Source organism: Streptomyces sp. ISL-10, assembly GCF_018614575.1.
GTDB lineage: Bacteria > Actinomycetota > Actinomycetes > Streptomycetales > Streptomycetaceae > Streptomyces.
Genome location: NZ_JAGGOJ010000003.1, coordinates 287309 through 402651, shown reverse-complemented (window position 1 = coordinate 402651; position 115343 = coordinate 287309). Strand labels below are relative to the sequence as shown.

General features: G+C 71.3%; 94 protein-coding genes and 2 pseudogenes (2 of these 96 running past the window's edge). 44 read left to right on the top strand and 52 right to left on the bottom strand.

The features are described from left to right. Positions 1-1660, top strand: the 3' portion of a protein-coding gene (locus J7E88_RS02690; RefSeq protein ID WP_215176774.1) for a hypothetical protein. 392 nt of this gene lie to the left of the window's left edge; 1660 of the gene's 2052 nt are visible here — the last part of the coding sequence; the start codon falls outside the window, past its left edge; the stop codon is at positions 1658-1660. Between the two features lie 67 nt (positions 1661-1727). Beyond that, on the top strand, positions 1728-3401 hold the full coding sequence (locus J7E88_RS02685; RefSeq protein ID WP_215176772.1) for an Hsp70 family protein: 1674 nt from the start codon (positions 1728-1730) through the stop codon (positions 3399-3401). A gap of 55 nt (positions 3402-3456) precedes the next feature. On the opposite strand, the gene J7E88_RS02680 is transcribed toward J7E88_RS02685, so the two are convergent. Together J7E88_RS02680 and J7E88_RS02675 are read right to left on the bottom strand one after the other, a co-directional pair. Next, entirely contained in the window at positions 3457-6975 is a 3519-nt protein-coding gene (locus J7E88_RS02680; protein WP_215176771.1) for a helicase-related protein, read from the bottom strand. A gap of 239 nt (positions 6976-7214) precedes the next feature. Continuing rightward, on the bottom strand, positions 7215-8891 hold the full coding sequence (locus J7E88_RS02675; RefSeq protein WP_215176770.1) for a DUF262 domain-containing protein: 1677 nt from the start codon (positions 8889-8891) through the stop codon (positions 7215-7217). Positions 8892-9218: 327 nt separating this feature from the next. Between J7E88_RS02675 and J7E88_RS02670 the strand changes: the two genes are divergently transcribed. Then, complete coding sequence (locus tag J7E88_RS02670; protein ID WP_251022012.1) at positions 9219-9674, top strand: ATP-binding protein; 456 nt, start codon at positions 9219-9221, stop codon at positions 9672-9674. A 12-nt stretch (positions 9675-9686) separates the two neighbouring features. Here J7E88_RS02670 and J7E88_RS02665 read toward each other — a convergent pair whose 3' ends face one another. Next, positions 9687-10790, bottom strand: a complete 1104-nt coding sequence (locus J7E88_RS02665; protein ID WP_215176768.1) for a beta family protein — start codon at positions 10788-10790, stop codon at positions 9687-9689. Positions 10791-10980: 190 nt separating this feature from the next. On the opposite strand from J7E88_RS02665, the gene J7E88_RS02660 reads away from it, so the two are divergent. Beyond that, on the top strand, positions 10981-17892 hold the full coding sequence (locus J7E88_RS02660) for a DEAD/DEAH box helicase (RefSeq protein WP_215176765.1): 6912 nt from the start codon (positions 10981-10983) through the stop codon (positions 17890-17892). Further along, positions 17892-20174: a UvrD-helicase domain-containing protein gene (locus J7E88_RS02655; protein WP_215176758.1), complete on the top strand. Its 2283-nt coding sequence runs from the start codon at positions 17892-17894 to the stop codon at positions 20172-20174. Before J7E88_RS02660 ends, J7E88_RS02655 begins: the two co-directional genes overlap by 1 nt. Positions 20175-20286: 112 nt before the next feature. Here the strand turns inward: J7E88_RS02655 and J7E88_RS02650 are convergent, their stop codons facing one another. Continuing rightward, positions 20287-21153: a PhzF family phenazine biosynthesis protein gene (locus tag J7E88_RS02650; RefSeq protein ID WP_215176756.1), complete on the bottom strand. Its 867-nt coding sequence runs from the start codon at positions 21151-21153 to the stop codon at positions 20287-20289. A 151-nt stretch (positions 21154-21304) separates the two neighbouring features. Further along, positions 21305-22258 (bottom strand): fibronectin type III domain-containing protein, encoded by a 954-nt coding sequence (locus J7E88_RS02645; protein WP_215176754.1) that lies wholly within the window; start codon positions 22256-22258, stop codon positions 21305-21307. Between the two features lie 267 nt (positions 22259-22525). Here J7E88_RS02645 and J7E88_RS02640 point away from each other — a divergent pair, with 267 nt between their 5' ends. After that, on the top strand, positions 22526-23374 hold the full coding sequence (locus J7E88_RS02640; RefSeq protein ID WP_215176752.1) for a CAP domain-containing protein: 849 nt from the start codon (positions 22526-22528) through the stop codon (positions 23372-23374). A 9-nt stretch (positions 23375-23383) separates the two neighbouring features. Here J7E88_RS02640 and J7E88_RS02635 read toward each other — a convergent pair whose 3' ends face one another. From J7E88_RS02635 to J7E88_RS02625, 3 genes are read right to left on the bottom strand one after another with little or no spacing between them, the layout of a single operon-like run. Then, positions 23384-24682: a HAMP domain-containing sensor histidine kinase gene (locus J7E88_RS02635; protein WP_215176750.1), complete on the bottom strand. Its 1299-nt coding sequence runs from the start codon at positions 24680-24682 to the stop codon at positions 23384-23386. Next, the gene (locus J7E88_RS02630; protein ID WP_215176742.1) at positions 24679-25368 is read right to left on the bottom strand and encodes a response regulator transcription factor; all 690 of its coding nucleotides are present in this window, start codon (positions 25366-25368) and stop codon (positions 24679-24681) included. The genes J7E88_RS02635 and J7E88_RS02630 overlap by 4 nt, the downstream gene beginning before the upstream one ends. A 53-nt stretch (positions 25369-25421) precedes the next feature. Then, positions 25422-25775, bottom strand: coding sequence for a hypothetical protein (locus J7E88_RS02625; RefSeq protein ID WP_215176739.1), 354 nt, complete (start codon positions 25773-25775; stop codon positions 25422-25424). Here J7E88_RS02625 and J7E88_RS02620 point away from each other — a divergent pair. Then, positions 25768-25989 (top strand): hypothetical protein, encoded by a 222-nt coding sequence (locus tag J7E88_RS02620; RefSeq protein WP_215176737.1) that lies wholly within the window; start codon positions 25768-25770, stop codon positions 25987-25989. The genes J7E88_RS02625 and J7E88_RS02620 overlap by 8 nt on opposite strands. A 174-nt stretch (positions 25990-26163) precedes the next feature. On the opposite strand, the gene J7E88_RS02615 is transcribed toward J7E88_RS02620, so the two are convergent. After that, positions 26164-28323, bottom strand: a complete 2160-nt coding sequence (locus J7E88_RS02615) for a hypothetical protein (protein ID WP_215176735.1) — start codon at positions 28321-28323, stop codon at positions 26164-26166. A 140-nt stretch (positions 28324-28463) separates the two neighbouring features. Between J7E88_RS02615 and J7E88_RS02610 the strand changes: the two genes are divergently transcribed. Beyond that, complete coding sequence (locus J7E88_RS02610; protein ID WP_215176733.1) at positions 28464-29093, top strand: TIGR03086 family metal-binding protein; 630 nt, start codon at positions 28464-28466, stop codon at positions 29091-29093. A gap of 357 nt (positions 29094-29450) precedes the next feature. Here the strand turns inward: J7E88_RS02610 and J7E88_RS02605 are convergent, their stop codons facing one another. The 4 genes from J7E88_RS02605 to J7E88_RS02590 form a co-directional block, all read right to left on the bottom strand. Then, a complete protein-coding gene (locus tag J7E88_RS02605) occupies positions 29451-30254 on the bottom strand; it encodes an SDR family oxidoreductase (protein ID WP_215176725.1) in 804 nt (267 codons plus the stop codon). 120 nt (positions 30255-30374) lie between these two features. Beyond that, the gene (locus J7E88_RS02600) at positions 30375-31274 is read right to left on the bottom strand and encodes an RNA polymerase sigma-70 factor (RefSeq protein ID WP_215176723.1); all 900 of its coding nucleotides are present in this window, start codon (positions 31272-31274) and stop codon (positions 30375-30377) included. A 198-nt stretch (positions 31275-31472) separates the two neighbouring features. Then, positions 31473-31871 (bottom strand): ACT domain-containing protein, encoded by a 399-nt coding sequence (locus tag J7E88_RS02595; RefSeq protein ID WP_215176721.1) that lies wholly within the window; start codon positions 31869-31871, stop codon positions 31473-31475. 2 nt (positions 31872-31873) lie between these two features. Next, positions 31874-32158: a DUF6879 family protein gene (locus tag J7E88_RS02590; RefSeq protein WP_215177528.1), complete on the bottom strand. Its 285-nt coding sequence runs from the start codon at positions 32156-32158 to the stop codon at positions 31874-31876. 145 nt (positions 32159-32303) lie between these two features. Between J7E88_RS02590 and J7E88_RS02585 the strand changes: the two genes are divergently transcribed. Continuing rightward, positions 32304-33167, top strand: coding sequence for a chitosanase (locus J7E88_RS02585; protein ID WP_308307243.1), 864 nt, complete (start codon positions 32304-32306; stop codon positions 33165-33167). A gap of 70 nt (positions 33168-33237) precedes the next feature. Here J7E88_RS02585 and J7E88_RS02580 read toward each other — a convergent pair whose 3' ends face one another. The 8 genes and pseudogenes from J7E88_RS02580 to J7E88_RS02545 all read right to left on the bottom strand — a co-directional run bounded on the left by J7E88_RS02580 (position 33238) and on the right by J7E88_RS02545 (position 39607). Next, a complete protein-coding gene (locus J7E88_RS02580) occupies positions 33238-34677 on the bottom strand; it encodes a nucleobase:cation symporter-2 family protein (RefSeq protein WP_215176719.1) in 1440 nt (479 codons plus the stop codon). Between the two features lie 248 nt (positions 34678-34925). Then, positions 34926-36341 (bottom strand): 8-oxoguanine deaminase, encoded by a 1416-nt coding sequence (locus tag J7E88_RS02575; protein ID WP_215176717.1) that lies wholly within the window; start codon positions 36339-36341, stop codon positions 34926-34928. Positions 36342-36392: 51 nt separating this feature from the next. Then, positions 36393-36931, bottom strand: a pseudogene (locus J7E88_RS02570) (solute carrier family 23 protein); the annotation flags it as partial. Between the two features lie 50 nt (positions 36932-36981). Then, complete coding sequence (pucL, locus tag J7E88_RS02565) at positions 36982-37905, bottom strand: factor-independent urate hydroxylase (RefSeq protein WP_215176715.1); 924 nt, start codon at positions 37903-37905, stop codon at positions 36982-36984. A 5-nt stretch (positions 37906-37910) separates the two neighbouring features. Then, positions 37911-38315 carry a hydroxyisourate hydrolase gene (gene uraH, locus J7E88_RS02560; protein WP_215176713.1) on the bottom strand — a complete coding sequence of 135 codons (405 nt, stop codon included), beginning with the start codon at positions 38313-38315 and terminating at the stop codon, positions 37911-37913. Then, positions 38312-38833 carry a 2-oxo-4-hydroxy-4-carboxy-5-ureidoimidazoline decarboxylase gene (gene uraD, locus J7E88_RS02555; protein WP_215176711.1) on the bottom strand — a complete coding sequence of 174 codons (522 nt, stop codon included), beginning with the start codon at positions 38831-38833 and terminating at the stop codon, positions 38312-38314. The genes uraH and uraD overlap by 4 nt, the downstream gene beginning before the upstream one ends. A gap of 151 nt (positions 38834-38984) precedes the next feature. Beyond that, on the bottom strand, positions 38985-39362 hold the full coding sequence (locus tag J7E88_RS02550) for a helix-turn-helix domain-containing protein (RefSeq protein WP_215176704.1): 378 nt from the start codon (positions 39360-39362) through the stop codon (positions 38985-38987). Next, a complete protein-coding gene (locus J7E88_RS02545; protein WP_215177421.1) occupies positions 39359-39607 on the bottom strand; it encodes a hypothetical protein in 249 nt (82 codons plus the stop codon). The genes J7E88_RS02550 and J7E88_RS02545 overlap by 4 nt, the downstream gene beginning before the upstream one ends. A gap of 788 nt (positions 39608-40395) precedes the next feature. On the opposite strand from J7E88_RS02545, the gene J7E88_RS02540 reads away from it, so the two are divergent. The 16 genes from J7E88_RS02540 (at position 40396) to J7E88_RS02465 (ending at position 58698) form a co-directional block, all read left to right on the top strand. Then, the gene (locus J7E88_RS02540; RefSeq protein WP_251022010.1) at positions 40396-41433 is read left to right on the top strand and encodes a lytic transglycosylase domain-containing protein; all 1038 of its coding nucleotides are present in this window, start codon (positions 40396-40398) and stop codon (positions 41431-41433) included. 129 nt (positions 41434-41562) lie between these two features. Beyond that, complete coding sequence (locus J7E88_RS02535; RefSeq protein ID WP_215176702.1) at positions 41563-42600, top strand: RNA polymerase sigma factor; 1038 nt, start codon at positions 41563-41565, stop codon at positions 42598-42600. 1004 nt (positions 42601-43604) lie between these two features. After that, entirely contained in the window at positions 43605-44561 is a 957-nt protein-coding gene (locus tag J7E88_RS02530) for an ABC transporter ATP-binding protein (protein WP_215176701.1), read from the top strand. Then, entirely contained in the window at positions 44558-45328 is a 771-nt protein-coding gene (locus tag J7E88_RS02525; protein WP_177149057.1) for an ABC transporter permease, read from the top strand. Before J7E88_RS02530 ends, J7E88_RS02525 begins: the two co-directional genes overlap by 4 nt. A 3-nt stretch (positions 45329-45331) precedes the next feature. After that, the gene (locus J7E88_RS02520) at positions 45332-46150 is read left to right on the top strand and encodes an ABC transporter permease (RefSeq protein ID WP_215176700.1); all 819 of its coding nucleotides are present in this window, start codon (positions 45332-45334) and stop codon (positions 46148-46150) included. 6 nt (positions 46151-46156) lie between these two features. Continuing rightward, positions 46157-47425 carry an MCE family protein gene (locus tag J7E88_RS02515; protein WP_215176699.1) on the top strand — a complete coding sequence of 423 codons (1269 nt, stop codon included), beginning with the start codon at positions 46157-46159 and terminating at the stop codon, positions 47423-47425. Further along, the gene (locus tag J7E88_RS02510; protein ID WP_215176697.1) at positions 47422-48459 is read left to right on the top strand and encodes an MCE family protein; all 1038 of its coding nucleotides are present in this window, start codon (positions 47422-47424) and stop codon (positions 48457-48459) included. The genes J7E88_RS02515 and J7E88_RS02510 overlap by 4 nt, the downstream gene beginning before the upstream one ends. Continuing rightward, on the top strand, positions 48456-49460 hold the full coding sequence (locus J7E88_RS02505; protein ID WP_215176695.1) for an MCE family protein: 1005 nt from the start codon (positions 48456-48458) through the stop codon (positions 49458-49460). The genes J7E88_RS02510 and J7E88_RS02505 overlap by 4 nt, the downstream gene beginning before the upstream one ends. Beyond that, the gene (locus J7E88_RS02500; RefSeq protein ID WP_215176693.1) at positions 49457-50614 is read left to right on the top strand and encodes an MCE family protein; all 1158 of its coding nucleotides are present in this window, start codon (positions 49457-49459) and stop codon (positions 50612-50614) included. Before J7E88_RS02505 ends, J7E88_RS02500 begins: the two co-directional genes overlap by 4 nt. Further along, positions 50611-51903, top strand: coding sequence for an MCE family protein (locus J7E88_RS02495; protein WP_215176691.1), 1293 nt, complete (start codon positions 50611-50613; stop codon positions 51901-51903). Before J7E88_RS02500 ends, J7E88_RS02495 begins: the two co-directional genes overlap by 4 nt. After that, complete coding sequence (locus J7E88_RS02490) at positions 51900-53174, top strand: MCE family protein (protein ID WP_215176689.1); 1275 nt, start codon at positions 51900-51902, stop codon at positions 53172-53174. Before J7E88_RS02495 ends, J7E88_RS02490 begins: the two co-directional genes overlap by 4 nt. After that, positions 53171-53947: a hypothetical protein gene (locus J7E88_RS36935; RefSeq protein ID WP_308307242.1), complete on the top strand. Its 777-nt coding sequence runs from the start codon at positions 53171-53173 to the stop codon at positions 53945-53947. Before J7E88_RS02490 ends, J7E88_RS36935 begins: the two co-directional genes overlap by 4 nt. Before the next feature lie 47 nt (positions 53948-53994). After that, positions 53995-54777: a hypothetical protein gene (locus J7E88_RS02480; RefSeq protein WP_215176688.1), complete on the top strand. Its 783-nt coding sequence runs from the start codon at positions 53995-53997 to the stop codon at positions 54775-54777. Between the two features lie 302 nt (positions 54778-55079). Continuing rightward, a complete protein-coding gene (locus tag J7E88_RS02475) occupies positions 55080-55919 on the top strand; it encodes a TIM barrel protein (protein ID WP_215176687.1) in 840 nt (279 codons plus the stop codon). 33 nt (positions 55920-55952) lie between these two features. Beyond that, entirely contained in the window at positions 55953-56867 is a 915-nt protein-coding gene (locus J7E88_RS02470; RefSeq protein WP_215176686.1) for a 2-hydroxy-3-oxopropionate reductase, read from the top strand. Positions 56868-57240: 373 nt separating this feature from the next. Beyond that, the gene (locus tag J7E88_RS02465) at positions 57241-58698 is read left to right on the top strand and encodes a catalase (RefSeq protein WP_215176681.1); all 1458 of its coding nucleotides are present in this window, start codon (positions 57241-57243) and stop codon (positions 58696-58698) included. 531 nt (positions 58699-59229) lie between these two features. Here J7E88_RS02465 and J7E88_RS02460 read toward each other — a convergent pair. Together J7E88_RS02460 and gcl are read right to left on the bottom strand one after the other, a co-directional pair. Further along, on the bottom strand, positions 59230-59808 hold the full coding sequence (locus J7E88_RS02460) for a YdeI family protein (RefSeq protein ID WP_215176679.1): 579 nt from the start codon (positions 59806-59808) through the stop codon (positions 59230-59232). A gap of 82 nt (positions 59809-59890) precedes the next feature. Then, the gene (gcl, locus tag J7E88_RS02455; RefSeq protein WP_215177417.1) at positions 59891-61669 is read right to left on the bottom strand and encodes a glyoxylate carboligase; all 1779 of its coding nucleotides are present in this window, start codon (positions 61667-61669) and stop codon (positions 59891-59893) included. 314 nt (positions 61670-61983) lie between these two features. On the opposite strand from gcl, the gene J7E88_RS02450 reads away from it, so the two are divergent. Beyond that, a complete protein-coding gene (locus tag J7E88_RS02450) occupies positions 61984-62724 on the top strand; it encodes a hypothetical protein (RefSeq protein ID WP_215177415.1) in 741 nt (246 codons plus the stop codon). A 113-nt stretch (positions 62725-62837) separates the two neighbouring features. Then, complete coding sequence (locus J7E88_RS02445; RefSeq protein WP_215176678.1) at positions 62838-63620, top strand: TIGR04222 domain-containing membrane protein; 783 nt, start codon at positions 62838-62840, stop codon at positions 63618-63620. Positions 63621-63868: 248 nt separating this feature from the next. On the opposite strand, the gene J7E88_RS02440 is transcribed toward J7E88_RS02445, so the two are convergent. Both J7E88_RS02440 and J7E88_RS02435 read right to left on the bottom strand, forming a co-directional pair. Further along, positions 63869-65497 (bottom strand): AMP-binding protein, encoded by a 1629-nt coding sequence (locus J7E88_RS02440; RefSeq protein ID WP_215176677.1) that lies wholly within the window; start codon positions 65495-65497, stop codon positions 63869-63871. Then, on the bottom strand, positions 65494-67170 hold the full coding sequence (locus J7E88_RS02435) for an AMP-binding protein (protein ID WP_215176676.1): 1677 nt from the start codon (positions 67168-67170) through the stop codon (positions 65494-65496). Before J7E88_RS02435 ends, J7E88_RS02440 begins: the two co-directional genes overlap by 4 nt. A 133-nt stretch (positions 67171-67303) precedes the next feature. Between J7E88_RS02435 and J7E88_RS02430 the strand changes: the two genes are divergently transcribed. Further along, the gene (locus tag J7E88_RS02430) at positions 67304-68140 is read left to right on the top strand and encodes a response regulator transcription factor (RefSeq protein ID WP_215176675.1); all 837 of its coding nucleotides are present in this window, start codon (positions 67304-67306) and stop codon (positions 68138-68140) included. Positions 68141-68315: 175 nt separating this feature from the next. Here the strand turns inward: J7E88_RS02430 and J7E88_RS02425 are convergent, their stop codons facing one another. After that, positions 68316-69446 carry a winged helix DNA-binding domain-containing protein gene (locus tag J7E88_RS02425; RefSeq protein WP_215176674.1) on the bottom strand — a complete coding sequence of 377 codons (1131 nt, stop codon included), beginning with the start codon at positions 69444-69446 and terminating at the stop codon, positions 68316-68318. Between the two features lie 152 nt (positions 69447-69598). Here J7E88_RS02425 and J7E88_RS02420 point away from each other — a divergent pair, with 152 nt between their 5' ends. Then, positions 69599-70741 (top strand): magnesium and cobalt transport protein CorA, encoded by a 1143-nt coding sequence (locus J7E88_RS02420; RefSeq protein ID WP_215176673.1) that lies wholly within the window; start codon positions 69599-69601, stop codon positions 70739-70741. A gap of 325 nt (positions 70742-71066) precedes the next feature. Here J7E88_RS02420 and J7E88_RS02415 read toward each other — a convergent pair whose 3' ends face one another. The 4 genes from J7E88_RS02415 to J7E88_RS02405 form a co-directional block, all read right to left on the bottom strand. After that, positions 71067-72167, bottom strand: a complete 1101-nt coding sequence (locus tag J7E88_RS02415; RefSeq protein WP_251022077.1) for a pyridoxal-phosphate dependent enzyme — start codon at positions 72165-72167, stop codon at positions 71067-71069. Beyond that, on the bottom strand, positions 72080-72577 hold the full coding sequence (locus tag J7E88_RS35455) for a pyridoxal-phosphate dependent enzyme (protein ID WP_251022008.1): 498 nt from the start codon (positions 72575-72577) through the stop codon (positions 72080-72082). The genes J7E88_RS02415 and J7E88_RS35455 overlap by 88 nt, the downstream gene beginning before the upstream one ends. 17 nt (positions 72578-72594) lie before the next feature. Then, the gene (locus J7E88_RS02410; RefSeq protein WP_215176670.1) at positions 72595-72930 is read right to left on the bottom strand and encodes a YnfA family protein; all 336 of its coding nucleotides are present in this window, start codon (positions 72928-72930) and stop codon (positions 72595-72597) included. A 197-nt stretch (positions 72931-73127) separates the two neighbouring features. Next, the gene (locus J7E88_RS02405) at positions 73128-73790 is read right to left on the bottom strand and encodes a TetR/AcrR family transcriptional regulator (RefSeq protein ID WP_215176668.1); all 663 of its coding nucleotides are present in this window, start codon (positions 73788-73790) and stop codon (positions 73128-73130) included. A 110-nt stretch (positions 73791-73900) separates the two neighbouring features. Between J7E88_RS02405 and J7E88_RS02400 the strand changes: the two genes are divergently transcribed. The 6 genes and pseudogenes from J7E88_RS02400 to J7E88_RS02375 all read left to right on the top strand — a co-directional run bounded on the left by J7E88_RS02400 (position 73901) and on the right by J7E88_RS02375 (position 79901). Continuing rightward, positions 73901-74461, top strand: a complete 561-nt coding sequence (locus tag J7E88_RS02400) for an NAD(P)H-dependent oxidoreductase (protein ID WP_215176667.1) — start codon at positions 73901-73903, stop codon at positions 74459-74461. Between the two features lie 305 nt (positions 74462-74766). Then, a pseudogene (locus J7E88_RS02395) lies at positions 74767-75476 on the top strand (hypothetical protein); the annotation flags it as partial. Between the two features lie 64 nt (positions 75477-75540). Further along, positions 75541-76077 carry a YbaK/EbsC family protein gene (locus J7E88_RS02390; protein ID WP_215176666.1) on the top strand — a complete coding sequence of 179 codons (537 nt, stop codon included), beginning with the start codon at positions 75541-75543 and terminating at the stop codon, positions 76075-76077. Between the two features lie 35 nt (positions 76078-76112). Further along, complete coding sequence (locus J7E88_RS02385; protein ID WP_215176665.1) at positions 76113-77186, top strand: amino acid--tRNA ligase-related protein; 1074 nt, start codon at positions 76113-76115, stop codon at positions 77184-77186. Between the two features lie 85 nt (positions 77187-77271). Further along, positions 77272-78615, top strand: coding sequence for an MFS transporter (locus J7E88_RS02380; protein ID WP_215176664.1), 1344 nt, complete (start codon positions 77272-77274; stop codon positions 78613-78615). After that, on the top strand, positions 78612-79901 hold the full coding sequence (locus tag J7E88_RS02375; protein ID WP_215176663.1) for an acetyl-CoA carboxylase biotin carboxylase subunit family protein: 1290 nt from the start codon (positions 78612-78614) through the stop codon (positions 79899-79901). Before J7E88_RS02380 ends, J7E88_RS02375 begins: the two co-directional genes overlap by 4 nt. A gap of 44 nt (positions 79902-79945) precedes the next feature. Here J7E88_RS02375 and J7E88_RS02370 read toward each other — a convergent pair whose 3' ends face one another. The 9 genes from J7E88_RS02370 to J7E88_RS02330 all read right to left on the bottom strand — a co-directional run bounded on the left by J7E88_RS02370 (position 79946) and on the right by J7E88_RS02330 (position 90471). Then, a complete protein-coding gene (locus J7E88_RS02370; RefSeq protein WP_251022007.1) occupies positions 79946-81277 on the bottom strand; it encodes a histidinol-phosphate transaminase in 1332 nt (443 codons plus the stop codon). Between the two features lie 119 nt (positions 81278-81396). Then, positions 81397-81882 (bottom strand): hypothetical protein, encoded by a 486-nt coding sequence (locus tag J7E88_RS02365; RefSeq protein ID WP_251022006.1) that lies wholly within the window; start codon positions 81880-81882, stop codon positions 81397-81399. A gap of 179 nt (positions 81883-82061) precedes the next feature. Continuing rightward, entirely contained in the window at positions 82062-82787 is a 726-nt protein-coding gene (locus J7E88_RS02360; protein ID WP_215176662.1) for a hypothetical protein, read from the bottom strand. Next, complete coding sequence (locus J7E88_RS02355; RefSeq protein WP_215176660.1) at positions 82784-83413, bottom strand: RNA polymerase sigma factor; 630 nt, start codon at positions 83411-83413, stop codon at positions 82784-82786. Before J7E88_RS02355 ends, J7E88_RS02360 begins: the two co-directional genes overlap by 4 nt. Before the next feature lie 140 nt (positions 83414-83553). Next, positions 83554-84705: an XdhC/CoxI family protein gene (locus J7E88_RS02350; protein ID WP_215176658.1), complete on the bottom strand. Its 1152-nt coding sequence runs from the start codon at positions 84703-84705 to the stop codon at positions 83554-83556. 44 nt (positions 84706-84749) lie between these two features. Further along, entirely contained in the window at positions 84750-86270 is a 1521-nt protein-coding gene (locus tag J7E88_RS02345; RefSeq protein ID WP_215176656.1) for an NCS2 family permease, read from the bottom strand. 297 nt (positions 86271-86567) lie between these two features. Beyond that, complete coding sequence (gene pucD / locus J7E88_RS02340) at positions 86568-88973, bottom strand: xanthine dehydrogenase subunit D (RefSeq protein ID WP_215176654.1); 2406 nt, start codon at positions 88971-88973, stop codon at positions 86568-86570. 2 nt (positions 88974-88975) lie between these two features. Beyond that, positions 88976-89578, bottom strand: a complete 603-nt coding sequence (locus J7E88_RS02335; protein WP_215177412.1) for a (2Fe-2S)-binding protein — start codon at positions 89576-89578, stop codon at positions 88976-88978. A gap of 2 nt (positions 89579-89580) precedes the next feature. After that, positions 89581-90471, bottom strand: a complete 891-nt coding sequence (locus J7E88_RS02330; RefSeq protein ID WP_215176652.1) for a xanthine dehydrogenase family protein subunit M — start codon at positions 90469-90471, stop codon at positions 89581-89583. Positions 90472-90754: 283 nt separating this feature from the next. Here J7E88_RS02330 and J7E88_RS02325 point away from each other — a divergent pair, with 283 nt between their 5' ends. From J7E88_RS02325 to J7E88_RS02310, 4 genes are all read left to right on the top strand, one after another. Continuing rightward, a complete protein-coding gene (locus tag J7E88_RS02325) occupies positions 90755-92449 on the top strand; it encodes a PucR family transcriptional regulator ligand-binding domain-containing protein (RefSeq protein ID WP_215177410.1) in 1695 nt (564 codons plus the stop codon). Positions 92450-93026: 577 nt separating this feature from the next. After that, positions 93027-93482, top strand: a complete 456-nt coding sequence (locus J7E88_RS02320) for a hypothetical protein (RefSeq protein WP_215176650.1) — start codon at positions 93027-93029, stop codon at positions 93480-93482. 115 nt (positions 93483-93597) lie between these two features. Continuing rightward, positions 93598-94395 carry a hypothetical protein gene (locus J7E88_RS02315; protein WP_215176648.1) on the top strand — a complete coding sequence of 266 codons (798 nt, stop codon included), beginning with the start codon at positions 93598-93600 and terminating at the stop codon, positions 94393-94395. Next, a complete protein-coding gene (locus J7E88_RS02310; RefSeq protein WP_215176646.1) occupies positions 94392-94904 on the top strand; it encodes a dual specificity protein phosphatase family protein in 513 nt (170 codons plus the stop codon). Before J7E88_RS02315 ends, J7E88_RS02310 begins: the two co-directional genes overlap by 4 nt. Positions 94905-94964: 60 nt before the next feature. Here the strand turns inward: J7E88_RS02310 and J7E88_RS02305 are convergent, their stop codons facing one another. From J7E88_RS02305 to J7E88_RS02295, 3 genes are read right to left on the bottom strand one after another with little or no spacing between them, the layout of a single operon-like run. Beyond that, on the bottom strand, positions 94965-95357 hold the full coding sequence (locus tag J7E88_RS02305; protein ID WP_308307239.1) for a hypothetical protein: 393 nt from the start codon (positions 95355-95357) through the stop codon (positions 94965-94967). A gap of 36 nt (positions 95358-95393) precedes the next feature. Beyond that, a complete protein-coding gene (locus J7E88_RS02300; RefSeq protein WP_215176641.1) occupies positions 95394-96587 on the bottom strand; it encodes a hypothetical protein in 1194 nt (397 codons plus the stop codon). 12 nt (positions 96588-96599) lie between these two features. After that, positions 96600-97361, bottom strand: a complete 762-nt coding sequence (locus tag J7E88_RS02295) for a GntR family transcriptional regulator (RefSeq protein ID WP_215176640.1) — start codon at positions 97359-97361, stop codon at positions 96600-96602. A 151-nt stretch (positions 97362-97512) separates the two neighbouring features. On the opposite strand from J7E88_RS02295, the gene J7E88_RS02290 reads away from it, so the two are divergent. Then, the gene (locus tag J7E88_RS02290) at positions 97513-98358 is read left to right on the top strand and encodes a (2Fe-2S)-binding protein (RefSeq protein WP_215176639.1); all 846 of its coding nucleotides are present in this window, start codon (positions 97513-97515) and stop codon (positions 98356-98358) included. A 246-nt stretch (positions 98359-98604) separates the two neighbouring features. After that, entirely contained in the window at positions 98605-99702 is a 1098-nt protein-coding gene (locus tag J7E88_RS02285) for a DUF2637 domain-containing protein (protein ID WP_215176637.1), read from the top strand. Between the two features lie 35 nt (positions 99703-99737). Here the strand turns inward: J7E88_RS02285 and J7E88_RS02280 are convergent, their stop codons facing one another. From J7E88_RS02280 to J7E88_RS02265, 4 genes are all read right to left on the bottom strand, one after another. Continuing rightward, entirely contained in the window at positions 99738-100217 is a 480-nt protein-coding gene (locus J7E88_RS02280) for an ATP-binding protein (RefSeq protein ID WP_215176635.1), read from the bottom strand. 113 nt (positions 100218-100330) lie between these two features. After that, positions 100331-102073, bottom strand: a complete 1743-nt coding sequence (locus J7E88_RS02275) for a pyruvate dehydrogenase (RefSeq protein ID WP_215176633.1) — start codon at positions 102071-102073, stop codon at positions 100331-100333. 70 nt (positions 102074-102143) lie between these two features. Further along, positions 102144-103133: a protein phosphatase 2C domain-containing protein gene (locus J7E88_RS37275; RefSeq protein ID WP_374196210.1), complete on the bottom strand. Its 990-nt coding sequence runs from the start codon at positions 103131-103133 to the stop codon at positions 102144-102146. 1080 nt (positions 103134-104213) lie between these two features. Continuing rightward, positions 104214-104372, bottom strand: a complete 159-nt coding sequence (locus J7E88_RS02265) for a hypothetical protein (protein ID WP_215176628.1) — start codon at positions 104370-104372, stop codon at positions 104214-104216. A gap of 465 nt (positions 104373-104837) precedes the next feature. Between J7E88_RS02265 and J7E88_RS02260 the strand changes: the two genes are divergently transcribed. Beyond that, positions 104838-105839, top strand: coding sequence for a helix-turn-helix domain-containing protein (locus J7E88_RS02260; protein ID WP_215176626.1), 1002 nt, complete (start codon positions 104838-104840; stop codon positions 105837-105839). Between the two features lie 18 nt (positions 105840-105857). Then, entirely contained in the window at positions 105858-106340 is a 483-nt protein-coding gene (locus J7E88_RS02255) for a DUF456 domain-containing protein (RefSeq protein ID WP_215176624.1), read from the top strand. Between the two features lie 55 nt (positions 106341-106395). On the opposite strand, the gene rsgA is transcribed toward J7E88_RS02255, so the two are convergent. After that, positions 106396-107499 (bottom strand): ribosome small subunit-dependent GTPase A, encoded by a 1104-nt coding sequence (gene rsgA / locus J7E88_RS02250; RefSeq protein WP_215176622.1) that lies wholly within the window; start codon positions 107497-107499, stop codon positions 106396-106398. A 324-nt stretch (positions 107500-107823) separates the two neighbouring features. After that, on the bottom strand, positions 107824-108858 hold the full coding sequence (locus J7E88_RS02245; RefSeq protein WP_215176618.1) for a PHP domain-containing protein: 1035 nt from the start codon (positions 108856-108858) through the stop codon (positions 107824-107826). Between the two features lie 344 nt (positions 108859-109202). On the opposite strand from J7E88_RS02245, the gene J7E88_RS02240 reads away from it, so the two are divergent. After that, positions 109203-109637 (top strand): subtilase-type protease inhibitor, encoded by a 435-nt coding sequence (locus J7E88_RS02240; protein WP_215176616.1) that lies wholly within the window; start codon positions 109203-109205, stop codon positions 109635-109637. 700 nt (positions 109638-110337) lie between these two features. On the opposite strand, the gene J7E88_RS02235 is transcribed toward J7E88_RS02240, so the two are convergent. The 4 genes from J7E88_RS02235 to J7E88_RS02220 all read right to left on the bottom strand — a co-directional run. After that, the gene (locus tag J7E88_RS02235; RefSeq protein ID WP_215176614.1) at positions 110338-111150 is read right to left on the bottom strand and encodes a hypothetical protein; all 813 of its coding nucleotides are present in this window, start codon (positions 111148-111150) and stop codon (positions 110338-110340) included. Beyond that, a complete protein-coding gene (locus tag J7E88_RS02230) occupies positions 111150-112424 on the bottom strand; it encodes a VWA domain-containing protein (protein ID WP_215176611.1) in 1275 nt (424 codons plus the stop codon). Before J7E88_RS02230 ends, J7E88_RS02235 begins: the two co-directional genes overlap by 1 nt. Positions 112425-112538: 114 nt before the next feature. Then, positions 112539-114455 (bottom strand): NAD(P)-binding protein, encoded by a 1917-nt coding sequence (locus J7E88_RS02225; RefSeq protein ID WP_215177406.1) that lies wholly within the window; start codon positions 114453-114455, stop codon positions 112539-112541. 351 nt (positions 114456-114806) lie between these two features. Continuing rightward, on the bottom strand, positions 114807-115343 hold the 3' portion of the coding sequence (locus J7E88_RS02220; protein ID WP_215176609.1) for a sensor histidine kinase KdpD. 576 nt of this gene lie beyond the right edge of the window; the window shows 537 of its 1113 coding nt (coding positions 577-1113); its start codon lies beyond the right edge, outside the window — the gene reads right to left on this strand; its stop codon occupies positions 114807-114809.

The window sequence follows — 115343 nt, the reverse complement described above, 5'->3', positions numbered from 1 at the left end:
CCGAGGCCCTTTGCGGTGGGTTTCACAAAAGAAGGAGAGACGACGCACAACTGCTCGCCGGATGCCTGCGTCCGAAGCGCTTCGGCAGCTGGCAGGCCCACCCCGGACCGTCACAGCCACGACGAGAAGAGCCTTGCGCACCATCGTGTCCGCCGGGCTGAACGAGCTGTCGCCGTACGAGCAGCTGGCGGCTCACGCACTCGACGTACCCATTGCCGAGTGGCCCCACCAGTGGACGGACCCCAACCCCGAGGGCGTTCCCGAAGAGGTCCGCGTCATTGCGGTCAAGTACATCACGGAAGTGTCACGGGCGCGCCGCCGCATCGTTCTCCCAGGAACGCAGCCCAACGGTCCCGCGAACATGGACGCCGGCCCGCCTTCGGCCCTCCCCTTGGCGCCCCTGCTGGTCCCCCTCGTCGCCATACCCGCCCCAAGTCTCGCCGCGGACAGGGCTGCTAAGGCCGTCAAGGGAAAGGACGCATGGGCTTGCGGACGTTTGCTCATGGACTGCTTCGAGCAGGCAACTTTGAAATCCGGCCCTGGGGATGACGCCCCGACCTCAGTCGAGCACTTGCGTCCTCTCCTGGAGAGGGCCCCGCATGTTCTGCGCAGCGCGCTGGTCCAGCGCCCCAGCGAAGATGATGGTCCATGGCTGGAGTTCGCCGAGGAAATGGCCGTACGGGCATGTGCGCTGCTGGCGCGCCCGAGGCTGAGCGAGCTGCCGCACGGACCAGTCCATGAATGGTGCAAGCTCGTCGCTGAGTATCCCGCCATTCCGAAGGAACTTCGATCCGAAGCCGCCGCAAGGCAGCGGGCAAGCCAGTCCCACGAGACTGCGGCCACACTTCAGGAGTCCTCGGAGGCTTTCGGGGAGGCCGCCCCTGCGGGGGACGAGGCGCAGGCCGGCGACGGTCATGCCTCACCCGTCGCATCGATCACGACCGAACCGGCTGCGGAGCACGTACCGGGCCACCCCTCGCAGGCGGAGCCGCGAGATTCGCGAGCCGAGATTTCATCCCTGACCCACCTGCTCGAAGCAGAGCGCAGCAACGCCGAGGCCGCGCGGGCACAGCATGAGCGGGACCGGCGTTCCCTGTCGGCCGCCCTCGCCGAAGCTGAAGCGGAGATACACCGGTTGCGGCTCAACGTGGCCGACCGTGAGCAGCAACTGGCTGCATCCGAGGAACGCATCCAAGTCGCAGAAGCCAAGTGGGAGTCGAGCCGACGAGAACTCACTGAGGCGAAGCAGCGCGTCGAAGGGCTGACCCTCGCGGGCCGGCGACGGGACGACGAGCTTCGCCAGGCCCGGCAGACTGTGCGCGGAGCATCACAGGCACAGTTGCGGCAAGCCAAGATCGACACGTTGCGGGTTCTTGCCGAGGTACTCGGAGAAGTGGCCGATCAGGCAGTGCACGAGGCTGACGACTCGGGGGCAACAAGCGTTCTGTACCGCAGGGTGCTGGCCCGCGCGGCAGCAGCCGGTGTGCTGGACATCGGGACTCCCGGGGAAGAGGCGGCTTACGACCCGCTGAAGCACCGGGCTCCGGGCGGGCCGAGCGCACGGGTCGTGGTGGAGCGCCCCGGCTTCGTGTGGCAGGGGCCCCACGAGTCCGATCAGGTGGTACTCGAACCAATCATCGTCCGTCAGGCCGAGCAGTGAACGAGGCCGTCCCTCAGCCGTGCGAGCTCTCCCACCTCTTGGCAGCTCGTGTCCTTGGAGGACATAGGTGCAGAACGAAAGACCGCTGATCGGCATCGACTTCGGTACCGCCACCACATTGGTGAGCCAACGGCTCCCCGGCAGCCCGCCGGAGAACGTACCCATCGGTCGGGGTACGGCCTGGATGCCGAGCGTCGTAGCAGTGTCGACAGATGGCGACCTGCTGTTCGGTGAGGGAGCAGAGGCAGTCGCGGGAGCGTCGGCGCTGCGATCGGTGAAGCAGTGCATCACGTTCGACACCTCACCCGATGCGCTGCACGTCGCGGGCACGGGCCGCAGCATGCGGTTCACTGCGGACTTCCTTATCGGGCAGATGCTGAAGCACGTGGCACTGCGCGCGAAGGCCAGCGGCGCCGAAATGGATGGCGCAGTTTTTCGCCTCGCCTGCCCAGCGATTTGGGACGGACCACGGCGCAGACGGCTCGCCGGCCTGGCCAGGGCTGCCGGCATTCCGGTATCTGTCGCCGACATCGTCGATGAGCCGATAGCCGCCGGCCTCGCCTGGTCCGAGGGACTCTTCTGGGACCTCGGTGAAGACCGACCCGACGGAACCACACTGGTCTTCGACTTCGGCGGCGGCACGCTTGACATCGCGGTGGTCGAGGTGACCGAATCGCTCCAGGACGGCGCCCCAGAACTCACCGTATTGTCGGCGCGCGGTGTCGCCAAGGCCGGTGACACCCTGGACCTGCGGATCGCCAAGGACCTGGAACAGGACCTGGGAACCGTTGGCGTCGATGTCGACCGGATGCCCGATCCGTCCACCGTCAGAGCGCTGCTTGTCGCGGCCGCCCGACGGCTCAAGGTCCTGCTTTCCGACACACGCTACGGCGAGCAGGCTGTTCCGCTCGGCGGCGGCTTCACAGATCTACCACTGCTCACCTACAGCCGTCATCGGCTGGAAAAGGCATTCCGGCCGCAGTTGGATGAAGCGCTGGAACACGTCAGAGCCGCGCTGTGCGAGGCACGGCTGCGGAGGCGCAAGACGCCCGACATCGAGAGCCTGGCCCGCATGGGACTGCGCGACCTGGCGCCGGACGTGCGGCATGTGCTGCTCGCCGGTGGCATGTCCCAGGTTCCACTGGTACGGCAGGCGTTCGAAGACGCTTTCCCTCATGCTGAGGTCGGCTTCGACAGAGCGCTCGCAACACCCGAGCAGTCAGTTGTGACAGGGCTGGTGGTACGCAACTACCACCGGCTCAACCTTCCACGGCCCGGTTTCGACCTGCTGCTTCAGTGGGAGGACCCGGACGGGAGCCGTCATGGCGAACTGCTCTATCCAGCTTTCGAGCCGCTCTATTCCTGGGATCAGGTGATGCGTCGAGAGCGGCATCTGGCCCATCGCTGGAACGGGATACCGGGCGTCAAACGGGTCACGAAAGCGCGGCTGAGGGCAGAGTCGGTGGACGGGGAACCCATGGACTTCTCCGTGGACGGCAATGTCCTGCCATATCTGCCCATCGAGCTGTACCCACGCACCTCCTTCTCTTTCGAGCTGCGCATCTCGGGGGAGATGGTCGTCAGAGACGCAACCCCAAGGCCCTTGACATTCAGGGTGGAACGATGGCCAGTGCTGCGGGCCGGAGAACAGGGTGCGATCAGCCTGACCCAGCTGCGGACCGGTGGCAACGTGCCTCAACCGAGATCCTTCACCGACGTCCACTCCCACCCCTGGGAGTGAAACATCGGTCCGGTGGCTGAGGACACCGCGCCTCGGCCACTGGTCCGGTGTACGGTCAGTCGCCCTCGACCAGGACCAGCGCGACCGTTTCCGTGGAGAGACTGAAGCGGGAGTCACGATCCATCTGAGCGAGGCGGGCGTCTCGCCGGGTCTCCAGGTGCTGGACCCGGCTCGCATGAAGTCGGCTGATCGACGTGTGATCCACCGCGAGCGCGAGACGGCGCGCCTGCTCGATCTTCAATCGGAACGTATCGCGCACCGTGGCACGCCGTCCCTCGGCAAGCCGGACATTCTCTGCCTCGTAGGACCGCTTGGTCGTGCGCTCCTGCACCGCCGCCAGGTCCTGCACCTCGTCCAACGCCTCGACGAGCAAAGAGGTGATATCAGCGGGCAGCGGTCTCGGCGCGTCGGTGAGGTCACCCTTGGCGAGGGAAGTGAGCAGAGCGGCCCCGATCTCTGGCACCTCCCGCAGTGTCTCGATGTCGACGGCCGTGGTCCACAGTTCTCGGCGTGAGCGAGTGCCGTCTGCGCGGGCGAGGCGGACTTCCACCAAACAGCGGGAGTTCGGCGGCAGACCGGGCAGCCGTACGCGCCCGTAGCGGCGGAGAAGTTCGCCGTGCTGCTCGAACCACCACTGGGCGGCGCGTACCAGCGGATGGCGGACGCTGAGCAGCGGAACCGCTGATTCGGAGGAGGTGCTCGCCGTGAAGCAGAAACGCATCGGTGTGCCGCTCTTGAGCCTGGCCAGCAGGTCGTCGCGGGGTTGGACGAAGGCACCGGCGTCCATCGCCCCGTACATCACTTGGAGCAGTTCTTTGCTGCCGGTGATGTCCACCAGGTCGTCGCTGCCGGAAACCTGTCGCAGGGTGCCGTTACGGCTGTCTTCGAGGAAGCGCTCGACGAGCCCGCGGATCTCCTTCGGGCCCAGGTAACGGCCTCGGCCCGGACTGGTCTCGTCGAAACCCTCGATGAGCAGGCCGTCGAGACCGGTGAGAAGCTCCTGAGCCGCGTTCAGGGTTTGCAGGTCCTTGTCGCGGTCCGCTCGGGCGACCGCGATGCGATCGACCTGGCGCCGCCGTTCATCCGGAGTGAGACGAGGGTCAAGAACAATGCGGTGGAGTTCCTTGAGATGCCCCCGCAGGATCGGCTCGAGTTCGCCGATGGAGTCTTGGAAGACCCCGATACGGGTGTAGAGACGCTGGAAGATTTCGGTCTCGATGGTGCCACGCACCTGCATGTTGAAGATGAATATCTTCTCGTGCTGTTGGCCGAACCGATCGAGACGTCCGATACGTTGTTCGACCCGCATGGGATTCCACGGCAGGTCGTAGTTGACCAGGACGTTACAGAACTCGAAGTCCAGGCCCTCGCTGCCCACTTCGCTCACCAGCAGCAAGTCGAAGGCGCCTGCGCGAAAGTCCTGCATGATGCGCGTGCGCTCCAGCGGCGGCACTTTGCCGTGCATGACTCGGACCTTGAACTCCGGTGTCAGCCGGTCCTCCAAGTACTCGAGGGTCCGGGTGAAGAAGGAGAAGATCATCGCTTGGCGCAGACCCTTGGCACGGGCGTCGCGCAGCATGGCGGCGAAGCGTTCGAACTTGGTGTCCGTGGAAAGTGGTCGGAGCAGCGAGGGCAGTGCTGACAAGTCGTCGGCCTGGTCCGCCAGCTCGCGAGCGAGTCTGGACTGCGACGCGCCGAGGCCGGACGAGCCATCGGTGGGCAGGTCCTCCTCTGCGTTGTCGTCGACGACTTCTGCTTCGTAGAGCAACTCTGCTTCGGCGATGCCGTCGGGCGGCGGTGCCGAGAAGCGCTCTCGCAAGCGCTGTTGCATTGCGGGAATACAACTGGCTGCCTGCCGCAACCACATCTGCGCGGCGAACCCGGCGGCGGTTCCGCTGCGTGCCGCGCGCCTGAGGCACCAGTCGTGAAGATCGTCGTAGAAGGCACGTTCCGCGGGCGTCCAATGGACGGCGACGTCCTCAGCCTGGCGCACAGCCTTACGGTCCGGTGTATCGGCCTTGCGGGTTCGGTTGACGATGCCGGCAAGTGCGTTGAGCCCGGCGATACACCTCCGCGCCTCAGCCAAGTCTTGAGGAGACAGTGGCGCGTGCGTGTCCAGGATCTCCATGAGGCGGCCGTATTCCGGCCGAGCGGCGGTGAGCCTGCCGAATGCGGAACCTCGGACCCGTTCCAGGGTCGCACGCAGGGAACGAGGGCCGCCAGGGACGTCCTCCGCTAGGCGTACGGCCACCGCGTTGAGGTGACGGTTGGGTTCAAGCTGGCCTTCGAAGACTTTGGGGTCAGGGAAGGAAGTCTCGTCGAGGAGGTGAACGAGGTTGTAGAGATCCTGGTTACCGAGGTTGAGCGGGGTCGCAGAAAGGAAGATCAGAGCGTCGGCCCAGTCAGCCAGCAGGGTCGCTGCGGCGTGGCTACGGCTGCTCGCGTTCCGCAGGTAGTGCGCCTCGTCCACGATCACGAGATCAAATCGCGGCTGAAGCTCGGCCAGGTCGGCAAGCTGCCCCGCGCGGCGGAGTCGCTCCAGGGACACCACGCCTGCAAATGGCTCGTCGCTGTTCCCGCTGCGGAAGAGATCCACCAGCTCGGCCATGCCCTCGGCGTCAAGCACGCGCAGACGCCGGTCGAACCGTTCCCGCATCTCGTCCTGCCACTTGGTGACGAGAGCGGCGGGGCAGACGACCAGGCCCCGGAAGTGGGTGCCGCCGCCGCGCCGTTCAGATGTGCGCCGCAGATGAGTACGCTGCTCCAGCTCGTTCCAGATCAAGCCGGCTTCGATGGTTTTGCCCAGACCGACTTCGTCCGCGATCAGCAGTCGCTGGCGGTCCGAACTCATCAGTTTGAGCACAGGGCGGAACTGGTACGGCCGGAACACAGTCCGGCTCGACTGGTAGGAGTACACGATATCGGTGAGCGGCGTGCTCAGTTTGGCAAGCGTGAGCGCGAGCGCCGTCCGATTGGCAGAGGCAGGTGCGCGTAGGATCCAGTCCTCGGGGTCCTCGGCACTGGGCGGGAGGGCCTCCAGGTCCTCTTCGAAGGCCCTGATGCGGTTCCCGGCAGCGTCCTGAAGCATGTACTGGACTCCGCCGTCCCGCATCAGCCTCGTCTTCATTACCGTGTGAGTGCCACCACGGCCCGTGAAGCGGACGAGGTCGCCGGGGACGAAGGCGGGCGTCGTGGTCTCGTCCTGCACTGCTGCGGCGCAGCACTGTTGATAGAGCAGGAAAGCTCGATGCAGTTGGTGACCGTCGTCGATGTCGCGAAGCCGCTTGAGCTGGGGAGCGGAGGAAGCCGCACCACCGCTCAGCGCAAGGCCGGCGGACACTGGTCCGTTTGCCCGGGACTCAAAAATGTACAGACCGTCGGGAAGGTCTTGCCAGGCCGCACTCATGACAGCCTGCGGCGTCGGACGCTTCAGCGTGGCCGGCACCGGGATCCGGTCCGCGGTTTCCGGCAGGTCGTAGAAGACCTGCTGCACCGCATCAAGCGATTGCGGTGCTGTGGTCAGTCCCTCCCAGGGGATGTACTGCAAGCGAAGCCTGTCGTCGTCGAACGGCACACCGGCCGATGTCCGACCGCCCCGCCCCTTCGGTGCTGCCGTCCCGCTCATTTCCGCCCCCCACTTCGACGCCGACCTCGTCCATGTGTTCGTCGGACCGACGCGCCAGTAGCCGTAGCCCCCGGGTCGTCAACCGATCAGTACAATCTCCCAGCCGCTTTGCCGCGGCAGCAGGTTCAGTGTGTCTGTATGCAGAGCTTCGCCGACCAGGTTGATATCGGCTTCAGCCGTCGGGCGTCTCATAGACGCCATTCGTTGGTGAGCAGCTCTATAAGCTGCTTCTGCCTCGTGCGGAGCAGGTCAGGTGTCCACTGGACGTGCTGGAGTACCTGGGAGGTCAGGGCGAAGGGCACCACGCCACTGCGGCCGGTGAAGTACTTGGCCTTCTTCACGGTGAAGTCGTAGTTCTGTGCCACGGAATTCTTTGACCGATTGAGAAGGACCAGGTTGCCCAGCCTGTGCGTCCACTCGACGCGTTCCTCCTCGTCGAAGAGGGCGACCCACTCGGAATCGGGCTTCGGGTTCTGCGGGAGGACATGCTCGACGGTGATGACGGGGTAATCGTATGTGACGCCCTGCCCCTGGGCCAGCAGCTCGTCGAGCCGGAGCAGTACGTACTTCCGGATCTTTCCCACAAGGTACAGATCGCCGTTCAGCCTGGCGCGGGTCTCTGCCTGCTCTGTTTCCGTCAACTCAAGGGCGCCTGCGTCGAGTCCATGTCCCAGATCGAGCTGACGCAGCAGCTCGGCATAGCGAGTGACGCGCGGTGTGGTGTAGACCCGCCGGATGAACATGCTGGAGGACAGCCGTTCCAGGGCACCGAGAAACCGATCGAGCCACAGGGGATCGTTCGCGTGGTTGCGCAGCGCCCATAGGCCGGCAGGCCTCCAGTCGTTGTTGTCGACCTGCTGGAGCCGCCTGAACCAGGCATTGACCTTCTCGGCGCCCTGTGCGGCCTCATAGGTGGCATCGCGCACCTGGACATAGGCATCGGCGTACGGACGGACGACATCGTTGACGAACGTCTCAGCCCTGCCCGGCAGATAGTGGCTGAGCACCTGCTCGGGGAATTCCTTGAGCAGCTCCTGCTCGGCCCGCTTCTTGGCGAAGATCATGCGCAGGTGGAGGAAGAGGTCAGCGAAATCGTCCCTGCCCAGAGCCTCTTCCGCATCCTCCCATTTGGTGGCGCACTCGTCGGACGCCTCCGGCCCGAGATCACCGATGATCTTCGACTTGAAAATGTCCGTGGGCGACAGGTCCAGCCCTCGGGAGTTCATGACGCTGAAGATGCGATGGGCGCTGTCGAGGTCGGGGGTGCTGACGACGACCAGATAGGTACGCTCCCCGAGCATCTGCACCAGCCCGAGCCGACGTTCCTCCGACCAGTCGGCGAGCCTACTGTGCAGAGCGGCGACGTTTCGGAGGATGGCCTTCTGCGCGTCCGTGCTCAGCGTCTCCGCGTTGAGCGCCAGCAGTGTCTTGACGGCCCCCCTCGTCTGCACATGCTGCTTGAAGAACCCGGCATCGCGCGGGCGCAGGGTGAGGCGCGGCCTCCTGGCCAAGCCAAGGATCTTGTTGCCTTGCTCGCTGACCAACTTGTCAAGGTCCAGGCTCAGCTGAGGGTCCTGGGTCAGGTCGCGCAGCACTGACAGCAGGATGGTCAGCGTGGTGAGCCGCTGCTGTCCGTCGATGACGTCGACTCTCGCTTCCGTCAGGCTCTCCTTGACGAGGACAACCGATCCGAGAAAGTACGGCTCGTCCGTCCCACGGTCGAGTGCCTCGACGAGGTCCGTCAGTAGTTGGACCGCCTGCTCCTCTTCCCAGGCGTAGGGGCGCTGGTAGTCGGGGATGTGGAAGTCATAGTCGCTGCTGAAGACCTTGTGCAGGGGCATCTCGTGCGCCTCGAGTTTCCGCATGTCCCAATGATGGCGAGGCGAGTGCCAGGCGGGGCGAAAACGAGGATCACTGCCCCGTGGTCGTTCTCCGATGCTGCGACGGCGCCGGTCCTTCTCCAGCTCAAGGCAACCCAAGTCAGCACGTCTGAAAGAAGACTCGCAATCTTGAAGGGACACAGATCAGTACCGGGCAGGTCGGCTACAGGGAGGGGCGCGACATGAGCGAACTGATCAGACACGCTCGGCGCAGCCGGTCAGGTACACGGCGTGCTGCCTTGCGTACACCGCATGGGCGTCCGCGCGTCAGGCCTGGTCAACCGAGCTCTCACGACAGCAGGGTTGATCGGCATGAGACCAATGGCCCTGCCGCCCACGGCGCTTGTCCACGACCCAGGCACCACCCACGAGTTCACGATGCAGTTCACCTCGACTCCTCGCGGGGCGCGACTCGCGCGGCGGCTCGTGTCGCACCGGCTGCACGAGTGGGGGCATCCGTACGACTCGGCCGCGAACGAGACCGTCACGCTGATCGCGGCCGAGCTCGTCGCCAACGCCGTGCGTCACGGTCACGTGCCTGGGCGGGACTTCCATCTGCGGCTCGCCGCCTCGCCGGCGCGGCTGCGGATCGACGTCACCGACACGCGCACGGAGAAGCGCCCCGCCACAGGGATGCGGCCGGGTTCGGGGTGCGAGGAGTCAGGGCGCGGACTCCTGCTCGTCGAGGCGCTTGCCGCCGACTGGGGTGTTTCGCCGCGCAGCGCCGCTCCCGGCAAGACGGTGTGGGCCGTCGTCGCCCTGCCGTGAGGCACAGGCCGCTCAGGCGCTGTCACCGTCCGTCAGACGCCTGGTGACGTATGTGAGGTGCTGGGCGTGGCCGATCCGCGCCCAGGTCTCGGGAGTGCCCGTTCCGGCCGGCCCGGCGCCGTACGCGCAGGACTCGAGCCAGTCCTCTGCGGCGCCGCGGTGGGACGAGGGCTCGCGGCGGTACGACTCGTGCTCGACGATGCGGCGGGCCGTCGAGCGGACCTGGTCGGCGCGTTCGGGGCCGCGGGTGGATGCCCGGGCGACGAGGAAGCGGTCGGGGAAGGTGTAGCGCAGCAGGCTCCACGGGGGTCCGTACCGGCCGGAGTCGGCGGGTCGGTTCGCACTGCGGACGTGCTCGACCGAATAGTCGCCGTAGTGCAGTCGCTGCCGGGGCCGTGCGGCGCGGACCTGCGCGTGGAGGGCCTGGTCGAGCCGGGGTGGTGTGAAGAGCGCCGGTTCGCGGGCTGGTTCGTGCTCGGGCCACGCGCCCGCGAGCAGCGTCACGCTGCGCCAGGGCATCAGGGCGGCGAGCAGGTCCAGCGCCATGAGAGACCGCTTGCCGGCCTCGGCGAGGTCGTTCACCGCTCCGACGTCCAGGAGCAGGTCGAGGTGTGCCGGCGGCGCGCACAGCCGGGAGACGAGGTCCAGCATCTGCGAGGTGCACGGCTCGTCGGGCGGTTCGTCGACGAGAACCCGTATGCCGAGGCCCCGGCCGCCGGCGAAGGCCAGGTCCGCCGTGTAGCGCTGGAGCGTCGGGTGCCGTTCCGGTCCCGTGACAAGGGTGAGACGGCTGCGGGTGGCGAGGTGCCACAGCGCGACCGCCGCGCCGTGGACCTCGCCTTCTACGTGGGCGGCGTCCACCCAGCCCGGCAGCCCGTCGGTCGCCTCGATGAGGTGGTCGGCCCGGGGCGTGAGCCATCGGTGCAGTTCTCGCCCGGTGTCGTCGGGGTCCGGGTGCAGGGCTGCCGGAGTGCCGCGGGTGCGCTCGGGACCGGAGTGCGGCGGGACGGTCCACAGGGGTGCGATGTGCCGGCGCAGCCGCGGGTGCAGTTGCCCGTAGGCGGTTACGGCGGAGCGCCGCATCGGCAGGACGGGTACGTACAGCGGCTCGACCATCGCGGCTCCCCCACGGCCATGGCTCGGTATCGACCCTGCTGGCAGAGTGAAGGCAGACAGTTCGGGGCGAAAGGGCGCCTTTCAGGCCAGTGGCGATATCCCGTCATCGGGGATACGGGTCACGATGTCCGGGGTCGCGTATACGGTTGATCCAGTTCACCCGCATGCCGCAGGACCGAGGGGGCACCACGTGAGGCCGACGCTGGCCGCCGCGCAGCTGCGGGGCAGTCTCACCCAGTACCTCACGACGACGTACGCCCTCGCCGAGGAGGACACCCGACTGGCGCTGGAGCGGTTCCTGGGCGACCCGGAGGGCGGGATCTTCCGGGGGCCGTATCTGCGGATCCGGACACCGTTCCACGCGGCCGCCGACGGGTGGCAGCGGCATCTGGACTGGGTGCCGGGCTTCGCCCCGTACCGCCACCAGGCGAAGGCGTGGGAGCGGCTGAGCACCCTGCACGGGCCTGCCCAACCCACGTTGATCACGACGGGGACGGGGTCGGGCAAGACCGAGTCGTTCCTGGTGCCGGTCCTGGACCACTGCCGCCGGCAGAAGGCGCTCGGGCGGCGCGGCGTGAAGGCCGTGCTGCTGTACCCGATGAACGCGCTGGCCACCGACCAGGCGGGGCGGATCGGGGACTACCTGACGCAGCCGGAGCTGGCGCAGGTGACGGCCGGGCTCTACATCGGGGACCGGCCGGACACCGACTTCCGGCGGGTGATGACGCGGCGCGAGGAGATGCGGGTCAACCCGCCCGACGTGCTGATCACCAACTACAAGATGCTCGACCTGCTGCTGCAGCGCGGCGAGGACCTGCCGCTGTGGCAGGACGCCGCGATCGCGTATGTGGTGCTGGACGAGTTCCACACCTATGACGGCGCGCAGGGCACCGATGTGGCGATGCTGCTGCGCAGGCTCGCGGCGGCGACCGGGCAGGGCGGCGCCAAGGGGCGTCCGCTGGGCGGTATCTGTCCGGTAGCGACCTCCGCGACACTCGGGGAAGGCAGGCCGGGCGGGACGAACGGCCGGGCACAGGGCGGCATCCTCGACGTCGCGGCGCAGGTGTTCGGGGTGGAGTTCACTCCGGACGCGGTGGTCGGCGAGGAGCGGATGACCGCCGAGCAGTTCGCCGGTGAGGTGGACTACGAACTGCCGGAGCCGCCCGACCCCAAGGAAGTCATCGAAGCGTCCGGCGGTCCCGGCGTGGAGGCGCATCCGGATCTGCTGGACCTGGACGGGCTGGCGGAGCGGCTGCTGGAGCGGCGCGGGCTGAGCGCGTTCCAGATCGGCAGGATGCTCAAGCGGCACGACTTCACGCACAAGGTGCTCCAGCTGCTGGGCGGCGACCCGCTCGGTGAGTGGGAGCTGCGCGAGCGGCTGGGCGGCTTCGGGTACGCCTGGGGGCGCACCGCCAGGGAGAACCCACGGCTGGCGTTGCAGGCCCTGTCGCGGTTCGTGGCCCTGCTGTCGGCGGCCCGGGATCCCGAGTCGGACGAGCAGCGGCCGAGACCGCTGCTGCACATCGAGGCGCATCTGTGGGTGCGTCCGGTGAGCCGGGTGCTGCGCGGTGTGGGGCCGACACCGGAGTTCCGGTGGTACGAGGACGACCGGACCGCCGCGCGGCGTGCGGCGCTGGCGGCCGGGCCCGCGGCGGGGGCCGACGGCGAGGACTCGGGCAGCCTTGCCTCGGACGCGCGCCGCCCACAGCCGATGCCGGGCACGGACACGGCGCTGCGTCCGGCCGTGGCCTCGCTGCCCGCGGTGTACTGCCGCAACTGCGGGCGCTCGGGCTGGGCGGCGCTGTCGCCGGAGGCCGATCCGCAGCAGCTCGTGATGACGCAGGACAAGGTGTGGCGGGCCGGACTCGGCCGTGACAAGCGGCGTATCCGCTATTTCATCGCAGCCACCCGGGCGGAGGCGGAGGAAGCGCTCAACGCGCTGACCGGCGCGAAGCCGAGGTCCGGCGCCGCCGACCCGCTGTCCGTGGTGGTGCTGGACGGCGCGCAGGGCACCTACCGGCTGCCCATGGTGCAGGATGCACAAGAGCTTCAGGACGCCTGGTTCGCGCTGGCGATCACGGACAAGAAGTCGGCGGACAAGGCGGCGCTCGACGACCGCTGCCCGGCCTGCAACACGGACAACGGCATCCGCTTCCTCGGCACCGCGCTCGCCGCTCTCGCCTCCGCTACGGTCACGCAGTTGTTCACCGGCGGCGACATCGCGCTCGTGCCGGAGGAGCGCAAGACCCTGCTGTTCAACGACTCGACGCAGGACGCGGCACACCGGGCCGGGTATGTGGCGAACGCGTCGTACAAGTTCTCACTGCGCTCGCTCCTGGCGCACAACCTGGACGAGTCGGGTGCGCCGACCGCGCTCAACGACCTGATCGGCAACGTCCTCGACTCCGTGGACGATCCGCAGGCGCTCGCCGCCGTGGTACCGCCTGACCTGCACGACGAGCCGGGCGTGGACCGGCTGTTGTCCGGGCGGGGCACGGGTGACGCCCGGACCTGGAAGCTGATCGGGGAGCGGCTGGCGTTCGCCACGGTGATGGAGTTCGGCCTGCGTTCGCGCCAGGGCCGCACGCTGGAACTGACGCGTACGGCGGCCGCCGAGGTCGTGATCGACGAGCCGGAGCGGATCACGGCACTCGCCCGCGATCTGCACCTGTCACTGCCCGGGCAACTGCTGGTGGGCAGCGGGATACCGACGTCGGAGCGGTATCTGGCCTATGTGCGCGGCCTGTTGGAGCGCGTCCGGCTCCGCGGTGGGCTGCGGCACCGGTGGCTGGAGCCGTGGATCAAGGACGCGGGTGTGGCCCGGTTCAAGATCTGGGGCGGCCGGCCGGACGGGATGCCGGCGTTCCCCGAGGGGATGGCCGCGCCGCGGTTCCTGCTCGACGGGCAGAAGGACCGGTCGGCGTTCGACTCGGTGACCGGCCGGCTGGGCTGGTACCAGGACTGGACGCGGCGCTGCCTCGGGCTGGACGCGGCGGGTGCGACGGAATACCTGCGCAGGCTGCTGCCCGTGCTGGTGGACGAGCGGGCACTGTCGGTGCGTACGGCGGCCGACCGTACGACCCGGGTGTACGGGCTGCAGCCGGGGCACATCGAGGTGCGGCTGCTCGACGACGAGGCAGCCAACAAGGCGTTCGTCAGCTGCATGGACTGCGGCTGGCAGCAGGTGGTGCCGCCCGAGCGGCGTACCCGCTGGTACGGGCACCCCTGTGCGCGGTACCGGTGCCAGGGCATGCTGCGTGCTCCGCTGAGCGACCCGTCCTCGGCCGGTGTCGACATGCGCAGCAGCCTCGGCTCGAGCGGTTTCGGTTCTTCGCGCGCCCGCGACTACAAGGACGACTACTACCGGCGGCTGTATCTGACCGGCGGCACCTTCCGCGTCGTCACCGCCGAGCACACCGGCATGCTGACCCGGCCCGAACGGGAGCGTGTCGAGCGCACGTTTCGCGCGGGCACCCACTACACCGACCCGAACGTGCTGTCCTGCACGCCCACACTGGAGCTCGGCATCGACATCGGCGACCTGTCGGCGGTGCTGCTCGGCTCGCTGCCGAAGGGCCCGGCCAACTACGTGCAGCGCGCGGGCCGCGCCGGACGCCGCACGGGCAACGCGCTGATCGTCGCGTTCGGCGGGCGCAGGGCCCGCGACCTGTACTACCTCGAGGATCCGCGCGAGATGATCGCGGGCGACATCGTGCCGCCCGGCTGCTACCTCTCCGCGGTGGAGATCCTGCGCCGCCAGTACACCGCGCATCTGCTGGACCTCGCCGCCCGCGGCGGGCTCACCACCGCCGACGGGGAGCGGCTGATGCCGGTGCCACGGCTGGTGTCCGCCCTGTTCGGCACCACCGGCTGGTGCCAGGACCTGGCGGACGCGGCGGTCACGCACGGCGGTCGCCTGGTGGAGGAGTTCCTTGAGCTGTTCCAGGCCGACAGGGAGAAGGGGGGCGACGGAGGCGTCACGGCCCACGCCGCCGACGAGCTGCGGGCGTACGCGACCGGCGGCATCGTGCGTACCCTGCAGGAGGCCGAGGAGGACTGGACGGGCCGGCGCGAGGAGCTGCGGCGCCGTATCGCAGCCATCGACACGGCGATGGAGCGTCTGATCCGCAGCGATCCCGAACAGGACCGCGAGCACCGTGAGTTGCTGGCCGAGCGGCGCACGACCGGTGACCTGCTGCGTGAGCTGAGCCGTTCGAGCGCGCACGGCGCCCTGGTGGAGCTCGGCCTGCTGCCCAACTACAGCCTCACCGACACCACCACGCAGTTGGAGGCCACCCTCTACTGGACGGAGGAGGAGCAGGGACAGGCGGAGGAAGGCGGCGGGCAGGGTGAGGTCCGGCGCAAGCCGTACCGCAGCGAGGTCCGCGACTACGAGCGCTCCCGCCGCCTCGCCCTCGCCGAACTCGCCCCCGGCAGCAGCTTCTACGTCAACGGCTACCGCCACCAGGTGCGTGCCCTGGACATCGGCAGCCCCGAGCGTCGCGCCTGGCAGGTGTGGCGGCTGTGTCCGGCCTGCGGCTACGCCCGTACCGAGAACGCCCAGGCCGACGCCTCGCCGTGCCCTCGCTGCGGCGGCCGCGAGATCGCCGACGCGGGCTGTGTGCAGTACGTGCTGGAACCGAGGCGCGTCATCGCCCGCGACAAGCGCGACGACGCCCGCGTGCGGGACGACAGGGACGAACGCGACCGCCGCCGCTACGCCATGCTCACCACCGTCGACATCGATCCGGACCGTCTGGCGCCGGGCTCGTGGCGGCATGAGACGGCCACGTTCGGCGTCGACTTCACGCGGCGGGCGGTGATCCGCACCCTGAATCTGGGCCTCGACCGCCAGGACGGCTCCAGCACGGTCCCGCTCGCGGGTGACGACGTGCGCATCAATCCGTTCTACGTGTGCGCCAGTTGCGGCGGGGCGACCGCCGACGGGCGGCCGGTCGCGGACCGGCCGCAGGAGGCGCTGACCGACTCGCTCGCCGCGAGCACCCGGGCCAGCGCCCACCATCTGCTGTGGTGCCCGCGCCGCCGGACCAAGGGCTCGGGCGGGGAGGAGCAGGGCAAGGGACGGGACGTACCACTGCTGCTGGCGCACGAGCTGACCACGGAAGCGGTGCGCATCCTGCTGCCGGCGTCAGTCGCCCGCGCCCACGAACGGCTCGCCTCGTTCACGGCAGCACTGTTCGCGGGCATAGCCGCCCGGTACGGCGGCGACCCGGACCACATCGACATCGCGGCCGCATCGATGCCGGACGGCGGCGACTCGGACTGGACCCGGCGCTTCCTCGTCGTCTACGACCGGCTGCCCGGCGGCACCGGCTACCTGCACCGGCTCGCCTCGGCCGACGGCTTCCGCGAGGTGCTGCTGAAGGCCCGCGAGGTCATCGACGGCTGCCCCTGCCAGGAGAAGGGGCAGGACGGCTGCCACCGCTGCCTGCTGCGCCGGGTGCCGGCCGGCGACTACGACAAGGTCAGCCGCAACGAGGTCCGTCAGATGCTCGACGAGCTGCTGGGCAAGGAAGGCGAGGCCTGGCGGACCACCCGCGTGCCCACGACCCAGCAGATCCCGCTGGAGCGGCAGGCCGAGTCCGACCTAGAGGTCATGTTCGTCGAGACGCTGAAGGAGTGGGCCGGACAGCCGGAGGCGAAGGCCGCCGCCGACGCCTACACCACGGCCGCCGGGACGTACTCCCTCGACCTGCGGCTCACCGGCTCCGACGGCGCTACCCGGCGGTGGCGGGTGTCCCAGCAGCGGGTCCTCGACGGCACCCGCCCGGACGTGCTGTTCGAGCGGCTCGACGCACCCGGCCCGCGACTCGCCCTGTATCTCGACGGCTTCGAGTTCCACGCGAGCGCCAAGCACAACCGGCTGGCCGACGACGCGGCCAAGCGGGCGCGGCTGCGGGCGGACGGCGTGAGGGTCTTCCAGCTGACGTACTACGACGTGAAGGAGTGGCGCACCCGCCTCCGGAACAAGGGCTACTCCCCCGCCGGGCCGTCCGACCCGGTGTGGCGGCCGTACGGCGAGGAGGCGCTCGGGCAGGCCCGTGCGTACTACGACAAGGTGCGCAGCGGCCTGCCCGGCGAGCTGGCCGAGACGGTGTGGGTCAATCCGGCGGAGCAGCTGATCGCCTATCTGCGTTCGCCGGACGCCGACGGCTGGACGGCGCGCGCCGAGGCCGCCGTGGCGGGTCTGATGGGCACGCGGCCGCAGGCCGCGGTCGTTGCCGCCGAGTCGGTCGGTGAGCAGATCGAGGCGGCGCTGCGCGGCCGGGCACCCAAGGCCCAGCCCGGCAAGGTGCGGCTGCTCGCCGCGACGGACGCCTCGGGCTGCCGTGTGGTGGCCGTCGCGGACGCCAGGTCGACGCCGCCCGTGTGGTCGGCGATCACGGTTCTCGACGACAGCGAGACGGCCGTGGCCGACGAGGAGCGGCACAAGCGGCGCTGGAGGGCCTGGCTGTACTGGAGCAATCTGCTGCAGTTCCTCGAGCACGGCGGCGGCGACAGCGCCCAGTTGACGACCGGTCTGCTGGAGGGCTTTTCCGCACAGGAGTTCTCGGTCGCGGGCGGCGTGGGCTGGCTCGAGTCGACGCGGGTGACGGTCCTCGACGAGCCCGCGGACGGGACGACAACCGAAACCGGTAGCGGCAGGCCGCCGCTGGTCGCGGCGCCGGTGGAGCCGGTCCTCGCACCGGTGAAGAGGTCGGATACCGAGGGCGCGCAGGGCGCCGCCCGGGACGGCGGCTGGGACGCGGTGCTGGAGCTGCTGGACCCGGACGAGCCGGGGCTGGAGCTCCTGGCGGTCGCTCTCGCCTCCCTCGGCGTCCCTGCCCCGCACGACGGCTACGAGCTCGACGACCGCGGGTGGATGGCCGAACTGGCCTGGCCCGACGCGAAAATCGGTGTCGTGCTCGCGCACCGGCCGATCGACGGCGAACCGGACGCGGAGGCCGAAGACCGGGACCGTGCCTTCGCCGAGGCGGGCTGGGAGGTCCGGCCGGCCGAGGCGTGGACGGCGAAGGAGCTGGCCGACCGGCTCGCAGCACAGGAACAGCACGACGAGACGATGCGGGGGGACACCCACTGATGAGCGCGGCGAACGTGACTCTGCGCCTGCTGGACAAGGCCGACAAGGAGATCCTGAAGCTCCCGCGCACCGTCAAGGGGGCGATCTACGACTTCCAGCACAAGTTCAAGGCGAGCCCCGGCTCTTCAGGGCTGCGGCTCAAGCAGTTGTCCGGCCACACCCGTCTGTGGTCGGCGCGGATCAGCGACGACTACCGGGCGCTGCTGCTGCGGCTCGCCGACGACGACTGGCTGATCGTCTCCGTCAAGCACCGCAAAGACGTGTACGCGAACCTCGACCGGCTCGCGTACGGGGTCAACCCGGTCACCGGTGGGCTGGAGTACGTCGACCTCCAGGTCGTCGAAGAGAGCGTCGTCAGGCGGCTCCTGCCGCCCGAGGCTCCTCAGGCTCCCGAGGTGCAGGCCCCCGCTCCCGCCCCTGCGCCGGCGCCGGTGGAGCAGCCACCGGTGTCCGCGCCGCTGTTCGCCCACTTCACCGACGAGCAACTGACCGACCTCGGTGTGGCGCAGCCACTGCTGCCGGTGGTGCGGACACTCACCACCGAGGAGCAGCTGCTCGGCCTGATCGAGTACGCCCCTCAGCTCACAGGCGAGGTACTGCTCTCCCTCTTCGACGGCAAGTCCTACGACGATGTCCTCGACCAGATCACGGCCCCGGTCGCCGCCCCCGAGCCGGTCGACACCGAGGATTTCCAGGCCGCCGCCGAGCGCCCGGCGACCATGGTCACGACCACGGACGAGGCGCTGCGCGAGGCACTGGAAGGGGGCAACTTCGGGCGCTGGAAGGTCTTCCTCCACCCGACTCAGGCCAAGCTCGTGGAGCGTGACTACTCCGGACCGGCACGCGTCGGCGGTGGACCGGGCACCGGCAAGACGATCGTGGCACTCCACCGGGTGAAGCACCTCGCGTCACAACTGCCGCCGGGGCGTACGAAGCCGGTGCTGCTGACCACGTACAACAAGAACCTTGCCGCGGACCTGCGGGCCCGGCTGCTGGAGCTGGGCGGCGAGGAGCTACTGGCACGCGTCGAGATCAGCCATGTCGACCAGCTGGCGCTGCGCGTGGTGCGCGAGGCCGAGCCGGGCAGCAGCAAGCAGACCATCGACGACAACCAGGCCCTGCGCGAGTGGCGGGCCATGCTCGACGAGCTGGACGAGACGGGCTGGGACGCGGAGTTCCTGCACGACGAGTGGACGCAGGTGATCCTGGGGCAGGCCGTGACCTCCCGTACGGACTATTTCCGCGCCCGCAGGGCCGGCCGCGGACGCAACGTCACCCGGCTGGAGCGCGCCGAGATCTGGCAGCTGACCGAGCGGTTCGCCCAGCGTCTCGACGGGCTCGGGCGGCAGACCTGGGCGCAGGTCGCCGAACGGGCGGCGCGGCTGGAGATCGAGCGTGAGCAGCGCATCGAGGCCGTCGAGCGGCAGCGGGAGGAAGCGGGCGGCCTGGACAACATCCATCTCCAGGACAGCTCTGCCGGCAGGCTCCGCCCCCGCTACCGGCACATTGTGGTCGACGAGGCGCAGGACCTGCAGCCGGGCCACTGGAAGATGCTGCGGGCGATGGTCCGCCGGGACCGCAACGACATCTTCCTCGTCGGCGACACCCATCAGCGGATCTACAGCAGCCAGGTCACACTCGGCAGCCTCGGTGTCAACATCCGTGGCCGTAGTGCCAAGTTGTCGCTCAGCTACCGCACGACGCGGCAGATTTTGGGCTCCGCGCTGGGCGTACTGAGCGGCGAGGCATTCGACGACCTGGACGGCAACGAGGAGAACCTGGCGGGCTACCGGTCCGTGCTGAGCGGCGGCCTGCCCGCCCTGCATCCGCACGTCGACTGGGAGGCTGAGCGGGAGGGCATCGCGGCGCTGATCGCCGCGTGGGACGACATCCCGCTGGAGCAGATCGGCATCTGCGTCCCCACCAACGCCATGGCGCAGGAAGCAGCCTATTCGCTGGCGCAGTTCGGCATCCGTGCCATCGAGATCGGCCCGGACGGCCCCCGCGGTGACGAGGGGGTGCACATCGGCACGATGTTCCGGTTCAAGGGTCTGGAGTACCAGCGGATGATCATCGCAGGTGTCGCACAGGGGCTCGTACCCCGCGAGGCTGTACTGCGCCTGAAGTCCGTCGACGCTTTGCGCCATCGCAGGGAGTTGCAGCGGGCCCGGTCGCTGCTGTTCGTCGCTGCGACGCGGGCTCGGGACAGTTTGCACATCTTCTGGCACGGAACACCGAGCGAGTTCCTGAAACCGTTGCTCACCCCCGGCAGCCGCGATTGAGTGCCGGCCGAGGGCAGGGAGCATCCGCCGGCGGGTGCTCATGCGCTGGAGCCCGGCCGCGTCGGCGGGGCTGCCGACCTCAACGCGGCATCGTCCACCGCGCGGCCCCTCCTCAGCCGATCCGCGTCCCCGTCCCCGTCACCCGTACCCGCTTGTCCCCTTCCCTCAGCTCCACCGTCAGCACCCCCGGGCGGCCCAGGTCCTCGCCTTGGTGGAGGGTGAGGACCGACGCTTCGGGGACCAGGCCCAGTTCGCGGGCGTACGCGCCGAACGCGCCCGCCGCCGCGCCCGTCGCCGGGTCCTCGACCACGCCGCCCACCGGGAACGGGTCGCGCACATGGAAGACCGTGTCCGACTCCCGCCACACCAGCTGGACCGTCGTCAGGTCGAGGCGGTGCATCAGGGCCTCCAGGCGGGCGAAGTCGTAGGCCAGGTCGGCCAGTCGTTCACGGGTCGCCGCGGCGAGCACCAAGTGGCGGGCGCCCGCGAAGGCGATGCGGGGCGGGAAGGCCGGGTCCAGGTCGGTGGCCGGCCAGTCGAGCGCGGCCAGGGCCTCGGTGAGGTCGGCTGCCGTGACCGACTCCGTGTGCGGCTCCACCGTGGTCAGCGTCGCCCGCACTTCCCCGTCCGCCTCGCTCACCGTCACCGGCACCGTGCCCGCCCGCGTGGCGAAGACGAGGTCGCCCGTCCCGATGCGCTCGCCCAGCGCCACGGCCGTGGCGACCGTGGCGTGCCCGCAGAACGGCACCTCCGCCTTGGGGCTGAAGTACCGGAGGGTGAACGCACGCCCCGGCTCCCCGCCGAGGCCTTCCGGCGGCGCGGTGAGAAACGCGGACTCGCTGTACCCGAGACCGGCCGCGATCGAGAGCATCGCGGCATCGTCGAGTCCCGACGCGTCGAGGACGACCCCGGCCGGGTTCCCTCCGTCCGGGTCGCCGGAGAACGCCGTGTAGTGCAGGACTTCATGCTTCGCTGTCATGATCACCGGAACTGCCCGCCGAGTCGGATTGTTCCCCGCGGCCCGCGGAAGTGATCCACGGCCGGAGACCAGCGAGGCCGTCCCATGCGATTCGTCGGCGGTGGCGGCGAGCTGGATTCGGGCAGCTGCGCCGGCAGCGTGTCGAGGCCGGCTACGTCACCACCACCGTCCGCTGCGCCGAGAAGTCGCCCCACATGCCGTCCGGGAGCTTCGCGCGGAGCTTGACGCTGTAGCGGGTGCCCGGCGCGTCGGTGACCGTCATCGTGTACGTCGCCGTTCCCGCCGGTGGCTCCGCGCCCCAGACGATCGTCGTCGCGAGGCTGCCGTTCAGGTACAGCTGGTGCTCGGGCACCGGGCCGCCGGTACGCGGGGGCGTCCACGACAGGTCGATCGCTCCCTTGCGAGCCACGGCCCGCAGGGACGTCGGGGACGTGTTCGGGGCCTTGTCGCCCGGGGCCGGCGCAGTGGTGAGGTCGACGGGTCTGCTGTCGGGGGACGAGTTCTCGGCGGCGTCGCGGGCACGGATCGTGAAGCTGTAGACCGTCCCCGGGCGCAGTCCCGTCACGCGCGCTGTCGTCCGGGTGCCGGGCACGCTGTGGACGCGGGAGTCCTCCTGGTAGATGTCGTACGACGTGACGCCCGCGTCGTCGGCCGACCGCGACCACATCAGCGTCACCGCCCGGGGACCGTCCGTGGTGCCGCGCACTGCCGTCGGGCGCGCCGGCGGCGTGCGGTCGTCGGCGGCCTGTGCCGGTGTGGTCACCGATATCGGCGTGCTCGGCCGGGAGAGGTTCCCGGCCGCGTCGCGGGCACGGACGGTGAAGCGGTACGCGGTCTTCGGGCGCAGGCGGTCGACGTCGACCATGTGCTTGGCCCCCGGCAGCGTCGTGACCCGGCTGCCGTTCTCGTACACCTCGTACCCGGTCACCGCCTTGTTGTCGGAGGAGGTGTCCCACATGACGTGGACGGAGGTGGCGCTGCCCGCCTGGGCGGTGACGCCGGCGGGTGTGGAGGGGGGTTCGGTGTCCTTCGCCTCGCCCGTGCAGGCGGCGAGCGGAAGAGCGGCGAGGCAGGCCAACGCGGCCAGGGTGGGGAGACGTTGCACGGTCGGGCCTCCGCGGACGACGGCAATGGTCCAGACCTATATGGCATACCTGCCGCCCCACTTCAAGGCTCCCGACCGACGTACCTTGCCTGAGCCTCATGGCTTTCTTATGACTTCTTGAAGATGGGCTTTTGGACCGCCCTGCGGGCGCGGCTTACGCCTACGCTCTCGTCAACCCCCCACGAATCCCGGTGGGCGCGGTTGCACCTGCCGGGATCTTTCGTCGGACCGACCATCCGCCGAACGACCATCCGAGGTGCCTTCCACATGGGTTCCCACAGAGCAGACCGAAAGCCGTCCCGCTCCCACGCCCGGCCCAAGGGCGCTCCTCGGGCACGGGGCATCGCCCTGGCCCTCGGTGCGATCACGGTCGCGGCAGGCGCAGGCGTCACCGCCTTCTCGGGCGGTGACCAGGGCAGGGCCGCGGACCGGGTGACGGCCAACGGCGCCGACACCGCGAGCGGCTCGGCCGCCGATGCCGCGGGCGCGTCCTCCCCTCTCCCCTCGCCCTCGGTGAGCGCGAGCACGCCCGCACCCACCCGCACCGAGCCGGCGACGCCCAGGAAGAGTGCGCGCCCCTCGGCGACGCCGTCCGAGCAGTCGGCGGAGGCCAAGCGCGCGGCCGGCACGGGCAACCGCGCAGGAACAGGCACGGGCACGGGTACGGGTGGGACCACGGACGCGCCGGACGGCTCCTCCCGTACGACCCGGGCGGCCGGCGACGGCACGTCGAGCGGCCCCGAGGCGCAGGTCCTCGCGCTCGTCAACGAGGAGCGTGCCGCGGCCGGTTGCGGACCGGTCACCGCCAGCGAGCGGCTGACGCAGGCAGCCGACGACTACAGCGACGTGATGGCCGATTCCGGCGTGATGTCCCACACCGGCCCCGACGGCTCCACCATGACCACACGTGTCGAGGCCGCCGGGTACGCCTGGTCCACGCTCGGCGAGAACATAGCGCGCGGGCAGGCCGACGCGGCCTCGGTCATGGACGCGTGGATGCAGAGCCCGGGCCACCGCGCCAACATCCTCAACTGCTCCTTCAATGAGCTGGGCATCGGTGTCCACTTCGGCGACGGCGGCCCGTGGTGGACGCAGAACTTCGGCGCGAGCCGGTAGACCCGCTCCTCAGACATCCGCCAGCGCGAACGACACCCGCACCCGGGCTCCGCCCATCGGGCCCCGGGTGATCCGCAGTTCCCCGTCGGCCGCGTGCGCCGCGCGGGCCACGATGTCCAGGCCCAGGCCGGTGGAGCCGCCGACGCTCACGCCCCGGGTGAGCGCGGCCTCGGGGTCCTCGACGCCGGGGCCCGCGTCGTCCACCGTCAGCACCACGTGCCGGTCGGTGCGCTCCACCCGTACGGCGAAGGCGGTGCCCTGCGGAGTGTGCCGGAACACGTTGCCGATCAGGGCGTCGACGACGGCGGCGAAGTCGTCCTCCGGGAAGTGCACGGGAGTGGGCCGGGGGGTGAAGGAGCGCTCGCAGAGCCGGTTCTGCTGGGTGGCGAGGACGGACCAGAAGTCAAGGCGCAGTGCGACCACTTCGGTGACCTCGCACGGCCGTCCCTGCACCACCCCGGCGGCCGGACCGGCAGCGAGCGGGGTACGGGCGGCGGTGATGATGGAGTCCAGTTCGCTTTCCAGCTGCCCGACGGCCGCGGTGATCCGCCGTGCGCCGGGCGTACCGCTCATCAGATCCGCCTCCAGGTACAGCGCGGTCAGCGGGGTGCGCAGCCGGTGCGAGAGGTCGGCGACCATCTCCCGTTCGACGGCGAGCAGTTCGACGACGCGGTCGGCCATGGTGTTGAACGCGACGCCGGCCTCCTGGAGCTCGGGCGGCCCGTCCGGCTCCACCCGTACGTCGAGATCCCCGGAACCCAGAGCGAGTGAGGCGCTCTTGAGCCCGCGTGAGGAGCGGACGACCCGGGCGCCGAGGCGGTCGGCGACCAGGACCGAGCCGGCCACCAGACCGAGCGCGAGCAGGGACATCACGCCCCACGAGGCGCCCACGCCACGCGTGAGGTCCGCGGTCGGCACGTATGACTCGACGACCGCGACCCGGTCCCCGGGCAGGACGACGGGCTGGAGGTAGACCCATCCCTCCGCGGTGTCGATGGCCAGCGTCTCCCGCTTGCGCACGGCGCGGTCGAGCGCCTCCTCCGGTGCATGCGGGGTGCCGATGAGCTCTCCGTCGGGGAGGCGTACGGCGAGTCGGTCGCGGGAGCCGAGCTCGGCCACCGCCTGCTGAACATCGGCGCGCTTCGTGGTCAGGGCGAGGACGGGGGACAGTGCGCCGGCGCGCTGTTCGGCCGCGGTGGTGACGCGGTCCCGTGCCTGTTCGCGTACGAGGAGGGCGAGCGGTATGAGGAAGGAGAGCGCGACCATGGAGGTCACGGCGAGGGCGATGCCCGCGAGCGCGCGTCTCATGGCGAGGTGACCAGTTTGATGCCGATACCGCGCACGGTGTGCAGGTAGCGCGGCCGGGAGGCCCTTTCGCCCAGTTTCCGGCGGAGAGCGGAGAGATGGACGTCCACCGTCTGATCCTCCAGATACGGCTGCTGCCACACCTCGGTGAGTATGCGCCGGCGGGACATGACCTGGTCCGCGTTGGCCGCGAGGTAGGCGAGCAGGTCGAACTCGCGGCGGGTCAGGCTCAGCTCGCGGCCGGCGAGGTGCGCGGTGCGGGCGAGCGGGTCGATCCTGAGGTCGCCCACCTGCACGACCGGCTGCCGGTCGCGGGCCTGCCCCGCTGGCACGGAACGCCGCAGCACGGCGGCGATGCGGGCGGCGAGTTGGCCGCCGGAGAAGGGTTTGACCATGTAGTCGTCCGCTCCCGCGTTGAGGAGCCTGATGACTTCCCGGTCGTCGTCGCGCGCGGTGGCGACGAGGACGGGAATGCGCGATATGCCCCGGATCATGCGCAGGACGTCGAGGCCGTCCAGATCGGGCAGTCCGAGGTCGAGTACGACGATGTCGGGCGGGGCCTGGGTGATCTCGCGGAGCGCCTCGAAGCCCTGGTGGGCCGTGCGGACCGCATACCCGTGCCCGGTCAGCACCTCGATCAGGGCGGCACGGATCACGGGGTCGTCCTCGACGACAAGTACGCAGGCCATGGGCAGGCACGTTAGCCGGTCCGTCACTATGGTGTCGTGTCCCGCCTCCTGCGTTACCTGCTGATCTGGCTGTCGTGCACCGCGGCCAGCGTCACGGCCGTCATGATCACGATCCATTTCGTGGTGGGCTCGACCCGCCCGACCGCGCCCGTCGCGCAGTCGGCGCCGAAGGACTTCGCGGCCGGGCCGCACGCCTCGGTGTCCGCGCGCCCCACCCCTTCGCCGACACCGAAGCCGACACCGAGCCGCACCGCGGCGCCCAGCCCGTCGCCCACGACCGCGAAGCCCCGCCCCGTGACGCCGACTCCGGCGTCCCGGACGACCCCGCCACCGTCGGCGGAGCCGTCCGCGCCGTCGGGGGCGGACCCGGGCGAGGGGTGCCAGGAGGGCGGTTCGGGGGTGCACACGATCTCGTCCCAGGGCGGCAAGGCGACGGTGCGTTACGGGAGCGGCGGGGTGTGCCTGATCTCGGCCGTGCCGTACGAGGGTTTCACCACGAGTACGACGCAGAGCGCGCCCGAGACGCTGACGGTGACGTTCGCCGCGAGCCGCCACCGCTCCGAGATCACGGCCACGACGGAGCCCTCGGACCGGGCGAGCGTGCGGGAGACGTCGTTCTGACACCGGCCCCCCGGACCGCCTTTCCCGACCGGACCGCCTTTCCCGACCGGACCGCCTTTCCCGACCCGACCGCCGTCCCTGCCCTGACCGCCGTCCCTGACCCGACCGCCGTCCCTGACCCGACCGCCGTCCCTGACCCGACCTCAGGGAGACCGCTCCGGGCGGGTGCCCCCGTCAGCCGTGGCCCCGCTTCACCGCTCGTCGTGCGGGCTTCAGCGCCTGCGCCGCGGCGCCCGCCACCTGCTTGTCGCGATGGTGGTCCCGCAGGGAGACCAGAGTGCGGTGGGCGGTGAGGGGGTCCGCCGCGGCCAGTGCGCGGATCAGCGCCGGCGCCCCGCCCGGCCACGCGGCGGACTCCTCGTCGAAGGCGGGCAGAAGCGTCGTCGGCGGGATCTCGTCCAGGGCCGGAATCCGCGCCTCGTCGTCCTCATGGCGCTCCGTCACATAGGCGCGCATGTCCGCCATCCACAGCCGGTCCAGCTTTTCGGCGAGGGTCGTCGCCCTGGCGTTCGGCGGCACGCTCTCCTCACGGACGTCCTCGCCGCGCGCGAGCAGGAGGCGGCGGGCCTCGGCGCCGGTCACAGGGTCGGCGAGGGCCGCGCGCAGGGCCGCGACCGGGATGCCGGCCAGGTCGAGAAGGTCGAAGCAGTCGCGGACGCGGGTCCCGTGGAGGTCGAGGGACTTCGCCGCGGAGACCGCGGCGAGCAACGGCGCCCACGCCTCGCCGCTGTCCGCTCCCCCGTTGCGGGCGGCCCAGTCGGCGAGGGTCCGCGCCGCGATCCGCGGGGGCCAGTTGCGTACCGCGGCAACGGTCTGTTCCGCGTCCCAGCCCGCGACGGTGTCCGCGTCGGGGACGGTGACCTGTCCGGCGGCCATCACATGCCGCATGACGGCACTGCCGAGCGGCGTCAGTCCATAGGTGTCGCCGCGGCGGAAGACACAGCCGGTCTCGGCCAGGCGGTCGACGAGGGCGGCGAGGGAATGTGCGACAGGGTCGAGTTCCTCCCTGTCCGCCCCGGTGCGGCCGGGCAGCCCGAGCAGCGCCGACAACTCCTCGGGCGACGGGGTCTCGTAGGCCGCCGGAGCGATGGCTGGCACCCCGGCCGGGGCGTCCTCCAGCTCTGGAGGGATCTCCGCGAAGTCGCTGTCGGACGCCTTGCGGGCCACCGAGTCCGGAGTGCAGCCGCGTTCGTAGAGGGCGTAGAGGAGATGCGCGCCGTCCACGGACCAGCTGTCCTGTGGGCCGGTCACGGTGGGCAGCTGTTCGACCTGGGCGGCCAGGATGTCGGCGGCCAGCTCGACGAGTTCCTGCGGTGTGCCCTCGTCCCAGACGGCGGTGGCGGGCCCGGGAAGTCCGCAGCGTTCGGCGATCTCCCGCAGATCGTCGTCCAGCTCCTGGCCGGCGGCCAGGGCGGCCGGCAGCGGGGCGGCGTGCAGCAGGGCCCGGATGTCCTCGGGATCGGGCACGCGGGCCGGGGGCGGCAGCGGGATCGAGGACGCGCCGTAGTAGTCGAGGTGTTCGTCGAGCATGCGGTCCGCGAGGGCCGCGTGGGGCAGCGCCTCGGGGCTCGGCGCCAGGCCGGCGTGCGGTCCGGCGAGCGCCTGGGTCAGACCGGTGGCGGTCCAGCGGTCCGTCAAGGCGTCCGCGATGCGTTCCAGTTCGGTGCCGAGCGCGTCGTCGGGCCGGTCGGCGTCGAGAGGCGGGGCGGGGAGCAGCCGATCGGCCGGGGAGGTGACGGCGGTGTCCCGTGCGAACGCGGCGAGCAGCGACTCGGCGAGCCGTGCGCGGGTGGCGAAGGTCCGGCCGGCCATCTCGAAGCGGTGCTGGGACTCGGGCAGCGCGGGCCGCTCGGCGTGTGGCGTGCGCTCGTAGGCGTCGAGCCAGGCGCGTACGGCGTCGGCGTTGTCCGGGTCCGTGCCGTCGGCCCTCAGCAGCGACGCGTACCAGCGCGGCCAGGTCAGCCGGGCCGGGTCCGCCATGGCGGTACGGAAGCCGGGCACGGCCTCGTCGATCGCCGCGAGCAGGCGGGTGTGGCGTTTGGCGTTGAGGCGGCCCACCGCGCGGACGCGGTCGGCGAGCGCGGTGAGCACGGCGGGTACGGCGGCCAGTTCGTCGTCGGACGCCCACAGCAGCTCGGGCAGGTCCTCGTGGAGCACCTGGGCGACCAGCTGCGGTGTCGGTTCGGGCACGCCGCTCCTGCGGTCGGCTCCGCGCAGCGCGAGCAGGGTCAGTACCGCGTCCGCGGGGCGGACGGGCAGGGCGGTGCCCCGCTCCCGGGCGGCCCAGGCGAGGAAGTCGTCGAGTCCGGTGTTCAGCGCAGTGGTACGAGTCACGCGGGGAGCGTATGGAACCGGGCGGGGTGCGCGCGGGTCCACCGGACGTGGGGTAGCCCGATCGAGCGAGCGACCGGCCCACCTGCCGGTGCCGGGGCAGGGTGCCGATGAGTTCGGGCGCCGCGAGCGGTCAGCACTGCATGACTGCTTCTGCCACCTCTGCTGCCTCGGGGGCGACCCCCGCCGTACCCGACCTCCGGCCCGCCGCCGACGGCATCGTGAATCTCCTCCCCGAGATCGGCGACGATCGGCTGGGCGATCCGACGCCGTGCCCGGCGTACGCCGTACGGGAGATCCTGGCCCACATCCACGGGCTGGCCACGGCCTTCCGCGACGCAGGGCGCAAGGATCTGGGCCCCACGACCGGGACCAGCCCGGACGCGGAGCTGCCGGTCCTGCCCGACGACTGGCGCACCGCGATTCCCCGTCGCCTGGACGAACTGGTCCAGGCCTGGCGCGAGCCGGACGCGTGGGAGGGCATGACCCAGGCGGGCGGCGTCACGCTGCCGGGCGCCGTGGCGGGCCGCGTGGCGCTGAACGAGCTCGTCATCCACGGCTGGGACCTGGCGCGCGCCACGGGCCTTGCTTACGCCCCCGACGAGGCGAGCATGGCCGTGTCGCGGGAGATGCTGACCCCGGCGGGCGACGACGAGCTGCGGGAGAGCATTTTCGGCCCTGTGGTGCCCGTGCCGGACAGCGCGCCGATGCTGGACCGGATCGTGGGCCTCAGCGGCCGCCGCCCGGACTGGACTCCGGCGGACGCACGCTGACGGGCGGAGGCCGGGACGGGACCGGTCGCGGGTCGCCCCTCGCTGTCGCGGGTCCGCGGTCGCGGGTCGCCGCAGCGGGCCTGGGGTCACCGGTCACGGTCGCCGGTCGCCGGTCGCCGCAGCGGGCCTGGACCGGTCACCCACGGTCGTCCGAGGGCGGTCACCGGTCGCCGCAGCGGGCCGGCTCGCCGCTCGGGGTGTGCTCGCAAACTGTCGCCGTCCGCCCGCAGGGCGGCGGTCCGCGGGTGGCCGGGGCCGGGGACACCTCCCGTGCCGGAAGCGCATCCGCTACCTTGCGCCCGCCGATGCGCACGTCGGATGCGGCCCACCCCGGGCGCCCCGCACCCCACCTGGGCGTCAGCTCCGCGCAGGAAAGCGTTCCGCCAGGAACTGCTCGAACGTCACCTTTCCCACGGCCCTCTCCGGCGTCAGATGCCCGCCCGCCCGGAACCCGTGGTAGGCCTTGCCTGCCAGGCGCACGTTCAACAGGGGCCGGCGTCGTGCGCTCGCGCGCAGATAGGCCCGGGCCAGCTCCGGGAACGTACGGACCTCGGGGCCGCCCATGTCCGGCACCCTCCCCCAGCCCCCGGCCGGGGGGACCCCCATCGCGGGCACCCCGGTCGCGAGTTCGGCCAGCCGGGCAGCGACCTCCGTCACCTCGATCGGCTGGGCGGCGACCCCCGCCGGGAGCAGCATGGCCGGCAGCTTCGCCGAGCTCCGCAGCACCTGGAGCACCAGGTCGTGGAACTGCGTCGTGCGCAGCACGGTCCAGCCGAGACCCGACTCCTCGACCAGCCTCTCGACGGCGAGCTTGGTCCGGTAATAGCCGAGCGGCACCTGGTCGACGCCGACGATCGAGATGTACACCAGATGCCGCACGCCGGCCCGGCGGGCCGCCTCGATCAGATGGCGTGCCGCCTGCTCGTCGCCGCCGCGCGGCGAGGTCGCGCAGTGCACGACGGTGTCCACGCCGGCGACGGCCGGGGCCAGCCCCGTGCCCTCGCGCAGGTCCACGGCGTAAGGCCGGGAGTGCCGGCTCAGCACCCGTACCTCGTGCCCTGCTCCAGAGCCTCCGGCCTCGGTGGTGCCCCCGGCGCGCAGCCGCTCGGTGACGAGCCGGCCGAGCGTTCCGGTGCCGCCGGTCACCAGGATCGTGGTCATCGCAGTTGTCGTCCCTTCGGTGGGCGTGCGCTCCCGGGTGGAGCGCACGTCACACATGGAGAACCGACGAGCACCCGGAAATGTGACAGCCCCCTCCTTGTGGCCGCACTCACCCGTGGGTCACGCCCCAGAGGCCATTGCGGTGAACTGCCGGCCCGCGAACGCGAGTTTGTCCGGGTTCACAACGACCCGCGCCTGGGCGATGACGCCGTCGCGCAGTTCGAAGGAGACGACGGCGATGAGCCGATCCGCCACGTGCGCCACCAGCGACGGCGCTCCGTTGACCTCGGCGGCCGCGAGGGCCCAGCCGCCCGCGTACCGCTGCGTGCTGCCCCACAGGAAGCGCAGCACCTTCTCCCGGCCGATGATGGGGCGCCGGGCCGCGGTGACCTTGCCGCCGCCGTCGCTCCACCAGGTGACGTCCTCGGCGAGCAGCTTCTCCAGTCCTGCCAGATCGCCCTCGCGTGCTGCCAGGACGAAGGACTCGACGAGTTCGTGCTGTCGCTCGGCGGCCGGTGTGAAGCGGGTCTCCGGCGTCGCCACCCGCTGGAGCGCCCTGCGGTACATCTGACGGCAGTTGGCCTCGCTCAGTTCAAGCACCCCCGCGATGTCCCGATGGCGGTAGCCGAACGCCTCGCGCAGAACGTAGACCGCGCGCTCCGTCGGCGTGAGCCGCTCCAGCAGCACCAGCAGCGCCGCCGACACCGCCTCGCGCTGCTCGGCGGACTCCAGGGGGCCGAGTGAACCGTCCTGCGTGAACACCGGTTCCGGCAGCCACGGTCCCACGTACCGCTCACGCTGCACACGGGCCGAGGTGAGCCGGTTGATGCAGAGGTTGGTGACGACCTTGGCGAGCCAGGCCCATGGGTGCTCGATCGCCGCACGGTCGGCGCTGCTCCAGCGCAGATAGGCGTCCTGCACCGCATCCTCGGCCTCCTCGGCGGAGCCGAGCAACCGGTACGCCAGGCCGAACATCCTGGGGCGGTGGGCGGTGAACTCCTCGGTCTTGCCTGACGTCATGCGCTCAGCCTGCCAGAGGCGCGGAGGCATCCGGCGCGCAGGTAGTTGCCCCTGCCGGTGGGACACCGGCCCACGTGCGGCACCGTGCCGCCCCACGCAGGGCCGGGCGGGTCGGTTGGAACGCTGCGGACCGGCAAGCGCGGGCCACATGCGGGATGTTGTGGTCCACACCTGCGCACCCCGGGCATCGCCGTCGGCTCAGGCGGAGCGCCGTGCCAGGTCCTCCAGGACGGCGACCGCGCGGTCAGCGTGCTCGTAGGGCACGAACAGGTGGTCGTGGTGGAACCCGGCGACGACGTTGCAGCTCAGGCCCGCGTCGGCGAGTTCCCGCGCGACCACGGCGGTCAGCCCGACCGCCTCGAGCGCGGAGTGAACGCGCAACGTGATCCAGCCGGCCACGTAGTCGTACGCCAGCCTCGCCGCGTCCGCCTCTTCGCGCCGTACGACCAGGGTCAGGCCCTCGTCCTCCGCGACTGTGACCACCGGGGTGATACCGGAGGGCACACGGTCCTCGACGGTGGTGAACACATAACGGCCCGCCTTCAGCACCGGGCGCATGCCGCTCAGCAGTTTCGGCAGGTCGGTCTCGCCAGTCATGATCACCACACTACGCGCGGGGCGTCACGACCAGCACGCGTGAGGTTCGTCCGCTGCTCACCGGGGGTGTGCGGGTCGTCGATGATACGGACGCGCTCGAACCGCTCGCCGAGAGCGGTCTGTTCGCGGCGCTCGTCGCACCACGGGCCGCGTGCGGTGCTGCATGCGGGGCTCGGCCCGATCGCGGCCGGACCGGCGCTGTTCGCCCAGGCGTCGCCGAACGGTTCGTACGGCGCCGATGCGCTGCCGGCGATCCCGCTGCTCGGCACGGGCTTCGGACTCGCCATGCCGGCTGTGACGGCGCCGGGGGGACGCGCGATGTCCGCCACGGCGCCGCATTGGGTGCCGCCCAGGGGTGTACGCGGCCGGGGCGAGCTGGTAGGAAAGTTTCCTAACAGTGCAACTCCCCGTCGTATTCCCTATGGAGGCACGGTGCCCACCTCCCACAAGCGCATCCGCAACCGGCTCGGGCTCCTCCCGCGCGTGGTGCTCGGAGCGGTCCTCGTCGCCCTGCCCGCCACCGCCGTCGCGGCGGGCGCGGCGGAACAGTACCCGCCACAGCACCGGCCGGCCGCCGCGCCGGCCGCCGTCGGGCTGGACGACCCGGTGAAGAAGGACATCGCCATGCAGCTCGTCTCCAGCGCGGAGAACTCCTCGCTGGACTGGAAAGCCCAGTACAGGTACATCGAGGACATAGGAGACGGCCGCGGTTACACCGCGGGCATCATCGGTTTCTGCTCCGGCACCGGCGACATGCTCGACCTCGTCGAGCTCTACACCCAGCGCAAGCCGGGCAACGTGCTGGCGAAGTACCTGCCCGCACTGCGGAAGGTCGACGGCACCGACTCGCACGAGGGCCTCGACCCGGGCTTCACGCGCGACTGGCGCAAGGCGGCCGGGGACCCGGCGTTCAAGAAGGCACAGAACGACGAACGCGACCGCGTCTATTTCGACCCGGCCGTGCGGCGGGGCAAGCAGGACGGCGTGGGCGTTCTCGGGCAGTTCATCTACTACGACGCCATCGTGATGCACGGCGACGGCGGCGACAGCACCAGCTTCGGCAGCATCCGGCGCAAGGCGCTGGCGAAGGCGAAGTCACCGGCGCAGGGCGGCGACGAGAAGGCGTATCTGCACGCCTTCCTCGACGCCCGCGTGTGGGCGATGAAGCAGGAGGCGGCGCACGAGGACACCAGCCGGGTGGACACCGCCCAGCGGGTCTTCCTCAACAAGGGCAATCTCGCCCTGAACACGCCGCTGGACTGGAAGGTATACGGCGACAGCTTCCACATCGGCTGACGCGGCGGCGATGTGCGGACGGGCGGCCCGGGGAGATCTCCCCGGGCCGCCCGTCGCATCGGAAGCCGGCTCAGTGCACGGCGGCCGGAGCCGCCACCTCGCCGGATCCGGCCGCCGCCTCCTCCGGTGAATCCTCCTGCGAACCGGCCTTGGCGCCCAGGTGGTTGAAGGCCAGGTTCAGCACGATCGCCACGATGCACCCGGTGGAGATGCCCGAGTCCAGCACGACCAGCAGGTCCTTCGGGAAGGCGTGGTAGAACTCCGGCGCCGCGATCGGGATCAGTCCGATGCCGACGGCTGCGGCCACGATCAGCGCGTTCTCCCCCTTCTCCAGCGCCGCCGTCGCCAGGGTCTGCATGCCGCTCGCCGCGACCGTGCCGAACAGCACGATGCCGGCGCCGCCGAGGACCGGCAGCGGAACGAGGGCGATCACGGAGGCGGCGACCGGGCACAGGCCGAGCAGGATGAGGATGCCGCCGCCCGCGGCGACGACGAAGCGGCTGCGCACCTTCGTCATCGCGACGAGCCCGATGTTCTGGGCGAAGGCACTGCACATGAAGCCGTTGAACAGCGGGCTGACGGCCGAGCCGAGCGTGTCGGCACGCAGACCGCCCTCGATGGTGCGCTCGTCCGCGGGGCGTCCCACGATCCGGCCGAGCGCCAGCATGTCGGCCGTGGACTCCGTCATGCACACCAGCATCACGATGCACATGGAGACGATCGCGGCGATCTCGAACTGCGGAGCGCCGAAGTGGAACGGCGTCGGGAAGCCAATGACGTCGGCGTCCTTGATCGCGTCGAGGTTGGCCATGCCCAGCGGCAGGGCGACGACGGTGCCGACGACGAGACCGAGCAGGATCGCGATCTGCTGGAGGAAACCGCGCAGGAACTTGCGCAGGGCGAGCACGACGACGAACGTGAGCGCCGCCATGCCGATGTTCTTCATCGAACCGTAGTCGTCGGCCGTGGAGTTGCCGCCCTGCGACCAGTTGAAGGCCACGGGCAGCAGCGAGACACCTATCAGGGTGATGACGGTGCCGGTGACGACGGGCGGGAAGAAGCGGACGAGTTTGGAGAAGTACGGGGTCAGGACGAAGCCCAGGACGCTGGCGACGATGATCGCGCCGAAGATGACGGCGATGCCGTCGTATCCGCGGTCCCTGCCGATGGCGACCATCGGTGTCACCCCGGCGAAGGAGACGCCGTTGACGAACGGGAGCCGGGCGCCGACGCGCCAGAAGCCCAGTGTCTGCAGCAGCGTCGCGATACCGGCGGTGAACAGGGACGCGCCCATGAGGAACGCGGTGTCCTTGGCGTCGAGGCCCACGGCGGGGCCCACGATCATCGGCGGGGCCACCACACCCGCGTACATGGCTGCCACATGCTGCAGCCCGGTGGTGAACATCTTGAAGGGGGGAAGGGTCTCGTCGACCGGATGTTTCCGGTCTGGTGCCTCGGCGGTCGAGGTGTGCGCGGCCACGGCGGTGCCTCCGGTCGGGTAACACGTCATCGGGGACATGTGGTGTCAAGGAGGTGGTGCGGGTGGTGCTGTCGATGCGGTTGATGCGGCGTGCACATACCGGGCGCCCGGGCCGGTGATGCGGGTAATGATCGTGCCGAGATGTGCCGACACGAGTCACCGTCACCGGGGGACGCGCACCTTTATCGCACGCACCCCCCGGTGAGGGCTGCCGTGGACCCCGCTCGGGTCCACGGCCGCCGGCCGGGGGCCGTCCCCCCCGGCCGGACTTCCTTGGGTCAGCCCTGCGCGGCGATCCGCGCGAGGCGCTGTGCCTCGTCCCGCGTGGAGCGGGCGATGGCGTCCTCGTCCACCGTGGTCAGCCGGCTGTTCTCGACCACGGGCTTTCCGTCGACGAGGGAGAGCGATACGGGAGCGGCCGCGCCGAAGACCAGCGCGACGACCGGGTCGGCGATGGAGGAGTGCGCGAGCGTGTCGAGCTTCCACAGCACGAGGTCGGCGAGCTTGCCGGACTCCAGTGAGCCGATCTGGGTGGCGCGGCCGAGGACCTGGGCGCCGCCGTAGGTGCCGAGCCGCAGCGCCTGCCGGGCGTTCAGCGCGGCCTCGCGGTGGGCGCCGAGCCGGTTGATCAGCAGCGCGTTGCGCAGCTCCGTGTGGAGTTCGCCGGACTCGTTGGAGGCGGTGCCGTCGACGCCGAGTCCGACCGGGACACCGGCCTTGAGCATGTCGGGAACGCGGGCGATGCCGGCGGCCAGACGGGCGTTGGACGACGGGCAGTGGGCGACACCGGTCCGCGTGCGGGCGAAGGCCTCGATGTCGGAGTCGTTCATGTGGACGCAGTGCGCCATCCACACGTCCTCGCCGAGCCAGCCGGTCGACTCGAAGTAGTCGGTGGGCCCCATGCCGAAGAGCTCCTTGCAGAACTCCTCCTCCTCGACCGTCTCCGAGCCGTGGGTGTGCAGGCGCACGCCCTTGCGGCGGGCCAGTTCGGCCCCCTGGCGCAGGAGTTCGGTCGACACGGAGAACGGCGAGCAGGGCGCGACGGCGACCTGCGTCATCGCGTCGAAGGAGGCGTCGTGGTGCTTGTCGACGGTCTCCTCGGTGGCGGCGAGGGCGCCTTCGAGGGATTCGACGGCGAAGTCCGGCGGCAGGCCGCCGTCCGACGTGCCACGGTCCATGGAGCCACGGGCGAGGGTGAACCGTACCCCCATCTCCCGTGCGGCGCCGATGATCGCGCCGGACAGGTCACCGGACCCCTGGGGGTGGACGTAGTGGTGGTCCATGGCGGTGGTGACGCCGCCGCGGGCCATCATCGCCAGCGAGCCCTGGGCCGCGGCGCGAACCATCGGCTCGTCGATGCGCGCCCATGTCGGGTAGAGGGCGACCAGCCAGTTGAAGAGGTTGTGGTCGGTCGCCAGGCCCCTGGTGATCCACTGGTAGAAGTGGTGGTGGGTGTTGATCAGACCCGGTGTCGCGAGGTGGCCGGTGCCGTCGATGCGGCGTACGACGTGTCCGAGGCCCTGGGGGGCGGGTCCTGCCCCGACCGACTCGATCCGGTTGCCGGCGACGACGATGTGGCCCGAGGCGTACTCGGTGTCGTCGGCGTCGACCGTCGCGATCGCACAGTTCTCGATGACGATGCGCTCGACGGCGCTGCTGTCCGTCGCGCCGTCGTGGGCTGCCGAAGGTGCCATGGTGCTTCCTTCTTCTGTCTCGGGATGTGGCGTGGTGGGCACGGCAGGACCCTAGGAGGATTTGAGTGCCACAGCCTGGTGGCTGCGGGTGCCGAGAGGGTGGAGGAACAGGTCGAGCAGGACCGCGACGAGCGCTCCGGCGCTGATCCCGGAGCCCAGGACGGTCTGCGCCCGGGCGGGGAGGTCCGCGGAGAAGGTGGGCGCGGCGAGCGGGACGACGCCCGCCCCGCGCGCGACGGTCCCCGGGATGATGTGGGAGCTGTCGTCGAGTCCGGCCTCGGAGAGGGTTCGGAAGCCGCTGACAGCGATCGAGCCGAACAGGACGATGCCGGCGCCGCCGAGGACGGGCATCGGGACGAGCGGGGCGACCGCGCCGAGGACGGGGAAGGCGCCGAGGACGAGCAGGACACCGCAGGCGACGGCGACGACGTGGCGGCCGGCACCCGCGTCAGGGACACCACGCCGACGTTCTGGGCGAAGGCGCAGGCGGCGAATGCGGAGGTGGGGAAGCCGCCGAAGACGGGTCCGACGAGGGTGGCGATGCCAGCGGTGCGCAGTCCGTGTGCCATGGTCTTCCCTCCCGTCCGCCGGCCGCCCCGCCCGCTGTTGTTGGGCGGGCAAGGCGGTCGGCGGCCTGGCGTCAGAGGTTGGTCATGTCGACCGGGATCTGCGGCTCGACGCCGTCCCGCAGGACGGTGGCCTCGATCAGGCCGTACGGGCGGTCCGCGGCGAAGTAGACCTCGTTGTCGTTCTTGAGCCCGAACGGCTCGAGGTCCACCAGGAAGTGGTGCTTGTTCGGCAGGGAGAAGCGGATCTCGTCGATCTCGCTGCGGCTGTTGATGATGCGCGAGCCCATCTGGTACAGCGTCTGCTGCAGCGACAGGGAGTAGGTCTCGGCGAAGGCCTGGAGCATGTGCTTCCTGGCCTGCTCGTAGGACTTCTCCCAGTTGGGCATCCGGTTCTCGTCCGACGTCCAGTTGTACCGCCACTGCGCGGACACCTGGGTGGCCAGGATGCGGTCGTACGCCTCCTGCAGGGTCGTGTACTTGTCCTTGACGTAACCCCAGAACTCGGAGTTGGTCGAGTTCATCACGACCAGGTCCTTCAGGCCGGAGATGACCTGCCACGTGTCACCGTCGAAGGTGACCTGTGTGGTGCGGGTCTCCTGGCCCTTGCGGACGAAGGAGTGCTTGACCTCGTCGGCGCCGATGAACTTGGAGTTGCCGTCGGAGGTCTCGATGCGCTCCCAGGCGTACTCCTCGATGCGGATGCGCGCCCGGTGGATCGGCTCCTGGCTCGTCACGAAGTGGCGGGCGAGGTGGATGCCGAACTGCTCGGCGGACTCGATGCCGTACTCCTTGGCGAACGCGTACACCGTGTTCTTGGTGGTGTCGGTCGGCAGGACGTTGGCGTTGGAGCCGGAGTAGTGCACGTCGTCCATGTCGCCGGAGAGGGCGACGGAGACGTTCAGGTCCTTGATGTGGTGGGTGTCGCCGTCCCGCGTGATCTTGACAACGCGGTTCTCTGCCTTGCCGTACTGATTCTGGCCGAGAATCGTGGGCATGTCTGCTAGCTCCCTCGGTAAACGGAGTAGCCGAACGGGTTGAGCAGCAGCGGTACGTGGTAATGCTCGCCCGGTGCGACGGCGAAGGTGATCGCCACCTCGGGGAAGAACACGCCGCTGTCCCGTAGCGCGGGGGCGTCCTGCTGTGCCTCGGCTTGCTTCTTCTTCTCGAAGTACGTCTCGGTCTCGAAGTCGAGACGTACATGGGTCGTGCCCTCCGGCAGCGCCGGAAGGTCCTTGCAGCGCCCGTCCGCGTCGGTGGCCGATCCGCCGAGCTGCTGCCATTCCGCGGCCGGACCGCTGCGGGCCGACAGGGAGATGGCGACGCCCTCGGCGGGGCGGCCGATGCTGGTGTCCAGGATGTGCGTGGACACCGAACTGTGCGGCGAGGCCACTGTTTCCGTGCTCATGCGCTCTCTTCCTCTGCGAGCTCGACGAGGCGGGTCAGCCGGATGCGGTTGATCTTGCCCAGTTCGGTGCGGACGATCTCCCGCTCCTGCTCCGGCGAGTTCTCGATCCGCTCGCGGACGGCGTCCCTCATCTGCTCACCGGTACGGCCGGTGGCACAGATCAGGAAGACGTGGCCGAACTTCTCCTGGTAGGCCAGGTTCAGTTCGAGCATGTCGGCCTTGAGAGCCTCGGAGGCCCCGGCCATTCCGCTCTGTTCGCGGGAGGAGGTCGGGTCACCGGGCTTCGGCCGGCCGATCGGCGGGTGACCTGCCATAGCCTCGGCCAGATCGTCGGCGGTCAGTTCGGCCATGGCGGCGTCGCTGGCCTCGAAGAGGGCGTCGGTGCTGGTGTACGGCCGCTGGGCGAGGATCTTGCTCCCCCAGGCCGAACTGGCGCACACCTCGTGCAGCGCGGCCAGGGCCGCACTGTCCTCGGAGGCGTTGAACCGGGCGAGACCCTGGTTCGAGAGTGCAGTCACGGGAGCCTCCGTGGCTTGTGCATCGTGGTGCGTCGGACGGGCTGCGGATAGCTAACGCCCTCCGGAACACGACGTCAACACTTTGTTGAAAAATGGCGAACACAAAAGCCGCCGCCCGAAGCACCGGACGGCGGCCGCGGCGGGCGGGCGCTCAGCCGCCCTTGGCCGCGTTTTCCCTGTTCAGGTAGTTGTAGACGGTGAAGCGGCTGACACCCAGCGCGCCGGCCACCGTCTCCACCCCGTGGCGTACGGAGAACGCGCCCCGTGCCTCCAGTGTCCTGACGACCGACTGCTTTGTCTTCCGGTCGAGTTCGGCGAGCGGCCTGCCGTGCTGCCGCTCCAGCGCCGCGAGGATGTGGTCGAGGGAGTCCGCGAGCTGCGGCAGGCGTACGGCGACGACCTCCTCACCCTCCCAGCTCAGCACGACGTCGTCCTCACGGGCCTCGTCGGGCGTTATCAGCACGGCGCCCATGGCGTCGACGAGCGGCTTGACCGCCTGCGCGAGCGCGTGCTCCCCAGGCCCGGTCATCCCTCCCCCTCCACCACGTTGACCTGCAGCGACACCCGGGTCGCACCAGTCTCGAGCGCCTTGCGCAGCAACGCGTCGACGGCACCGAGCACCTGGTCGGCACCACCCTCGGCGGTGTTGCCGAAGGGCCCGACGTCCACCTTGTCCAGCCCCGCGTCCTGAACGACCTCGCGGACGGCCAGCGCGTGGGCGGGCGGTTCGTCGAGGTCGAACGGCTCGGTCGTGAACTCCACTCTCAGTCGCACCATGCCCCCACGGTAGCGGCGGGCTTTTCCGGCGGGGAGCCGGGCGGGGGCGGCGGGCCCCGGGCCCGTGCCCACGCGGTCCGCGCGGGAGCGGGCCACGCGGGAGCGGGCCACGTGGCCAGGCCGCCGGGGGGCGGCCCCGATACGGCAGGGGCAGCGGGCCGGGGTCGGTGCCCCCACGGGTCGGCGGAGACCCGGCCATGCGGCCTGGCCGCATGGCCGCCGCGCCCATACCGCCGGGGCAGCGGCCCGTCCAGTCCGGCCCACGCCATCCCCGATCGCGGACGGCCAGCACCGGCGCACGGGCGCGGGCCCCCGGCTCACCGCGCGGGACACGGCAGCGCGCAGACAGTCACGGAGAGGGAGCGCGGTAGCAGCCCCGCGCAATCCGGCCGCAGCCATCCGCGATCGCGGCATCAGCGCAAGCCCGGGCCGCCGCCCGGGACACGGCAGCGCGCAGGCAGACGCGGAGACGGAGCACGGCAGCAGCCCCGCGCAATCCGGCCCACGCCATCCGCGATCGGAGAGCGAGCACCGGCGCACGGGCGCGGGCCTCCGGTCACCGCGCGGGACACAGCAGCGTGCAGGCGGTCGCGGACCGTATGCGCACGGCAGCGGCCCGTGCCGGCCCGTCCGGTTCACGGGAAAGAGCGTGGGCGCGGCACCTTCGCTACCCGGTCCGTCGGGCACGTAGGCGGCGGCGCGGGAGAAAACGGCCGTACGCGGGCGACGGACCCGGCCGCTTGGGGCGTAGAGCAGATGACGGAACCGCAGGGAGGGGTCGGGAAATGACAGGGCGTGCAGGCAGAGGCGTCAGGGCGACGGCGGTCGCGACCGCGGCGATGGCCGTGCTGACCGCTTCGCAGGGGCCGGGGACGTTCGCGTCCGCAGGGCGGTCGCAGGAGCCGAGCGTGTCGGGGGACAGCGCGTACCGCACGGAGCTCCCGCCTTTGCGAGTGCCGGGCCCGGCGCGGCAGCGGCAGGCCGGAACGGCGGTCACCGCGACGGTCGGCGCACTGCCCGCCACCGTGCTCGCCGCCTACCGGGCCGCCGAAGAGGAACTGGCGCGTACGACCCCCGGCTGCGGGCTGCGCTGGCAGCTGCTCGCCGCCATCGGCCAGGTCGAGTCGGGGCAGGCCCGCGGCGGCCGCGTGAGCGCCGACGGGACCACGCTCACGCCGATCCTCGGCCCGCGTCTGGACGGCAACGGCTTCGCACTCATCCGGGACAGCGACGGAGGCCGGTACGACGGGGACACCGCGTACGACCGGGCCGTGGGGCCCCTGCAGTTCATCCCCTCGACCTGGGCGCACTGGGGCGCCGACGGCAACGGCGACGGGAACCGGGACCCCGGCAACGTCTTCGACGCGGCACTCGCCGCGGGCCGCTACCTGTGCGCGGGCGGACGGGACCTGGCGGACGCCGGAGACCTGGACCGCGCGCTTCTCGGCTACAACCACTCCACCGCGTACCTGCTCACCGTGCGGTCGTGGTTCACCTACTACCTCGACGGGCACACGGTCGTGCCCGACGGCGCCGAGGCGCGCCCCGCACCGGAACAGACACGGCCGGCCACATCGGCGCCGTCCCCGTCCAAGCCGCCGTCCCCCTCGTCCTCGTCCTCCTCCACACCCCGGCCCCCCACCGCGGCACCGTCCGCCGCCCCCTCGTCGTCCCCCTCGCCGTCCGCGTCACCGTCGCCGTCCGCGTCCCCTGCGCAGCCGGTCGGCCCGACCGAGCCCTCTGTCCCCCTCCCCGTCCCCGCCCCCACGCTGCCCGGCGCCGGAAAGGGCCTGCCCACCACCCCGCTGACCAGCGTGGACTGACCGGCACGCCCGTTCCGACAACGGAACGGACTCGATGAGGTCCTCCCCCTCCACAACTCCGGATACTGGACGGTAATGTCGCCATCCGCCGGACAGCACGCGGCCGGTGGTGAGAGCAAGGGGGCCCTCATGGCGACAGACACACAGCCTGAGCACTTCGGTGAACCGGGCGCCGACAGGGCGCACGAGCGCTGGGAGCGCGCCTGGAGCCACCGGGAGCAATTGCTGAGGGTGGCCCGGCGCCGGTCCGTCAGCATGGAGGACGCCGAGGACGCCGTGCACGAGGCGATGCTCCGCGCCGCGGAGCAGCCGCACCTGGACGACGAGCGGCTGGGCGCCTGGCTGACGACCGTGACGATGCGGCTGTGCATCGACCGGCACCGCCAGGTCAACCGCGAGGCGGAGGTCCGCACCAGCCCGACGCTGCATCCGCCACGGCCGGTGCCCGTCGACGAGGCGGTCTGCGACCGGGCGGAGGCGCGCTGGCTGGCCGTACGCAGCGGTGAGCTGCCAGTCCGGCAGGCGGAGGCGCTGTGGCTGAAGTCGGAGGATCTCGATGTCAGCCAGGTCGCCGTGAAGATGGGCCTGAGCTACCGGACGGTCGAGTCCTTGCTCGCCAGGGCCCGGCGCACGCTGCGCAACTCCCTGGCCGCGACCCTGGGGCTCGTCCTGTGGCTGTGCGGCCGCGGCCGCCCGCGCGGGGGTCATGCCCAGGCGGTCGCCATCGCGTCGACGGCGGCGACGCTGGCGGTCGCGGGACTCGTCCTGCCGTACCGGTCCGGGGACGCACCCGTCCTGCCCCGCCCGGCGACGCCCACGGTCGCCTCCGAGCCGACCGCCTCGACCGCGCCGGGGCCCGGGCCGACGGGCTCGCCGTCTCCTTTCGGCTCGCGGCAGGGACCGATGCCGTCGGACGGCGCGGAATGGAGCTCAAAGCCACTGCTGCCGGAGGTGTCGCTGCCCGAGGTGTCCTTGCCGGCGCTGCCGCTGGAGACGTCGGCGGTGCCGCGTCTGCCGGTGCTGCCGGAGGGGGTCGAGGTTCCTGAGGTGCCGGTCCCGGGTGTCACGTCGATGAGCGCGCAGCTGCCGGAGGTGGCACCGCCGCCGGTGCCGTCCGCGTCGGCGCCGGTCCCCTCAGTGCCGTTGCCGCTGCCGTCGGGCCCGTAAGCTGTGCGGGCCGTCTCCCCCGCCCTCCCCTATGACCCGACGGCTGTGCGTGGGGAGCCCCCAGCGTCGCCGGGGGGAATGCCCCCATCCCATAACCGGGGGCTCCGCCCCCGGCCCCGTCCCCTACGGCCTGCCGGCCGCCGCAACCACGCCCCGCGGCCGTGGGACGCACCCCGTGCACCCCGGGGCCGTGGACGCCCCCGCCCAGGCCCAGCGGGCACGGGAGGCACCTCACCCACGCCGGCATGGAGCACTCACACCTACGCACCGCGGCATGGGGCATCCCCTACGCACTGCGGCCATGGGGGACACCCCCACCTACGCCCGCGGTCATGAGACGCACCCCTACGCCCCACGGCCACCCGCAACCACGCCCCGCGGCCATGAGACGCCCCCTACACCCCGCGGGCGTGGGATGCACCCCACCCACGACGGCATGGAGCACTCACACCTACGCACCGCGGCATCCCCTACGCCCTGCGACCATGGGAGACGCCCCCGCCTACGCCCACGGCCGTGGGATCCACCCACATCCCCGCCCACCGCGGGCTTGGAGCACTCACACCTAGGCACCGCGGCGGTGGGAAAGACCCGCAACCAACGCCGCGCGGCCATGAGACGCACCCCGACACAACGCGGGCATGGAGCCCTCACACCTACACACCGCGGCATGGGGCATCCCCTACGCCCTGCGGCCCTGGGAAGGATCACCACCTACGCCCCGCGGGCATGAGGCGCACCACCCGGCGGCCGTGGGAACGCACCCCACCCACGCCCCGCGAGCACGGGACGCACCCGCACCCACGCCCCGCGGGCATCGAGGACACCGCCCGGAGGGCGGTACGGGCGCTGGAGCGAAGCCCCCGGGACAAATCCGCCGCAAAGCGCCCCCGCTCACCCTCCCGTAACCCGCCCGAAAAAAATTCCGAGTCGTCGCGACGGACGCGGCGCCCCTCCCCGTAGAGCAGGTGTCGGATCGCTCCACGGCTGAAGGGTGTAACCGGATGGGTGTCGAGATCTGTGTGGAAGGGCTCACGAAGTCCTTCGGGCACCAGGTCATCTGGCAGGACGTCTCTCTGACCCTGCCCGCCGGTGAGGTCTCGGTCATGCTCGGGCCCTCCGGCACCGGCAAGTCGGTCTTCCTGAAGACCCTGGTCGGCCTGCTCCGACCCGAACGCGGCTCGATCAAGATCGCGGGCACGGACATCACCACGTTGCGCGAGCACGACCTGTACGAGGTCCGCAAGCTCTTCGGTGTGCTGTTCCAGGACGGCGCGCTGTTCGGATCGATGAACCTCTACGACAACATCGCCTTCCCGCTGCGCGAGCACACCCGCAAGCCGGAGAGCGAGATCCGCCGCATCGTCCTCGAGAAGATGGACATGGTCGGCCTGATCGGCGCCGAGGACAAACTGCCCGGCGAGATCTCCGGCGGCATGCGCAAACGCGCCGGACTCGCCCGCGCCCTCGTGCTCGACCCGGAGATCATCCTGTTCGACGAGCCGGACTCGGGACTCGACCCGGTGCGCGTGGCCTATCTCAACCAGCTCATCGTCGACCTGAACGCCCAGATCGACGCCACGTTCCTCATCGTCACCCATGACATCGCCTCCGCCCGGCAGGTGCCGGACAACATCGGACTGCTGTTCCGGCGGGAGCTGGTGATGTTCGGCCCGAGGGAGCAGCTGCTCACCAGCGACGAACCGGTCGTGCGGCAGTTCCTGAACGGCCGCATGCAGGGCCCGATCGGGATGGCGGAGGAGAAGGACGCCGCCCAGGTCGAGCAGGAACTCGCCCAGCTGGGGGAGCCGGACGACGAGCAGCAGGGCATACCCGACCTGACACCCCGCCTGCTGCCCACCAAGGGAATCGACCGGCCTCCCCGCTGGGAGGCGATCGCCGAACGCGAGTCCCTGCGACAGATGCGCGCAGCCGTGCGCGGGAAGGCGGCGGGCGCATGAGCTTGTCCCCCACGGGTGCCCTGCGGCATTCGGGCAGCCTGTTCGCGATGGGCCTCGACGTCCTGCGCACGATCCCCAAACGGCCTTTCCAGGTCCGGGAGTTCATCCAGCAGGCGTGGTTCGTCGCGAGTGTGACGATCCTGCCGACGGCGCTGGTGTCGATCCCGTTCGGCGCGGTGATCGCGTTGCAGATCGGCAGTCTGACGCGGCAGCTGGGCGCCCAGTCGTTCTCGGGCGCGGCCTCGGTGCTGGCCGTGCTGCGGGAGGCGTCGCCGATCGTCACGGCGCTGCTGATCGCGGGGGCGGGCGGCACGGCGATCTGCGCGGACCTCGGCGCGCGCAAGATCCGCGAGGAGATCGACGCGATGCAGGTGCTCGGCATCGATCCGATCCACCGCCTGGTGGTGCCGCGGGTGCTGGCCACGATGCTGGTCGCGGTGCTGCTCAACGGGCTTGTGTCGGTGGTCGGCGTGGCCGGCGGCTACTTCTTCAACGTCGTTCTTCAAAACGGCACTCCAGGCGCGTATCTCGCCTCCTTCACCACCCTCGCCCAGTTGTCCGACCTATGGGCGGCCGAGCTGAAAGCCCTGGTCTTCGGGGCGATTGCCGCGATCGTCGCCTCGTACAAGGGCCTGACCGCGAAGGGTGGTCCGAAAGGCGTCGGTGACGCGGTGAACCAGTCGGTGGTCATCACCTTCATGTTGCTGTTCGTGACGAACTTCGTGATGACCGCCGTGTACTTCCAAATCGTTCCGCAGAGGGGCTGAGCGATGCCGCTGATGAACCGTGTGCTGCCGCCTCAGCTCGAGGAGTTGGGCAGGCAGCTGTCCTTCTACGGCCGTTCGCTGGCCTGGACCGGGCGCACCCTGCGCCGCTACAAGAAGGAGATCCTGCGACTGCTCGCGGAGGTGAGCTTCGGCCGTGGCGCGCTCGCCGTGGTCGGCGGCACCGTCGGGGTGATCGCGTTCCTGTCGTTCTTCACCGGCACCGAGGTCGGCCTGCAGGGATACGCGGCGCTCAACCAGCTCGGCACGTCGAACTTCGTGGCGTTCCTGTCCGCGTACTTCAACACCCGTGAGATCGCCCCGCTGGTGGCAGGCCTGGCCCTCTCCGCGACGGTCGGGGCCGGGTTCACCGCGCAGCTGGGCGCGATGCGGATCAGCGAGGAGACCGACGCGCTCGAGGTGATGGGCGTCCCGTCGCTGCCGTTCCTGGTGACGACGCGGATGATCGCCGGGTTCGTCGCGGTGATCCCGCTGTACGTGATCGGGCTCCTGTCCTCGTACTTCGCCGCCCGCACCATCACCACCGGCTACTACGGGCAGTCCACCGGCACCTACGACCACTACTTCCAGCAGTATCTGCCGCCGGTCGACGTGCTGTGGTCCTTCGGCAAGGTGATCGTCTTCGCGGTCGTGATCATCCTGGTGCACTGCTACTACGGCTACTACGCGAGCGGTGGCCCGGCCGGCGTCGGCGTCGCGGTCGGGCGTGCGGTGCGGACCTCGATCGTGGCGATCAACATTCTCGACTTCTTCCTCAGCCTGGCGATCTGGGGCGCCAACACGACCGTACGGATAGCGGGGTAGGGGCCGATGAGCATCGAAGGAGGCGCCGCGGCGCGCAGTGGCAGGCTGCGGCTGTACGGCATCGTGTTCCTCGCCGTCATCGCCCTGCTGCTGTCGCTTTCCGTGGCCGCGTACCAGCAGGTGTTCACCTCGGTGGTGCGCATCACGCTCGAGGCCGACACCCTCGGCAATCAGCTCGACCCGCGGGCCGACGTGAAGCTGCGCGGACTGCTCGTCGGCGAGGTCCGCGAGGTGCGGGCCGACGGGGAGAAGGCGACGCTCGACATCGCTCTGAAGCCGGAGCACGTCGAACGTATCCCGGCCGATGTGCAGGCACGGCTGCTGCCGAAGACGCTTTTCGGTGAGAAGTTCGTCGATCTCGTGGCGCCGCCCGGCTCGTCCGGCAGGCACATCCGGGCCGGTGACGTGATCACCCAGGACCGCACCAGGGCCGGCATCGAGGTGCAGCACCTGATGAACGACCTGCTCCCGCTGCTGCGCACCGTGCGGCCCGCGGATCTCAACGCCACGCTGCACGCGTTCTCCACCGCGCTGGAAGGGCGCGGGGACCGCATCGGCGACAACCTGGTCCGGCTGGAGCGCTATCTGCGCGAGCTCAACCCCCATATGCCGTCCATGCAGGAGGACATCTCCCGCTTCGCCGATGTCGCCGAGGTCTACGGGGACGCGGCACCGGACCTGATGAACATCCTGCGCAACTCCGTCACCACGAGCCGCACGATCGTGGCGAAGCGCGAGCAGCTGGCCGCCGCCCTGACGGGAACGGCGAAGGTCGCCGGCACGGCGGAGAAGTTCTTCGACGACAACGGCGAGCGGCTGATCACCCTGGGCCGTGTCTCCCGCCCGACCCTCGACCTGTTCGCCCGCTACTCGCCCGAGTACCCGTGTCTCCTGGACGGCCTCGAGCGCCAGACCAGGGAGTCGGAGAAGGCGTTCAGGGGCGGCGAGATGCGCATCACCCTCGAATTCGTCCATCCGCGACCCGCGTACCGACCCGGTGAGGAACCGCGCTATGCCGATCGCTCCGGCCCCAACTGCAGAAGCATCCCCAATCCTTCCGTGCCGTCGGGACACACCAAGCTCGACGACGGTACGAAGGATGTCGCTGCCGGCGGGCCGCCCGGAGCCGGCCCGGTCTCCGCGACGGCGGCCGAGCAGCGGGCCATCGGCTCGCTGGTCGCGCCGGTCCTCGGGGTGTCCGCCGACCAGGTGCCCGCAGTGGCGACGCTGCTCTTCGGCCCCATGGCGCGCGGGACGGCGGTGAGTGTGGCATGAAGGCATCAGGAGCCACCGCGACCGCGGCACCGCTGGTCAAGTTCGTTCTCTTCGCCATGGTGACGATCCTGGCGACGACGCTGCTCGCGGCGACGATCGTCAACCTCTCCTTCACCCCGGAGCACACCTACCGTGCGGTGTTCAGCGATGTCACCAGCCTGGAGGAGGGCGACGACATCCGCGTCGCGGGGGTGCGGGTCGGCGAGGTCGAGGACATCCGCATCAAGGACCGCACCCTGGCGGAGGTGACCTTCACCGTCTCCCACGACCGGCCGCTGCTGACCAGCACCGGTGCTGTCATCCGCTACCGGAGCCTGGTCGGCCAGCGCTATATCGCGCTCACCGAGGGTGCGGGCGACGGGACGAAGCTGAAGCCGGGCGGGACGATCCCGCTGGCGCGGACGCAGCCGGCGCTCGACCTCAACGCGCTGCTGGGCGGCTTCAAGCCGCTGTTCGCCGCGCTCAGCCCGAAGGACGTCAACCAGCTCGCGACCGAGATCATCAAGACGCTGCAGGGCGAGGGCGGAACGGTCAACAGCCTGCTCGCGCACACCGCTTCCCTGACCACGACCCTCGCCGACCGGGACGAGCTGATCGGATCGGTGATCGACAACCTCAACACCACGCTGCAGACCCTCGACAAGCGCGGCGCGCGGTTCTCCGGGCTGCTCAAGCAGTTGCAGCGGCTGATCTCCGGACTGTCCGCCGACCGCAAGCCGATCGGGTCCTCGCTGGAGAACATCGGCTCGCTGACCGAGGCGACCTCCGGTCTGCTCGAGGACGCCCGGCCGCCGCTGCGGGGCGACATCGCCGAGCTGAGGGACCTCACCAAGACGCTGAACGACAACGAGAAGACCGTGGAGGGCGTGCTGAAGCGGCTGCCGAACAAGCTCAACAAGCTGACGGGGACCGCCTCGTACGGTTCCTGGTTCAACTTCTACCTCTGTGACTTCGACGGCCGGATCGTGCTGCCGAAGACCCGAGAGGTGATCACTCCGGAGCTGCACGTGGCGCGGGCGAGGTGCGGCGGATGACGACACGGCTCCTGCCCAGGCTCGGCCCGTTCCGCGACAGGAACCCGGTGGTGATCGGCGCGGTCGGCCTCACCACGCTCGCCCTGCTGGCGACGGCCGCGTTCAACGCCGACGACCTGCCGGTCATCGGCAGCGGCGACACCTACAGCGCCGCGTTCTCGGAGGCCGGCGGGCTCAAGCCCGGTGACGAGGTGCGCATCGCCGGGGTCAAGGTCGGCAAGGTCGACGAGGTCGATCTCGACGGCGACCATGTGAAGGTCGTCTTCCGCGTCAAGGGAGACCCGAAGTTCGGCACGAGGACCGGCGCGGCCATCCGGATCAAGACGATCCTGGGCTCGAAGTACCTGGCCCTGCAGCCGAAGGGGTCCGGACAGCTGCGGCCCGGCAGCGAGATCCCGCTGGAGCGCACGACCCCGGCGTACGACGTCGTCCAGGCGTTCAGTGATCTGACGACCACCAGCGAAAAGGTCGACACCGAGCAGCTGGCGAAGGCCCTGGACACCATCTCGACGACCTTCGAGGACTCGCCGGAGGAGGTACGCGCCTCGATCAAGGGACTGTCGAAGATCTCGAAGACGGTGGCCTCGCGTGACGAGGACCTGCGCGAGTTGCTGAAGCACGCCAACTCGGTCACCAAGGTGCTCGCGGAACGCTCCGGTGAGTTCACCACCCTGGTGAAGGACGGCGATGCACTCTTCAAGGAGATATCCCGTCGCCGGGCGGCCATCCATGCGCTGCTCAAGAGCTCGGCTGCGCTCGGCATCCAGCTGTCAGGCCTCGTCAAGGACAACGAGAAGGAGATAGGCCCGGCGCTCGAAGGGCTGAACCAGGTGGTGCGGATGCTGGAGCGCAACCAGGCCAGTCTCGACCGCAGCGTCGCCCTGCTCGCCCCGTACGTGCGGGTCTTCACCAACACCCTCGGCAACGGCCGCTGGTTCGACAGCTACATCCAGAACATGGTCGCCGCTCCGGTGGTCCCCCGGACAGGAGGGTCGCGATGAAGGGCCGCATCCGCTTCAACCCGAAGGGCCGTACGGCCCGGCTGACGTCCGCCGCCGTCGCCACGGCGCTGCTGGTCTGCGCCGCGGTCGTGCTGTGGCCGCGCGAGGAACCGATGCGCGTCACGGCGTACTTCCCGCGCACCGTGGGCATCTACCCGGGCTCCGACGTGCGGGTGCTCGGCGTACGCGTCGGTGAGGTCACCGAGATCGTCCCCGAGGGCGGCCGGGTGCGCGTGGAGCTCGAGTACGAGCCCGGGCGCAGGATCCCAGCCGATGCCCAGGCCGCCATCATCAACTCCTCGGTCGTCAGCGACCGTTACGTGCAGATGCTGCCGGTGTACAAGGGCGGGCCCGTGATGCGCGACGGCGCGGTGATCCCCCAGAGCCGCACGGCGGTGCCGGTGGAGCTGGACCGGGTCTTCGACAGCCTGCACACGACGGCCGAGGCGCTCGGCCCGAAGGGTGCCAACAAGGACGGCTCGCTCTCACGGCTGCTGGGAGTGAGCGCCGACAATCTGGACGGCCAGGGCGAACAGATGCACCAGACGGTGGAGGACCTGTCCCTCGCGGTTACCACGCTGTCCGACGGCCGGCAGGACCTGTTCGGCACCGTACGCAATCTGCAGGTGTTCACCGCGGCGCTCGCCGCCGACGACAAGAGCGTGCGGTCGTTCAACGACAGTCTCGCCGCGGTCGCCGATCAGCTCGCCGGGGAGCGCAAGGACCTCGCGGCGGCTCTCAAGCATCTGGGGGTGGCGCTCGGTGACGTGTCGAGGTTCGTGAAGAACAACAAGAAAACCCTCACCGAGGACGTGAAGGGACTCAGCAAGGTCACCAAGGTGCTGGTCACCCAGCGGGCGGCGCTGGCGGAGCTGCTGGAGGTCGCGCCGACCGGCCTGTCGAACCTCCAGAACGCGTACAACCCCTCGTCCGGCACCCTCGACACCCGCAACAACCCCGACCATCCGCAGGACCCTGCGGCGCTGCTGTGCTCACTGCTGAAGACCACCGGCGACGCCGGGGGCAAGAACCCCGACTGCGCTGAGCTGGACAAGCTGTTCGAATCGCTGCCCAAGGTGCCGCATGCCGGCCCCGTGTCGGGCACCGGCCAGGTCGACCGGACACTCGGCGGAATCCTGGAGGCACGCGCATGAGTGCACCCCGCAGGCGCAGGGCCGTGGCCCTGGTGACGGCCATGGGCTCCGTGCTGCTCACCGGCTGCGACTTCAACGGCCTGTACGACGTGAACCTGCCCGGCGGCGCGGCCGCCGACGGCAACGCCTACCAGGTGACGGCCGACTTCAGGGACGTTCTCGACCTGGTCCCGCAGTCGGCGGTGAAGGTCAACAACGTCACCGTGGGCGCGGTCGAGGAGGTGGAACTGGTCGGCTGGCACGCCCGGGTGCGGCTGCGTATCGCCGACGATGTGAAGCTGCCCGGCAATGCGATCGCCGAGCTGCGGCAGACCAGCATGCTCGGGGAGAAGTACGTGGCCCTGTCCCCGCCGGTGGGCGTCGAACCCAGCGGGCGGCTCACCGACGGCGCGCGCATCCCGCTGTCGCGCACCGGGCGCAACCCCGAGATCGAGGAGGTGCTCTCCGCTCTCTCCGCGCTGCTGAACGGCGGCGGTGTGGCGCAGCTCAAGACGATCACCGTGGAGCTGAACAAGGCGCTGGAGGGCCGGGAGAACCGGGTCAAGGACCTGCTCGGCGAGCTGGACACGTTCATCGGCGGGCTCGACGAGCAGCGCAAGGAGATCGTCCGGGCGCTCAAGGGCATCGACCGGCTCGCGAAGCGGCTGGCCGCGGAGAAGAAGACGATCGCGCAGGCCGTGGACACGATGCCCGGCGCGCTGAAGGTACTGGCCGACCAGCGCCGCAATCTGACGGCGATGCTGACCTCGCTCTCGGAGCTCGGGAAGACGGGCACCAAGGTGATCAACACCTCCCGCGCGGACACGGTGGCCAACCTCAAGAGCCTGAAGCCGATCCTTCAGGAGCTGAACAAGGCCGGAAGCGATCTCCCCAATTCTCTGGAGCTCCTGACGACGTATCCGTTTCCCCGGAACGCGACCGGCGCCATCAAGGGCGACTACGTCAACCTCAAGATCACCGCGGACCTGGACCTCGCGAGCATCTACGGCAACCTCGCGGAGGAACCGAAGAAGCCCGGCACCCCGCGAAAGCCCGGGCTGCCGGAGGTTCCCGGCACGCCCGAGGTGCCCGGCCTACCGGACGCGCCTCTGCCGAGCGGGCCCCCCTCGGTTCCCGGCGCACCGACGCCGGGCACTCCCCCGCCCCCGGGCGGCGACGGACCGCTGTGTCCGCCGGTGTGCACCGGCAGCCACGCCTCCTACGAGGACGCGTCCGGCGACGGACGCCGGCTGCCCGCGGGGATCGATCTGGCACTGGCCGAGCTGATGCTGAAGGGGATGCAGCCGTGATCACACGTACGGTCAGGGGCCAGTTGATCGCCTTCGCCGCGGTCACCGCCGTGGGGTGCTCCTACGTCGGCGCCCAATACACCGGCCTGGTGGACAGCCTGCTGGACCGCGGATACACCGTGCGGGCCGACTTCGCCGACTCCGGCGGCATCTTCCAGGGCGCCGAGGTCACCTACCGGGGCGTTCCGGTGGGCCGGGTCGGTGACCTGCGGCTCGCCGGCGCGGACGGCGTCTCGGTGGCGCTGGACATCGAGGACGGGACCCGGATACCGGCGGACACGCTGGCCGTGGTGGCGAACCGGTCCGCCGTCGGCGAGCAGTACGTCGACCTCCAGCCGCGCCGCTCCGGCGGCCCGTATCTGCAGGAGGGAAGCGAGATCCCGCGCGCCGACACCAGGGTCCCGCTGCCCACGACGGCGCCCGTCCTCAGCCTGGACCGGCTGGTGAACTCGGTCGGCAAGGACGATCTACGGGTCACGGTCGACGAACTCGGCAAGGCCTTCGCCGGCACCGGGCCGCATCTGAGCAAGCTGGTGGACTCCGGAAACCTGCTGGTCGAGTCGGCCTCGGAGAACCTGCCCGAGACCATCTCGCTCATCGAGGACTCGCGGGTGGTGCTGAAGACCCAGAGCGACAAGGGATCGGCGATCACGTCGTTCTCCCGCGACCTGGCCGCGCTCACCGCGGAGCTGAAGGCGCGTGACGGCGATCTGAGGCGGTTGGTCGGCAACAGCGCCCCGGCGGCGCAGGAGGTCGACTCGCTGCTGAAGTCCAACGAGACGCATCTGCCGGTGCTGCTCTCCAATCTGATCAGCGGCGGCCAGGTCACCGTGGCCCGCCTGCCCGGGGTGGAGCAGTCGCTGGTGGCGTTCCCGGTGATCGTCGCCGGCAGCTACACCGTGATCCCCGGCGACGGCACCACCCACTTCGGCATGGTCGTGAACGCCGACGAACCGCCGTCGTGCCGCCAGGGGTACGGCACCCAGCGGCGCGATCCGGCGGACACCTCTCAGCGGCCCGCCAACACCGGGGCTCGCTGCACCGAGCCGCGCGGCAGCGCTACCTCGGTGCGTGGCGCCCAGAACGCGCCCGGCCCCTCCTCGGGGCCGGGCGGCGCGCGGCAGGCGGCGCACGTCACCCCGTACGACCCGGAGACCGGCACCCTCGCCGGGCCGGGCGGCACGCTCATCGAGATCGGCTCGACGGGCGGCGAACAGAGCACGTTCGGAAAGGACTCGTGGCAATGGCTGCTCGTGGGACCGATGGCATGACCGACAACGCCACGGCGGCGCGCGACCGCCACGAGGCGGCGCCCGGGGAGCCGGATGCACAGGCGGCTGGGGTCGCGACGCAGGACCGCGCCGACGCAGGCCCCGAGAGCTCGGGCGCTCAGGCGGCGCGGGCGTCGTCGACCGCGGGCGCGCAGGACGAGCCGGAGGACCCGGAGGCCGTCGGTGGGCAGGACGACTCGGACGCTCCGGGGGCACGAGCCGCTGACGAGGGCGAGGGGGCGGGCGCTCGCTGGGCTAGCCTGCGCGGGCTGCGGCGAGCCGCCGGACGCGTGGCGCACGGCCGGTTGACGGCCGCGGCGCTCGCCGTGGGGACCGTCGCCGTGACCGCGCTCAGTGGGTGGCTGTGCGTCGAGGTGTACGAGCAGCGTGCCGAGACGCAGCGGCAGCGGGACATCCTGGCCGCCGCCCGCCAGTCGGCGCTGAACTTCACCTCCCTCGACTACCGGCACTACGAGCGCGACAGCGCGAACGTGCTCAAGGGCGCGACCGGCGACTTCAAGGAGCAGTTCACCGCGCAGACCGCCGAGCTGACGAAGCTCGTCGCCGCGAACAAGTCGGTGTCGCAGGGCCAGGTGCTGGAGGCGGGCATCGCGCGGGCGGACAAGCGGTCGGCCCGCGTGCTCGTGGTCGCCGACAGCAAGGTGACCAACACCGCCGCACCCGAGGGACAGGCGCGCACCTACCGGCTGCAGCTCGACCTGGTGCTCGAGAGCGGTCGCTGGCTCACCTCCAACGTCGAGTTCGTCGGCTGACAGCCCCGACGCCCACCCCCGTACCACCAGCAGTGAGGAGCAGGACCATGGCGAATCCGACGACCCGGGGGCGCGGCACCGCGTCGGGGCAGCGCACGATGGCCGCCGCCGCGCGGGCGGCGGCCAAGAGGACCGAGCGGGTCAGGACCGGTGCGGGCGGCTCCTCGGACGGTCCTGACGGTTCGGGCCTGGCGGCGGCGTCCCGTGCCGTGCCTCTCACGGACGTGCCGGCCGAGGCCCCGGACGACGTCTCGCAGGCGCGCAGGCCCGAGGAGCAGCACGTCGGGCGGGTGCTGGTCGCCGCCGACACCGTGCGGGCCCGCCGGCTCACACGCGGCCGTGTGTGTGCCGCGCTGGCACTGCTGCTGGTGGCGGCCCTGGTCGCGTCCGGGGTGCTGGGACTGGAGTACGCCCGGGGCAGCGGTGCCGACGCCGCGCGGACCGAGGCGCTGGCGGCGGCCCGCAAGGCGGCGCCGGTGGTGCTGTCGTACGACCACCGGCGGCTCGACAAGGACTTCGCGGAGGCGCGCACCTGGCTGACCGGCTCCTTCCGTGACGAGTACGGCAGGACCACGAAGACGGTGGTCGCGCCGACGGCGAAGAAGTACCGCGGCACGGTGAAGGCGTCGGTGGTACGCCCGCCGGACGGCGGCGCCCCTGCCGCGTCGGTGGTGTCGGCGTCGCCGGACAAGGTCGTCGTCCTGCTGTTCGTCAACCAGGTCACCACCAGCACCCAAGTCACGGGCTCGCGTGTCGACCTGAACCGGGTGCGGATGACGATGACGCGTACGGACAGCGGCTGGAAGGTGAGTGCCGTCGACGCTCTCTAGGGGCGTCGAGCCCCTGATCCGTCGGACACGGGCCCTCCCTCCCGGGTCCGACGGGCCTTCCCCTCCCGGGCCCGACGGGCCTTCCCCTCCCCGTCCCCCATCCCCTTTCGCACCCCCGTCCCCACCTCCCGCACCCTCCCCACCCGCGCCTTCGGGCCGGGACGGCACAGGCTCATCGGCCAGGCCGTCCCAGCTCGGGGGCGCTTTTTTGCGTGTGCGTCTTGACAGCTCAGGCCTCCGCTGGCCAGAATTCCATTAAGCAGAAAGAAACTTCCGCAATACGGAAGGAGCGCACAGCCCTCATGGGATACGCGGACCAGCGCTTCGATGTGAACCTCTCGATCCTCTTCACGGAGCTCCCGCTTCTGGAGCGCCCCGCGGCAGCCGCCGCGGCGGGCTTCACGGCGGTCGAGCTGTGGTGGCCCTGGATCGAGACCCCCACCCCGCCGCAGGCGGAGCTCGACGCCCTCAAGAAGGCGCTCGACGACGCCGGCACCCAGCTGGTGGGCCTCAATTTCTACGCCGGGCAGTTGCCGGGCCCCGACCGCGGCGCGCTCTCCGTGCCGGGTGAGGAGTCCGACCGCTTCCGGGCCAACATCGAGGTGGCCGCCGACTTCGCCGCCTCGATGGGCTGCAAGGCGCTCAACGCGCTCTACGGCAACCGGGTCGAGGGCGTGGACCCCCAGGTCCAGGACGCACTCGCGCTGGAGAACCTGGTGTCGGCGGCCCGCGCGGCCGACCGCGTGGGCGCGATCCTGCTCGTCGAGACCCTGAACAAGCCGGAGTCGCCGCTCTACCCGCTGGTGAGCGCGCCCGCCGCGATCGAGGTCGTCGACAAGGTGAACGCGGCGACGGGCCTCGGCAACGCCAAGTTCCTCCTGGACATCTACCACCTGTCCATGAACGGCGAGGACGTATCCCAGGTCATCGCGGCCCACGCCGACAAGACCGGCCACGTCCAGATCGCCGACAACCCGGGCCGCGGCGCGCCCGGCACCGGCTCGCTCCCGCTGGAGCAGCTCCTCGACGAGCTGAAGAAGGCCGGATACGAGGGCTGGGTCGGCCTGGAGTACAAGGCCGGCGACCGCCCCAGCGCCGAGTCGTTCGACTGGCTGCCGGCGGCGGCCCGAGCGGCCAACTGACTCACCTGCAAGCGTTTTGAGAGAGGTACCCTCATGAGCACTCTTGCTGATTCCTCCCGCCCCACCCGCCCGGCGGTTGCCTGGATCGGACTCGGCATCATGGGCTCCCCCATGTCCGAGAACCTGCTGAAGGCCGGTTACCAGGTCACCGGCTTCACGCTGGAGCAGGACAAGCTGGACCGCCTGGCCGCGGCCGGCGGCACCGCGGCCTCCTCGATCGCCGACGCGGTCCGTGACGCGGACGTCGTGATCACCATGGTGCCGGCGTCGCCCCAGGTCGAGGCGATCTCCTACGGCCCCGAGGGCATCCTGGAGAACGCGAAGCCGGGCGCGCTGTTGATCGACATGTCCTCGATCACTCCGCAGACCTCGGTCGCCCTGGCGAAGGCCGCCGCCGACAAGGGCATCCGCGTCCTCGACGCCCCGGTCTCCGGCGGCGAGGCGGGTGCCATCGAAGCGGTGCTGTCCATCATGGTCGGCGGCGAGAAGGCGGACTTCGAGACCGCCAAGCCGATCCTGGAGGCTCTCGGCAAGACCATCGTGCTGTGCGGCCCGCACGGCTCCGGCCAGACGGTGAAGGCCGCCAACCAGCTGATCGTCGCGGTCAACATCCAGGCGTGCGCCGAGGCCGTGGTCTTCCTGGAGAAGTCCGGCGTGGACCTTGCCGCGGCCCTGGACGTCCTCAACGGCGGTCTGGCCGGCTCTACCGTGCTGACCCGCAAGAAGGACAACTTCCTGAACCGCGACTTCAAGCCGGGCTTCCGGATCGACCTCCACCACAAGGACATGGGCATCGTCACCGACGCCGCCCGGAACGTGGGCGCCGCCCTTCCCGTCGGCGCGGTCGTGGCCCAGCTGGTCGCCTCCCTGCGCGCCCAGGGCGACGGCGGCCTGGACCACTCGGCCCTGCTGCGCGCCGTCGAGCGCCTCTCGGGCCGCGAGGTCTGACGCCCGGCCCACCCCGGAACCCAGGCCACGAGCGGCCCACCCCCAACCGCCGAGGCCCTGCCCGGGCCGACCACGGCCCGAGGTGCAGGCGCGGCCCCGTGAGGCGGCCCACCCCGTGATCAGCCACCCACCGGGCACCAGCCACCGAAGCCCCCGCCCAGGCCGACCACGACCCGGGACGCGCGCCCAGGCTGCTCACGGCCCCGCAAGCTTCCGGTCGGCGCCGGCGCTGACACCTGTCCTGTCGCGCCCAGGCGTCGACGCCGACCGGAACACCCACTCTTCACTTTCAACAAACTGTTGACGTTTCCTCCGCCGCGTATCTACGCTCCTCGGACCGTCAGCCAGTGCAGCTCCCGTACGGAAGGTCACGATGTCGAAGCGCGTGCTTACGACCGAGTCCGGCGCCCCCGTCGCCGACAACCAGAACTCCGCCACCGCCGGCGTCGGTGGCCCGCTGCTCCTGCAGGACCAGCACCTGCTGGAGAAGCTCGCCCGCTTCAACCGTGAGCGCATCCCGGAGCGCGTGGTCCACGCGCGTGGCAGCGGCGCGTACGGCTACTTCGAGGTGACCGACGACGTCACCGGCTGGACGAAGGCCGACTTCCTGTCCCAGGTGGGCAAGCGCACCGAGACCTTCCTGCGCTTCTCGACCGTGGCCGACTCGCTGGGCGGCGCGGACGCGGTCCGCGACCCGCGCGGCTTCGCGGTGAAGTTCTACACCGAAGAGGGCAACTACGACCTCGTCGGCAACAACACCCCGGTGTTCTTCATCAAGGACCCGGTCAAGTTCCCCGACTTCATCCACTCGCAGAAGCGCGACCCCTTCACGGGCCGTCAGGAGCCGGACAACGTCTGGGACTTCTGGGCGCACGCCCCCGAGGCGACGCACCAGGTGACGTGGCTGATGGGCGACCGCGGCATCCCCGCCTCGTACCGCCACATGAACGGCTACGGCTCCCACACCTACCAGTGGACCAACGAGGCGGGCGAGGCCTTCTTCGTGAAGTACCACTTCAAGACCAACCAGGGCATCCGCTGCCTGTCCTCCGAGCAGGCGGCCGAGCTGGTCGGCCAGGACGCCAACTCCCACCAGACGGACCTGTTGCAGGCCATCGAGCGCGGTGTGAACCCGTCGTGGACGCTCTACGTCCAGGTCATGCCGGCGGCGGAGGCGGCCGAGTACCGCTTCAACCCCTTCGACCTGACCAAGGTCTGGCCGCACAGCGACTACCCGCTGCAGCGCGTGGGCCGTCTCGTCCTCGACCGCAACCCGGACAACGTCTTCGCCGAGGTCGAGCAGGCCGCGTTCTCCCCGAACAACTTCGTGCCCGGCATCGGCCCGTCCCCGGACAAGATGCTCCAGGGCCGCCTCTTCGCCTATGCGGACGCCCACCGCTACCGCCTCGGCGTGAACCACACGCAGCTGCCGGTGAACGCCCCCAAGGCGACCGTGGCGGAGAACTACGGCCGCGACGGCCTGATGGCCACGCGCAACGGCTCGCGCCACGACAAGAACTACGAGCCCAACTCGTACGCGGGGCCCGCCCAGACGGACGCGGCGCTGTCCGCCCCGCTGGCCGTCACCGGCTGGATCGGCACCCACGCGGCGCCCGCACACGTCAAGGACGACGACTTCTTCCAGGCGGGCGAGCTCTACCGCCTGATGTCGCAGGAGGAGAAGCAGCGCCTGGTCGCGAACATCGCCGGCGGCCTGTCCCAGGTCACCCGCGACGACGTGATCGAGAAGAACCTCGCCCACTTCCACGCCGCCGACGCCGACTACGGCAAGCGCGTGGAGGAGGCGGTCCGCGCGCTGCGCGAGGACTAGTCGAGGACTGGTCACAGACGGCGTACCGCGGTCGGCGTCGTGTCGGCGGCGGTACGCGGTCCGGACCGGTGGCCCGGATGAGGGGTGGTCGCCGGTGCGGACAGCTTGAGGACCGCGGCGGCCTTGCGATGCCAGTGCGGTGGTGAAGGCACCGGTCTCCCTCTCCGACCTGACGTGAGGAGGGCCGGCGGCCAATCGCCCCGCCGCGGTCCCCGGCGGAACCCCAAGACCCACCCTGCGGCGCGAACGGCCAATCCTGAACGCCACCCGCGCACGGTCCCCCAGCCCTGCGGCTGGGAGGTGCCCCACCGCAGGCTTCGGGCGGTTGCGCCGGACTTTGTCCGACGACCCCACGCAGACCCCGCCCGGCGGCGCGAACGTCCTGTCGCGCCGGCCTCGCACCGTCGGGCGGCATCAACTGCACAGACGGAGCGCCTGATCCGGTACGGTCCCGGACCACGCGCTCAAGGACCAGGGTCCGGCCTTCGCACAGAGGCCGGGCCCTGTTCCGCATACGGGCACGCCCGGCGCTCAGCTCGCCTTCTCGCCGGCCGCGAGCGCTGCGACCGTCCGCTCCAGGCGGGCCCGGCGAGTGTGGTCCGTCCTGGCCTTCAGCAGAGCGAGGACCACCTGATACCTGTCCGACCTGCCGAGGCTCTCGAACGTCTCGCGGGCCCGCGGGTTCTCCCGCAGCGCGGCGGCCAGGTCGGGCGGCACCTCGGCCTCGCGCTGCGACGCGTACGCGGCCTCCCAGCGGCCGTCCGCCTCGGCCGAGGCGACCTCAGCTAGCCCCGGCTCCCGCATGCGGCCGGCGGCCGTCAGCTCCGCGACCCGCTTGACGTTCACCTGCGACCAGGTGCTCCGCGGCCGCCGCGGGCTGATCTTCTGCAGATAGCGGACCTCGTCGCACGAGCGCCGCAGCCCGGTGATCCAACCGAAGCAGAGCGCCGCGTCGTTGACGTCGCCCGCGCTCGGCGAGGGCACCCCGGACCCCTTCTTCGCGAGCGCGACCCAGAGGCCGGGCGCCGTCCCGTGGTTCTCCTCCAGCCATGCCTCCAGCTCCGGCAGCCCGGCGAAGGGGAGCAGCGGCAGTCCGTCCATCATGTCCATCCGGCCACGCTAGCGCCCGGGTACGACAAGGGCCCGGTCCACAGGTGCGGACCGGGCCTCGTGGCCCCGCGGGGCCGGTCAATCAGACCTTCAGGGGCTTGATCGCGGTGGGGGCGTGGCCGGGCTCGGTGGCGAGCTCCTCGAACTCGGTCACGTTGCTCATGTCGACCGTCTTGCTCATCGAGATGTTGGTGACGCGCTCCAGGATGGCCTCGACGACCACCGGGACGCTGTACTCGGCGGCGAGCTTCTTGGCCTCCTCGAAGGCGGCGGCCAGCTCGTTCGGGTCGGTGACGCGGATCGCCTTGCACCCGAGGCCCTCGACGACCTTGACGTGGTCGACGCCGTAGACGCCGATCTCGGGGGTGTTGATGTTCTCGAACTCCAGGTTGACCTGGAAGTTGATGTCCAGGCCGATCTGCGCCTGACGGATCAGGCCCAGGTAGGCGTTGTTCACCAGGATGTGGACGTACGGGATCTTGTGCTGCGCACCGACCGCCAGCTCCTCCAGCATGAACTGGAAGTCGTAGTCGCCGGAGAGCGCGACGATCGGGGTCTCCGGGTCGGCGGTGGCGGCGCCCAGCGCGGCCGGGATGGTCCAGCCGAGCGGGCCGGCCTGGCCGCAGTTGATCCAGTGGCGCGGCTTGTAGACGTGCAGCATCTGCGCGCCGGCGATCTGGGAGAGGCCGATGGTGGTGACGTAGCGGGTCTTTGGACCGAACGCCTTGTTCATCTCCTCGTAGACACGCTGCGGCTTCATGGGGATGTTGTCGAAGTGCGTACGGCGCAGCAGCGTGGCCTTGCGCTCCTGGGCGGAGGCGGCCCACTCGCTGAAGTCGGGCAGCCTGCCCTCGGCCTTGAGGTCCTTCGCCACCTCGACGAAGAGTTCCAGGGCGGCCTTGGCGTCGGAGGCGAAGCCGTAGTCCGGGGCGAAGATCTTGCCGATCTGGGTGGGCTCGATGTCGACGTGGACGAACTTCCGGCCCTTGGTGTAGGCGTCCAGGTTGTAACCGGTGTGGCGGTTGGCCCAGCGGTTGCCGATGCCGAGGACGAAGTCGGACTCGAGGAAGGTCGCGTTGCCGTAGCGGTGCGAGGTCTGCACACCGACCATGCCGGCGCTCAGCTCGTGGTCGTCCGGGATGGTGCCCCAGCCCATGAGGGTGGAGATGACCGGGACGCCGGTCAGCTCGGCGAACTCGACCAGCAGGTCGGAGGCGTCGGCGTTGATGACGCCGCCGCCGGCGACGATCAGCGGGCGCTCGGACTCCAGCAGGAACCGGATGGCCTTCTCGGCCTGGGCGCGGGTGGCCTGCGGCTTGTAGACCGGCAGCGGCTCGTAGGTCTCCGGGTCGAAGTCGATCTCGGTCTGCTGGACGTCGATCGGCAGGTCGATGAGGACCGGGCCGGGACGGCCGGAGCGCATCAGGTGGAAGGCCTCCTGGAACACGCCCGGGACCTGGGCGGCCTCCAGGACGGTGGTGGCCTTCTTGGTGACCGGCCCCGCGATCGAGGCGATGTCGACGGCCTGGAAGTCCTCCTTGTGGAGCTTCGCGACCGGTGCCTGGCCGGTGATGCACAGGATCGGGATCGAGTCGGCGATCGCGGAGTACAGGCCGGTGATCATGTCGGTGCCCGCCGGGCCGGAGGTGCCGATGCAGACACCGATGTTGCCCGCGCCGGCACGGGTGTAGCCCTCGGCCATGTGCGAGGCGCCCTCGACGTGACGCGCGAGCGTGTGGTCGATGCCACCACCCTCTTTGAGCGCCCGGTAGAAGGGGTTGATCGCGGCGCCCGGCACTCCGAACGCGTGGGTGACGCCTTCACGCTTGAGGATCTCAACTGCCGCTCGGGCGGCGGTCATACGAGGCATGGGGTGCTCCTGCTCCGGCCTTGGGGATTCGCTCTGTCGCGCCACCTGAGAGCCTCGTCCCGCGTCGGTGTCCAGTATTCGATTCCGCAATACGGAAGTCTAGTTCTGCTATACGGAAGCAATGTAAAACGCCCCCGGTCCGGCGTCAAGGGAGGACCGGCACGGGGCGGGCACCGGAGGCGGATGCCGGGGCGGCGCCGGAGCAGCCGCCGGAGCACAAGGGGCGCAGTTTGTGAAGCACCTCGCCAACTCCCGGCCATTGATGGACGATGGACGGCAGCCGCGAGGGGGAAGGTGCCGTGATGATCGAGAGCGTGCCGGTGCACTGCCCGGCCTGCCGGCGCGAGCATCTGTACGCACCGCCCGTGTACCCGTGCGCATGCGGCGCGCCGCTCGTGCCGCCGCTGATGCAGGACGCCCGCCCGGAGCCGATCACCCACCGCACCTGGACGGACGACTGGGTGACCGTCCGCTGCCCCTCCTGCGAGCGCCAGGACCAGTGGCCGCAGCCCGAGCTCGGCTGCCCCTGCGGGACCGTGCTGCGCATGCCGGTGCACCCCGTGGACGCCGCCGCTCCGGGGGCCGACGGTGGGCCGGTCGCCGACGGCGGTCCAAACGGGTCACGCCCCGCACACATACCCCTGCCCCGCACAGCGACGGCCGCCCGCCCCTCCTTCCGGCCGGTCACCATCCGCACGGCACGCGACGCGGTGACGGCCGCCGCGATGTATCTGCGGTGGCTCGGCTTCCACGACGTCGTCCAGCCGGAGGCCAGACCGGTGTCCGGCATCGACCTGCGCGGGGCGGGCGTGGTGGCCCAGGTCGACTCCTCCACCCGCGCGACCGGCCTCCGCGCCGTCGAGTGCCTGTGGCTGAACGGCCTCAGCGCGTCCGCCCAGAGCGTCTTCTTCTCCCTGGCGGGCTACGCGGACGACGCGCGGGCCCGCGCGGACAGGCTGGGCATCCCGCTGTTCGTCATGGACCTCACGGGCTGCCCGCAGCCGGTGAACGCGCCCGCGGACGAACTGATCACGATCGGTACGTAGTCGCCGGAACCGGTCCGAATCTCAAGTAAGGCTCAGAATCGGCCCTTTCGGGCTTCGAACCCCCGCGCACCTGGGCAGATATCTCCTAGGGCCTCTCGGGGGAGGTGGGCGTGATGCCCCTCGACATGTGGTGGTTCACGGGCGCGGCGTGCTCGTTGCTCACGGCGGCGGCGGTGCTCCTGCGCGCCGGTACGCCCGGGCCGGGCGCAGCCGCCGCTCCCCTGCCCCAGTGCGTCGCACTGCTGCGCGGGGGCCGCCGGGCGGCCGTGACCGTGGCGCTGGTCGCCCTCCAGCAGCGCGGTGTCGTCACCCACGGGCGCGCGGGGACGGTACGGATCGACGGCTGGGGGACGGCGGTCCGCGACCCCCTGCAGCTCGCCGTCCGTACCTCCCTGCGCCGCCCGGCCGGCATACGGGTGCTCCTCACCGTGCCTCGGGTGCAGCGCGCGCTGGAAGCCCTGCACGACCAGTGCGCGGCGGAAGGACTGCTGCGGCCGGCCCGGCGCTGGCGCACGGCCCGTGCGCTGCTGTGCGCGGTGCCGCTGACGGTCGCTACGGGCCTGGCGATCACGCCGGGCTCCCTGCCACAGACGATGGCCTCGGCGGTGCCGGTGGCCGGGGCGGTCGCGCTGTGGTTCGTCCCCCGGCAGACACCCGCGGCGCGCCGCCTGCTGGCCTCACTGCACGAGGCCCACCCACTGCCCGACCGCCCGCTGCGAGGCACCGCGAGCGTGCCACGGGTCCAGATGTCGGTGGCACTGCACGGCGACAGGGCGCTGGAGCTCCACCTCCCCCACTTCGCCCGCGGCGGCGGTCTGTTGGGCCGCGGCAGCCGCGACGGGGGCATCGCGCCGCCCGAGCCGTCCTCGGGCGGCGTGAGCTGCGGAGGTCCTTGAGCGCCTGCCGGAGTCTGCGGGGCTGACCTCCCGCCCCGCAGACTCCGGCCCGAGGCCCCGACCACGGCCGGTGAGCGGCATCCGCACCGGTCCGGCCCGGGCAGCCGAAGACGACGAGGCCGGCCTGCGCGTGTCACCTGCGGCGGCGTGCCGATCTCGGGCAGGAGAGGGAGAGCACCTTCCGAGCCGGACGATGCGGCTCGCCCAAGGGGCTGGGGCGCAGCCCCCCGGCCCCCAGCGCGACGCCCTCACCCCCCGAAGCGCCGCCGCAGCTCCACCTTGCGGACCTTCCCGCTCACCGTCATCGGGAAGTCCCGCAGGATCTCCACGCGGCGCGGGATCTTGTAGTGCGCCAGCCGTTCGCGGCAGAAGTCCGTGATCTCCTCCGGCGTCGGCGCGTCATCGGCGTCGCGCGGGATCACGCAGGCCAGGATCTCCTCCCCGTAGCGTTCGTCCGGCACGCCCACCACCTGAACGTCGGCGATCTTGGGGTGCGTGTAGAGGAACTCCTCGATCTCGCGCGGGTACACGTTCTCGCCGCCCCGGATGATCATGTCCTTGATGCGACCCACGATCTGGACGTAGCCGTCCTCACGCATTACCGCCAGGTCCCCCGTGTGCATCCAGCGGCCCGCGTCGATGGCCTCCGCGGTCTTCTCGGGCTCCTCCCAGTAGCCCAGCATCACGCTGTAGCCGCGTGTGCAGAGCTCGCCCGCCTCGCCGCGCGACAGCGTCACGCCGGCGACCGGGTCGACGACCTTCACCTCGACGTGGGGCATGACGCAGCCGACCGTGCCGGTGCGGCGTTCGAGGTCGTCGTCTGGGGTCCCCCCTGGCGAAGCCAAGGGGCGCGTCTGCGTGGAGACCGGGGACGTCTCCGTCATGCCGTAGCAGATCGACACCTCCGCCATGTTCATCTCTGCGACGACCCGCTTCATCACCTCCACGGGGCACGGAGAGCCGGCCATGATGCCGGTGCGCAGCGAACCGAGGTCGTAGGAGGCGAAGTCGGGGAGATTCAGCTCCGCGATGAACATGGTCGGCACCCCGTACAGCGACGTGCACCGCTCCGCCGCGACGGCCCGCAGTGTCGCGGCCGGGTCGAAGGAGGGCGCGGGGATGACCATGCAGGCGCCGTGCGAGGTGGCCGCGAGATTGCCCATCACCATGCCGAAGCAGTGGTAGAACGGCACGGGGATGCAGATGCGGTCCCGCTCGGAGTAGGCGATCATCTCGCCCACGAAGTACCCGTTGTTGAGGATGTTGTGGTGGGAGAGGGTCGCCCCCTTGGGAAACCCCGTCGTCCCCGACGTGTACTGGACGTTGACCGGGTCGTCGCAGGACAGCTCCGCCTCGCGGGCAGCGAGCCGCTCCTCGGTGACGGACGCTCCGGCGGCGAGCAGCGCGTCCCAGGAGGCGTCCCCGATGTAGTACACGGACCGCAGCCCGGGACACGAGGAGCGGACGGTGTCCACCATGGCCCGGTAGTCGCTGGTCTTGTGGGTCCGCGAGGCGACGAGGACCGAGATCCCGGCCTGGTTCAGCACGTACTCCAGCTCGTGGGCGCGGTAGGCCGGATTGATGTTCACCATGATCGCGCCGATGCGGGCGGTGGCGTACTGGACCAGCACCCATTCCGCGCAGTTGACGGCCCAGATGCCGACCCGGTCGCCCTTGGCGACGCCGGAGCCGAGCAGGCCGCGCGCCAGTTGGCGTACCGCGTCGTCGAGTTCGGCGTACGTCCAGCGGCGGCCCGATGGCACGTCGACCAGGGCCTCCCGGTCGGGCCAGGCCGCGACGGCGCGGTCCAGGTTCGCGCCGATCGTGTCGCCCAGCAGTGGGGTGCCGCTCGTGCCGTGTGCATAGGACTGATTCATCGCAGGTCCCCCTCGACGTACTCGGCGGCCGACCCCTCCGCGGTGAGCCGGCGCAGCTCGACGCGGCGGATCTTCCCCGACACCGTCTTGGGCAGGTCGGCGAATTCGAGCCGGCGGATCCGCTTGTACGGTGCGAGGACCGTGCGCGAGTGCGCGAAGAGCACCTTGGCGGTGTCGGGCCCGGCCTCCCAGCCGTCGGCGAGGACGACGTACGCCTTAGGCACGGCGAGCCGCACCGGGTCGGGTGCGGGCACGACCGCCGCCTCCGCCACCGCCTCGTGCTCCAGCAGCGCGCTCTCCAGCTCGAACGGCGAGATCTTGTAGTCGGAGGCCTTGAAGACGTCGTCGCTGCGGCCCACGTACGTCAGGTACCCGTCCTCGTCGCGGGCGGCGATGTCCCCGGTGCGGTAGTAGCCGCCTGCCATGGCCTCGGCCGTACGTTCCGGATCACCGTGGTAGCCGGTCATCAGGCCGACCGGGGCGGTGGACAGGTCGAGCGCGATCTCGCCCTCCATCGCGCCGGGTTCGCCGGTCACGGGGTCGAGGAGTTCGACCGTGTAGCCGGGGCTCGGCCGACCCATGGAGCCCGGCTTCAGGGGCTGGCCGGGGCTGTTGGAGACCTGTACGGCGGTCTCCGTCTGGCCGAATCCGTCGCGGATCGTCACGCCCCAGGCGCGCCGCACGGTCTCGATGACCTCGGGGTTGAGCGGCTCACCGGCGGCGACGACCTCGCGGGGGCGCTTGGCGAGGCTGCTGAGGTCGGCCTGGATCAGCATCCGCCACACGGTCGGCGGCGCGCAGAAGCTGGTGACACCCGCCCGGTCCATCTCGGCCATGAGCCGGACCGCGTCGAAACGGGTGTAGTTGTGGATGAAGACGGTCGCCTCGGCGTTCCACGGGGCGAAGAGGTTGGACCAGGCGTGCTTGGCCCAGCCGGGCGAGGAGATGTTCAGGTGCACGTCGCCGGGCTTGAGGCCGATCCAGTACATCGTCGCCAAGTGGCCCACGGGGTAGGACACATGGGTGTGCTCGACGAGTTTGGGCAGGTCGGTGGTGCCGGAGGTGAAGTAGAGCATGAGCGTGTCGTCCGCACGGGTGGGCCCGTCGGGCTCGAAGGCGGCGGGCGCCTCGTACGCCTCCTCGTACCGAAGCCAGCCGGCCGACTCCGACCCGACCGTGATCCGCGTGTAGTCGCCCGGCACCTCGCCGAACTTCGCGGCGTCCCGGCCGCCCACGATCACATGCCGCACGCGCCCGCGGTCGATGCGGTCTCGCAGGTCCGCGGGGCCGAGCAGCGGGGTGGCGGGGATCATGACGGCGCGCAGCTTCATCGCGGCGAGCGCGGTCTCCCACAGCTCGGTCTGGTTGCCGAGCATGACCAGGATGCGGTCCCCTGCCCGTACGCCCCGCTCACGCAGCCAGTTCGCGGCCCGGTTCGAACGGGCGGACATCTCGGCGAACGAGATCCGGGTCCGCGCCCCGTCCTCCTCGACGATGTGCAGCGCGGTCCGGTCATTGCCCTCGGCGATGACGTCGAACCAGTCCAGTGCCCAGTTGAAGTGCTCGAAGCGGGGCCACTCGAAGCCCTGCTGGGCGCCCGCGTAGTCCTCCCGGTGCCGGAGCAGGAAGTCCCGGGCAGCCCGGAACCTCTCCGTCGCGCCGCCAGACGTCATGTTTCCTCCTCGTTGCGGGACCGGCCACGGACATCGTGTAATCGGTGACCTGGGTCTCACTACCCCCGAACGGGGGTGTCGTCCCCGCGGGACACGGCCAAGGACCCGCGGGACACCGGAAGGAGAGGCCGGCATGCCGGTGACCGACGAAGCCGTGGAGATGCGCGCCGCGCTGCTGCGGCTGCGGCGTGCCACCGGGCTGCCGGTGGCCTTCGGCGGTCTGCTGCACGACGCGCGGCAGCTGCGTATCGCCGAGCTGAACGGCGCGGCGACCAGTGCGCTGCGTGGCCTGGCCATCTGCCCCGGCAACGGCCTCGGCGGCAAGTCCATGGCCCTGTCGCGGCCATGCGCGGTGACCGACTACCCGGCTGCCCGGCACATCAGCCACGAGTACGACGCGGCGGTGGCGGCGGAGGGCCTGCGCTCGGTGGTCGCGGTGCCCGTGGTCGTACGGCGCAAGGTGCGGGGCCTGCTGTACGGGGCGCTGCGCCACCCGCTGGTGCTGGGCGACCGCGTCCTCGACGCGGCGGTGGCGGCCGCGCGGGACGTGGAGCAGGCACTGGCCGTACGGGACGAGGTGCAGCGGCTGCTGGCCGAAGCCCGCCCGCCGGTCGGGGAGCACCGGCCCGGGGCATGGGAGTCGGTACGCGAGGCACACGGCGCGCTGCGAGCCCTGGCTCCGCGGATCGCGGACCCGGCGCTGCGGGACGAACTGCTGGACGCCTGCGGCCGGCTCGCCACAGCCGCGGGGCCGGACGCGTCGCGCGCCGGCGGGGTGTCGCTCGCCCCACGGGAGGTGGACGTGCTCAGCTGCGTGGCGGCGGGGGCGACGAACGCGGCGGCGGCGGAGCGGCTGGGGCTCAGACCGGAGACGGTGAAGGCGTATCTGCGCTCGGCGATGCGGAAGCTGGGCGCGCACAGAAGGGGCGAGGCGGTGGCGGCGGCCCGCCGGAACGGCCTGCTGCCGTGACGTCCGGCTGAGGCACGTCGGGCTCCGGACGCGCGGTCACCGTGAGCACCCGGGGCCGGGCGGAGGCCGGGCACGTGAGCGCCGTGAGCGCCGTGAGCGCCGAGGAGTGCGGGCAGGTGAGCGCCGAGGGGACGCGGACACCGTTAGCGCCGAGGAGGGCGCGCCCTGCCCGCTCTCAACCGTCCTCCCCCACCACCTCCCCGAACCGCACGTCGTGCGCGGCCGCCGGGAACATGACCGTGAGCAACGCGGCGGCCTCCTCAGCCACTTCGGTGCGCTGCGCCCGGGTCAGCGGGGCGAACGGCTGAACGGACAGCGTCGTGGTGTCCTTGGTCTCCTCCAGCCGCCAGACGCCGGCCAGGAAGCCGTCCACGAGAACGGTGCAGTGGGCCTGATTCCCCTTCCAGGTACGCGTCCGGTACTCCAGGGGCACGACCCGGCTCCGGTCCGCGTGGGACAGCAGCAGGTTGTCGAACTCCGGCAGGAAACGGGGCGGCGCCGGGGTGTCCGCGTCGGGCCGGGGCGCTTCCGGCAGGTCGAACAGCTCGGTGCCGTGCTCGTCCTGGAAGACGAGGAGCCCGGGGCGCAGCCGGTCGAACGCCTCGCGTGTGCGGGTCAGTCCGGACCAGGTCTGGAAGTCCTTGACCGAGGCGGGCCCGAAGGCCGCGAGGTAGCGCAGCACGGTGTCGTCGGGTGCCGGTGCAGGCTCCGGCTCCCTGCCGAACCAGTGCTCCGCGGTGGTAAGCGCGACCTGGCCGCTCCTTCCCCACAGGCCGCGCGGAGTGACCTGCACCAGGGGCAGGGTGCAGCGGGCCGCGACCGCGAGGGCGAAGGCGTCGGCGTCCGGCCAGTGCACGAGCAGCGCCTCCCTCAGGTCCTTCATCGTCCGCGGCCGCTCCTCCACGAGCTCGCGCGCCACGGCCGCGAGCCGCCCGAGGTCCACGCCCGCGAGCCCGGTCCTGAACTGCCCCAGCTCGCGGTCCCGCGCGGCCTGCACCAGAGGCCGCAAGGCCATGCAGTCGTCCGCGGTGTGCGTGTGGATGGTGGACCGCATCGTCACCATGCGGGCGACCCGGCGGTCGGCCATGGCCGTCGACAGCTCCTCGGGGTCGAAGTCCGCGAGCCGCGCGGCGAGCGCGTAGTAGGGCGGCTTCACGTTCTGCGCCTGGAGTCCTACGAGATGCCGTACGGCGTCGCCGGCCGACATCGCGGAACGGGGTGCGCGTCGCAGCAGCAGTTGGCGCTCCAGCGTGGCGCGGTTGAGCGCGCGGGTGCCGAGCCGGGGATACGTCGTCTTCGTCGCCATGCTCGTACGCTAACGAGCCTTGCGGACAGTTTCTGTCCTCGATGGTCCTCGTGGAGCGTCACCCGGTCGGGCCATCCGGTGCGGATATCCTGCACCGGGCCAGGCCCCGCAGCCGGCAGGGCCGTACGACGAGGCGGGAGGCGAGATCCGCGATGCCACGTTCCCCCAGGAGGCACCACTGGCGCCGCCGTCCCGCGCCGCCCGCCGAGCCGCGTCCTGCGGATACCGCACCGGGGTCCGAGCCGCCCGCGGCCCCTCCCGTCCGCGACGAGCACGGCAGCGTGGTGCAGGCGGTGCTGTACCGCGACGGACGCCGGGTGGCGGCCCCCGAGTCGCTGGCGGAGGCGTTCCACCAGCTGCGCCGGTACCCGGGCGGCATGGCGTGGATCGGCCTGCATCGCCCGAGCGAGGCGGAACTGCATTCGCTGGCGGCCGAGTTCGACCTCCACGAACTCGCTGTCGAGGACGCACTCGAAGCCCATCAGCGGCCCAAGCTGGAGCGCTACGGTGACACGCTCTTCGTCGTGCTGCGCGCGGCCCGCTATCTCGACGCCCAGGAGGAGGTCGACTTCGGCGAACTGCACGTCTTCGTCGGCAAGGACTTCCTGATCACGGTCCGCCACGGCGCCGCGCCCGATCTGTCAGCGGTGCGCCACCGCATGGAGGAGACACCGGAGCTCCTCGCGCTGGGCCCCGAGGCGGTGCTCTACGCGATCCTGGACGCGGTGGTCGACGGCTACGCCCCGGTCGTCTCCGGAGTCCAGAACGACATCGACGAGATCGAGACCGAGGTCTTCGGCGGCGACCCGGCGGTCTCGCGCCGCATCTACGAACTGGCCCGCGAGATGGTCGAGTTCCAGCGCGCCACCCGGCCCCTCGTCGCGATGCTGCACGCGCTGATGGCGGGCTTCGCGAAGTACGGCACGCAGGAGGAGCTCCAGCGCCATCTGCGCGATGTCGCCGACCACGTCACGCACACCAGCGAACGCGTGGACGGCTTCCGCCAGGCGCTCGCCGACATCCTCACGGTGAACGCGACGCTCGTGACCCAGCAGCAGAACGCGGAGATGCGGGCGCTGGCGGAGGCGGGCTTCGAACAGAACGAGGAGATCAAGAAGATCTCCTCATGGGCCGCCATCCTGTTTGCTCCGACGCTGGTCGGAACGATCTACGGGATGAACTTCGACAACATGCCGGAGCTGCACTGGGCGGGCGGGTATCCGTTCGCGATCCTGCTGATGGCGGTGGTGTGCACGAGCTTGTACGTGATCTTCAAGAAGCGGGACTGGCTGTAGGTGATGAGCTCATCCCCCTGGGGAGAATCTGGGCAGAATGTGCCGCGAGTCGCAACGACAAGGCGCTCCCCACTGGCCGCGGTTCCGCGTGGGAAACGACCCGCTGCGACTCCAGCCGCTACGCGGCGTAACGGCAGACCGAGTGGCACCGCTTGCGGCCGTGCCACGCGGGCGCGAATGAAGACGAGACACACGGCCCTACGCCGCCACGGCGCCTTCGGGGGCCGGACCAAGGAGCGCGTCGATGGCGGCGCGGCCCTTGCCGCCGGCCTCGGGCATGAAGTGGGCGTAGTGGTCAAGCGTGATTGTCGGGCTCTGGAACCAATCAAGCAGGGCGTGAATGCCTGGAGGGGCGGCAGCTTTCCGGCGGAGCGGAGAGCTGCCAGGACCGAGTTGACCGCCTCGGAGGAGTGGTCTCGCCCGTCGCGCGGCGGTGGTAGTTGACGCCGCCGGGGTTTTCCATGTTGACCTCGATCACGTAGGGGTAGGCCAGGTCGACGCCCACGTAGAAGATTCCGTGGTCCATCATGCGCTTGCCGAGGCGGGCGATGAACGCGCGCTCGTCGTCGGTGAGTTCCAGGGGAGCGTACTGGGCGCCCACGGTCGCGTCGGCGCGGTTGTCGTTGTCGCGGTGGAAACGGAGGAAGCCGGAGACGGGGGTGTCGCCCGCGACGATGACGCGCTTCTCGTTGGTGCGGACGTTGGGGATGTACTCCTGGACCGCCGCGTGCCGCTTGGCCATGCCGATGATTTCGCGGCCGTAACTCACGTAGCGGGAGGTCACGTTGCCGGTGGCAGAGGCGAGGAGGGCCGAGTCCGGGGGCATCGCGAACGGGCGGCGGTGCCAGTCCATGACCGACCATGGCAGGGAGAGGTCTCCGAGGTCGTCGATCACCTTCGGTTCGAGACCGGCGGCGGGCATGACGGAGGCATGCTTGCGGTAGACGCTGTCCATGTAGCGGTGGCCCGTGTCGGCCGCGATGAAGAGGTACTGGCGGTGCGGGTGGAGCCGTGCCTCCCATGCGGCGGCCAGATAGGTGCAGCCCGACGACATCCTGGCGAACACCCCGTGCTCGCGGTACAGCGCGACGGTTGCGGAGATCGCCTGCTCGTGCGCGATCCAGTGGACCCGGTCGTACAGGGCGTGCCGCACATGCCGGAACGGAACGGGGCTGCCGATGCCCGAGATACTCGCCACCGGGTCCCCGACCGGGTCGCTGGCGAAGGTGACGCTCTCGAAGGGCTGTACGCCGATGAGTTCGGTGTCGCCCCGCAGGTCGCGCAGGTAGGTGGTGAGCGCCCCGGTGAAGGCCCCCGACCCCACCCCGCCGACGAGCGTCAGCGGGCCGTCGCCGAACTGCTGGTGGATGAGCCGGGCGCAGTCGCGGTAGCCCAGGTAGTGGTAGTCCTCGTGGTACTGCTGCATCCAGTGGATGCCGTCCCGCTCCGCGAGGAGCTGGTGGACGCGCGCCAGACGCACCTCCAGGTCCATTTTGTCGACCAGCGGCCGGGCGGGATGGCCACCTGGTCCACCACCGCCCCGAGCAGTTCGAGCTGGACCACGACCGACGGGTCGACCTTGGTGGAGCAGACGATGTGGCACTTCATGCCGTGCTTGTGGCAGGCCAGGGCCAGCGAGGCGGCGTAGGTACCGCTGGACGAGTCCATCAGGGTGTCACCGGGCCGGACGCGGCCGGTGCGGAGCAGGTGCTCGACAGCCGCCAGCGCCGAGTACACCTTCATGGTCTCGAACCGTGCGACGACGAGGTTGCCTTCGAGCCGGACCAGGTCCGGCAGCTTCACCGCGTCGGCGATGTGGTCAAAACATGCCTTCATCGCATCGACGGTCGGAGTCAGTGGCCGCGCGGTGTGTACATGATCACCGCCATTCCGGCGAGGCAGATCAGGGCGCCGGCGACGTCGAAGCGGTCGGGTCGGTAGCCGTCCGCCACCATCCCCCAGGCGATCGATCCGGCGACGAAAACGCCGCCGTACGCGGCGAGGACCCGCCCGAAGTGTGCGTCGGGCTGGAGCGTGGCGAAGAATCCGTACAGGCCGAGCGCGATCACACCCGCTCCGGCCCAGATCCACCCCCGGTGTTCCCGCACGCCCTGCCACACCAGCCAGGCACCGCCGATCTCGAAGATTGCCGCGACGGCGAACAGGGCGATGGAGCGGGCGACGAGCACGGGAGTACGTCCTTGGGTCGTGGGGCGGCCCGATGACCTCTGGGCGGGCGCGGGGGTCACCATGGGCCGTTCGGCCGAAATGGTAGCCACATGGCGCCGAGGCGACCGGCTCCCGACCCCCCTCCTCCGGCACCCGGCACCCGACAGCGGAATGGCGATGGTGGTGAGCGCTCCGCTCCGGCTCGCGGTGCGGGAGGTCAGCCCGCCGTCACCAGCCGGTCGACGAGCGCGTGCCAGCCCGCCTCCAGGCGGTCGAGCGGCAGGCCACGCTCCACCAGAAGGTGGTGGACCAGGGCGGTGTCGAGGTAACCGAGCAGCGTATGCGCGATCAGCTCGACATCGCCCGGCGTGCCGGCCTGGCGCAGCAGCACCGAGACATGCGTGAGGCGCAGACGCGCCGCCGGCACGCTGTAGGGGCGGACCGGGTCCGTCCGGGCGGCCAGGATGAGGCCGTGATGGTCGCGTTCGTGGCGCAGCACGGCCGGCCCGAAGGCATGCAGCCGCTCCTCGGCGGGTGCGCCGGGGCCGAGCGGCGGCGGGCCGGAGAGGAAGGCGGCCTGGAGCTGCTGCTCACGGTGGTCGAGCAGTGCCAGGAACAGACCGGCCCGGTCGCCGAACCGCCGGAAGACGGTTCCCTTGCCGACGCCGGCCGCGGACGCCAGCGCCTCCATGGTCAGGTTCGCGGCCCCGCACTCGGCGACCAGCCCGGAGGCGGCCTCCAGGAGCCGGGTGCGGTTGCGCGCCGCGTCGGCCCGCAGCGCCGGCCGTTCGCCGGACCCGCCGAGGCCCGGGTCCGCGGCGCCGGGCACACGGTCGGGCTCGGGGTTCAGGAGGGGCAGGGGCGGGAGGGGGCCGGTCATGGATCCAGCGTAGCCCGGGATTCCGAGAAAGTGGACCGCGGTCCGGATAGGTGGTACAACTTTAACCGGACCGAGGTCCGGTTCCCTGCCCATCTGCCCAGGAGCTCTCCATGTCCGTTCGCATCCTCGCCCTTGTCGGCAGCCTCCGCACCGGCTCGCACAACAGGCAGCTCGCCGAGGCCGCCGTCAAGCACGCCCCCGAGGGCGTCGACGTCGAGCTCTTCGAGGGGCTCGCGGACGTGCCCTTCTACAACGAGGACATCGACGTCGAGGGCGCCGTACCGGCCGCCGCCGCAGTCCTGCGCGAGGCCGCCGGCCGCGCCGACGCGCTCCTGCTGTTCTCGCCCGAGTACAACGGCACCATGCCGGCCGTGCTGAAGAACGCGATCGACTGGCTGTCCCGCCCCTACGGCGCCGGGGCCATCTCCGGCAAGACCGTCGCCGTCGTCGGCACTGCCTTCGGCCAGTACGGCGGCGTCTGGGCGCAGGACGAGGCCCGCAAGGCGGCCGGCATCGCCGGCGGCGCGGTGCTTGAGGACGTCAAGCTGTCCATCCCCGGCTCCGCGACGCGCTTCGCCTCGACGCACCCGGCCGACGACGCCGAGGTGGTGGCCTCCCTGACCGAGGTCATCGAGCAGGTGAGCGCCCAGGCGGCTCCCGCGGCTGCCTGATTCACCGGGCCCGGCCCGGCCCGGCGCGGTGCGGCACGATCGCCGCGCCGCGCCGGGCCGTCGCCGCATCCGGCGCGTGAGGCGACGTCCCCGTCCGGCCGCCCGGGACGAGGTCCCCCGGCGCCGGCGCGCCCGGCCCCACGCCGGCGCCCCTGGCCCGAGGGCCGCGCGAGCGCGCACAGGAGCACGCCGGCCGGGGCACAGTGGGCTCCGTCAATCCACGCCCACCGCCGCGCAGCCGCCGCTTTCACCGGACGGCGGCGGCGTGGCTCCGACGAGGGGCAGGGTCGAGACGGCGGAAAGTCCGGGCCCTGGAGACGGCCCGCCGCATGGGCATCACGGTGGCGATCAACCTCGTCGTCGACCCCGCCTGGGGCGCGGACCGCTTCCGACTCATCCGTGAATCGCCCTCTCCGTACCGGAGATCGTGCACCTCACCGTGGTGACGCCGTATCCGGGCACGGAGATCTGGCACACCGAGGCCCGCAAGCTCACCACCCGCGACTACCGGCTCTTCGACATCCAGCACGCCGTCGTCCCGACCGGACTCCCACTGGAGGAGTTCCACCGGGAGCTGGTCCGCACGCGGGCCGGCCTCAACCGCAAGCACCTGGGCCTGCGCGACGCCATCGCGGCCATGGGCGTGGTGGGCCGCAACCCGGCCCGCGAGCAGACCGACTTCGCCCGCACGCTGGGGAAGTTCGGCAGCGTGTACAACGTGCGGCGCCGGCCGGCGGGCCGCCACCGGCCCCTCCGGTACGAGCTGCCGCCGCCCGAGCGCCGCGCCACGCCGCCGGGGCGGCAGGACCTGTTCATCCACCCCAAGGGCGCTGTCGCGTCCCCACGTGCTCACCGGTCCCGAGCCGGAGATTCGCCAGGAGCGGCTTGTGGTGAACAACTCCAGGTCGGCGGCGTACCGGGGGGACCTGCGATTCAGCGGGTCGTGACCGGCGCCCGCCGGAAACCTGATGAAGTCCCCTGTCGCAGATTCTCGGCCAAGTGGCCTCCCCCCTAACGTCATTCGCATACTCGGCGGTCAAACAATTGATCGTTTCGGTGTGCCAGCTGGGGGAAATCACATGGCTCCGCCATCCGAACTCCTGGACCTCAAGAAAGACACCGGGGTCTGCGCGCGAATTCTGGAACTCCTCGAAAGCGAGGGAGCACGTTTCCGGCTGCTGCACCACGCACCGGAGGGCCGTACGGATGTCGCCAGCCGGCTGCGCGGACATCCGCTGAACCAGGCGGCCAAATGCATCGTCGTCCGCGTCAAGATCACCAAGCGGAGCAGCCGGTACGTCCTCGCCGTCGTCCCCGGCGACCGCCTGGTGGACCTGGAGGGGATACGGCTGCTCTACGGCGGCAGGGACGCCTCCTTCGCCCAGCGCGACACCGCCGAAGAGCTGGCGGGCGCCGTGTGCGGCTCGATCACGCCGTTCTCGTTCCACCCCGACCTGGAAGCGGTGGTGGATCCGGAACTGCTGCGGCAGAAGGAGATCTTCTTCAACGCAGCACGCCTCGACCTTTCCGTCGCACTGCATTCCGAGGACTTCGTCTCCATCACCCGGCCGCGCACCGCCGCAATCGCCATGAGCGCTGCCGACGCACTTCGCTGATCTGTTCCGATCTTCGCTGAACTGGAGTGGGAAGAATGACAATTCTGGACACCACGACGACTGCCTCCGTCAAGCCGGCCGCCGTACGGCCGCCGCATGCGTGGGGGAATGAACCGGGCGCATTTCTGAAAGCGCTCAACTCGCCGTGGTACAAGCTCATAGCCGACCTTCAGGACCTCATCCATTCCACCACCGCCGAGTATGCGGCGTCGCGCGGGCTCAAGGCGCTCTACCTGCCGCTGACGGTCCGCACGATCACATGCCCGACGGGTCTCGGCAGCGACTCCGAGCCCGTGCCGGTCACGGTGAACGGCGTCGACACCTACCTGCCGGACTCCAACCAGTTCATGCTCGAGTACGGCATGCGTCTCGCCCCCGGCGGCTGCTACAACATCATGCCGTCGTTCCGCGGCGAGGAGCCCGACACGACGCACCTGAACCAGTACAGCCACAGCGAGGCGGAGATCCCGGGCGGCATCGACGACCTGATCGACTACGTCGAGGGCTACGTCAAGGCACTCGCCGGAGCCGCCCTGGAGACGTACGGGGACCGCATCGCGCAGGCGGCCGGCGACACCTCGCACCTCAGCCGCATGGCCGAGCACCAGGGGCACTTCCCCCGGATCACCTTCGAGGAGGCCGTGTCGCTCCTCGAGGGCGAGGACGGCTGCGTCCGTGACGAGGGCAGCTGGCGCACCCTGACCCGCCGGGGCGAGCACAAGCTGATGGAGATGGTCAACGAGTTCATGTGGGTCACCCACTTCGACCACCTCTCGGTGCCCTTCTACCAGGCGTTCGGTGACGAGGAGCAGCTCACCGCGGCCAATGCGGACCTCTTCTTCGGCATGGGCGAGGTCGTCGGCTCCGGCGAGCGCCACGCCGACGCGGAGCAGATCCGCAAGGCGCTGGCGATGCACCAGGTGCCCGAGCGCGACTACGCCTGGTACGCCGAGATGAAGCAGGAACTCCCCATGCGCACGTCCGGCTTCGGCATGGGCCTGGAGCGGTTCCTGATGTGGGTCCTCAACCACGACGACATCCGGGACGTCCCCCTGGTGTCGCGGGTGAACGAGGACAAGAAGTGGCCCGAGAGCGTGCACCGCCCGTGATCGCCGCTTCCACCGTGTGAACAGCGGGGCCCGCAGTGCGCCGACGGCCGCGGGCCCCGTCCGCACGCATACCGAGGACCATGCCATGGGCGTCTATCTGAACCGCAACTTCCTTCTGTCCTACGTCGCGTCGTTCATCTCGCTGTTCGGCTCGAAGCTGCTGATGATCTCGTACGTGGCGTTCGTCTACGGCGAGACGGGCAGCGCCACCCTCGCGTCGGCCGTCTTCGCCGCCGACTGGATCGCGAACCTGTTCGTCGGTCTGCTCGCCACCCGGTACATCGACCGTGCCGACGCCCGCAGACTCCTCGTGGCGCTCAACGTGGTGGCCGCCGCCGTCACGCTGCTGTTCCTGGCCGCGCTCTCGCCCCGGATGTTCCCGCTCGCCGTCGGTGTCGTCTTCGCCCGTGCGCTGCTCAACAGCGCGGTGAACGCGGCCCGGGTCAAGGCGCTGGTGCAGTTCTTCGACGAGGAGCAGACCGACACGTACTCGACGGTCTTCAACTCCAGCCTGTTCCTGGCCATCGCCGCGGCCGGCGCGGTGGGCAGCTTCGTCCTCAGTTTCGTCGACCTGGGCACGGTCGTGCTCCTGGACGTGGCGACGTTCCTGCTGTCGGCGGTGCTGTTCGCCCTGGTGCGGCCCAACCGGCAGCGCATCGCGGCCACCCGGCGGGAGAGTGCGGGGGTGAAGGAGAACGTGGTCGCCAACCTGCGCTCGGCTGCCGTCGTCATCGCCCGCAGCCCGGTCATCTCGTCCGCCGTCTTCTACATCGTTCTCGCGGTCACCGCGCTCCAGGCGACGTACGAGGTGCTGATCACGGCGGTGCCGGAACTCTGGTTCGGCATGGGCAGTTCGGGCATGGCGGTGTTCTTCACCGCCGAGTGGCTCGCCGTGTTCGCGGGTGTCTTCGTGTACCAGTATCTGAGCCGGCGGGGGAAGGTGCCGGAGCGTCTGCAGGGGCGTCTCACCGTGGCCCTGATCGGCTTCGCGACCCTCATGTACGCGGTGCTTCCGCTGGCGCAGGGCAGCCTCGGGCCCGCGCTCGCGGTGTTCGTGCTGCTGGTGTTCGCCGGTGAGGTCGTCTGGGCCCACCAGTACAAAAGGCTCATCTCCCACTCCCCCGACTCCCGGGTGTCCTCGGTCGTCGGACTCCTTACGGCGGTGTACTACAGCCTGATGGCGGTGTCCGGCTTCGCCTTCTCGCGCGGCATGGACACCATTGGCGTCGAATGGTCCATCGGCATCGACGTGGCCGTGATCGCGGTCCTCGTCGTGGGCTGGGAGTACGCCGCCCTGCGCCGCAGGCGGCGCCCCGCCCCCGGCTCTGCGGAGCCGCTCGTCTCCCGTCCGGCGACCGCGGTACCCGCGCGTCCGCTCGTATCGGTGTCCCCGGCCGAGGGGCGCCCCATGAAGGAGGAAACGGCATGACCGCCGCCGATCCGGCCCGCGCGCACGCCGCGCCGCACACCGCCGTGTTCATCGGTACCCGAGGGCTCGAGGCGTTCGACCCCGCGCTGTTCGAGGACCGGGCGGCCGTACGGCTCGTCGGGGTCTTCACCACGCTCGACGCCGTCCACCTCACCGACCTCTGGCGCGGCTGGTTCGACGAGGTGCATGTCGTACCGACGCTGGAGCCGGACCCGTCCCCTCTCAACACCGCGCAGATCGACGTGGACGCGGGCACGGAGGTCGTCGCCGCCCTGCTGCGGAGCACGAGCCGGGACCGGCTGACCGTGCACACGTATCTGGAGCAGAACGTGCTGGGTGCTGCGCAGATCCGGCAGCGCCTGGGGCTCGCGGGGCCCTGTCCGGCCGAGGTGATTCCCTTCCTCGACAAGCTGGAGATGAAGCAGCGGGTGGCGGCCGCCGGTGTGCGTGCCCCGGCGTTCGGCGCGTGGGACCCGGAGCGCCACCGGGCGGGCGCGCGCGCCCACTTCGAGCACATCACCGGCCGGGTGGGGCTGCCGTTCGTCCTCAAGCCGACCGACTCCGCCGGATCCATCGGCGTCGTGACCGTCGAGAGCTACGACGACTTCGCCGCGCTGCCCGTGGACGGCGATCTGGGACGGGCGTACGAGTACGAGGAGTTCATCGACGGCCGCGTCTACAGCGTCAACATCATCTCGGCGGCGGGCAGGACGGTCTTCGGCGGGGTCACGGAGTATCTGGTGAACTCGGCGGACGTCGCGGGCGGCCGGGTCAACGCCGACATCAACCTCCTCGACGACGACCCGCGCGTGGCACGCATGGTCGCCTTCGCCGGCGAGGCGCTGGACGCGCTGGGCAGGCCGGACGGCGCCTCGCACCTGGAGCTGTTCCTCACCGGGGACGACGAGTTGGTCTTCCTTGAGGTCGGTGCGCGTTTCAAGGGCCTGTCCGGCCTGGCCGCGATGCAGCGCCACTACGGCCAGGCCCTGGTGAACGTCGCGTTCGGCATCGAGAGCGGCGTCCCGAGCCGTCCGTGGCAGGGCGAGCAGGTGTACTGCTTCGACGCCTGCATGCCGCTGCGCGCGGGAGTGGTCGCCGACCGGCTGGAGCCGAAGATCGACAGCTCGTACGAGATGCGGTGGACGGTGCGGCCCGGCGACCGGGTCGAGGGGACGTCGGACCTGGTGACGGTGGGCGGCACGTTCCTGGTGTGGAACCGGGACTTCGAGGCGCTGTACCGGGACTTCCGTCTGCTGGCGGAGTACCAGCCGTTCACCTACGCGTAGGCGGACCCACGGGCCCGTGGGGGGACTTCCGGGCCCGTGGGGGATCATGCCTGGGCGATCAGCCGGTCGACGATGGCGGCGCCCGAGGTGTACCCGGCGTCCATGGCGCTGGCCGCCGGGACGCCGGTGCGGCCCCTGCCGTCGGCCGGGGCGAGACCCTCGGCGGCGACGGGCTGCTGCGCGAGGGTGAGCGGAGCGGCCTGCGCGAGCATCGGCCGCACCGGCTCCGGCGGGGGCGGGGGCGCCTGGACCGGCGTCTGCCGCCCATAAAGCACCTGCTCCATCGCCGACACGAGCCGCTGCACATCGGGCTCGGGGCGCACCACCAGGCGCACGAACCGGCTGGAGCTGCCGATCTTGTTGCCGCATTCGCGGATCAGCACGCCGTGTTCGGCGAGCAGCCGGTCCCGCAGGACCGAACCGTCCGCGCCTTCCGGCAGGCGCACGTAGACGAAGTTGCCCTGGGACGGGTAGACGGTCATTCCGGGCACCTGGGAGAGCCGCCAGATCATCTCCTCGCGGTCGCGGCCCACCTGGCGCAGGCTCTGCGCGTACTCGTGACGGTGTTCGGCCAGCATGAAGACGACGGTCTCCGCGAAGGAGTTGAGGTTCCACTTCGGCAGCGCGTCTCGTATCCGCCTGGCGAGACCGGGATGGGCGACCAGGTAGCCGAAGCGCACTCCGTGCAGGCCGAAGTTCTTGCCGAGGCTGCGCAGCACGATGACGTTGGTCCGCAGAACGGCCTCGGCAGCGACGCTCGTCTCCTGGCCCGCGTCGGCGAATTCGAGGAAGGACTCGTCGACCACGACCAGGTCGAGATCCTGCAACTGGTCCAGCAGGGACAGCACCTGCTGCTTGGTCAGCAGTCCGCCGTCGGGATTGTTCGGGTTGCAGATGACGGCGGCGCGCGAGCCCCTGGTCCGGATGAACTGCACGAAGGAGGAGGGATCGAGGGCGAATCCGCGGGCCTCGGGCAGGAGCAGCATGTCGACCCGTTTGCCGGTCTCCATGGGCTGGTCGGTCCACCGTCCGAAGGTCGGTACGGGCACGGCGAGGGACTCGCGCACCAGCAGGTGGTCGATCCAGGTGATCAGTTCGGTGGAGCCGTTGCCCATGGCGACGGTCTGCGGGTTGAGACCGAGCAGCCGGCAGAGCTCGGCGGTGATGGTGTCGGCGCTGCTCGGGTAGTAGGTGAGGATCTCCCGCAGGCGTCTGCCGAGTTCGTCGAACATGGCGGGCGTGGGGAAGTACGGGTTGCAGGGGATGCAGAAGTCGGTGATCTCCCCGGTACCGCCGCCCGCCCGGTCCAGGGAGAAGTACGAAGGGCTGTGCGCGGTGGACGCGCGGAACAGCGCGGTGACGTTGCCGGCGGCCAAGACGTGCCTCCCCTGCCTGTGGGCGGCCGGGCGGATCCGCCCGGCCGCCCACAGGTACGCAACGGATCCGCCCGGTGTTCAACCACGCGCCGGTGCGCCCGGCCGGAGGCGTACCGCGGTCAGCAGGCGGCTCTCTGCGGGTCCGGGCAGCCGGCGGGCCGGGGCACAGGGCCGCGCCTGCCGGGCGTCCGGCGTCCGTGCAGCAGCAGGTAGAAGCGATCGACGGACTCCGAAGCGCCGTGCTCGAACCGCTTGACCACCTTGCCCAACGGGTTCCAGACCCGGCCGTCGGGCATACGGATGCCGACGGGCTGGCCGAACAGCTCGCGCTGGCCCGCGTCGAGGTCGACCCAGCGCGCGCCGGCGCGGCGGACGATCACCTCGCCGACGTAGGCGCCGAGGCCTTGCAGGAAGCGGTCGACACCTGGGCGGTCAGTTCCGCCGCGTCTGAGTCCGTCGACGACGAAGTCCACGAGTCTGAGGCTCGACACGGTGTAGTCGAGCGGCAGTCTGCTGCGCTCGCGCATCTCGGCAACGAAGCCTGCGGCGTGCTCCTGCATGCCGTCTGCGTCCGGAAGTTGTTCTGCATGCCCTTCGAACGGCATCCGATTCCTCCCACCCATGGCCATGAACAGCTCGTCTGCCCCAGCGGAATCGGTGGGCAGAGCATCACGGCCGGTGTCGGGTGTCTGTTCTCACAGAACTCCGGGGGCCAGGTGTACAACCATCACCACCGTTCGGGCGTCTGGGGCGCTCCGCAACACCCGACGAACGGTCGGCATGTTCAGTCCTTGGGCAGCTGCCGGGGATGCTGGTCCCTCGCCTTGCCGGGGGGCGTGGCGGGTGCGTTGGCGGCGGATGGATCGAACGGCTTCGGAGCGCCGCCGACCGCTTCCCCCTCCGCGCCGGACTCAGCCGGCAGCCGTGCGCAGTAGTCCGCGACGGCCTGCGGGCCGCCCAACGCCTCCTCCAGCCGCTTGCGCATCGCGCCGGCCCGGGCGGCGTCGCGCCGCTTCGCGTCGTCGTACGCGCGGCAGTGCGCCGCCTCGTCCTTCGCGGCCGGCGGGCGCTCGCCCGCGGGGGCTCCGGTCGTCCCCTCGGTGGGCGTGGCGGAGTCCCGGACGGCGTCCGGGTTGTCCTCGCCCGTACCGGACGAGGCGCCCGGGCCCGGCGGCCGGGGCGGCCGGTCGGTGAACGGTGCTGCGCCGGCCGCCATCGCCACTCCGCCGAGCATCACCCCGGCCACGGCCGCGCCGATACCCGCCTTGATTCCGCGTGCACGGGCCTTCGGCCGGGTGACGGGACGCCAGTCGTCCTCGGGCCGGGTGGCCAGGCCGAGTGCGCCGTCGGCACGCGCGGCGCGGAACGCCGCGAGCGCCCGTTCGGCAGCCTCCGGCCCGACAGGCGCCGGGCGCGCGGCGGCCGCCAGCACCGCCTCCAGCGCCGGTGTCGTGGGCTGCCGCGGCTCGGCTCCGGAGCCGATGGCGTCTCCAGATCGCTTTTCGGTCATCTCGCACCTCCCAGCGCATGGGGGGCCGAATCTGTCACACGACCCTGGCCCCGGAGCGGGGCGAGGTGCTTCTCCAGGCGTTTGAGACCGCGGTGGGCGGCGGAACGGACCGCGCCGGGCCGCTTGCCGAGCACCCGTGCGGCGGTGACTCCGTCGAGTCCGATGACCGTCCGGAGCAGCACGGCCTCGGCCTGCTGACGCGGAAGTCGGGCGATGAGGGCAAGAGCCTGCTGGGTGGAGACGGCTTCCAACGCCTCCTGCGCGGTGTCCTGACGGGCGGGCATCTCGGCGAGGTCGTGCTCGAGGCAGGTGGCGCGCGGGCGGCTCTTGAGCCGTCGCAGGTGGTCGATGGCCCGGTTGCGCGCGATGCTCGCCGTCCAGGCACGGAAGCCGGCGCCGTCACCACGGAAACGCCCTATGTCGCGGGCGATTTCAAGCCATGCGTCGGAGGCGACGTCCTCCGCGTCGTCGCCGACGAGTCCGCGAAGGAAGCCCAGGAGCGGGGGATGGACGATCCGGTAGGCCCTGGAGAAGGCGGTGTCGTCGCCCTGTTGCGCCCTCGCGACCGCGTCACCGAGCTCCGTGTCGTGTACGTGCGCCCGTCGATCGCCCCGCTCCTTGCCCACTCGTTCCTCTTCGCCGTGCGCCGCCCAGTCACGACATGCTCATGACATGAGCCGCGTGTGTGTCCCCCACACACATTTCTGCGCCGCGCCTCACAGAAACGTCACAGCCGGCGTCCGTGAGGTCGCCGGACGAAAAGCAGTCATGCCACCGACCCGATCCGGCCCGCGACGGCGTCGGGGCCGTCGTGGTGGATCGGCGTGTGTGCGCCGGTCAGGGAGACCCCACTGCCGCCGCGGCGGTTCGCCACGATCTCCGCGCCGATGGACAGGGCCGTCTCCTCCGGCGTGCGCGCACCGAGGTCGAGGCCGATCGGGGAACGCAGCCGGGCCAGTTCGAGTTCGGTGACGCCGACGTCCCGCAGCCGCCTGTTGCGGTCCTCGTGGGTGCGGCGCGAGCCCATGGCGCCGACGTACGCGACCGGCATCCGCAGCGCGCGTTCCAGCAGCGGCACGTCGAACTTGGCGTCGTGGGTGAGCACGCACAGCACGGTGCGTGCGTCCACCTCGGTACGCGCCAGGTACTCGTGCGGCCACGCGACGACCACCTCGTCCGCGTCCGGGAAGCGGGCGGGCGTCGCGAACACGGGCCGGGCGTCGCAGACGGTGACGTGGTAGCCGAGGAACTTGCCCACCCGTACGAGGGCGGAGGCGAAGTCGATGGCACCGAAGACGATCATTCGGGGGGCGGGCACGCTCGACTCGACCAGGAGGGTCAGGGGCCGGCCGCAGCGCGAGCCGTCCTCGCCGATGACGACGGTCCCCGTGCGGCCGGCGTCCAGCATGGCCGCGGCCTCGCCGGCGGCCGTGCGGTCCAGTTCCGGATGGCCGCCGAGGGAGCCGTCGAAGCCGCCGTCAAGATGCACGAGCAGTGCCCGTCCGGACAGTTCGGCGGGGCCGTCGGTGATCCGCGCGACCGCCGCCGCCTCCCCGCGGGCGGCGGTGGCCAGCGCGGCCACGAACACCTCCCTGCCGGGAGTGTCCGCAGTCAGGGGGGTGACGAGGATGTCGATGACGCCGCCGCAGGTCAGGCCCACGGCGAACGCGTCCTCGTCGCTGTATCCGAAGGTTTCCAGGACGCTTTCGCCGTCCTGGAGCGCCTGTTGACACAGCTCGTACACCGCGCCCTCCACACAGCCCCCGGAGACCGAGCCGATCGCCGTGCCCCCGCTGTCGACGGCGAGCGCGGCGCCGGGCAGGCGCGGTGCGCTGCCCCCGACGGCGACGACGGTCGCGACGGCGAACGAACGGCCCTGCTCGACCCACCGGTTCAGCTCTTCGGCGATGTCCAGCATGTCGGTCTCCTCTGGATGAAGGTGTGTGGAGGACGGCAAAGGTGCTACTTGACGCCCAGCCAGCCCTCGATCGAGTTGAGGGCGAAGTAGGCGAGGAACACGGCGGACAGGATCCACATCAGCCAGCCGACGTCGCGCGCCCGGCCCTGGACCGCCTTGATCAGGACGTGGGCGATGACACCGGCGGCGATGCCGGCGGTGATGGAGTACGTGAACGGCATCAGCACCGTGGTCAGGAAGACCGGGATGGCGGTGGCCGAGTCGTTCCAGTCGATGTGCTTGGCGTTGCTCATCATCATCGAGCCGATGACGACCAGCGCGGCCGCGGCGACCTGGGTCGGGATGAGCTGGGCGAGCGGGGTGAAGAACAGGCAGAGCGTGAACGCGAGACCGGTGACGACGCTGGCGAGGCCGGTGCGTGCGCCGTCGCCGACGCCCGCGGTGGACTCGACGAACACGGTCTGTCCGGACGCGCCCGTGAAGCCGCCGATCGCACCGCCGGCGCCGTCGATGGCCAGGGCCTTGTTGAGGCCGGGCATCTTGCCCGTGGAGTCGGCGAGGTTGGCCTGCTGGCCGATGCCGATGATGGTGCCCATGGCGTCGAAGAAGCCCGCCAGCACCAGGGTGAAGACGATGACGCCGACGGTGATGCCGCCGACGTCGGCCATGCCGTCGAAGGAGACGGAGCCGAAGAGGCCGAAGTCAGGGCTGGAAACGATGGAACCGGTGAGCTCGGGCGCGTTCAGTCCGCCCCAGGCGGCCTTGTCGAGGCCGGCGAACTGGTGGACGACGGCGGCGAACAGCGTGCCGCCGACGATGCCGATGAGGATCGCGCCGGGCACCTTGCGCACCTGGAGCAGGAAGATCAGCAGCACCGTGACGGAGAAGCAGAGCACGGGCCAGCCCGTGAGCATGTCGTGGGTGCCGAGCTGGATCGGCTTGGCACCGGCGATGCCGCCCTCACCGGGCATGGAGGTGACGAATCCGGCCTGGACCAGGCCGATGAGGCAGACGAACAGACCGATACCCATGGTGATGGCGTGCTTGAGCGCCAGAGGGATCGCGTTCATGATCAGTTCGCGCAGGCCGGTGACGACGAGCAGGACGATCACGGCGCCGTAGATGACGCACATCCCCATCGCGTTTTCCCAGGACATCTCGGGAGCGACCTGGAATGCCATCACGGCGGACACGCTGAGTCCGGCGGCGAGGGCCAGGGGCACATTGCCCATGAGGCCCATCACGATGGTGGTTGCGGCTGCGGCGAAGACGGTGGCGGTGGTCAACTGGTCACCGTCGAGCCGCGCGCCGTTCGCGTCGGGCACCGACAGGATCACCGGGTTGAGAAGGATGATGTACGCCATCGCCATGAAGGTGGTGATGCCGCCGCGCACCTCCCGCCCGATGGTCGACCCTCTCTTGGTTATGTGGAAGTACCGGTCGAGCCAGGACCGGTCGGCGGGCGAGCGCAGCGAGTTGGGGGCGCCCTCGGGCCGAAGGCCCTGGGGGAGCGTGCCTGCGTCGGCGTCGTCAGCGCCTCTCGGCTCAGTGGACTGCTGGGTCATGGTGCCTACTCCCAAGGTTCACAGGGGCACCCGCCGGAAGGATTTCGATGGCGGGATTTGGGAAGGTGCTTCGGCTGCACGACCCGGGGGACGGCCCGAGACGAACGTTCTCTGCGGGTTCTGCACGGTGGTGCTGGTGGTGCTGGGACCTGCGGTGACCGCGAGCGGTGCGGTACGGGGTTTCTCCGGGCGGCGTGGACAGGGCGCAAGTGATGTTGCTTGGAGCCATGGCACGCACCGCCCGGAGAAGAGTGGGGGGATGGGGGGAACCCACGGCCACTGGGCCGCAGGGGCAGATCAGGTACCGGTGAGGTGCTCGGGGCGTACCGGCGTCCTGTTCAGTTCGAGCCCGGTCGCGTTCCGGATCGCCGCGAGGACGGCCGGGGTGGACGACAGGGTCGGGGCCTCGCCGAGGCCGCGCAGCCCGTAGGGGGCGTGGTCGTCGGCGAGTTCGAGCACGTCGACGGGGATGGTCGGCGTGTCGAGGATCGTGGGGATGAGGTAGTCCGTGAAGGAGGGGTTGCGCACCTTCGCGGTCTTCGGGTCGACGACGATCTCCTCCATGACCGCGACGCCCAGGCCCTGGGTGGTGCCACCCTGGATCTGGCCGATGACGGACAGCGGGTTGAGTGCCTTGCCGACGTCCTGGGCGCAGGCCAGCTCGATGACCTTCACCAGGCCGAGCTCGGTGTCCACCTCGACGACCGCGCGGTGGGCGGCGAAGGAGTACTGCACGTGGCCGTTGCCCTGACCCGTACGCAGGTCGAACGCCTCCGTCGGGCGGTGGCGCCACTCGGCCTCGATCTCGACGGCCTCGTCCTCCAGCACGTCCGCCAGGTCGGCGAGGACCTCGCCGCCGTCGGTGACGACCTTGCCGCCTTCGAGCAGCAGCTCGGCGGTGGCCCAGGCCGGGTGGTAGGTGCCGAACTTGCGGCGGCCGATCTCCAGGACCTTCTCGCGGACCAGCTCGCAGGAGTTCTTCACCGCACCACCGGTGACATACGTCTGGCGGGAGGCGGAGGTGGAGCCGGCCGAGCCGACCTGGGTGTCCGCCGGGTTGATCGTCACCTGCGTGACGCCGAGTTCCGTGCGGGCGATCTGGGCGTGGACGGTGACACCGCCCTGGCCGACCTCCGCCATCGCGGTGTGGACGGTGGCGACGGCCTCGCCGCCCACCACCTCCATGCGCACCTTGGCTGTGGAGTAGTCGTCGAAGCCCTCGGAGAAGCCGACGTTCTTGATGCCGACCGCGTAGCCCACACCGCGGACGACGCCTTCACCGTGCGTGGTGTTGGACAGACCGCCGGGCAGCGCGCGGACGTCCGCGCCCTCGGTCGTCTCCCACTGGCGCTCCGGCGGCAGCGGACGGGCCTTGACCCGGCGCAGCAGTTCGGCGACGGGGGCCGGGGAGTCGACCGGCTGCCCGGTCGGCATGAGCGTGCCCTGTTCCATGGCGTTGAGCTGCCGGAACTCCACCGGGTCCAGGCCCAGCTCGGCCGCCAGCTTGTCCATCTGCGCCTCGTACGCGAAGCACGCCTGGACCGCGCCGAAGCCGCGCATGGCACCGCAGGGCGGGTTGTTGGTGTAGAGCGCGATGGCCTCGATGTCGACGTCGTCGATGACGTACGGGCCGACGGAGAGCGAGGAGGCGTTGCCGACGACGGCCGGGGAGGCGGAGGCGTAGGCGCCGCCGTCCAGCACGATCCGGCACTTCATGTGCGTGATCTTGCCGTCCCTGGTGGCCCCGTGCTCGTACCAGAGCTTCGCCGGGTGGCGGTGGACGTGGCCGAAGAAGGACTCGAACCGGTTGTAGACGATCTTGACCGGCTTGCCCGTGCGCAGCGCCAGCAGGCAGGCGTGGATCTGCATCGACAGGTCCTCGCGGCCGCCGAAGGCGCCGCCGACGCCCGAGAGCGTCATGCGGACCTTCTCCTCGGGCAGGCCGAGGACCGGGGCGATCTGCCGGAGGTCGGAGTGCAGCCACTGGGTGGCGACGTACAGGTCGACACCGCCGTCCTCGGCGGGCACGGCGAGACCGGACTCGGGGCCGAGGAAGGCCTGGTCCTGCATGCCGAAGGTGTACTCGCCGGAGACGATGACGTCGGCACGCCTGGCGGCCTCGTCGGCGTCGCCGCGGACGATCGGCTGGCGGTGCACGATGTTGGGGTGCGGGACGTGACCGGCGTGGTGGTCGTCGCGGCCCGGGTGCAGCAGCGGCGCGTCGGGGGCGGTCGCGGAGGCCTCGTCGGTGACGACGGGCAGCTCTTTGTACTCGACCTTGATCTTCGCGGCGGCGCGTCTCGCGGTCTCGGGGTGGTCGGCGGCGACCAGGGCCACGGGCTCGCCGTGGTGGCGTACCCGGCCGCCTGCGAGGACCGGGGTGTCCTGGATCTCCAGGCCGTAGTTCTTCACCTCGGTGGGCAGGTCGTCGTAGGTGAGGACGGCGTAGACGCCTGCCTGGGCGAGGGCCTCGGAGGTGTCGATGGAGACGATCTCGGCGTGCGCGACGGTGGAGCGCAGGATCTGGCCCCACAGCATGTCCTCGTGCCACATGTCGGAGGAGTAGGCGAACTCGCCGGTGACCTTGAGGGTGCCATCGGGGCGGAGCGTGGACTCGCCGATGCCGCCCTTGGTCTTCGAGCCCTGGGTGACCTTGGTGGGAGTGCCCGCGGGAACGGAAGCGACCCGGGTGTTCTGCGCCATGGTCAGACCGCCTCTTCCTGACGCTCCTGGCGGGCGGCCGCGAGGCGGACGGCGTCCAGGATCTTCTCGTATCCGGTGCAGCGGCAGAGGTTGCCGGACAGGGCCTCGCGGATGTCCTCGTCGGTCGGGGACGGGTTGTGCTCCAGCATCTCGTCGGCGGCGACCAGCAGGCCGGGGGTGCAGAAGCCGCACTGCACGGCGCCCGCGTCGATGAACGCCTGCTGGATCGGGGACAGCTCGGCGCCCTCGCCGGTCTGCGAGTCGGTGCCCTTGGCACTCCTCCCCCAGGCTCCGTCCGGGGCCCCCGGCTGGGCGTCCTGGAGGGAGGTGCCGCAGGTGGCGTGCTCCGCGCGCTGCTTGGCGTAGTCCGCCAGGCCCTCGACGGTGACGACCTCGCGGCCCTCGACCTGGCCGGCGGCGACGAGACAGGAGCAGACGGGCACGCCGTCCAGGCGGACCGTGCAGGAACCGCACTCGCCCTGCTCACAGGCGTTCTTGGAGCCGGGCAGGCCCAGACGCTCGCGCAGGACGTACAGCAGGCTCTCGCCCTCCCAGACGTCGTCCGCTTCCTGCCGGCGTCCGTTGACGGTGAAATTCACGCGCATGGTCATGCAGCTCCTTCAAGCGTGCGGGCGGTACCGCGGTACTGCTCCCAGGTCCAGCCGAGCGTGCGGCGGGCCATGATGCCGACCGCGTGACGGCGGTACTTGGCGGTGCCGCGCACGTCGTCGATGGGGTTGCAGGCGCCGGAGGCGAGCTCCGCGAACTGCTTGGCGATCGAGGGGGTGATGATGTTCCCGCTCTCCCAGAATCCGCCCTCTTCGAGCGCGGCGTTCAAGAAGTCCTCCGCGGCCTCGGCGCGGACCGGGGTGGGCGCGGCGGAGCCGATGCCGGTGCGCACGGTGCGGGTCTCGGGGTGCAGGGCGAGGCCGAAGGCGCACACGGCGATCACCATCGCGTTGCGGGTGCCGACCTTGGAGTACTGCTGGGGCCCGTCGGCCTTCTTGATGTGCACGGCGCGGATGAGCTCGTCCGGCGCGAGCGCGTTGCGCTTGACGCCCGTGTAGAACGCGTCGATCGGGATCAGGCGGGAGCCGCGGACCGACTCCACCTCGACCTCCGCGCCCGCCGCGAGCAGCGCCGGGTGCGCGTCGCCGGCCGGGGACGCGGTGCCGAGGTTGCCCCCGACGCCGCCGCGGTTGCGGATCTGCGGGGATGCCACGGTGTGCGAGGCGAGCGCGAGGCCCGGAAGCTCGGACCGCAGGTTCTCCATGATCGCGGTGTAGGGGACGGAGGCACCCAGCCGGACGCTCTCCCCGCCGACCTCCCACTCGGTCAGCTCACCGATGCGGTTCAGATCCAGGAGGTACTCCGGCCGGCGGTGGTCGAAGTTGATCTCGACCATCACGTCGGTGCCACCCGCGATGGGGACAGCGGTGGGGTGCTCGGCCTTGGCGGCGAGCGCCTCCTCCCAGCTGGCGGGGCGAAGGAAGTCCATGAGTGGCTCTCTTCTTATCTCGGGGTCGTCGTCGCAACGGGCCCGGGACGGCCGGCCCTCGACTGGATGTTCACGTGCTGTTTACGCGGTGTGGTCCAGTACACAAGGCGCGATCCGACCGGTGCAGTCACCGAAACCATGAAGGAGTTGGCTGGCCGCCTCTCTCGTCTTGTAGATTCGAACGAAAGGCGGAGATCAGCAACCTCACCGTTTTCCCCCGGAAACCGTGGCCAACGATCTCTGGCCAGAACCCGCAACAACGAGACAGATCGGTGGCGACGAGATGCGGCTGCGCGCACTGCTGGAGACCGACGCGCTGGGGCTGCGGCTGCTCGGCGGCGAGGAAGAGCTCGACCGTGGCGTGCGGGGCGTGATGACCACCGACCTCCGGGACCCGAGCCGATATCTCTCGGGCGGCGAACTGGTGCTCACCGGGCTCGCCTGGCGCCACAGCGCCGAGGACTCGGAACCGTTCGTACGGATCCTCGCGGGCGCTCAGGTCGCGGGGCTCGCGGCCGGCGAGGCGGAGCTCGGCGACGTTCCCGACGATTTGGTCCAGGCGTGTTCCCGCCACCGGCTTCCGCTGTTCGCAGTGAACGAGTCCGTTGCGTTCGCAACGATCACGGAGTACGTCGTACGGCAGGTTTCCGGGGAGCGCGCCGGGGACCTCGCGGCAGTCGTCGACAGACACAGGAGACTGATGACCTCCGGTCCGGCCGGCGGCGGCCCGGACGCGGTCCTCGATCTGCTCGGCTCCGATCTGGATCTGCGGGCCTGGGTCCTCTCCCCCACGGGGCGGCAGATCGCGGGCGCGGGTGACGGGCTGTCCGCGCGGACGGGCGCGGCACTGGCGGGTGAGCACCTGGCCGCGGTACGGGCCGGCCGGCGCCCGCCGCACCGGGCGGTGGTCGAGGGCGTGACCTACTCCCTCTTCCCGATCCGTAACACCGGCCGTGGGGCCGCGGCCGCGTCGCGCGACGTGCGCGAGAGCGTGCTGTCGGACTGGCTGCTGGCCGTCGAGGCCGACGCCGGGGACTGGCCGGCGGCCCGGCTCGACCTGCTCCAGGGCGTCACCCAGCTGATCGCCGTCGAGCGCGACCGGCGCGAGGCGGCCCGCACGGTACGGCGCCGGCTTGCCCAGGAGGTGCTGGAACTGGTCCAGACGGGTGCCGCGCCGGCGGAGATCGCGGCCCGGCTGCGGGTGGCCGCCCCAGTGCTCCTGCCGGGCCTGGGGACCGCGCCGCACTGGCAGGTCGTGGTGGCCCGCGTCGACTGGGGCGCGGATTCGGGCATCGAGGCGGGCCCGGTCGCCCAGTCGCTGCTGGAGGAGATCCTCGTCGACCCGTCGGCCGCCGGGCCGGACTCCGCGGACCGGATCGCGGTGGCCCACACGGGTGACGAGGCGATCGCGCTGGTGCCGCTGCCCGCGCTGGGCCTGGGCGGGGCCCCGGACGAGGAGGACGGCACCCCGCCCGCCGACGCCGGGCTGCACGCCGACGCACTGCTGGAGTCCGTACGCGCCCCCCTGTCGGCGGGCCTCGACGGCGACGGCCGCCTCACGCTGGGCGTCAGCGCCGCCGTGCACTCGGCCGAGGGCCTGCGCGGCGCCCTGGAGGAGGCGCGCCACGCCCGCCGCGTGGCGGCGGCGCGGCCGGGCCGGGTGTGCGCGGCGGGCCACCACGAGCTGGCCTCGCACGTACTGCTGCTGCCGTTCGTGCCGGACGACGTGCGCCGGGCGTTCACGGCCCGTCTGCTGGACCCGCTGCGGGACTACGACCGGCGCCACCGTGCGGAGCTGATCCCGACGCTGGAGGCGTTCCTCGACTGCGACGGCTCCTGGACGCGCTGCGCCACGCGCCTGCATCTGCACGTCAACACGCTGCGGTACCGGGTCGGCAGGATCGAACAGCTGACGGGACGCGACCTGTCGCGCCTGGAGGACAAGCTGGACTTCTTCCTGGCGCTCCGGATGAGCTGACGCCGGTGTGTGCCCCGGGGGCGCGGCGTCCCCGGCGCCGCGGGGCCCCGGGGCACGGCGTTCAGGATCCCGGGAAGCACCAGGTCAGCGCGAGCACCCGGGCGAACGCGCCGCCCGGGGACGCCAGTTGCTCCCACGTCCCCGTGTGTGCGACCCGGCCCGCCTCCAGGACCGCGATCCGTCCGCCCGGCGGACCGTCGACGGGCGGTGGGGTATCACCGGCGTCGTACGGGACCCGGAGCCTTCCGTCAGAGCCGTGGCGGCCGCGTCGCCCTCTGCGTCGAGGTTCGCCGTCGCCTCGTCCAGCCGGCCCCCGCACGCCCGCTACGCCCGGGGCCGACTGCCGCTCCCCCGACGACGGGCACGACGACTCCCACGCCCCGCTCACCGGACGGCTGTACGCCGCCACGGGCGACGCGGTGCACCGGGCCCGCCGCGTGGGCGACGCGCTGGTGGCGGAGCAGCCGCTGCCCTGGGGAGGCGGGGGCCGCGGCCACTCCCTGCGCCCTGGCCCCCTCCGCCGCACCCCGTGGCCCTGTGCGCGGGGCGGCCCTGCCGACCCCGGCCGCCGGCCCGAGTGGTCGACGCCTGGTGGCACGGGCTCGCCTCCGGGACCACCGGCAGACTGCCGCTCGGGCCCGGCCTCGTCTTCCAGCCGGCCGTCGCCGCACGCCAGGTCGCCTTCGCGCGCGTCCGCCCCCGCGGGGACGAACTGATCCTGACCGCCACGGACTCCGGCGAGCCCTGGATCGGCGCGCGCGTACCCCTGCCCGCCATGGACGGCGCGCCCAGGTCCGGCGGCACACCGTGGGACGGGGTGCAGCGCCGGGCGATCGCCGCGTCACCCGGATCGCCGCTCGTGGCCGTCACCCGTGGGGGTCATGGCGAGATCCATCTGGTTGACGCCGACGCCGCGTCGGCCGCCTCCGTGCCGGTACGGACCCTCTCGGTCCCGACGCCCCTCAACGACGGGGGCCATCTCGCCCCTGGTCGCCCCGGGGACGCCGCTCACGGTGACCCGGTCGGCCGCTGAAAGATTGTGAACTGATTCACTCGACCTCTTGGCCAGGCGAGCCCATCCATGCTGAGATGCGGTGGACTCAACAGCTCAATGGCGTGCTCGGGGAGGGCAAGTGGCGCATACCGCCATGTCTGGTTCCGGAACCACAGCAGGTGACGATCCACTCCAGACCGCGGTATGGCGGCTGCGTTCGCGCGGCTGTTGGACCGACGCGGCGGCTCTCCTCGCGCCGCGTGCCGCGGACCCGGCGGCGGCCCTGGAGCGCGCCGGACTGCTCATCGAACGCTGCCTGTTCACCTGCGACGGCTGGGCCGAGGCCGAGGACGCGCTGCGCACCGCGGAAGCCGTGGCCGGGGACGACGAGGAGCGCGGCGGCGCGGCGAGCGAGCGCGGCCGGCTGGCGTACGCCGCGACCCGCCTCGGGGTACGTGACAGGGCCGACGAGGCGCGTTCGGCCCTCGGCCGGGCGACGGCGCTGCTCGCGCCGACGTCACCGCGGCGTCCGCTGCTGGACTTCCGGCGCGGGCTGGTCGCCGAGCACATCGCCGACTCGCCGCAGGCCGCGCGTGCCGCCTACGAGAGGGCCCATGCGGGAGCCGCCGCGCACGGTGATCCGCTGCTGCTCTCCTTCACCTGGCAGCAGCTGGCCGGGATCGCCCTGCGCGAGGGAGAGTTGACGCAGGCGCGGCACGGCTTCGCGGAGTGCCTGCGCATCCGCGAGGAGCTGGGCTACCTGATCGGTACGGCGTCCGCACTCGCCGGGCTCGCCGACTGCGAACCGGAGCCGGAGGCGGGCCGCCTTCGCGCGGAGGCGCGCCGGCTGTTCCGACTGCTGGGCGGCGTACCGGTATGGCTGAACCCACAGTTGTCGCCCGCGGTGCCGCCGCAGGTCGCCCCCGTCCGTCCTGAACCCGCCGCCCAGTGAGAACACGCCGCAGGGAAGGGGAGGTTCCGGAGCCCCGGACGCGCTGGGACGAGGTCACGACCGGCCTGTGGATGGGTGGCCATGTCTGGTCGGACGGGGCACGCGGCCATCAGGACGTCGTGGTCGGCCGGGAGTTCGACCTGGTGATCAGCCTGTGGACCCGCGCGGGCCACGGCCCGGCCACCGGTGTGGAGCACCATGTGGTGCCCATCCCCGACGACTGGCTGACCGTCGGCGAGATCGACAGCGTCCGCCGCATCGCGGTGGTCGCGGCGGACGCCGTACGGGCCGGCCGCAGGGTCCTGGTGCGCTGCTACTCCGGCTACAACCGTTCGGGGCTCGTCGCCGCGCAGACCCTGATCGAACTGGGCCACGACAGCGAGAGCGCCATCGACCGCGTCAGACTGCGCCGCTCGCCCTGGGCACTGCACAACCTGGCGTTCGAGAAGTACCTGCTGACCGGCCTGGACGTCGCCTCGCTGCTGTCCGGCCTGGAACCGCCCGACTGAACGCGCCGCTCACCGGGCCGAGAACAACGCACCGGTCGGTCGGAACGAGAACGGCGGCGGTCACCAGAGCCAGGACATCGCCCCGACGGGGTTCAGCAGCACCACGACCGCACCGATCGCGACGGCGATCCACAGGAAGGCCCACACCCGGCTGCGCCGCGGGCGGGTCCGCCGGTCGGGCCAGGCGCGCCAGCCGTCCGGCTGCGCCTGCACCGGCCGGCCCCTGCGGACGAGGCGCCGCGCGCGGCCCTGCTGCCGTGCGGCCTCCTCGTCGGCCCGGCGCAGCCGTTCGGTCACCATCCGCGCCCGTGCGGACGGCTCCTTGGGCGCCGCGAGACGTGCGGGCCCCTCACTCTCGATCTGGAACCGGGCCCACTCCTCGTCGGATATGGACGGCTCCGGTCTCTCCGGCAGCTCCCCGCTCATCGATACCCCCTCGCTGGTGTACAGCACGGCCGAACAGGGTAGTCCAGGGCACACGCGGAGGGCTCAGGCGGGGCGGAGACAGACGAGCATCTCGTCGGTGGCGAGGGCCAGTTGGCCGCTCTGCGGGATCACTGCGACAGCCCGGATCGCGGGCCCCGGACGGAAGGTCGGCACTTCTTTCGCACCCGGGCGGTGCAGTGCGGCAAGCCCATCCGCCCAGGCGACGGCGACGGCCGGGCCCTCGGGGGTGTGCGCGGCATGCAGGGCGACGACGGGGCAGGGGCGCTCGGTCAGCGGCGCGGGCTGCCGGGCGCCGCCGGGCGACCAGAGCCACACGGCGCCGTCCGCGCCGCCGCTCCAGACAAGGGTGCCGGTCGCGGCAAGCGCGGTGACCCGGCCCGAGTGCGGTGCGACCTGATCCACCCCGGCCGGGCCGAAGGCGTGCACGGATCCGTGGCGGTCGCCGACCAGCACGGTGTCGCCGGCCGCGGCCAGGGCGGTGCCCGGATGAGCGGCAAGGGTGGCGGTGACGGCTGCGGTCAGCGGGGAGCCCGGCCCACGGGTGTGCAGGCGTCCCCTTTCGTCGAGGAGCAGGACGGTTCCGTCGTCCATGGCCGCCATCGCGGTGACCCGGCCGGACGCGGGCGCCATGCGGGGCTCGGCATCCAAGTACCGTACGACGCCGGTGCGTTCAGCGATCAGGAGCCTGCCCGCCGCGAAGGTCAGCGCGGCGACGGGCCCCGGCAGCCGCGGCTCCGCGCCGGCGCGGTCGCGGGTCCAGGAGACGCTCCAGCACGAGCCGGCGGCCAGTTCGGTGAGGGTCGCGCGCAGCTGCGGCGCGGCCGCGGCCGGCAGCGCGGCCAGCAGCGCCGTGGCGCGCCCGGCCGGGTCCTGGTCGCGGATCAGCGCCTGTCCCGCCCGCAGCCATGCCGTCCGCAGCCCGCCGTGTCCGGCGGTGTCCTTCTCGTACGCCGCCGTGATCAGCAACGGGTCGGCGGCGCACACGGCGGCCGGGTCGGCGAGATCCACGGGCCGGCTCGGCGGCGGCGCACTGTCCGCGACCTGTTCGACGACCACCCGCACATGGCCGAACTCCCGCAGGATTCGCGCGAGTTCGTCGACGACCGCGCGGTCCTGGCCCGTCCGTCCGAGCCGAAGGGTGCGCGGTGCGCCGGACAGAAGGACGGACTGGAGTTCCGCGGGGGTGCCGGCGACCACGCCGAGCTGGTTGGCCGCCGTCCATACCGTGCCGCGCAACGCCTGCTCCCGTCAGATGCCGGAACCGGTGAAGTGTTCGCGTACCAATGACTGCACGACGCCCAGGTCCTGGGCGATCAGCGCCTCCAGCAGGGCCGCGTGTTCGGCGGCGTCCGCGACCAGGTCGGCCCGCCGGATGACGGGAGCGTCGGTGAGGGGCCACTGGGAGCGGCGGTGCAGGTCGTCGGCGACGGCGAGGAGCTGCTGGTTCCCGGCGAGGGCGAGGACCGCGTGGTGGAAGGCCCGGTCCGATTCGGCGTATCCGGCGCGGTCGCCGGTCGCCGCCGCCACGGCCGTCGCCTCGGCGAGAGGCCGCAGCGCTCTCCATTGCGCGGCCGGGACGGTCCTCGCGAGGCGGAGCATGACGGGCACCTCGATGAGGGCGCGCACCTCGGCGAGTTCGGCCAGTTCGCGCGGGGTGCGCACCAGGACGCGGAAGCCGCGGTTGGGGACGACCTCGACGGCACCCTCGGTCGCGAGCTGCTGCATCGCCTCGCGCACGGGGGTCGCGGAGACGCCGAAACGTTCACCGAGGGCGGGCGCGGAGTAGACCTCGCCGGGGACGAGGTCGCCGTCGACGAGGGCGATGCGCAGCGCCTCGAGGATCTGGGTGCGGACGGAGTGCCGCCGGACGAGCCGCGGGGCGGGTGCCGACGCCTCGCCGTGCGTGTGTTCGCCGCGGACCTGCTCCAGCGGGCCGGGCGTGCCCTGGGCGGGGACGCGTGCGGGCGGGTACGGCCGGTCGGCGGCATCGCGCGCTCGGGCCTGCTCCACTCGGTCCTCCTCCGGCCAGGATCTGGGGCCGGCTGGCGTGTGCGAGGGCCCTCTTGTGCACGATAGGCGGGCCAGGGCGCAGTTCAAACATCGAAAAGATCGGGTAAGGTAAGCCTAACCTGCTAACGATCGCGATTCGGTGGTCCCCGGCATGACCCTTTCCGCCCTGTCTACCGGCCTCGCCTCCCCCATCGGCGACGCCTACGCGCGCCTGGCCGAGGTCTTCCCCGGTCTGCGCGTCCAGGAGCTGGGCGAGGGCGAGACCGCGCCTGCCGGCGCGGGCTGGGTCCGCGCGAGCGATCTCGCCGCGGGCGGCCCGGATCTCGACTCCTTCCTCGCCTGGGACAACGCACAGGTGCTGCGGGACCACGGGCAGCAGGCCCGCCCCGATGTCGTCGCCAGCTTCGGCCTGCACCGCTACGCCTGGCCGGCCTGCCTGCTGATCACCGTCCCGTGGTTCCTGCACCGCCGAGTGCCCCGGGTGCCCGTCGAGGACGTGGCCTTCCAGCGCGCCCTGGGACGCATGAGGGTCCGGGTGAGCTCCTTCGCCTGCCTGCCGGACGACCCGGCGTCCGCACTGCCCGGCGCCCGTGTGGTGCCGGACGAGGAGGCGCTGCGCGAGGAGGTCCGCGGCGCGGTCGCCGAGCACATCGGCCCGGTGCTGGAGGGTTTCGGCCCCCGGATGCGGCGCGGCAAGCGCGCCCTGTGGGGCATGGCGACGGACGAGGTCGTCGAGGGGCTGTGGTATATCGCACACCTGCTCGGCGAGGAGCGCCGCGCCGTCACGGAGCTGGAGCGACTGCTGCCGGGCACGGCCAAGCCGTACGTGGGCACCGCGGGATTCCGCGAGCTGACCGGACCGGACGGCGAACAGCTGCCGACCCGCGACCGGGCGAGCTGCTGCCTGTTCTACACGCTGCGCCCCGAGGACACCTGCGTCACCTGCCCGCGCACTTGCGATGCCGACCGCGTGGAACGGCTGCGGCAGGGCGCGTGAGGCTGGTGCCGCGGGCGCGTGAGGCGCGTCCCGGCATCAATTCCGTTCCTCGGATCGACGCCACTCTTTCGAGCGGCTTCGACTCGAACACAATCCCTTTCACCCGCAGAGCAGTTCGACCAGATCGCACCTATCCGTGCACCGAAGCGCCTCGTTGGCATGCTCTTGCGCCGAAACCCCTTGGACGTGCTGTGCGGTCGGCCAATATGGCCGCCGTTACGCCTACCGCGATGCAAGGGACACCGCATGAGACTGACCGACATATCGCTGGACTGGCTGCTTCCCGGCGGCGTGATGCTGGTGGGAGTCCTGACGGCGATGGCGGTGCTCACGCGCGGCAAGCGCGCACGAAACACCGGAAGCACAGCCGCGAACGAGGATTCCTGGGAGCGCAGCGAGGAACGCCGCAGACGCAAGGAAGCCGTCTACGGCATCGCCTCCTACGTCCTGCTCTTCTGCTGCGCCGCGGTGGCCGCCGCGCTCTCCTTCCACGGCCTGGTGGGCTTCGGACGGCAGAACCTCAACCTCACGGGCGGCTGGGAGTACCTGGTCCCCTTCGGACTCGACGGCGCGGCCATGTTCTGTTCCGTCCTCGCCGTGCGGGAGGCCAGCCATGGTGACGCCGCACTCGGCTCACGGCTGCTGGTGTGGACCTTCGCGGGCGCCGCGGCCTGGTTCAACTGGGTGCACGCGCCACGCGGCCTCGACCACGCCGGCGCCCCGCAGTTCTTCGCGGGCATGTCCCTCTCGGCCGCTGTCCTGTTCGACCGGGCGCTGAAGCAGACGCGCAGGGCGGCGCTGCGCGAGCAGGGCCTGGTGCCCCGCCCACTGCCGCAGATCCGGATCGTCCGCTGGCTGCGCGCTCCCAGGGAGACGTTCGCCGCCTGGTCGCTGATGCTCCTGGAGGGCGTACGCACCCTGGACGAGGCGGTCGACGAGGTACGCGAGGACCGGCGGGAGCAGCAGCGCAACCGGCTGCACAGGCGGGACCGGGAGAAGCTGGAGCGCGCGCAGATCAAGGCCTACAACCGGCAGCACCGGGCCTGGGGCCTGGGCCGGGCAACGCGCCCCGCCCAGCTGCCCGCGCTCGGCCCGGCCGGCGGCCCCCAGAGCCAGGCGCCGCCGGCCGGATCGGTGCTGGAGCCCTCGGGAGCCGTCGTGGAGCCCGCCATAGCGGAGCCGGGACAGCTGCCCCTGCGCGCCCGGCCCTCCCTCCAGGCCATCAAGCCGAAGGGCCCTGAGCCCATCACGGTGGACCTCACGGCCGAGGACGACACCCAGACCCTGCCGCGTCTGGACTCCCTGGAGCAGAAACTCAAGGATCTGGAGCGGCAGTTCGGCTGAGCGCCGGACACCCGGGGCGGCCGGGGCCTTCGGGCTCAGGCCGCCCCGGCGTGCAGCTCGAACCACACCACCTTGCCCACTCCGTGGGCCGTACGCACGCCCCAGGCGTCGGCAAGGCACTCCACCAGGACCAGCCCCCTGCCGGACGTACCGAGGTCGGACGTACCGGGGTCGGACACATCGGCGTCGCACCTGCCGAGGTCGGCGGTCGGTACGTCCGGTACCGGCAGTCCGGCCATGAAGTCGCGGACCTCCACATGGAGCCGTGAGTCCTCGACGGTGGCGGTCACCACCGCGCCCCGGTCGGTGTGGACCAGCGCGTTGGTCACCAGTTCGCTGGCGAGCAGCTCGGCCACGTCCGCCGCATCGGCGGGACTGTCCGACGCGGGACCGGGCCACTTGCCCATCAGGTCGCGTAACGCGTGCCGCACTTCGGGCACAGCGGTCAGATCACCGCTGCCGAGTCTGCGGTGCAGCCGCCCGCGTACTTCCGTGCCCCCGTGACGTTCTGACATCGATCCCCCACCCACACGTCGGAACAGGTCGTATTGCGTATGTGCTCACCGGATGCATGCCCCGCGCGCGGAACGCCACTCATGGGATTGTCGACGTGGCTCTTTGCGAGCGGTCAGGGCCGGGGGACGTTGCGCAGGTTGGAACGGGCCATCTGGAGCATCCTGCCGACCCCGCCGTCCAGCACGATCTTGCTGGCGGACAGTGCGAAGCCGGTCACCATCTCGGCGCTGATCCGTGGCGGGATGGACAGGGCGTTGGGGTCGGTGACGACGTCGACCAGCGCGGGTCCCTTGTGCCGGAAGGCATCCTTGAGCGCGCCCGCGAGCTGCTTGGGCTTCTCCACCCGAACCCCGTACGCACCGGCGGCCCGCGCCACGGCCGCGAAGTCGGGATTGCGGTTCGCGGTGCCGAACGAGGGCAGTCCGGCGACCAGCATCTCCAGCTCCACCATGCCGAGGGAGGAGTTGTTGAACAGGACCACCTTCACCGGCAGGTCGTACTGGACGAGGGTGAGGAAGTCGCCCATCAGCATGGCGAAGCCGCCGTCGCCCGACATGGAGACGACCTGCCGGTGCCGGTCGGTGAACTGCGCCCCGATCGCCTGGGGCAGCGCGTTCGCCATCGAGCCGTGGCTGAACGAACCGATGATGCGGCGCCGCCCGTTGGGCGAGAGGTAGCGGGCGGCCCAGACGTTGCACATGCCCGTGTCGACGGTGAACACGGCGTTGTCGTCGGCGAGTTCGTCGAGGACCGAGGCGACGTACTCGGGGTGGATCGGGACGTGCTTCTCCACCTTGCGTGTGTACGCCTTCACCACGCCCTCCAGGGCGTCCGCGTGCTTCTTCAGCATTTTGTCGAGGAAGCGGCGGCTGGTCTTGGCCCGTACCCGCGGGGTCAGGCAGCGCAGCGTCTCGCGCACGTCGCCCCACACGGCGAGGTCGAGCTTGGAGCGGCGGCCGAGGTGCTCGGGCCTGACATCGACCTGGACGATCTTCACGTCGTCGGGGAGGAAGGCGTTGTACGGGAAGTCCGTGCCGAGCAGGATGAGCAGATCGCATTCGTGCGTGGCCTCGTACGCCGCGCCGTAACCGAGCAGACCGCTCATCCCCACGTCATAGGGATTGTCGTACTGGATCCACTCCTTGCCCCGGAGCGCATGGCCGACAGGTGACTTGATGCGCTCCGCGAACTGCATGACCTCGGCGTGCGCGCCGGCCGTGCCGCTGCCGCAGAACAGCGTGACGCGCTCGGCTTCGTCGATCATCGCGACCAGCTTGTCGAGCTCGGTGTCGCCGGGGCGGACGGAGGGGCGGGTGGTGACAAGGGCGTGCTCGATCGACTTCTCGGGTGCGGGCCGGTCGGCGATGTCACCCGGCATCGCGACGACGCTCACCCCGCTGCGGCCGATCGCGTGCTGGATCGCCGTCTGGAGCAGGCGGGGCATCTGCTGCGGGCTGGAGATCATCTCGCAGTAGTGGCTGCACTCACGGAACAGCAGCTCGGGGTGCGTCTCCTGGAAGTAGCCGAGGCCGATCTCGGACGACGGGATGTGGGAGGCGAGGGCCAGGACGGACGCCATGGAGCGGTGGGCGTCGTAGAGGCCGTTGATGAGGTGCAGGTTGCCCGGGCCGCAGGAGCCCGCGCATGCTGCGAGACGTCCGGTGATCTGCGCCTCGGCGCCCGCCGCGAACGCGGCCGTCTCCTCGTGTCTGACCTGGACCCAGTCGATGGCCGCGTTGCGGCGGACGGCGTCGACGACGGGGTTGAGGCTGTCGCCGACGACACCGTAGAGACGCTGGACGCCGGCACGGACGAGGATGTCGACGAACTGTTCCGCCACGTTCTGCTTGGCCATGGGTTACGTGCCCTTTCTCGTGGACCTCGAAGTCCATCAACCCATGGCCCGGCCGGTCGCGCCTGTGCGGTTACGCCTCCCAGACGCCGACGGCCGTACGGTCGTCGGCGTACCCCTTCACCCGCAGCTGGACGTCCGCGAGGAACTGCGTCATGCCCGGCGGCTCGGGACCGTCCCACCTTTCCGTGAGCGCCGCGGCGAGGGCCGGCTCCCGGCGCAGAGGCGCGGCGAGGCCGTTGCTGCACAGCAGGAGGGTGTCGCCCGGGCGGGCGATCGAGGCCCGGAAGCGGAACGGTTCGGCGGGGGGTGGGGCCGGGGCCGGGGTGATGTTCAGGTCCATGGTGAGCCGGTCGCCGCAGGGCGTCTCGGCCGGCGGGGAGCCGAAGCCCAAGGCGGGTGCGCCGACGGACTTCTCGGGGACAGGCGGCTCGATGTCCTGCCAGGACCCGTCGCGCAGCCGGAACAGACCGCCGCTGCCGACGCCGAAGAAGACGCGGGTGCGGCAGCCGGGATCGGCGGGCAGCAGAAGGCAGCGGAGGCCGACGGTGTAGTGCTCCGGCTTCAGGCCGAGATCGGCGGCGCGGACGCGGAGTCTGCCGAGGCCGCGGTCGGTGAGGCGGTGCAGCCCCGACTTGAGGTCGCCCCTGCGGCCCGCCCTTATGTCCGCGGCGAGCCGCTCGTGACTGCGGCCGACGGCCGTGCCGATCCAGCGCGTGGCGTCGGCGGCGGCGAGGTGGGCGTTGTCGGAGTGCCGGCTGCCGCCGGCGAGGGCGACGAGCACGAGGGCGGCGGGCCCGGTCCCGAACCGGGCGGTGAGGAGGGCCTCGTGCCGGGGTTCGCCGCGGAACCGCGCGGAATCGCCCCGGACGGATGCGGCCCGCAGGGTGTACGTGCCGTACCGCGCGCCGTCGAGGACGGTGTCGGGAACGAGCTGCTCCAGCGCGAGCGCTTCGGCGGCGGGCAGGGCGGTGGGCTCGGCCTCATAGGTCGGCGACCCGCCTCCGACAACCCCGACGCCGGGTCGCCCCGCGTCGCCGGGCCCACTCGCCTGCCGTGGCACGCCGAACGGCCCTTCGGGCAGTGAGCGCGGATCAGCTTGCGGACCGGCCCCCGCCCCCGCCTCCAGCCCGCCCGCCGCGGCCCTGCCGGCGGCGGCAGGCGGGGTGCCGGAGGCGACGTCCGGCGGGCTGCCAGGCGACGACTCACGCCGCGCAGACGACGAGCCGGCGTCACCGGGCAGCAGGCCCGCATCCGGCGCGACATCCGGCCGACGGCCCGGCACCGTGCCAGAGCACGAATCGCTCGCGCCCCGGCCGGCGGCGGCAGATGGGGCGTCAGGTGCAGTCCCCCGCGGGGCATCCGGCGGGACCGCCTGGGGCATCGGATCCGGCAGCCCGGCAGCGTCGGGGCGCGCGGACCGCGGATCATGCGTCACGCCACTGCTCCCGCGACGCCTCGGGGTGTCCGGCACGTCGGCGTCACCACGCGTCAGGCCCGCCTCCGACGCCGCATCCCGGCCCGGCACCGGCCCCGCGCCCGGATCACCCGACCCGGCCCGGCCGGCGGCGGCAGATGGGGCGTCAGGTGCAGTCCCCCGCGGGGCATCCGGCGGGACCGCCTGGGGCATCGGATCCGGCAGCCCGGCAGCCGGCGGGCCACCCGGTGACGGCTCACGCCGTGCAGGCTGAGGGACACCCGGCGGAACACCGGACTCGGGTACCGAACCCGGATCACCCGGCGCAGACCGGCCGGCTGTGGTCGGCGGGGTGTCAGGTGCACGGCCCGGCGGACCGGCATCCGGCGGACCGCCCGGCACCGCACCGCGCCCCTGTGGAGCACGCGGGTCCCACCAGGCGCGGGCGTGGGACACCGTGCCCGACGCCGAGGCGAAGCGCGCGTCGAGTGTGTCGTCCGTCCGTGCCGGGCCCGGGCCCGTGTCCGGGGCGGATTCGTCGTAGAGCCGGCTCCACCAGTCGTCCTCGGATGTCGGCCCGCTCGGCCTCTCCCCCTGCTCGCTCATGCCCCTATTGTCGACCGCAAGAGGCAGGCGAAACGGGGCATCCCGAAGATTCCCACCCCTGAAGTGGTCCGCCGGGCGGCCCAACCCCCCACGGGAAGGTCGCCCGGCGGACCGTCGTGGTCAGCGCACGGCGTATGCGCCGACCACGAGTTGGGGGACGGAGCCGCGCTTGGCGTCCGTCAGTTCGGTTTTCGGCGTGACCGTCCGGCCCGAAGCGCCCGCGTGGTCCACGGTCGCCGTCCAGGCGTCGCCCCGCTTCCGGGTGACCGCCTGGTCCATGTGCCGCCGCCGTCGGAGCAGCGGGATCCCTCACGAGTACACGCCTTCGTCCGGCGTGAGCGGAACTTCCAGGTCGTCAGCAGCTGGGTGGAGCGCTTCCCGACCGCGGCCGGCTGTCCCGGCTTCGCTTGGTTGAGCGACAGTTCGTACAGCGCGTCGTCCGCCGGGAACTCGAAGACCCCGGACGGGAATCCAGTCTGCCCTATCTCTCCCCCGTTGCGCAGCAGTCGCATGGTGCCGATGTCCCCGAACGCCCCGGCGAGGCGGAGTGCCGTACGCGATAACGGGCGCATCGCTCTCCACGTCCGAATCCGGCCGCAATGGGCGCAAGAGCGATGTCTCCGGAGGCTGTTGCGCCACATTGGCAGAGGAACGGCCCGTGCGGGGATGATGTGCGGGGCGGGTCTGCGCCGTGGCCGTTTTCCGCCACGGCGGCACAGAAGCGCATGTCCGGGGAGGGGCACCGTGCTGGGAGCGATAGGTCTCGACGAGAGACAGGAGACGGCCTACCGCGCGCTCGTCGCGCTCGGAGCCGCGGAGATCACCGATCTCGCGCACCGGCTCGCGCTGCCGGAGCCGGAGACGGAGAGGACGCTGCGCCGGCTGGAGCAGCAGGGGCTCGCGGCGCAGTCCTCCGCGCGGACCGGGCGGTGGGTGGCGGCCCCGCCCGGCATTGCGCTGGGAGCGCTCCTGACGCAGCAGCGGCAGGAGCTGGAGCAGGCGGAGCTGGCGGCGGCGCTGCTGGCGGAGGAGTACCGCGCGGAGTCGGCGGAGCCCGCCGTGCACGACCTGGTGGAGGTGGTCACGGGAGCGAGCGCCGTCACGCGCCGCTTCGTCCAGTTGCAGCTGGGGGCCACCGAGGAGGTCTGCGCGCTGGTGAGGGGCCGGCCCATCGCGGTCAGGGGCGCGGACGACGAGGCGGAGGAGAGGGCGGCCACGCGCGGGGTGACGTACCGGGTGGTCGTCGAACGCGAGGTACTGACGATGCCGGGCGGCATCACGGAGCTGACCGCCGCTCTCGGCCGCGGCGAGCAGGTCCGGGTCGTCGACCGGATGCCGACCGAGCTCGTCGTCGCGGACCGTTCGCTGGCGATGGCGCCGCTGACGGGCCGCGGCGCGGAACCGGCGGCGCTCGTCGTCCACGCCAGCGGTCTGCTGGAGTCACTGACCGGGCTGTTCGAAGCGGTGTGGCGCGATGCCCTGCCACTGCGGCTGGGCGGCGGGGGCGATGCGGTCATCGCGACCGCCGCCGCCGGTCCGGACACGACTGACCTGGAGATCCTCTCGCTGCTTCTCGCCGGGATGACGGACGCGAGCGTGGCCAAGCAGCTGGACCTCGGCCTTCGCACGGTGCAGCGAAGGGTCAAGGGCCTGATGGAGCTCGCGGGCGTGAGCACCCGGCTGCAGTTGGGCTGGCATGCGTATGCGAAGGGGTGGGTGGCTCGCGACCTGCGGGAACGGCCCTGATCCTGCACTGTTGGTCGCATGGGCGTGTGGCAGCTGCTGATGGCGGGCGGGGTGATGCTGCTGGGCCTGCTGGGCGTGCTGCTGCCGGGGGTCCCCGGCCGGTTGCTGGTGTGGGCCGCGGTCCTGTGGTGGGCGATGCACGAGCTGTCGGGAGCCGCCTGGGCGCTGCTGATGGGCGCGACCGCGGTCCTGCTGATCATCCAGGTCATCGTGTGGCTGCTGCCGCCGCGTCGGCTGCGCGGGGTGGCCGTCACCCGCCGGACGGCCTTGTACGCGGGCGTGGGGGCACTTGTGGGTTTCGTGGTGCTACCCGTGGTGGGAGCGGTGCCGGGGTTCATCGGCGGGATCTACGTCTGCGAACGCCGCCGCCTGGGCGGCCACGGTCAGGCGAAGGCGTCGACGCGGGCGGCGATGCGGGCGGCGGGCACCAGCGTCCTGGTGGAGCTGTTCGGCTGTCTGCTGGTGGTGGCGGCGTGGGTGGCGGTGGTGCTGGGGACGTGACGCGGCTGCGCCGTGCCCCCGGAGCCTTCCCGGGGGCACGGCGCAGCTCGGCACCTCAGCGCGAGCCGCCGCGCTTGGCTGTCAGGTACGCCCGGCCCTGCGCGCTCTTCAGCTTCCAGTCGCGCAGCATCTCCGCCCGCAGGCGGGCGTCCGTCTTCGCCACGATCCGCAGGTTCTCGCGGACCAGCTTGCGGTAGCTGTCGAGCCGGCGCTCGGGCAGAGTGCCGTCCTCGATCGCGGCGAGCACCGCGCAGCCCGGCTCCGCCCCGTGGGCGCAGTCGTGGAAGCGGCAGTGTTCGGCGAGTTCCTCGATCTCGGCGAAGACCTGGCCGACCCCGGACTCGGCGTCCCACAGGCCGACCCCGCGCACGCCGGGGGTGTCGATCAGGACTCCCCCGCCTGGCAGGACGAGAAGGTTGCGGGTCGTCGTGGTGTGCCGGCCCTTGCCGTCGACCTCCCGGGTGGCCTGCACGTCCAGAACGTCATCGCCGAGCAGCGCGTTGGCGAGTGTGGACTTGCCCGCGCCGGAGACACCCAGCAGTACGCTCGTGCCGCCGGAGACGATCGCGCCGAACACGTCGATGCCCTCCCCGGTGGTGGAGCTGACCGGCAGTACCTGCACTCCGGGCGCCGTGGTCTCGACGTCCTGGACGAGGTAGGACAGCGCGGTGACGTCGGGCACCAGGTCGGCCTTGGTGAGGGCCACGAGGGGCTGCGCGCCGCTCTCCCACGCGAGCGCGAGGAACCGCTCGATCCGCCCGAGGTCGAGCTCGGCCGCGAGCGAGACGCAGATGACGGCGTGGTCGACGTTGGCCGCGAGGACCTGCCCCTCGGACCGCTGGGACGACGTGGACCGCACGAGCGCGGTACGGCGCTGAAGCACCCGGCGCGCGTAGCGGGGGTCGCCGTTCGTGTCGACGGCGACCCAGTCGCCCGTGCACACGACCCGCATCGGGTCGCGCGGTGTGACGAACTCGGTGTCGGCCCGGACCAGGCCGACGGGGGTGACGACATCGCACTGGCCGCGGTCGACCCGTACGACACGGCCGGGCAGCAGACCGCGGTCGGCGTCGGAAGCGAACTCCTCGGCCCATCCCTCGTCCCAGCCGTAGGCGGCGAGGGGGTGTGCGGATGCGGCGGATGCAGAAGAGAGATTCAAGGGGAACCCTTCACAAGGGTGGCCCCGGCAGGCGCGCGTCGGCGCCAAGGCGCTCAGAGCGCCGGAGGGAAGGAGAGGTCAGCCGGAGACCACGGGGGTGGGAGAAATGGTCTTCTGGATGCGGGCAGCGCCCATCGCCATGACAGCCATCGGTCACACCTCCTGGTCGTTCTCGGCTCGGAGCGCCGACGGAGGAACCGCCGGACGCAGCAACGCGGCCACCTTAGCGGGGGCGTTGAGTGCCGCGCCAGGCATTTTCCGCGCCCAGGGCTGACGCACGCTCAGCCGCCGTGGGGGGTCGGCCGCCCTACGGGGCCCCAGAGCTCAGCCACCGTCCGGTGGCTTGCGCGTACGGGTCCAGCGGATCAGCTCGTCCGCTGTCCAGGTGTTGATCACACGCTCCGCGGGCACGCCGCACTCCTCGGCGCGGGAGCAGCCGATGATCTGCCAGTCCAGCTGGCCGGGTGCGTGGGCGTCGGTGTCGATGGCGAACAGGACGCCGGCGTCGAGAGCGAGGCGCAGCAGCCGCAGGGGCGGATCGCGCCGTTCGGGGCGGCTGTTGATCTCGACGGCGGTGCCGTGTTCGGCGCAGGCGGCGAAGACGCGGTCGGCGTCGAACCGTGACTCGGGACGCGTGCCCCGCCCGCCGGTGACGAGACGTCCGGTGCAGTGGCCGAGCACGTCGGTGAGGGGGTTCTCGATCGCGCGCAGCATCCGCCGGGTCATGGCCGGGGCGTCCATGCGGAGCTTGGAGTGGACGGAGGCGACGACGAGGTCGAGGCGGTCGAGGAGTTCGGGTTCCTGGTCGAGCGTCCCGTCGGGCAGGATGTCGCATTCGATGCCGGTGAGCAGCCGGAAGGGCTTCCATTCCTCATTGAGGCGCTCGACGAGGTCGAGTTGGGCGAGCAGTCGCTCGGCGCTCAGGCCGCGGGCCACCTTGAGTGTGGGCGAGTGGTCGGTGAGGACGGCCCATTCGTGGCCGAGTTCCGCCGCGGTGCGGCCCATTTCGTCGATGGGGCTGCCGCCGTCCGACCAGTCCGAGTGCAGATGACAGTCGCCGCGCAGGGCCGCGCGCAGCCGCGCGCCGCCGTCGGCGAGCGGCGCGGCTGCCTCCTCCTCCAGGCGGCGCAGGTACGCGGGGACGCCGCCCGCGAGTGCCTCCTCGGCGACCTTGGCCGTCTTGGGACCGACGCCCTTGATGTCGACCAGCGTTCCGGCCGCCGCGCGCCGGGCGATGTCGTCGTGGTCGAGTTCCGCGAGGGCCGCGGCGGCCGTGCGGAAAGCGCGTACGCGGTAGCTCTCGGCGAGTGTGCGCTCCAGCAGAAAGGCGACGCGGTCCAGTGCTTCGGCCGGTTCCATGACACCTCCCAGGTCCCCTGCTCAGTGAACCCCTGCGCCGCGGAACAGTCCAACGGACGAGTGACGAAGGCGTGAACTCACCTCCACCTTTCAATCAATGCTTCAAGTATTGGTTTTCCTTGCCTCTTCTTGATCAACTACCGCGAACGGCTTTCTTCGGCCGTTTCGGCGCGCTACTGAACCGCTGGTCAGCGCCGAAGTCGCAGTCACAACCTGCCCGCACCAGGTCACAGGGGGTGACTGATTCCGATAGTCACGAGTGGGCGTTCCGGCGTGTGGTGAGCAAGACTCCGCTCCGACCTCACCGTCCGATTTCCGGCACCATCATCCAAGGAGTGTTCGTTATGCGGTACATCGCCAGAAGCGCCGTCCTCGCCACCATGGCGCTCGGGATCGCCCTCGCGCCCGGCACGGGCAGCGCGGGCGCGGCACAGACCGGCTCGCAGAGCCTCTACGCCCCCTCCGCGCTCGTGCTCACCGTCACCGCGGGCGAGGACGCCCTGAACGGCAGTGTGCTCCGCGCGGTCACCCTGAGCTGCGCGCCCACGGCGAGCGGCACCCACCCCGACCCCGGGACCGCCTGCGCCGAACTGCGCGCCGCCGGGGCCCGCTTCGACGCCATCACCACCGCGGACAGCGGCGTCATGTGCACCAGGCAGTGGGATCCGGTGACGGTCACGGCGGACGGCGTGTGGGACGGCAAGCGGGTCAGCTTCGCGCACACCTTCGGCAACGCCTGCCTCAAGAACGGCGCCGACGGGGTCGTCTTCGGCTTCTGAGCCCCGCGCGGGGATAAGGGCGGCCACGGCGCGTGCGCGCCGTGGCCGCCCGTCCGTGGTGGCCGCCCTTCCGTGGTGGCCGTCCGCCGCATGCGGCGTCAGGCTGCGGCGTCAGGCTTCCGGAGTCAGGGCCCTGGCCTCGGGGCCACTCGGAGCACGGCCTCGGAGCGCCGGCCTCGTGACCCCGGTGTCAGGCGCCCGGGGTTTCAGGAGCCTCGGTCTCAGGTACCCGGCGCCCAGGGGCCTCGGCGTCAGGCTCCCGGCACCAAGGCCCGCCTTAGGTGACCGGCCGCTGCTCCCCGCGTCAGGCCCGCGCCGCGAGGGGCCGACCTCGGTCACCGGGGCTCAGGCCTGCGCCTCAGGCCGGCCGTCGGTCCCCGGTGCAAGTCCGGCGGCTCAAGGCGCCCGGAGTCAAGGGCCCTGACGTCGGGGCCACTCGGAGCACGGCCTCGGAGCGCCGGCCTCGTGACCCCGGTGTCAGGCGCCCGGGGTTTCAGGAGCCTCGGTCTCAGGTACCCGGCGCCCAGGGGCCTCGGCGTCAGGGAGCCGCGCCGAGGCCGCCCTTGGGTGACCGGCCGTCGGTCCCCGCGTCAAGCCCGCGGCTCAAGGCGCAAGCCTCAGGCCGCGGCTCAAGGCGCAAGACCTCCGGCACCCGGCGTCAAGCCCCCGGCCTCGGGTGCCTGTCGTCGGGTGCCCGGCCTCAGGCGCCCGGAGGCACCCGCGCGGGTCGGCCGGAGCCGCGGGTCAGCGCGTGGCCGCCGATGCCGGCGAGTGCCGCAAGCACCGCTCCCGCTCCGGTCCACAGCCAGCGGTCGGACCACCGTCCGGACGCCCACGAGAACCCCTCGTCCGAGGCCCGGTCCGATACCTCCTCCGCATCGCCCGCCTGCGCCGATGCCGCCGAGACGCCCGGCAGCAGCGGCTCGGACAGCGTGCCGTCGACCGCGTACGCGCCGCCCATGTCCTTCGCGGCCGCCTCCACCTCGGCGCGCACGGGCAGCCCCATGTCCTGCTCGGGCGCCTCGGTCAGGGTCAGGCGTACGTAGTAGCTGCCCGGCAGTGGGTCGTTCGCCCACGGCTCGGCCAGTGCCCGTACGGTCCGCAGGGTGCAGGACAGTTCGACCGAGGCCGCGCCGACGGCGACCGTACGCGACTGCATGCCGTACATGCAGGGCTGGCGGCGGCGCAGCCCGTCGTAGACGTCGATCCGCCAGGTCGAGGCGCCGTGCCGGGCGGCGGCGTCGGGCAGGGCGACCTCGGCCCTGACGGTGGCGCGCTGCCCGGCGTCGGCCGGGAAGACCCAGTACAGGTAGTCGCCGCTCGACGCGCTCGCCGTCGCCTTCTGGCCCTGCGCGATCGCCGTCGCCGTGCGGAACGTGGTGCCGGCGTCCGTCGGGTTCTTCTCCCCCGCCGACGGGCTCGGTGACGGTCCGTCCGCGAGCGCCGTGCCCGCGGCGGCGACCAGCGATGCGGCAGCCAGCGCTCCGGCCGCCCATATGCCTGCTCTACGCATCAGTTGGTCCTCCAGACGGCGACGCGCCAGCGCGAGATCCAGCCCCACACCAGACCGGCGGCGAAGCCGGTCAGTACGAGCAGTCCGACGAGCCACCAGCCGCGGCCCAGGCCGAAGGAGGCGACGTCCGCCGCCTCGTCGGGGGCCTCGACCACGTCGACGGTGAGTTCGAGCGGCAGACCCGGTTCCGCCGGGACGCCGGGGGCCGCCGAGAAGGAGTTGCCGACCTCCAGGCACACGGTCTCGGCGGCCGGCTTGACTCCGTCGTCGTCCTCGGCCTGGGCCTTGGGGTAGCGCAGGCCGGTCGAGATCAGATCGGTGCGGCCGTCACCCGCCTCGGAGCCGCGGACGATCTCGCGGCCGTGCACGGTCACGGCGCGCATCAGGACGCCGTAGTCGTTGCGGACGGCCCGGTCGGCGGCGACGCTGACCGAGGCGCGCAACTCCTGGCCGGGCAACACCTCGACGCGGTACCAGCGGTGCTCGCCTAGCTTCTCGCGGTCGGTGTACAGGCCGGGCACGAGCCGGGGCGCGTCCGCGCACGTGGCGGCACCCTCGGTCGCCACGGGCGTGACGACCGGCTCGGCCGCGCGATCCACCAACTGGCTGACCCGCTCGGAGAGTTCGTCGGTGTGCCGGACCGAGGTGTAGGTACCGCCGGTGGCCTCGGCGATGCAACTGAGCTGAGCGCGCGTCTTGGCATCGGGGACCAGGCCCAGCGTGTCGATGACGAGGTGGATGCCCTTGGCCGCGATCTCGCGCGCCACTTCGCAGGGGTCGAGCGGTGCGCAGGTGTCCTCGCCGTCGGTGATGAGGACGATCCTGCGGGTGGCGTCACCCCCTTCGAGGTCGTCGGCCGCGCCGAGCAGGGCGGGGCCGATCGGGGTCCAGCCGGTGGGCGCGAGGGTCCCGATCGCCGTCTTGGCCTCGGTGCGGTCGAGCGGGCCGACGGGGTACAGCTGCCGCGTGTCCTTGCAGCCGCGTTTGCGGTCGTCGCCCGCGTAGTCGGCGCCGAGCGTGCGGATGCCGAGCTCCACCTCCTGCGGCACGGCGTCGAGAACCTCGTTGAACGCCTGCTTGGCGGCGGCCATCCGGCTCTTGCCGTCGATGTCGCGGGCGCGCATGGAGCCGCTGACGTCGAGCACCAGCTCGACCTTCGGGGGCTCTTTCGCGACCGGTTCGCCGGCGGCTGCCGGCCCCGCCGGGAGCAGCCCGGCGGCCAGGGCCGCGAGCAGGGCGCAGGCCCCGATCGCCGACCGTCTTCTTATGATCATCCGCGGATCGTATGGAGGATCGGCCCCGGAGCCAAAACGGATGAGTGATGGCCTCGTTGAGCGGTGTCGCCGGACGTGCGGCGTCTGCCGCCGAACCGTTCGACGAGCTCTCCCTCAGCGGTGTCCGCCGGAAGTGGGATGCCTCCTGCCGAGCAGTTCGGCGAGTCCGCGCCGGGTCGCCGCCACCACGACCCTGTCCTCGGATCGCAGGACGTAGCCGGGGTGGAGGTCCCAGACGAGTCCGGTGGTGTTCTCGTCGGCCGAGCGGCGGGCGGTGGCCAGGTCGGGGAGCCGGTCCCCCGGAGCCGTCGCGTCCAGGGCGATCACGCGCCAGCGTCCCGGGCGGAACGCCTCGGCCACCGTCAGCCCTTCGAGCCGCGGCTGACCGGCGACCTCCACCGCGGCGAACAGCAGCACCTTGCGTTCGACCGGGATCGCACCGAGGATCTGACGCCCCATCATGGCACCGGCGAAGGCCGGGGCCGCCAGGCTGGAGACACTGCGGCTGCGGGTCAGGGCGTCGGGATGCGCGGCGCGCAGGCTGCGGTAGACGGCCCCGGCGAAATCGTCGTCGTAGATGCGCAGGGCGACACGGAGATCGGGCTTGGCCGAGCGCCCGTACAGGGCGGCCTCCAGATTGGTCGTGTCGACGCTGGTGAGCGCGAGCAGGGCGTGCGCCCGGTGGATCTTCGCGGCCTCCAGTACGCCTTCCTGGGTCACGTCGCCCATCACGGTCGGCACCCGCAGACGCCGCACCAGCGGGATGCCCCGCGCCTCGGGGGCCTCCTCGACGCAGACCACGGGAATGCCCAGTTCCCTCAGCTGCATCAGCACCCTGGTGCCGATCTTGCCGAGACCGAGCAGGACGACATGACCGGACAGCCCGCGGGGCGGGCGGCGCAGCGAGGAGGCGGTACGGAAGGTGCCGAGGGCCTCCAGCCCGGCCGCGACCGTGAGCGGGAGCAGCATCAGACCGATGAGGCCGGTGAGCAGTTGGAGCACCTGGCGATCGTCGTCCTTGCCGTGGGCCGGGTCCCCCATGCCGAACAGGTCGAGCAGGATCAGGTACGTCGCGTGCAGCGGATCGTCTCCGGTGGTGAGCCAGGTGGCGACGCCGAGCGCGACGACGGCGGCGCCGAGACCCGCGAGGGACCAGCGCAGCCGCCGCGAGAACAGCCGGCCGATCGGTGCGCCCCGGCCCGACAGCGGTCCGGGACCGCGGCCGGGCGCCGCGTGCGAGATGGCTTCCAGCACGACCGTGCCGCGTCCTGTGGCCTCCGCGACCATCCGGTCGTCGGGGAGCAGCCGCGGGCCGTCCTGGCCGCTGCGGTCCGAACCCTCGGCTCCCGCCGGGTCGTTGGTGGTCGACGACAGCAGCGCCAGGGTGCACAGGTCCGGGTCGGCGACCTCGCCCCGGGCGGGCGGTGTGCGTTCGACGGCACGCAGCAGGAGGCCGTCGGCCCGTACCACCTTGCTCGTCCCGGCGACCGCGGTGGCGGCCAGCGCGGGCGCGGCGGTGTCCGCGTCCGACAGGACGGTCGTGGAGGCGTCCAGTTCCGCGGGGCCGATACCGGGGGCGGCCAACGCGGCGACCTGGTCGAGAAGTTGCTCGAGATGCTGGCCCAGTTTGCGGTTGTAGAGCCGGATCACCAGCCGCAGACGGGGGTTGAGGCGCCGGGCGGCGAGCGCGGCCCGGATGTTGGTCTCGTCGTCGTCGTGGACGAGCGCGAGGGCCGCGGCGTCGCCGACCCCGGCCTCCAGCAGCGCCTCCTCGTCGAGTTCCGGTGCCTCCAGGACGCGCGGGAGGTCGGCCGGCGGGGTGTCACCGGGTGCGACGGCGGGGCCGACCGCACGGGTCATGGCGGCCGACACCCGCCCGAACAGGACGGAGGCCCTGACACGCCCCGGCGACGGTTCGGCGCCTCTCGACGAGCCCGCGGCCGGCACGACGAGCGTGACGCGCTCCCGGTAGACCTCGCGCAGCTCGGCGGCGAGCCGGTGCCCCAGGGTGTCGTCGCCACACACGATCATGTGGCCGGAACGGGTGGGCAGTTGCGTCTGATGCGGGAAGGCGGCGGTCACACCCCATAGAGTGCCGTGCGCGATCACGCGGTTTGCGACCGGGGCCCGTCGGCTGCGGACGGGGCGCATCGGCTGCGGACGGGGACGAGCAGGCTCGGTCTCGCCGGGCCACGGCCTGACAACCGGGGCCGGGCAGCCACACGGAAGCGGTCGGGACCGCGACCTCACACCCGGCCGGGCAGCCACACGGAAGCCGCTGAGTCCATGGCCTGGCGCGACGCGGCGCGGGGCGGCCGCGACCCGACACGACGCGACGCGACCGCGACCCGAGGCCCGAGGCCGGAGGCCCGTTCCGGGCAGCTACGCGGAAGTCGTGGGCAGCGACACCTCGAAGCGGCAGCCGCCGGAGACGTTGCGCACATCGGCATGGCCGGAGTGCGCCTCGACGATGCCCCGGACGATCGCGAGGCCGAGGCCGGCGCCGGCCGGGGGCGTACGGGCCTGGGAACCGCGCCAGCCGGTGTCGAAGACCCGCGGCAGGTCCTCCTCGGGAATGCCGCCGCAACCGTCCGTGACGGACAGGACCACCCAGTCCTCGCGGCGCTCCGCGGCGACCGCGACCGTGCCGTCGGCGGGGGTCCGGCGGATCGCGTTGACCAGGAGGTTGGCGAGTACCCGGGTCATCTCCTTGCCGTCGACCTCGACGGGCAGCGGCTCGACGGCGTCCCCGACCAGCCGCACGCCGTGCTCCCTGGCCAACGGGTGGGCGCCGGCGAGCGCCTCCCCGACCAGGTCGTACACGGACATCCGGGTCGGTGTCAGCGACAGCGCGCCCGCGTGGATGCGGGAGAGCTCGAACAGGTCGCCCACCATGGCGTTCAGCCTGTCGACCTCGGT

What these genes read in the sequence shown, in the direction of transcription:
- J7E88_RS02675 (WP_215176770.1), bottom strand. Translation starts at nt 8,891, where the DNA reads ATGCGGAAACTCGAGGCGCACGAGATGCCCCTGCACAAGGTCTTCAGC.
- J7E88_RS02670 (WP_251022012.1), top strand. Translation starts at nt 9,219, where the DNA reads ATGAGACCAATGGCCCTGCCGCCCACGGCGCTTGTCCACGACCCAGGC.
- J7E88_RS02665 (WP_215176768.1), bottom strand. Translation starts at nt 10,790, where the DNA reads ATGGTCGAGCCGCTGTACGTACCCGTCCTGCCGATGCGGCGCTCCGCC.
- J7E88_RS02655 (WP_215176758.1), top strand. Translation starts at nt 17,892, where the DNA reads ATGAGCGCGGCGAACGTGACTCTGCGCCTGCTGGACAAGGCCGACAAG.
- J7E88_RS02650 (WP_215176756.1), bottom strand. Translation starts at nt 21,153, where the DNA reads ATGACAGCGAAGCATGAAGTCCTGCACTACACGGCGTTCTCCGGCGAC.
- J7E88_RS02640 (WP_215176752.1), top strand. Translation starts at nt 22,526, where the DNA reads ATGGGTTCCCACAGAGCAGACCGAAAGCCGTCCCGCTCCCACGCCCGG.
- J7E88_RS02635 (WP_215176750.1), bottom strand. Translation starts at nt 24,682, where the DNA reads ATGAGACGCGCGCTCGCGGGCATCGCCCTCGCCGTGACCTCCATGGTC.
- J7E88_RS02630 (WP_215176742.1), bottom strand. Translation starts at nt 25,368, where the DNA reads ATGGCCTGCGTACTTGTCGTCGAGGACGACCCCGTGATCCGTGCCGCC.
- J7E88_RS02610 (WP_215176733.1), top strand. Translation starts at nt 28,464, where the DNA reads ATGACTGCTTCTGCCACCTCTGCTGCCTCGGGGGCGACCCCCGCCGTA.
- J7E88_RS02605 (WP_215176725.1), bottom strand. Translation starts at nt 30,254, where the DNA reads ATGACCACGATCCTGGTGACCGGCGGCACCGGAACGCTCGGCCGGCTC.
- J7E88_RS02600 (WP_215176723.1), bottom strand. Translation starts at nt 31,274, where the DNA reads ATGACGTCAGGCAAGACCGAGGAGTTCACCGCCCACCGCCCCAGGATG.
- J7E88_RS02595 (WP_215176721.1), bottom strand. Translation starts at nt 31,871, where the DNA reads ATGACTGGCGAGACCGACCTGCCGAAACTGCTGAGCGGCATGCGCCCG.
- J7E88_RS02590 (WP_215177528.1), bottom strand. Translation starts at nt 32,158, where the DNA reads ATGGCGAGTCCGAAGCCCGTGCCGAGCAGCGGGATCGCCGGCAGCGCA.
- J7E88_RS02580 (WP_215176719.1), bottom strand. Translation starts at nt 34,677, where the DNA reads ATGACGTGTTACCCGACCGGAGGCACCGCCGTGGCCGCGCACACCTCG.
- J7E88_RS02575 (WP_215176717.1), bottom strand. Translation starts at nt 36,341, where the DNA reads ATGGCACCTTCGGCAGCCCACGACGGCGCGACGGACAGCAGCGCCGTC.
- pucL (WP_215176715.1), bottom strand. Translation starts at nt 37,905, where the DNA reads ATGCCCACGATTCTCGGCCAGAATCAGTACGGCAAGGCAGAGAACCGC.
- uraH (WP_215176713.1), bottom strand. Translation starts at nt 38,315, where the DNA reads ATGAGCACGGAAACAGTGGCCTCGCCGCACAGTTCGGTGTCCACGCAC.
- J7E88_RS02550 (WP_215176704.1), bottom strand. Translation starts at nt 39,362, where the DNA reads ATGACCGGGCCTGGGGAGCACGCGCTCGCGCAGGCGGTCAAGCCGCTC.
- J7E88_RS02540 (WP_251022010.1), top strand. Translation starts at nt 40,396, where the DNA reads ATGACAGGGCGTGCAGGCAGAGGCGTCAGGGCGACGGCGGTCGCGACC.
- J7E88_RS02535 (WP_215176702.1), top strand. Translation starts at nt 41,563, where the DNA reads ATGGCGACAGACACACAGCCTGAGCACTTCGGTGAACCGGGCGCCGAC.
- J7E88_RS02530 (WP_215176701.1), top strand. Translation starts at nt 43,605, where the DNA reads ATGGGTGTCGAGATCTGTGTGGAAGGGCTCACGAAGTCCTTCGGGCAC.
- J7E88_RS02525 (WP_177149057.1), top strand. Translation starts at nt 44,558, where the DNA reads ATGAGCTTGTCCCCCACGGGTGCCCTGCGGCATTCGGGCAGCCTGTTC.
- J7E88_RS02520 (WP_215176700.1), top strand. Translation starts at nt 45,332, where the DNA reads ATGCCGCTGATGAACCGTGTGCTGCCGCCTCAGCTCGAGGAGTTGGGC.
- J7E88_RS02515 (WP_215176699.1), top strand. Translation starts at nt 46,157, where the DNA reads ATGAGCATCGAAGGAGGCGCCGCGGCGCGCAGTGGCAGGCTGCGGCTG.
- J7E88_RS02510 (WP_215176697.1), top strand. Translation starts at nt 47,422, where the DNA reads ATGAAGGCATCAGGAGCCACCGCGACCGCGGCACCGCTGGTCAAGTTC.
- J7E88_RS02505 (WP_215176695.1), top strand. Translation starts at nt 48,456, where the DNA reads ATGACGACACGGCTCCTGCCCAGGCTCGGCCCGTTCCGCGACAGGAAC.
- J7E88_RS02500 (WP_215176693.1), top strand. Translation starts at nt 49,457, where the DNA reads ATGAAGGGCCGCATCCGCTTCAACCCGAAGGGCCGTACGGCCCGGCTG.
- J7E88_RS02495 (WP_215176691.1), top strand. Translation starts at nt 50,611, where the DNA reads ATGAGTGCACCCCGCAGGCGCAGGGCCGTGGCCCTGGTGACGGCCATG.
- J7E88_RS36935 (WP_308307242.1), top strand. Translation starts at nt 53,171, where the DNA reads ATGACCGACAACGCCACGGCGGCGCGCGACCGCCACGAGGCGGCGCCC.
- J7E88_RS02480 (WP_215176688.1), top strand. Translation starts at nt 53,995, where the DNA reads ATGGCGAATCCGACGACCCGGGGGCGCGGCACCGCGTCGGGGCAGCGC.
- J7E88_RS02475 (WP_215176687.1), top strand. Translation starts at nt 55,080, where the DNA reads ATGGGATACGCGGACCAGCGCTTCGATGTGAACCTCTCGATCCTCTTC.
- J7E88_RS02470 (WP_215176686.1), top strand. Translation starts at nt 55,953, where the DNA reads ATGAGCACTCTTGCTGATTCCTCCCGCCCCACCCGCCCGGCGGTTGCC.
- J7E88_RS02465 (WP_215176681.1), top strand. Translation starts at nt 57,241, where the DNA reads ATGTCGAAGCGCGTGCTTACGACCGAGTCCGGCGCCCCCGTCGCCGAC.
- J7E88_RS02460 (WP_215176679.1), bottom strand. Translation starts at nt 59,808, where the DNA reads ATGGACATGATGGACGGACTGCCGCTGCTCCCCTTCGCCGGGCTGCCG.
- gcl (WP_215177417.1), bottom strand. Translation starts at nt 61,669, where the DNA reads ATGACCGCCGCCCGAGCGGCAGTTGAGATCCTCAAGCGTGAAGGCGTC.
- J7E88_RS02445 (WP_215176678.1), top strand. Translation starts at nt 62,838, where the DNA reads ATGCCCCTCGACATGTGGTGGTTCACGGGCGCGGCGTGCTCGTTGCTC.
- J7E88_RS02440 (WP_215176677.1), bottom strand. Translation starts at nt 65,497, where the DNA reads ATGAATCAGTCCTATGCACACGGCACGAGCGGCACCCCACTGCTGGGC.
- J7E88_RS02435 (WP_215176676.1), bottom strand. Translation starts at nt 67,170, where the DNA reads ATGACGTCTGGCGGCGCGACGGAGAGGTTCCGGGCTGCCCGGGACTTC.
- J7E88_RS02430 (WP_215176675.1), top strand. Translation starts at nt 67,304, where the DNA reads ATGCCGGTGACCGACGAAGCCGTGGAGATGCGCGCCGCGCTGCTGCGG.
- J7E88_RS02425 (WP_215176674.1), bottom strand. Translation starts at nt 69,446, where the DNA reads ATGGCGACGAAGACGACGTATCCCCGGCTCGGCACCCGCGCGCTCAAC.
- J7E88_RS02420 (WP_215176673.1), top strand. Translation starts at nt 69,599, where the DNA reads ATGCCACGTTCCCCCAGGAGGCACCACTGGCGCCGCCGTCCCGCGCCG.
- J7E88_RS02415 (WP_251022077.1), bottom strand. Translation starts at nt 72,167, where the DNA reads ATGCAGCAGTACCACGAGGACTACCACTACCTGGGCTACCGCGACTGC.
- J7E88_RS35455 (WP_251022008.1), bottom strand. Translation starts at nt 72,577, where the DNA reads ATGAAGGCATGTTTTGACCACATCGCCGACGCGGTGAAGCTGCCGGAC.
- J7E88_RS02405 (WP_215176668.1), bottom strand. Translation starts at nt 73,790, where the DNA reads ATGACCGGCCCCCTCCCGCCCCTGCCCCTCCTGAACCCCGAGCCCGAC.
- J7E88_RS02400 (WP_215176667.1), top strand. Translation starts at nt 73,901, where the DNA reads ATGTCCGTTCGCATCCTCGCCCTTGTCGGCAGCCTCCGCACCGGCTCG.
- J7E88_RS02390 (WP_215176666.1), top strand. Translation starts at nt 75,541, where the DNA reads ATGGCTCCGCCATCCGAACTCCTGGACCTCAAGAAAGACACCGGGGTC.
- J7E88_RS02385 (WP_215176665.1), top strand. Translation starts at nt 76,113, where the DNA reads ATGACAATTCTGGACACCACGACGACTGCCTCCGTCAAGCCGGCCGCC.
- J7E88_RS02380 (WP_215176664.1), top strand. Translation starts at nt 77,272, where the DNA reads ATGGGCGTCTATCTGAACCGCAACTTCCTTCTGTCCTACGTCGCGTCG.
- J7E88_RS02375 (WP_215176663.1), top strand. Translation starts at nt 78,612, where the DNA reads ATGACCGCCGCCGATCCGGCCCGCGCGCACGCCGCGCCGCACACCGCC.
- J7E88_RS02365 (WP_251022006.1), bottom strand. Translation starts at nt 81,882, where the DNA reads ATGCCGTTCGAAGGGCATGCAGAACAACTTCCGGACGCAGACGGCATG.
- J7E88_RS02360 (WP_215176662.1), bottom strand. Translation starts at nt 82,787, where the DNA reads ATGACCGAAAAGCGATCTGGAGACGCCATCGGCTCCGGAGCCGAGCCG.
- J7E88_RS02350 (WP_215176658.1), bottom strand. Translation starts at nt 84,705, where the DNA reads ATGCTGGACATCGCCGAAGAGCTGAACCGGTGGGTCGAGCAGGGCCGT.
- J7E88_RS02345 (WP_215176656.1), bottom strand. Translation starts at nt 86,270, where the DNA reads ATGACCCAGCAGTCCACTGAGCCGAGAGGCGCTGACGACGCCGACGCA.
- pucD (WP_215176654.1), bottom strand. Translation starts at nt 88,973, where the DNA reads ATGGCGCAGAACACCCGGGTCGCTTCCGTTCCCGCGGGCACTCCCACC.
- J7E88_RS02335 (WP_215177412.1), bottom strand. Translation starts at nt 89,578, where the DNA reads ATGCGCGTGAATTTCACCGTCAACGGACGCCGGCAGGAAGCGGACGAC.
- J7E88_RS02330 (WP_215176652.1), bottom strand. Translation starts at nt 90,471, where the DNA reads ATGGACTTCCTTCGCCCCGCCAGCTGGGAGGAGGCGCTCGCCGCCAAG.
- J7E88_RS02325 (WP_215177410.1), top strand. Translation starts at nt 90,755, where the DNA reads ATGCGGCTGCGCGCACTGCTGGAGACCGACGCGCTGGGGCTGCGGCTG.
- J7E88_RS02315 (WP_215176648.1), top strand. Translation starts at nt 93,598, where the DNA reads ATGTCTGGTTCCGGAACCACAGCAGGTGACGATCCACTCCAGACCGCG.
- J7E88_RS02290 (WP_215176639.1), top strand. Translation starts at nt 97,513, where the DNA reads ATGACCCTTTCCGCCCTGTCTACCGGCCTCGCCTCCCCCATCGGCGAC.
- J7E88_RS02285 (WP_215176637.1), top strand. Translation starts at nt 98,605, where the DNA reads ATGAGACTGACCGACATATCGCTGGACTGGCTGCTTCCCGGCGGCGTG.
- J7E88_RS02280 (WP_215176635.1), bottom strand. Translation starts at nt 100,217, where the DNA reads ATGTCAGAACGTCACGGGGGCACGGAAGTACGCGGGCGGCTGCACCGC.
- J7E88_RS02275 (WP_215176633.1), bottom strand. Translation starts at nt 102,073, where the DNA reads ATGGCCAAGCAGAACGTGGCGGAACAGTTCGTCGACATCCTCGTCCGT.
- J7E88_RS02265 (WP_215176628.1), bottom strand. Translation starts at nt 104,372, where the DNA reads ATGGACCAGGCGGTCACCCGGAAGCGGGGCGACGCCTGGACGGCGACC.
- J7E88_RS02255 (WP_215176624.1), top strand. Translation starts at nt 105,858, where the DNA reads ATGGGCGTGTGGCAGCTGCTGATGGCGGGCGGGGTGATGCTGCTGGGC.
- J7E88_RS02245 (WP_215176618.1), bottom strand. Translation starts at nt 108,858, where the DNA reads ATGGAACCGGCCGAAGCACTGGACCGCGTCGCCTTTCTGCTGGAGCGC.
- J7E88_RS02240 (WP_215176616.1), top strand. Translation starts at nt 109,203, where the DNA reads ATGCGGTACATCGCCAGAAGCGCCGTCCTCGCCACCATGGCGCTCGGG.
- J7E88_RS02235 (WP_215176614.1), bottom strand. Translation starts at nt 111,150, where the DNA reads ATGCGTAGAGCAGGCATATGGGCGGCCGGAGCGCTGGCTGCCGCATCG.
- J7E88_RS02230 (WP_215176611.1), bottom strand. Translation starts at nt 112,424, where the DNA reads ATGATCATAAGAAGACGGTCGGCGATCGGGGCCTGCGCCCTGCTCGCG.
- J7E88_RS02225 (WP_215177406.1), bottom strand. Translation starts at nt 114,455, where the DNA reads ATGATCGTGTGTGGCGACGACACCCTGGGGCACCGGCTCGCCGCCGAG.